General features: G+C 71.9%; 92 protein-coding genes and 2 pseudogenes (1 of these 94 cut by a window edge). 58 read left to right on the top strand and 36 right to left on the bottom strand.

Going from position 1 to position 113230, the window contains the following annotated elements:
* Nucleotides 1–233, top strand: partial view of a metallophosphoesterase gene (locus ACH34R_RS39610; protein ID WP_397566742.1) — the end only. Its footprint begins 925 nt before the window's first position; only the last 233 of its 1158 coding nucleotides appear in the window; the start codon falls outside the window, past its left edge; it ends in the stop codon at nt 231–233.
* A 15-nt stretch (nt 234–248) separates the two neighbouring features.
* On the opposite strand, the gene ACH34R_RS39605 is transcribed toward ACH34R_RS39610, so the two are convergent.
* From ACH34R_RS39605 to ACH34R_RS39595, 3 genes are read right to left on the bottom strand one after another with little or no spacing between them, the layout of a single operon-like run.
* Nucleotides 249–1034 carry a maleylpyruvate isomerase N-terminal domain-containing protein gene (locus ACH34R_RS39605; protein ID WP_397566741.1) on the bottom strand — a complete coding sequence of 262 codons (786 nt, stop codon included), beginning with the start codon at nt 1032–1034 and terminating at the stop codon, nt 249–251.
* The gene (locus tag ACH34R_RS39600) at nt 1031–1426 is read right to left on the bottom strand and encodes a carboxymuconolactone decarboxylase family protein (RefSeq protein ID WP_397566740.1); all 396 of its coding nucleotides are present in this window, start codon (nt 1424–1426) and stop codon (nt 1031–1033) included. Before ACH34R_RS39600 ends, ACH34R_RS39605 begins: the two co-directional genes overlap by 4 nt.
* Complete coding sequence (locus ACH34R_RS39595) at nt 1423–2376, bottom strand: MBL fold metallo-hydrolase (RefSeq protein ID WP_397566739.1); 954 nt, start codon at nt 2374–2376, stop codon at nt 1423–1425. The genes ACH34R_RS39600 and ACH34R_RS39595 overlap by 4 nt, the downstream gene beginning before the upstream one ends.
* Nucleotides 2377–2429: 53 nt before the next feature.
* On the opposite strand from ACH34R_RS39595, the gene ACH34R_RS39590 reads away from it, so the two are divergent.
* From ACH34R_RS39590 to ACH34R_RS39575, 4 genes are all read left to right on the top strand, one after another.
* Nucleotides 2430–3110, top strand: coding sequence for a TetR/AcrR family transcriptional regulator (locus ACH34R_RS39590; protein WP_397566738.1), 681 nt, complete (start codon nt 2430–2432; stop codon nt 3108–3110).
* Nucleotides 3111–3143: 33 nt separating this feature from the next.
* Entirely contained in the window at nt 3144–3587 is a 444-nt protein-coding gene (locus ACH34R_RS39585) for a hypothetical protein (RefSeq protein WP_397566737.1), read from the top strand.
* Complete coding sequence (locus tag ACH34R_RS39580) at nt 3584–3907, top strand: transcriptional regulator (protein WP_397566736.1); 324 nt, start codon at nt 3584–3586, stop codon at nt 3905–3907. The genes ACH34R_RS39585 and ACH34R_RS39580 overlap by 4 nt, the downstream gene beginning before the upstream one ends.
* 86 nt (nt 3908–3993) lie before the next feature.
* Complete coding sequence (locus ACH34R_RS39575) at nt 3994–5091, top strand: pyridoxamine 5'-phosphate oxidase family protein (protein ID WP_397566734.1); 1098 nt, start codon at nt 3994–3996, stop codon at nt 5089–5091.
* An 83-nt stretch (nt 5092–5174) separates the two neighbouring features.
* On the opposite strand, the gene ACH34R_RS39570 is transcribed toward ACH34R_RS39575, so the two are convergent.
* Nucleotides 5175–6164, bottom strand: coding sequence for an NAD(P)-dependent alcohol dehydrogenase (locus tag ACH34R_RS39570; RefSeq protein ID WP_397566733.1), 990 nt, complete (start codon nt 6162–6164; stop codon nt 5175–5177).
* Nucleotides 6165–6326: 162 nt separating this feature from the next.
* On the opposite strand from ACH34R_RS39570, the gene ACH34R_RS39565 reads away from it, so the two are divergent.
* Nucleotides 6327–7028, top strand: coding sequence for a DUF2306 domain-containing protein (locus tag ACH34R_RS39565; RefSeq protein WP_397566731.1), 702 nt, complete (start codon nt 6327–6329; stop codon nt 7026–7028).
* Here the strand turns inward: ACH34R_RS39565 and ACH34R_RS39560 are convergent.
* From ACH34R_RS39560 to ACH34R_RS39540, 5 genes are all read right to left on the bottom strand, one after another.
* Nucleotides 6918–7559 carry a response regulator gene (locus ACH34R_RS39560; protein ID WP_397566788.1) on the bottom strand — a complete coding sequence of 214 codons (642 nt, stop codon included), beginning with the start codon at nt 7557–7559 and terminating at the stop codon, nt 6918–6920. The two genes, ACH34R_RS39565 and ACH34R_RS39560, sit on opposite strands and share 111 nt — an antisense overlap.
* Nucleotides 7560–7579: 20 nt before the next feature.
* Nucleotides 7580–8749: a sensor histidine kinase gene (locus ACH34R_RS39555; RefSeq protein ID WP_397566729.1), complete on the bottom strand. Its 1170-nt coding sequence runs from the start codon at nt 8747–8749 to the stop codon at nt 7580–7582.
* A 61-nt stretch (nt 8750–8810) separates the two neighbouring features.
* Complete coding sequence (lexA, locus tag ACH34R_RS39550; protein WP_397566787.1) at nt 8811–9479, bottom strand: transcriptional repressor LexA; 669 nt, start codon at nt 9477–9479, stop codon at nt 8811–8813.
* 27 nt (nt 9480–9506) lie between these two features.
* Nucleotides 9507–10883 (bottom strand): aspartate aminotransferase family protein, encoded by a 1377-nt coding sequence (locus ACH34R_RS39545; protein WP_397566728.1) that lies wholly within the window; start codon nt 10881–10883, stop codon nt 9507–9509.
* A 27-nt stretch (nt 10884–10910) separates the two neighbouring features.
* Nucleotides 10911–12359 (bottom strand): APC family permease, encoded by a 1449-nt coding sequence (locus ACH34R_RS39540; RefSeq protein ID WP_397566727.1) that lies wholly within the window; start codon nt 12357–12359, stop codon nt 10911–10913.
* Between the two features lie 139 nt (nt 12360–12498).
* Here ACH34R_RS39540 and ACH34R_RS39535 point away from each other — a divergent pair, with 139 nt between their 5' ends.
* The 3 genes and pseudogenes from ACH34R_RS39535 to ACH34R_RS39525 form a co-directional block, all read left to right on the top strand.
* Entirely contained in the window at nt 12499–13104 is a 606-nt protein-coding gene (locus tag ACH34R_RS39535; protein ID WP_397566726.1) for a TetR/AcrR family transcriptional regulator, read from the top strand.
* The gene (locus ACH34R_RS39530; protein ID WP_397566725.1) at nt 13104–14183 is read left to right on the top strand and encodes a P1 family peptidase; all 1080 of its coding nucleotides are present in this window, start codon (nt 13104–13106) and stop codon (nt 14181–14183) included. The genes ACH34R_RS39535 and ACH34R_RS39530 overlap by 1 nt, the downstream gene beginning before the upstream one ends.
* Before the next feature lie 281 nt (nt 14184–14464).
* Nucleotides 14465–15406: pseudogene (locus ACH34R_RS39525) on the top strand (amidohydrolase family protein); the annotation flags it as partial.
* Between the two features lie 47 nt (nt 15407–15453).
* Here the strand turns inward: ACH34R_RS39525 and ACH34R_RS39520 are convergent.
* Entirely contained in the window at nt 15454–15909 is a 456-nt protein-coding gene (locus ACH34R_RS39520) for a hypothetical protein (protein WP_397566724.1), read from the bottom strand.
* Between the two features lie 479 nt (nt 15910–16388).
* Here ACH34R_RS39520 and ACH34R_RS39515 point away from each other — a divergent pair, with 479 nt between their 5' ends.
* On the top strand, nt 16389–17477 hold the full coding sequence (locus ACH34R_RS39515) for an MAB_1171c family putative transporter (protein ID WP_397566786.1): 1089 nt from the start codon (nt 16389–16391) through the stop codon (nt 17475–17477).
* 197 nt (nt 17478–17674) lie between these two features.
* Here the strand turns inward: ACH34R_RS39515 and ACH34R_RS39510 are convergent, their stop codons facing one another.
* Nucleotides 17675–19348, bottom strand: coding sequence for an ABC-F family ATP-binding cassette domain-containing protein (locus ACH34R_RS39510; protein WP_397566722.1), 1674 nt, complete (start codon nt 19346–19348; stop codon nt 17675–17677).
* Between the two features lie 92 nt (nt 19349–19440).
* On the opposite strand from ACH34R_RS39510, the gene ACH34R_RS39505 reads away from it, so the two are divergent.
* On the top strand, nt 19441–20046 hold the full coding sequence (locus ACH34R_RS39505; RefSeq protein WP_397566721.1) for a TetR/AcrR family transcriptional regulator: 606 nt from the start codon (nt 19441–19443) through the stop codon (nt 20044–20046).
* Nucleotides 20047–20048: 2 nt separating this feature from the next.
* Nucleotides 20049–20756 carry a GAP family protein gene (locus tag ACH34R_RS39500; protein WP_397566785.1) on the top strand — a complete coding sequence of 236 codons (708 nt, stop codon included), beginning with the start codon at nt 20049–20051 and terminating at the stop codon, nt 20754–20756.
* Nucleotides 20757–20770: 14 nt separating this feature from the next.
* Here the strand turns inward: ACH34R_RS39500 and ACH34R_RS39495 are convergent, their stop codons facing one another.
* Nucleotides 20771–20944 (bottom strand): hypothetical protein, encoded by a 174-nt coding sequence (locus ACH34R_RS39495; RefSeq protein WP_397566719.1) that lies wholly within the window; start codon nt 20942–20944, stop codon nt 20771–20773.
* A gap of 89 nt (nt 20945–21033) precedes the next feature.
* Here ACH34R_RS39495 and ACH34R_RS39490 point away from each other — a divergent pair, with 89 nt between their 5' ends.
* The 6 genes from ACH34R_RS39490 to ACH34R_RS39465 all read left to right on the top strand — a co-directional run bounded on the left by ACH34R_RS39490 (nt 21034) and on the right by ACH34R_RS39465 (nt 28621).
* Nucleotides 21034–22746: an ABC transporter ATP-binding protein gene (locus ACH34R_RS39490; protein ID WP_397566718.1), complete on the top strand. Its 1713-nt coding sequence runs from the start codon at nt 21034–21036 to the stop codon at nt 22744–22746.
* A complete protein-coding gene (locus tag ACH34R_RS39485; RefSeq protein WP_397566717.1) occupies nt 22746–24551 on the top strand; it encodes an ABC transporter ATP-binding protein in 1806 nt (601 codons plus the stop codon). The genes ACH34R_RS39490 and ACH34R_RS39485 overlap by 1 nt, the downstream gene beginning before the upstream one ends.
* Nucleotides 24552–24605: 54 nt before the next feature.
* The gene (locus ACH34R_RS39480) at nt 24606–25160 is read left to right on the top strand and encodes a TetR/AcrR family transcriptional regulator (protein ID WP_397566716.1); all 555 of its coding nucleotides are present in this window, start codon (nt 24606–24608) and stop codon (nt 25158–25160) included.
* A 994-nt stretch (nt 25161–26154) separates the two neighbouring features.
* Complete coding sequence (locus tag ACH34R_RS39475) at nt 26155–26562, top strand: MarR family winged helix-turn-helix transcriptional regulator (protein ID WP_397566715.1); 408 nt, start codon at nt 26155–26157, stop codon at nt 26560–26562.
* A gap of 317 nt (nt 26563–26879) precedes the next feature.
* On the top strand, nt 26880–27941 hold the full coding sequence (locus ACH34R_RS39470; protein ID WP_397566714.1) for an LLM class flavin-dependent oxidoreductase: 1062 nt from the start codon (nt 26880–26882) through the stop codon (nt 27939–27941).
* On the top strand, nt 27938–28621 hold the full coding sequence (locus ACH34R_RS39465; RefSeq protein WP_397566713.1) for an NAD(P)H-dependent oxidoreductase: 684 nt from the start codon (nt 27938–27940) through the stop codon (nt 28619–28621). Before ACH34R_RS39470 ends, ACH34R_RS39465 begins: the two co-directional genes overlap by 4 nt.
* Nucleotides 28622–28945: 324 nt before the next feature.
* On the opposite strand, the gene ACH34R_RS39460 is transcribed toward ACH34R_RS39465, so the two are convergent.
* Nucleotides 28946–29827: an SDR family oxidoreductase gene (locus tag ACH34R_RS39460; RefSeq protein ID WP_397566712.1), complete on the bottom strand. Its 882-nt coding sequence runs from the start codon at nt 29825–29827 to the stop codon at nt 28946–28948.
* 102 nt (nt 29828–29929) lie between these two features.
* Here ACH34R_RS39460 and ACH34R_RS39455 point away from each other — a divergent pair, with 102 nt between their 5' ends.
* Nucleotides 29930–30511 carry a TetR/AcrR family transcriptional regulator gene (locus tag ACH34R_RS39455; RefSeq protein ID WP_397566711.1) on the top strand — a complete coding sequence of 194 codons (582 nt, stop codon included), beginning with the start codon at nt 29930–29932 and terminating at the stop codon, nt 30509–30511.
* A gap of 340 nt (nt 30512–30851) precedes the next feature.
* Entirely contained in the window at nt 30852–32147 is a 1296-nt protein-coding gene (locus ACH34R_RS39450; RefSeq protein ID WP_397566710.1) for a cytochrome P450, read from the top strand.
* Here the strand turns inward: ACH34R_RS39450 and ACH34R_RS39445 are convergent.
* Both ACH34R_RS39445 and ACH34R_RS39440 read right to left on the bottom strand, forming a co-directional pair.
* Entirely contained in the window at nt 32144–33613 is a 1470-nt protein-coding gene (locus ACH34R_RS39445; RefSeq protein ID WP_397566709.1) for a GMC family oxidoreductase, read from the bottom strand. The two genes, ACH34R_RS39450 and ACH34R_RS39445, sit on opposite strands and share 4 nt — an antisense overlap.
* Before the next feature lie 10 nt (nt 33614–33623).
* Nucleotides 33624–34412, bottom strand: coding sequence for an SDR family NAD(P)-dependent oxidoreductase (locus ACH34R_RS39440; protein ID WP_397566707.1), 789 nt, complete (start codon nt 34410–34412; stop codon nt 33624–33626).
* A 200-nt stretch (nt 34413–34612) separates the two neighbouring features.
* Between ACH34R_RS39440 and ACH34R_RS39435 the strand changes: the two genes are divergently transcribed.
* Nucleotides 34613–35005 (top strand): nuclear transport factor 2 family protein, encoded by a 393-nt coding sequence (locus ACH34R_RS39435; protein ID WP_397566706.1) that lies wholly within the window; start codon nt 34613–34615, stop codon nt 35003–35005.
* A 65-nt stretch (nt 35006–35070) separates the two neighbouring features.
* On the opposite strand, the gene ACH34R_RS39430 is transcribed toward ACH34R_RS39435, so the two are convergent.
* Nucleotides 35071–36006, bottom strand: a complete 936-nt coding sequence (locus ACH34R_RS39430) for a TIGR03619 family F420-dependent LLM class oxidoreductase (RefSeq protein ID WP_397566705.1) — start codon at nt 36004–36006, stop codon at nt 35071–35073.
* 97 nt (nt 36007–36103) lie between these two features.
* On the opposite strand from ACH34R_RS39430, the gene ACH34R_RS39425 reads away from it, so the two are divergent.
* From ACH34R_RS39425 to ACH34R_RS39390, 8 genes are all read left to right on the top strand, one after another.
* Nucleotides 36104–37306, top strand: coding sequence for an ABC transporter substrate-binding protein (locus tag ACH34R_RS39425; protein ID WP_397566704.1), 1203 nt, complete (start codon nt 36104–36106; stop codon nt 37304–37306).
* A complete protein-coding gene (locus tag ACH34R_RS39420; protein WP_158558321.1) occupies nt 37306–38163 on the top strand; it encodes a branched-chain amino acid ABC transporter permease in 858 nt (285 codons plus the stop codon). The genes ACH34R_RS39425 and ACH34R_RS39420 overlap by 1 nt, the downstream gene beginning before the upstream one ends.
* Entirely contained in the window at nt 38150–39877 is a 1728-nt protein-coding gene (locus ACH34R_RS39415; RefSeq protein ID WP_397566702.1) for an ATP-binding cassette domain-containing protein, read from the top strand. The genes ACH34R_RS39420 and ACH34R_RS39415 overlap by 14 nt, the downstream gene beginning before the upstream one ends.
* Entirely contained in the window at nt 39867–40550 is a 684-nt protein-coding gene (locus tag ACH34R_RS39410; protein ID WP_397566701.1) for an ABC transporter ATP-binding protein, read from the top strand. The genes ACH34R_RS39415 and ACH34R_RS39410 overlap by 11 nt, the downstream gene beginning before the upstream one ends.
* Nucleotides 40547–42109 carry an amidohydrolase gene (locus ACH34R_RS39405; protein ID WP_397566700.1) on the top strand — a complete coding sequence of 521 codons (1563 nt, stop codon included), beginning with the start codon at nt 40547–40549 and terminating at the stop codon, nt 42107–42109. Before ACH34R_RS39410 ends, ACH34R_RS39405 begins: the two co-directional genes overlap by 4 nt.
* A 46-nt stretch (nt 42110–42155) precedes the next feature.
* Nucleotides 42156–42653, top strand: a complete 498-nt coding sequence (locus tag ACH34R_RS39400) for a MarR family winged helix-turn-helix transcriptional regulator (RefSeq protein ID WP_111166595.1) — start codon at nt 42156–42158, stop codon at nt 42651–42653.
* Between the two features lie 92 nt (nt 42654–42745).
* The gene (locus ACH34R_RS39395; protein ID WP_397566698.1) at nt 42746–44149 is read left to right on the top strand and encodes an MFS transporter; all 1404 of its coding nucleotides are present in this window, start codon (nt 42746–42748) and stop codon (nt 44147–44149) included.
* Between the two features lie 11 nt (nt 44150–44160).
* Nucleotides 44161–45036, top strand: a complete 876-nt coding sequence (locus tag ACH34R_RS39390) for an SDR family oxidoreductase (protein WP_397566697.1) — start codon at nt 44161–44163, stop codon at nt 45034–45036.
* Here the strand turns inward: ACH34R_RS39390 and ACH34R_RS39385 are convergent.
* Together ACH34R_RS39385 and ACH34R_RS39380 are read right to left on the bottom strand one after the other, a co-directional pair.
* Nucleotides 45033–45866 (bottom strand): ABC transporter permease, encoded by an 834-nt coding sequence (locus tag ACH34R_RS39385; protein ID WP_397566696.1) that lies wholly within the window; start codon nt 45864–45866, stop codon nt 45033–45035. The two genes, ACH34R_RS39390 and ACH34R_RS39385, sit on opposite strands and share 4 nt — an antisense overlap.
* Nucleotides 45863–46858, bottom strand: a complete 996-nt coding sequence (locus tag ACH34R_RS39380) for an ATP-binding cassette domain-containing protein (protein WP_397566695.1) — start codon at nt 46856–46858, stop codon at nt 45863–45865. Before ACH34R_RS39380 ends, ACH34R_RS39385 begins: the two co-directional genes overlap by 4 nt.
* A 143-nt stretch (nt 46859–47001) precedes the next feature.
* Here ACH34R_RS39380 and ACH34R_RS39375 point away from each other — a divergent pair, with 143 nt between their 5' ends.
* Complete coding sequence (locus ACH34R_RS39375; RefSeq protein WP_397566694.1) at nt 47002–48084, top strand: DegT/DnrJ/EryC1/StrS family aminotransferase; 1083 nt, start codon at nt 47002–47004, stop codon at nt 48082–48084.
* A 4-nt stretch (nt 48085–48088) separates the two neighbouring features.
* Complete coding sequence (locus ACH34R_RS39370) at nt 48089–48679, top strand: dTDP-4-dehydrorhamnose 3,5-epimerase family protein (RefSeq protein ID WP_111166589.1); 591 nt, start codon at nt 48089–48091, stop codon at nt 48677–48679.
* Nucleotides 48680–48725: 46 nt separating this feature from the next.
* Here the strand turns inward: ACH34R_RS39370 and ACH34R_RS39365 are convergent, their stop codons facing one another.
* On the bottom strand, nt 48726–49412 hold the full coding sequence (locus ACH34R_RS39365) for an SDR family NAD(P)-dependent oxidoreductase (RefSeq protein ID WP_397566693.1): 687 nt from the start codon (nt 49410–49412) through the stop codon (nt 48726–48728).
* 196 nt (nt 49413–49608) lie between these two features.
* On the opposite strand from ACH34R_RS39365, the gene ACH34R_RS39360 reads away from it, so the two are divergent.
* Genes ACH34R_RS39360 through ACH34R_RS39345 form a run of 4 tightly spaced genes read left to right on the top strand, consistent with a single transcriptional unit; the run spans nt 49609 to nt 54150 of the window.
* Nucleotides 49609–50673 carry a glucose-1-phosphate thymidylyltransferase gene (locus ACH34R_RS39360; protein ID WP_397566692.1) on the top strand — a complete coding sequence of 355 codons (1065 nt, stop codon included), beginning with the start codon at nt 49609–49611 and terminating at the stop codon, nt 50671–50673.
* Nucleotides 50670–52361: an acetyl-CoA carboxylase carboxyltransferase subunit alpha gene (locus tag ACH34R_RS39355; RefSeq protein ID WP_397566691.1), complete on the top strand. Its 1692-nt coding sequence runs from the start codon at nt 50670–50672 to the stop codon at nt 52359–52361. Before ACH34R_RS39360 ends, ACH34R_RS39355 begins: the two co-directional genes overlap by 4 nt.
* Complete coding sequence (locus ACH34R_RS39350) at nt 52340–52801, top strand: acetyl-CoA carboxylase biotin carboxyl carrier protein (RefSeq protein WP_397566690.1); 462 nt, start codon at nt 52340–52342, stop codon at nt 52799–52801. Before ACH34R_RS39355 ends, ACH34R_RS39350 begins: the two co-directional genes overlap by 22 nt.
* Nucleotides 52801–54150 carry an acetyl/propionyl/methylcrotonyl-CoA carboxylase subunit alpha gene (locus ACH34R_RS39345; protein WP_397566689.1) on the top strand — a complete coding sequence of 450 codons (1350 nt, stop codon included), beginning with the start codon at nt 52801–52803 and terminating at the stop codon, nt 54148–54150. The genes ACH34R_RS39350 and ACH34R_RS39345 overlap by 1 nt, the downstream gene beginning before the upstream one ends.
* Nucleotides 54151–54206: 56 nt before the next feature.
* Here the strand turns inward: ACH34R_RS39345 and ACH34R_RS39340 are convergent, their stop codons facing one another.
* From ACH34R_RS39340 to ACH34R_RS39325, 4 genes are read right to left on the bottom strand one after another with little or no spacing between them, the layout of a single operon-like run.
* The gene (locus ACH34R_RS39340) at nt 54207–54662 is read right to left on the bottom strand and encodes an anthrone oxygenase family protein (protein WP_397566688.1); all 456 of its coding nucleotides are present in this window, start codon (nt 54660–54662) and stop codon (nt 54207–54209) included.
* A 4-nt stretch (nt 54663–54666) separates the two neighbouring features.
* Entirely contained in the window at nt 54667–55662 is a 996-nt protein-coding gene (locus ACH34R_RS39335) for an acyltransferase domain-containing protein (RefSeq protein ID WP_397566687.1), read from the bottom strand.
* A gap of 18 nt (nt 55663–55680) precedes the next feature.
* Complete coding sequence (gene asnB / locus ACH34R_RS39330) at nt 55681–57531, bottom strand: asparagine synthase (glutamine-hydrolyzing) (protein WP_397566686.1); 1851 nt, start codon at nt 57529–57531, stop codon at nt 55681–55683.
* 10 nt (nt 57532–57541) lie between these two features.
* Nucleotides 57542–57790: an acyl carrier protein gene (locus ACH34R_RS39325; protein ID WP_397566685.1), complete on the bottom strand. Its 249-nt coding sequence runs from the start codon at nt 57788–57790 to the stop codon at nt 57542–57544.
* Nucleotides 57791–58101: 311 nt separating this feature from the next.
* Between ACH34R_RS39325 and ACH34R_RS39320 the strand changes: the two genes are divergently transcribed.
* Nucleotides 58102–59301 carry a cytochrome P450 gene (locus tag ACH34R_RS39320; protein ID WP_397566684.1) on the top strand — a complete coding sequence of 400 codons (1200 nt, stop codon included), beginning with the start codon at nt 58102–58104 and terminating at the stop codon, nt 59299–59301.
* Nucleotides 59302–59359: 58 nt separating this feature from the next.
* Here ACH34R_RS39320 and ACH34R_RS39315 read toward each other — a convergent pair whose 3' ends face one another.
* Together ACH34R_RS39315 and ACH34R_RS39310 are read right to left on the bottom strand one after the other, a co-directional pair.
* The gene (locus ACH34R_RS39315; RefSeq protein WP_397566683.1) at nt 59360–59833 is read right to left on the bottom strand and encodes a hypothetical protein; all 474 of its coding nucleotides are present in this window, start codon (nt 59831–59833) and stop codon (nt 59360–59362) included.
* A gap of 9 nt (nt 59834–59842) precedes the next feature.
* Nucleotides 59843–60883, bottom strand: a complete 1041-nt coding sequence (locus tag ACH34R_RS39310) for an LLM class flavin-dependent oxidoreductase (RefSeq protein ID WP_397566682.1) — start codon at nt 60881–60883, stop codon at nt 59843–59845.
* A 181-nt stretch (nt 60884–61064) separates the two neighbouring features.
* On the opposite strand from ACH34R_RS39310, the gene ACH34R_RS39305 reads away from it, so the two are divergent.
* Genes ACH34R_RS39305 through ACH34R_RS39290 form a run of 4 tightly spaced genes read left to right on the top strand, consistent with a single transcriptional unit; the run spans nt 61065 to nt 65884 of the window.
* Nucleotides 61065–62669 carry an FAD-dependent monooxygenase gene (locus ACH34R_RS39305; RefSeq protein WP_397566681.1) on the top strand — a complete coding sequence of 535 codons (1605 nt, stop codon included), beginning with the start codon at nt 61065–61067 and terminating at the stop codon, nt 62667–62669.
* 9 nt (nt 62670–62678) lie between these two features.
* Nucleotides 62679–63518: an LLM class flavin-dependent oxidoreductase gene (locus ACH34R_RS39300; RefSeq protein WP_397566680.1), complete on the top strand. Its 840-nt coding sequence runs from the start codon at nt 62679–62681 to the stop codon at nt 63516–63518.
* Nucleotides 63519–63531: 13 nt separating this feature from the next.
* Nucleotides 63532–64707, top strand: coding sequence for a nucleotide disphospho-sugar-binding domain-containing protein (locus tag ACH34R_RS39295; RefSeq protein WP_397566679.1), 1176 nt, complete (start codon nt 63532–63534; stop codon nt 64705–64707).
* 19 nt (nt 64708–64726) lie between these two features.
* Nucleotides 64727–65884 carry a nucleotide disphospho-sugar-binding domain-containing protein gene (locus ACH34R_RS39290; RefSeq protein ID WP_397566678.1) on the top strand — a complete coding sequence of 386 codons (1158 nt, stop codon included), beginning with the start codon at nt 64727–64729 and terminating at the stop codon, nt 65882–65884.
* Between the two features lie 28 nt (nt 65885–65912).
* Here ACH34R_RS39290 and ACH34R_RS39285 read toward each other — a convergent pair whose 3' ends face one another.
* Nucleotides 65913–66674, bottom strand: coding sequence for an SDR family NAD(P)-dependent oxidoreductase (locus tag ACH34R_RS39285; RefSeq protein WP_397566677.1), 762 nt, complete (start codon nt 66672–66674; stop codon nt 65913–65915).
* 236 nt (nt 66675–66910) lie between these two features.
* Between ACH34R_RS39285 and ACH34R_RS39280 the strand changes: the two genes are divergently transcribed.
* The 16 genes from ACH34R_RS39280 (at nt 66911) to ACH34R_RS39205 (ending at nt 79721) form a co-directional block, all read left to right on the top strand.
* Nucleotides 66911–67933 carry a methyltransferase gene (locus tag ACH34R_RS39280; RefSeq protein WP_397566676.1) on the top strand — a complete coding sequence of 341 codons (1023 nt, stop codon included), beginning with the start codon at nt 66911–66913 and terminating at the stop codon, nt 67931–67933.
* Nucleotides 67934–67956: 23 nt separating this feature from the next.
* A complete protein-coding gene (locus ACH34R_RS39275; RefSeq protein ID WP_397566675.1) occupies nt 67957–68961 on the top strand; it encodes a methyltransferase in 1005 nt (334 codons plus the stop codon).
* Between the two features lie 9 nt (nt 68962–68970).
* A complete protein-coding gene (locus ACH34R_RS39270; RefSeq protein ID WP_111166570.1) occupies nt 68971–69291 on the top strand; it encodes a TcmI family type II polyketide cyclase in 321 nt (106 codons plus the stop codon).
* Nucleotides 69288–69692 (top strand): cupin domain-containing protein, encoded by a 405-nt coding sequence (locus ACH34R_RS39265; RefSeq protein ID WP_111166569.1) that lies wholly within the window; start codon nt 69288–69290, stop codon nt 69690–69692. The genes ACH34R_RS39270 and ACH34R_RS39265 overlap by 4 nt, the downstream gene beginning before the upstream one ends.
* Nucleotides 69692–70948 carry a beta-ketoacyl-[acyl-carrier-protein] synthase family protein gene (locus ACH34R_RS39260; protein WP_397566674.1) on the top strand — a complete coding sequence of 419 codons (1257 nt, stop codon included), beginning with the start codon at nt 69692–69694 and terminating at the stop codon, nt 70946–70948. The genes ACH34R_RS39265 and ACH34R_RS39260 overlap by 1 nt, the downstream gene beginning before the upstream one ends.
* On the top strand, nt 70945–72129 hold the full coding sequence (locus ACH34R_RS39255) for a ketosynthase chain-length factor (RefSeq protein ID WP_397566673.1): 1185 nt from the start codon (nt 70945–70947) through the stop codon (nt 72127–72129). Before ACH34R_RS39260 ends, ACH34R_RS39255 begins: the two co-directional genes overlap by 4 nt.
* Nucleotides 72130–72131: 2 nt before the next feature.
* Complete coding sequence (locus tag ACH34R_RS39250) at nt 72132–72593, top strand: SRPBCC family protein (RefSeq protein WP_397566672.1); 462 nt, start codon at nt 72132–72134, stop codon at nt 72591–72593.
* Nucleotides 72590–73051 carry an anthrone oxygenase family protein gene (locus tag ACH34R_RS39245; RefSeq protein WP_397566671.1) on the top strand — a complete coding sequence of 154 codons (462 nt, stop codon included), beginning with the start codon at nt 72590–72592 and terminating at the stop codon, nt 73049–73051. The genes ACH34R_RS39250 and ACH34R_RS39245 overlap by 4 nt, the downstream gene beginning before the upstream one ends.
* 14 nt (nt 73052–73065) lie before the next feature.
* Entirely contained in the window at nt 73066–73791 is a 726-nt protein-coding gene (locus ACH34R_RS39240) for an SDR family NAD(P)-dependent oxidoreductase (protein ID WP_397566670.1), read from the top strand.
* Nucleotides 73792–73793: 2 nt separating this feature from the next.
* Entirely contained in the window at nt 73794–74105 is a 312-nt protein-coding gene (locus ACH34R_RS39235) for an antibiotic biosynthesis monooxygenase family protein (protein WP_397566669.1), read from the top strand.
* On the top strand, nt 74102–74428 hold the full coding sequence (locus tag ACH34R_RS39230) for an antibiotic biosynthesis monooxygenase family protein (protein WP_397566668.1): 327 nt from the start codon (nt 74102–74104) through the stop codon (nt 74426–74428). The genes ACH34R_RS39235 and ACH34R_RS39230 overlap by 4 nt, the downstream gene beginning before the upstream one ends.
* Nucleotides 74425–75135 (top strand): SDR family NAD(P)-dependent oxidoreductase, encoded by a 711-nt coding sequence (locus tag ACH34R_RS39225; RefSeq protein WP_397566667.1) that lies wholly within the window; start codon nt 74425–74427, stop codon nt 75133–75135. Before ACH34R_RS39230 ends, ACH34R_RS39225 begins: the two co-directional genes overlap by 4 nt.
* Nucleotides 75135–75518: a SchA/CurD-like domain-containing protein gene (locus tag ACH34R_RS39220; RefSeq protein ID WP_111170389.1), complete on the top strand. Its 384-nt coding sequence runs from the start codon at nt 75135–75137 to the stop codon at nt 75516–75518. Before ACH34R_RS39225 ends, ACH34R_RS39220 begins: the two co-directional genes overlap by 1 nt.
* On the top strand, nt 75515–76375 hold the full coding sequence (locus ACH34R_RS39215; protein WP_397566666.1) for an NAD(P)-dependent oxidoreductase: 861 nt from the start codon (nt 75515–75517) through the stop codon (nt 76373–76375). Before ACH34R_RS39220 ends, ACH34R_RS39215 begins: the two co-directional genes overlap by 4 nt.
* Before the next feature lie 7 nt (nt 76376–76382).
* Nucleotides 76383–77321, top strand: a complete 939-nt coding sequence (rfbB, locus tag ACH34R_RS39210) for a dTDP-glucose 4,6-dehydratase (RefSeq protein WP_397566665.1) — start codon at nt 76383–76385, stop codon at nt 77319–77321.
* Between the two features lie 525 nt (nt 77322–77846).
* Entirely contained in the window at nt 77847–79721 is a 1875-nt protein-coding gene (locus ACH34R_RS39205; protein WP_397566784.1) for a BTAD domain-containing putative transcriptional regulator, read from the top strand.
* A gap of 222 nt (nt 79722–79943) precedes the next feature.
* On the opposite strand, the gene erm is transcribed toward ACH34R_RS39205, so the two are convergent.
* The 6 genes and pseudogenes from erm to ACH34R_RS39175 form a co-directional block, all read right to left on the bottom strand.
* Entirely contained in the window at nt 79944–80690 is a 747-nt protein-coding gene (erm, locus tag ACH34R_RS39200; RefSeq protein WP_397566664.1) for an ErmE/ErmH/ErmO/ErmR family 23S rRNA (adenine(2058)-N(6))-methyltransferase, read from the bottom strand.
* A gap of 248 nt (nt 80691–80938) precedes the next feature.
* Nucleotides 80939–81193, bottom strand: coding sequence for an acyl-CoA carboxylase epsilon subunit (locus ACH34R_RS39195; protein ID WP_397566663.1), 255 nt, complete (start codon nt 81191–81193; stop codon nt 80939–80941).
* The gene (locus ACH34R_RS39190) at nt 81190–82734 is read right to left on the bottom strand and encodes an acyl-CoA carboxylase subunit beta (RefSeq protein WP_397566783.1); all 1545 of its coding nucleotides are present in this window, start codon (nt 82732–82734) and stop codon (nt 81190–81192) included. The genes ACH34R_RS39195 and ACH34R_RS39190 overlap by 4 nt, the downstream gene beginning before the upstream one ends.
* A 105-nt stretch (nt 82735–82839) precedes the next feature.
* Nucleotides 82840–83238: pseudogene (locus tag ACH34R_RS39185) on the bottom strand (cobalamin B12-binding domain-containing protein); the annotation flags it as partial.
* Nucleotides 83235–84467, bottom strand: coding sequence for a type III PLP-dependent enzyme (locus ACH34R_RS39180; RefSeq protein ID WP_397566662.1), 1233 nt, complete (start codon nt 84465–84467; stop codon nt 83235–83237). The pseudogene ACH34R_RS39185 and the gene ACH34R_RS39180, both read right to left, overlap by 4 nt.
* The gene (locus ACH34R_RS39175; RefSeq protein ID WP_397566661.1) at nt 84464–85969 is read right to left on the bottom strand and encodes an AMP-binding protein; all 1506 of its coding nucleotides are present in this window, start codon (nt 85967–85969) and stop codon (nt 84464–84466) included. The genes ACH34R_RS39180 and ACH34R_RS39175 overlap by 4 nt, the downstream gene beginning before the upstream one ends.
* Nucleotides 85970–86156: 187 nt before the next feature.
* Between ACH34R_RS39175 and ACH34R_RS39170 the strand changes: the two genes are divergently transcribed.
* Together ACH34R_RS39170 and ACH34R_RS39165 are read left to right on the top strand one after the other, a co-directional pair.
* On the top strand, nt 86157–86429 hold the full coding sequence (locus tag ACH34R_RS39170; RefSeq protein ID WP_397566660.1) for an acyl carrier protein: 273 nt from the start codon (nt 86157–86159) through the stop codon (nt 86427–86429).
* 132 nt (nt 86430–86561) lie between these two features.
* Nucleotides 86562–89678 carry an AAA family ATPase gene (locus tag ACH34R_RS39165; protein WP_397566659.1) on the top strand — a complete coding sequence of 1039 codons (3117 nt, stop codon included), beginning with the start codon at nt 86562–86564 and terminating at the stop codon, nt 89676–89678.
* On the opposite strand, the gene ACH34R_RS39160 is transcribed toward ACH34R_RS39165, so the two are convergent.
* The 4 genes from ACH34R_RS39160 to ACH34R_RS39145 all read right to left on the bottom strand — a co-directional run bounded on the left by ACH34R_RS39160 (nt 89571) and on the right by ACH34R_RS39145 (nt 113210).
* Nucleotides 89571–91169 carry an FAD-dependent monooxygenase gene (locus ACH34R_RS39160; protein WP_397566658.1) on the bottom strand — a complete coding sequence of 533 codons (1599 nt, stop codon included), beginning with the start codon at nt 91167–91169 and terminating at the stop codon, nt 89571–89573. The two genes, ACH34R_RS39165 and ACH34R_RS39160, sit on opposite strands and share 108 nt — an antisense overlap.
* A 91-nt stretch (nt 91170–91260) precedes the next feature.
* Complete coding sequence (locus ACH34R_RS39155) at nt 91261–101649, bottom strand: SDR family NAD(P)-dependent oxidoreductase (RefSeq protein ID WP_397566657.1); 10389 nt, start codon at nt 101647–101649, stop codon at nt 91261–91263.
* A complete protein-coding gene (locus tag ACH34R_RS39150; RefSeq protein WP_397566656.1) occupies nt 101630–107488 on the bottom strand; it encodes an SDR family NAD(P)-dependent oxidoreductase in 5859 nt (1952 codons plus the stop codon). Before ACH34R_RS39150 ends, ACH34R_RS39155 begins: the two co-directional genes overlap by 20 nt.
* Entirely contained in the window at nt 107481–113210 is a 5730-nt protein-coding gene (locus ACH34R_RS39145; RefSeq protein WP_397566655.1) for an SDR family NAD(P)-dependent oxidoreductase, read from the bottom strand. The genes ACH34R_RS39150 and ACH34R_RS39145 overlap by 8 nt, the downstream gene beginning before the upstream one ends.
* Nucleotides 113211–113230 lie beyond the last annotated feature (20 nt).

Raw genomic sequence — 113230 nt, 5'->3', positions numbered from 1 at the left:
TACAGGTACGCGAGGCGGCGCGGCACGGCGTGGACCTCCAGTTGTCCGGACACACCCACGGCGGCCAGGTGATGCCGCTCACCTTGCTCACCGCACTCACCCAACCGGCCCTCGCCGGCCACGCCCGGTACGGTGACACCCGGCTCTACGTCACCCGGGGAACCGGCTTCACCGGCCCACCGATCAGAGTCGGCGCACCCCCGGACATCACCATCGTGCGACTGGCCACGTAAAACTCGTCCCGAGAGTCAGTAGCCGGGGAAGACGCCGCGGAGCAGGTCGAGGTCGGCGGCGCCTGTGGCCGCGACGTTCGCGGGGGTGTGCGATGGTCCGAGGCGGCCGGCCACGAGGCGGAGCCAGGCTTCGGCGGGCAGGGTGAGGGTGCCGTCGGGCCTGTCGGGGACGTCGAAGTCCACGCTGATCCGGTCCAGCAGGCGCAGCGCGAAGACCGACGCGGGCTCGGTCGTGGTGACCGTGATCACCGCGCGCACCCCCTCGGCCGGCCTGCCGATCCAGCCGATCATGTCGGGTTCGCCGTGCAGGAGTTGCCCGGCGGTGCCGGGGTCCAGCGCCGGGTGCGCGTCGAAGCCGGCGCGTACGTCCCACGAGTGCAGGGCCAGCTCGCTCAGCCGCAGCCGGGCCGAGGTCGGCACGTCCACCGGGGCGGGCAGGAAACCCATGTCGATGCGCAGGGTCTCGCGGGTGGCCGCGTCCAGTGATTCATAGAGCGCGACCAGGGCCTCACCGGCCTGGAGGAACCCGTCGGCACGCCCCCTGCGGGTCATGCCGTTCCAGGTCCGCCAGATGGCCTCCATCTCCTCGCGCCCCGGCTTCGATCCATCGCCGAGCGCGGCCAGCACGGTGGCCCGGGTGATCTCGGCACCGCTGCCCAGGTGGCCCAGCACCTGCGAGACGTCCCATTCGGCCGCGCCGGACGGCCGCGCCAGAGCGGCCTCGTCGAACGCGCGCACAAGTACGGCCAGGCGGTCGTGCTCACCGCGCAACGCGGCGATCACCGGGTCGGAACCGCTCATGAGTTCTCCTCTTCCGCGATGGTGTGGACGGTCTCCATGGCCAGCGAGGCCCGGGGGTAGCCGATGTAGCCGGCCAGCAGCGTCATCAGGGCGGTGAGCGCGTCGTCGTCGAGCCCGTGCTCGCGGCCCAGCCGCAGGTGGGTGCGCAGGCGGTCGCCGGAGACGCCCTGGGCGGCCAGGGCGGTGATGATGGCCACGCTGCGGTCGCGCCCGGTGAGGGCGGGGTGCGACCAGGCGGCGCCACCGGCGGCGTGCAGCGCCTCCTCGGCGAAGGCCGCGCCCACCCGCGCGGTGAACGCGGCGGATACCTCCCCCTCGGGCATACCGAAGATCCTGGCATAGGCGGCGATACCGCGCTCCCGCCACCCGTCCGCCTCCATCCGATCCGTCATCGCCCGGCGCCGTGGTAGAAGGCGCGCGCGGCGAGGCCGATCCATTCGGGGCGTTCCCAGGTGGCCCAGCGGGCGCGGGCGTCGGTGTCGAGCGCCGCCGCCGTCTCGTCGGCGGACGCGCCCGCCGCGCGCAGCCGCGCGACCTCCTCGTGGACATGGCCGAGGTAGTCGCGGACGTCGCGGATCAGCGAGGTGCCGGCCACCTCGCCGTGGCCGGGCACGACGATCTCCGCGTCGAGGGCGACCAGCTCGTCCAGCACGCTCATCCAGCGCACGCCGTCCACGTCCACGTCGAACGGCGGGAAGTACGGCACGATCGGGAAGATCCGGGTCTCGAACAGGTCGCCGCCGAACAGCACCCGGTCGTCGATCAGGATGACCTGGTCGGAGGCCGTGTGCGCGGGCCCGACGGCGCGCAGCGCCGCCGTGCGCCCGCCCAGGTCGATCTCGGCCGTGCCCTCGTAGACCAGGTCGGGATCGACGAGTTCGGCATAGTGCAGTTCGATCTCGGCTGCGGGGCTCAGCCCCTTGAACATGTCGAGGTAGCCCGCGCCCTTGCGGCGCAGTTCGTCGCGCTGGCCGGTGTTGTAGACGATCGTCGCGGCCCCCTTGAACGCTTGCGCGCCGAACCCGTGCTCGGGGTGGAAGTGCGTGACGGTCAGGTACAGACGGCGCTCGCCCGCGAGGCGGCGGGCCTGCTCCAGGACGTACGCGCCGTTGCGGGGACCGAGGCCGGTGTCGATGACCAGCGCGGAGTGCTCGCCCACGACGATGCCGATGTTCGGGACCAGCTCGACGCGGCCGTCGGGGATGACGTACACGCCCTCGGACACCTCGACGGGCTCACCCCGCACGATCGGCGGCGGGCTCGTGCTCACGTCGGGCGGGTCGCGATGGTCTGCGGGCGGGGAGTCGGCCGGGCACATGATCACATACTCCAATCTGAACACTGTTGAGATAATGGCGAGCCTAGCAGAGATCTGAGCGGCGTTAAGATGGCCCGGTGGCAAAAGGGCGATATCACCATGGCGATCTGCGCAGCGCACTGCTGGACGCCGCCGAGACACTCGTACGCGAGCGCGGAGCCGACGACTGGTCCCTGCGGGAGGCGTCGGCGCGGGTCGGCGTCAGCCCCAGCGCCGCCTACCACCACTTCGCCTCACGCGACGCGCTGGTCCGCGCCCTGTCCGAACGTACGCTCGCCTGGCTCGGAACGCGGCTCGGCCAGGAGTGTGAGCATGTGGCGGGCCAGGCAGACGACCCGCAGCGCCGCCTGATCGCCCTCGGCCGCGGCTATGTGACCTGGGCGCTCGACGACCCGGCCATGGCCAGGCTCGTCCTGCGCGGCGGTGCCACCGGCCCCGACTCCGCCATCTCCCCCCACCCGCACGACGTGCTCTCCGCCGAACTCGACCGGCTCGCCGAGGCCGGCGACCTGCCGGCTTTCACGCGTCCCGGCGCGGAGTTCGTGTTGTGGGCGGCGATCCACGGGCTGGCCGTACTGCTCGCCGACGGCCTGGTACGCATCGACGACCCGGCGGCGGTCGATGCCCAGACCGAGCGCGTGGTCCGCGCCGCGCTCAACGGCCTGGCCCGGGAGACCTCCCCGGCGGCGGACCGCCAGGCGGCGCGCTCGGCCCACACCGAACGCCTGGCCCGCCGGACCGCCGGCGAACCCCATTGACTTTCCACATCGGAAAGTGCTTGACTTTCCACCATGGAAAGCAACGGTGCCGACAGCCTGTCCGTCATCGCCCAGGCCCGCGCGGCCCTCGCCGACCGGCTGATCATCCCGTGGTGGTACCACACGGCTCTCGGGCTGCTGCTCGCCGGTTGCGTTCTCGTGATCGGGCTCGGCCACACCGCGGTCAGGATCGGGGGCATCGTGCTGCTCCTGGTCGGCTGCGCCGCGCTCACCGAGGTCTACCGGCGGCTGACCGGGGTCTGGGTGTCCGGCGGCCACGCGGGCCCGCCCGGCCGGTGGGTCGGCGCGATGGGCGTGGTGACGCTCTCCGCGATCGTCGCGGCCTTCGGCATCGTGGCCTGGACCGGGCAGCGCTGGCCGGTGTGGTGCCTGGCCGGTGCGGTCTTCGCCGCCATCGTCGTGATGGGCCGGCGGTTCGCCGCCGCGCTGCGGGCCCACCTGAAGGCGGGCGCATGACCGAGCGCTTCGACGAACTCGTCCACGCGCCCAACCGGCTGCGGATCTGCGCGCTGCTCGCCGCCTCGACCACCGCCGAGTTCGGGACGCTGCGGGACATCCTCGGCGTGGCCGACTCGGTGCTCAGCAAGCACCTGAAGGCGCTCCAGGACGCCGGTTACGTCACCATCTCCAAGCCGACCGGCCGCGGCCGGGTGAAGACCTGGGTGAGCTTCACCGCCAAGGGCCGGCGCGCCTATGCCGGACATGTCGCGGCGCTCAAGGCACTTCTCGACACTCCCGCCATCCCCGTCGGATTCCCCGAGCCCGCCCCGGAGTGAGGCCGGCCCCGTAACGCGCCGCCCGGGAGCGTCCACCCGCCTGCCCCGGCGGTTGTTCGCCCATGCCATTGAAAGGTCTCAACGTCATGCGTACCACTTCTACGGCGACCATGAACCGGATCACGACCACCGACCGTCTCGAATCGATCATCGGCCATCCGGCGGCGCTCGTGCTCAAGAAGGAACTGGCGGAGCTGGACGAGGCGTCCCGGTACATGCTCGCCATCGCGCCGCTGGCTGGCTTCGGCTACCGCGACGCCGGCGGGCGGTCCCGGACGACCGTGGTCGGCGGCAGGCCCGGCTTCGCCGAGGTCGAATCGCCGACGCGGATCGCCTTCGCCTCCGATGCCGAGGCGTCGGGCCCGGTCTCCTTCGTCTTCCTGCTGCCCGGCGTCGGCGAGACGCTCCGGGTCAACGGCACGGTCGCCGAGCGCACCCCCGGCCGGATCGTCGTCGCCGTCGCCCAGGCGTACGTCCACTGCGCGCGGGCGATCCTCCGGTCCCGGCTGTGGGACCCGGTCGTCCCCACGGTGTCCATTCCGGCCATCGCCGACGGGCCGCTGTCCGGCGCGGGCGTCGCCGGGTTCCTGGCGGCCACGCCGTTCATGGTCATCTCCACCGGGGACCGGGACGGCGGCGCCGACACGAGCCCGCGCGGTGACACGCCGGGGTTCGTCAGCGTGCTCGACGGGCACACGCTGGCCATCCCGGACCGGCGCGGCAACAAGCGCGCCGACACCTCGCACAACCTGCTCACCGACGACCGGATCTCCGCCGCGATCCTCGTGCCCGGCCGCACCGACGTGCTGCACCTGAGCGGCACCGCCGTGGTCACCGACGATCCGGAGCTGCGGGCGGCGATGGCGCTGGGCGGCGTCGTCCCGCAGACCGCGCTGGTCGTCAGCGTCGAGCGCGCCGAAGTACGGCACAACGGGGCCGTCGCCGCCGCGAACGTCTGGGACCGCGCGAACCGCGCCGGCACGGCCACGGTGTCGGAGCTGATGGCGCTACAGACCCGGCAGCTCGGCGGCGAGAAGCCGGTGCTGCGCCGGCTGGCCGGTTGGCTAGGGGCGTTCGCCCGGCCGATCCGGTGGGTCTTGGACCTCACGTACCGCCGCGCGCTCCGGAAGGAAGGCTACGGCGACGGGCCTCGGCGTCCCCCCGGCCCGACTGCTGCGCGGTGATGTCCACGGCACCGTCGAGGACGGCGGCGTGCTCACCTGCGTCTCCTATCCGCTGACCCACACCGAGGTGGCGATGGGCCCGGTCATATCGTGACGATGACCTTGCCCGGCGCATGTCCCTCCTCCACGTACCGGACCGCCGCCCGCAGGTCCTCGAACGGGTAGACGCGGTCGATCACCGGCCGGACCCTGCCGTCCGCCATGAGGCCGGTCAGCTCCAGCAGGTTGCGCCGGTCGTCCGGGTACCGCACCACGTCCGCCAACGCCGCCTTCTGGGACGCGAACGCCGACGCCGCCATGATCGCGAACATCCGCCCCGCCGGTTGCAGCCAGCGGCCGGCCGCGCCGCCGATCAGCACGCACACCCCCTTGCGGGTCAGCACCCTGCGGCACTCCCGGAACGACCGGTCGCCCGCGACGTAGAGCAGCACGTCGTACCGTTCGCCGTTGCGGGTGAAGTCCTCCTTCGTGTAGTCGATCACCTCGTCCGCGCCCAGCGACCGCACCAGATCGGCGTTCCTGCCGCTGCACACGGCGGTGACGTGCGCCCCATACGCCTTGGCGACCTGCACCGCGAACGTCCCCACCCCGCCGGAGGCCCCGTTGACCAGCACCCGCCGCCCGGGCTCGACCCGGCCCACCTCGCGTATCGCGATCAGCGCCGTACTGGCCGCCAGCGGGACCGCCGCCGCCTCCTCGTACGACGCCGACGCGGGCTTCGCCGCCAGATGCCGCTCCTGAACGCAGGCGTACTCCGCGAACCCGCCGCCCTCCGGCGGCATCCCGAACACCTCGTCGCCCGGCCCGAACTCCGTCACGCCCGGCCCGACCGCCTCCACCTGCCCGGCCACGTCCGCCCCGAGGATGGTGATCTTCGGTACGCGCAGCCCGAGGAAGCCGGGCATCAGGCGGGAGAAGTAGGGCTCGCCGCGCATGAGGTGCCAGTCCCAGGGCTGGACGGAAGTGGCGCGCACCCGCACCAGGACCTCGCCGGGGCCGGGGGTCGGCCTGGCCACATCGCTGAGCTGGAGGGCCTCGGGCGAACCGTACGAACGCAGGACGTACGCCTTCATCGTGATCTCCTTCACGCTGCCGGAATCGACAAGCCCGAGTGTGCGGCCGGACTTCGGCGGGCGTAACGGCCGAAGGTACGACGTCTGAACCGGCCGATCGGCTCATCGGGATCGGGCCGTTGGGGTGATGAGCCGCGAGGCCGCCGCGACGACCATCAGGGCATGGACAATCACGGCACCGCACGCGGGCGGCTCGTGCCCGCCGGGCTCATCCTGCTCGTCCTCGTCCCCGTCCTCGCGGGCGGCGCCCGCCTGGCGGGGGTGCGGGGCGGGACGGAGATCCCCGTCCCGCTCATCGTGCACATCGTGGCCGCGACCTGCTACGGCGTGGCGGGGGCTTTCCAGTTCGCGCCCCGGTTCCGGCGGCGCAGGCCGGGGTGGCACCGCGCGGCCGGGCGGGTCCTGGTCGCCTTCGGTCTCGCGAGCGCGCTGTCGGGGGTGTGGCTGACACTGCCGCCCGCCGGGGAGGGGCCGCTCGTGGCGTTCCGGCTGGTGTTCGGGTCGGCCATGGCCGGCTGCCTGGTACTCGGCGTCGCCGCCGTCCGCCGCCGCGACATCGGCGGGCACCGCGCGTGGATGATCCGGGCGTACGCGATCGGGGCCGCCGCCGGGACGCAGGCGTTCACGCAGGCCGTCTGGATCGCCGCCTACGGCCCGCCCGGCGCGCTCACCCGGGAGCTGCTGGTCGGCGCGGGCTGGGTGATCAACGTGGCGGTGGCCGAGTGGGTCATCCGCCGCGGGCGGGGCCGCCGCTCAGCGCGGCACCCGGTCGGTCTCGTACGCCCACATGGCGATCTCGACCCGGTTGCGGACGCCGAGCTTGGTCATCAGGCTGGCGACATGGCTTTTCACCGTGCTCAGTGAGATGTGCAGCTCGTCGGCGATCTCGTTGTTGGTCCGCCCCCTGGCCACGGTCAGCAGGATCTCCTCCTCGCGTTCGGTCAGCGGCTCGATCGGCTGCGCCCGGGGCCCGGCCGGGCCGTTGCCCGCGAACGCCGCCAGCAGCCGCGCGGTGATGCTCGGGGCGATCAGCGCGTCCCCGCGGGCGGCGGCGCGCACGGCCTGGGAGAGCAGGTCGGGCCCGGCGTCCTTGAGCAGGAAGCCGCGGGCCCCGGCCCGGAGCGCGGCGTAGACGTACTCGTCCAGGTCGAACGTGGTGATGACCACGACGGCCATCGGGTCGGCCACGCCGGGCCCGGCCAGCCGGGCGGTGGCCTCGATGCCGTCGCAGCGCGGCATGCGGATGTCGAACAGGCACACGTCGGGCCGCAGCCGCCGGGCCAGCTCGACGGCCCGCAGCCCGTCGCCGGCCTCGGCCACGACCTGGATGCCGGGCTGCGCGTCGAGGATCATCCGCAGCCCGGTCCGCGCGATCTCCTGGTCGTCCGCGACCATCACCCTGATGTCACCGCTGGTCACGTGGGGGCTCCCGTCCGGGGCAGTACGGCGGTCACGGTCCAGCCGCGACCGGGGTTGGGGCCGGCCTCGCAGGTGCCGCCGAGCAGCCCGGCGCGTTCCATCATGCCGAGCAGGCCGTACCCGGAGGCCGCGATGGGACGCCCTGCGGTGCTGTCACCGTCGTCGGTCACCCGCAGCAGCACCGACGTCTCCTCCGCCGCCACGCTGACCTCGATCCGGGTGGCGTGCCGGGCGTGCCGCCGGGCGTTGGTGACCGACTCCTGGGCGATGCGGTAGATCGCCGCGCCGACGGACGGTGGCACGCCGTCGAGGTCGCCCTCGATCTCCACCTCCACGGACGGGCCGGTACGCGGCCGGTCGGCGAGCTGTTCGAGGTCGGCGAGGTGCGGGTTCGGCGCCATCTCCAGCGGCGCGGACGCGGCGTCCCGGCGGAGTACCAGCACCATCGCCCGCATCTCGGCGAGCGTGCGGGACGCCTCGGCCTCGATCACCCGCAGCGCGGCCACGGCGGCGTCGGCGGCGGTGTCCGGGTCGGCCGCCGCCGTGGCGATGCCCGCCTGCGCCCTGATCGCCATCGCCGACACGTGGTGGGCCACGGTGTCGTGCAGGTCGCGGGCCAGTTGCTCGCGTTCCAGCAGCTTGACCTGGTCGAGTTCGCGCATCCGGGCCCCCGCCCGGTACCGGAACGTGCCGCCCAGCGCCGCCGCCGCGAACACCACGGTGAACGCCCCTGCGATGTCCCCCGCCACGAGCCGACCGGCGACGGCGGCGGCCACCACCGTGCCGCAGATCAGCACCAGCCCGGCCAGCGCCTCCCGCCCGGACCCCCACCGGCACAGCGCGTACAGCAGGATCAGCATGTACGCCATCGACGACATCTCCGCCGGATCGGCCCCGGTCAGGAGCTGGATCGCGGCCGTGCCGACGACGGGGACGGCGAGGCCGGCCAGCGGCCTGGTACGCCGCCACAGCAGCGTCACCAGCATGACCAGCGGAAAGATCACCGACAGCGGGCGCCACTGGAGGTCGGTCCGCAGCACGCCTTCCAGCACGATCACCGGCACGAGCAGCCCCACCAGCGCCCAGTCCCGCCACACCCGCCGCGGGGGCCGGGGCGGGCGGGGCTCGGTCCACAAGGAGCGGAGAAGGCCCTGCACGCCCCTCATGGTACGAGAGCGACCATCGTTTTAGATCAGTCCAAAACCCCCATTTCCCCCCGGGGGCTGATCAGATGTTGCGCAGGACCGAGACGACGATGCCCAGGATCGCGGCGTCCTCGCCGTCGATGACGTCGTAGGCGGGGTTGCGGGGTTCGAGGAGGACGCGGCCGGCGCGGCGGCGGTAGACCTTGACGGTGGCCTCGCCGTCGATCATCGCGGCCACGATCTGGCCCGAGTGCGCCTCGGGCTGCTGCCGTACCACGACGATGTCGCCGTCGCAGATCGCCGCGTCGATCATCGAGTCGCCGCGCACCCGCAGGCCGAACACCGTGCCCCGCCCGGTCAGCTCGCGGGGCAGGGTCAGCGTGTCGTCCAGGTGCTCGACGGCCGTGATGGGCGTGCCCGCCGCGATGTCGCCGACGACGGGCACGGTCACCACGTCGGCGGCCGGCCGCGGGGCCGCGGCCCGCATGAACAGCCGCACGTCGATCGGCCGGGACAGCCCCGTGCCCCGGCGCAGGAACCCCTTGTCCTCCAGGCTCCTGAGGTGGCGCGACACCGACGAGGTGGACCGCAGCCCCACCGCCTGGCCGATCTCGCGCGTGCTCGGCGGGTGGCCGTGCCTGGCCACCCAGTCCCGGATGGTGGCCAGGATGCGCTGCTGCCGCGGCGGCAGGGCCGAGACGTCCAGGTACTCGAACACGTCGGGATCGCCGTAGGAGGTCACCCGCGAAATGCTAGAGCGTCCCGGCCCCGCCGGCGGTCACAGCAACGCCGCGGCCTCGGTGAGGGTGTGCCGCAGGATGCGTTCGATCTCGTCGAACTCGGCCTGGCCGCAGATCAGCGGCGGGGCCACCTGGACCACGGGGTCGCCGCGGTCGTCCGGGCGGCAGTACAGGCCGTTGTCCCGCAGGGCCGCGGGCAGGTGACCGCGGATCAGCAGGTCGCGCTCCTCGGCGTCCAGGGTCTGCTTGGTGGCCTTGTCCTTGACCAGTTCCACCGCCCAGAAGTAGCCGTCGCCGCGGACGTCGCCGACGATCGGGAGGTCGAGCAGTTTGCGCATGGTCGCCTCGAACGCGGCCTCATTGTCCAGCACCCGCCGGTTGAGCCGCTCCCTGTCGAAGATGTCCAGGTTGGCCAGCGACACCGCCGCGGCCACCGGGTGGCCGCCGAAGGTGTACCCGTGCGGGAACATGGTCTTCCCGTGCAGGAACGGCTCGGCGATCCGGTCGGTGGCGATCATCGCGCCGATCGGGGCGTAGCCGGAGCTCATGCCCTTGGCGCAGGTCACGATGTCCGGCACGAAACCGAACTTCTCGCAGGCGAACGTCGTACCGTGCCGCCCGAACGCGCAGATCACCTCGTCGGAGACCAGCAGCACGTCATAGGTGTCGCAGATCTCCCGGACCCGCTGGAAGTATCCGGGCGGCGGGGTGAAACAGCCGCCGGAGTTCTGGACCGGTTCCAGCACGACCGCGGCGACGGTCTCCGGCCCCTCGAACAGGATGGCCTCCTCGATCCGGTCGGCCGCCCACCGGCCGAATGCGACCGGGTCGTCACCGTGCTCGGTGGCGCGGTAGATGTTGGTGTTCGGCACCCGGAAACCGCCCGGGGTCAGCGGCTCGAACTGCTGCTTCATCGCGGGCAGCCCGGTGATCGCCAGCGCGCCCTGCGGGGTGCCGTGGTAGGCGATGGCCCGGCTGATCACCTTGTGCTTGAGCGGGCGGCCGGTGAGTTTGAAGTACTGCTTGGCGACCTTCCAGGCGCTCTCCACCGCCTCGCCGCCGCCGGTGGTGAAGAACACCCGGTTCAGGTCGCCGGGGGCGGCGTCGGCGAGCCGTTCGGCCAACTGGATCGCCGGCCGGGTGGCGTACCCCCACACCGGGAAGTACGCCAGCTCGGTGGCCTGGGCGGCCATCACCTCGGCCAGTTCGCGGCGGCCGTGGCCCACCTGGACGACGAACAGGCCGGACAGCCCGTCGAGCATCCGCCTGCCCTGCTCGTCCCAGATGTAGGCGCCCTCGCCCCGGGTGATGACCGGGCCGGGAGGCGCGGCCATCCGGGTGAAGTGCGGCCACAGGTTGCCCCAGCCCGCCTCGGCGACGTCTGCCGTGGGGGGATAGTGCTCGGTGAACGTCATGTACGGTCCCTTCCCTGTACGTTCCGCCTATACGGATTCGAGCGGTTCCGGCGTGTTGGTCTCCTCCCCCGCAGGGCCGCGCAGTACCCACTGGCCGCGCCCCCGCAGCACCAGTAGGTAGTACAGCGCGGCGACGGCGCACACGCCCAGGGTGATCAGCAGGCTGGTCCGCCCGACCACGGGGTCCATCGCGTTCTGCCAGATGACGTAGGCCAGCGCGGCCAGGGCCAGTACCGGCGCGACCGGGAACCACGGCATCCGGTAGGCGGCGTGCGCGGTGGTGCCGTTACGCCGGCCGGCGAGCACGGCCAGGCACAGCGCCGCGTACACCGCGACGAGGGAGGTGCCGGTGACGACGAGCAGGAGTCCTTCGTCGGCGAAGCACAGCACGGTGGCGAACCCGCCGGTGACCAGCGTGGCGATCCACGGTGTGCCGGTACGGGGGTGGATCGCGGCCAGGCCCCGGCTGACCGCGCCCGGCCAGGCGGTGTCCCTGCCGGTGCTGAACACCATGCGCGCGGAGATGAGGATGATCGCCAGCACGGCGTTGACGATGGCCAGCGCGATGACCAGGCTGATCACGGTGTTCACCGTCGCGCCCGCCTTGGTGGCGACGAAGAGGCCCATCATGTTGCCGGAGGCGAACAGTTCGGTCAGCGACGGCGCGCCGAGCAGTACGGCGGTGATCGGGACCAGCTCGGCCACGACGGTGATCGCCAGCGCCCACAGGATGGCGCGGGCGATGCCGCGCTGGGCGTCGGTGGTCTCCTCGCCGAAGTAGACCGCCGAGCCGTACCCGTTGTACGCGAAGATCGCCACCGCCGCCGCGCCGACGATCAGCCCCGCCGAGGCGGGCGCGACGACGCCATCGGCCACCGTGACGGGCGCGGTGAGCAGTTCGCCGAGCGAGCGCGCCGGGTTCAGCAGCCCGAGGGCGCTCACCACGACCAGCGCGATCATCTCGATCGCCAGGAAGATCCCGGTGATCCAGGCGTTGAGCTTGATGTCGAACACGGCCAGCACGGTCGCCGCCGCCGTGATCATCGCGGCCACGGCCGGGCCGGGCACCCCCGGGATCAGCACCGCCAGGTACGTGCCGACGCCCAGCGCGATGACCGCGATGATCAGTAGTTGGGTGATCACCAGCAGGCCGAGGATGACGAACCCGGGCAGCCTGCCCAGGGTCCGGCCGACGATGGCGTACTCACCGCCGCTGAGCGGATAGGCCGAGGCCAGCTCCGCGTAGACGAAGGCCATGAAGACGCCCACCACCGCCGCGATCACGAAACTCCAGAACGCGCCGCTGCCCGCCTGGCGCACGACGCCCGGCGCGATGATGAAAACGGAGGAGGCGGGGGTGATGGCGGAGAGGGTGATGAGCAGGGTGCCGAGTACTTTGAGCCCGCGGCGCAGCGGCGGGGCGGAGGTGGCGGAGGGTGTGGAGGCTGTGGAGGGTGACGACGACGGATCCGACATGGCGGCCTCCTGAGTCGTGGTTCTTTGACTGGCCATAAAAGAACTCGACCCCGGCCGACGTCAATAGTGTCTTGAGCACGACTAAGTCACGAAGCGTACGCTCTTGCGTTATTTGATGATCGGCTGAAGAATGACCGCCATGCCACGACCAAGCCGAGCGCATCACCGGCGCGGCGAACTCGTCGCCGCGGCCCGTCGAGCCGTTCTCGACCGGGGCGTGCTGGACCTGCGGCTGCGTGACGTCGCCTCCCAGGCCGAGATGTCCACCGGCTCGGTCCTCTACTACTTCCCGACACTCGGCGACCTGCTGCACGAGGTGCAGCGCGACGCCGTCGAGCGGTTCTGCGTGGGCCGCGAGGAGGCCGCGCGCCGCGAGCCCGACCCACGCAGAAAGCTGGTCGGGACCATTAGGGCGGGCCTGCCCACCGGCAGGGACGACGAGCTGAGCGTGCTGCTCTACGAGCTGGGCGCGTACGCCCGCCGCACCCCCGCCTACGCCGCCCAGCACATCCGCCTGTACGAACGCCAGGCCGGTCTCTACACCGCGATCCTCGAAACGGGCGCGGCGACCGGGGTGTTCGACCTGACCCGCGCCGCCGCCGCCATCGCCCGGGGCCTGGTCGCCCTGGAAGACGGCCTGGGGCTGCACATCACCCAGGCGGTGCCCACGTTCACCCCGGCCGAGGCCGAGGCGATGCTGATCGCCTACGCGGCCGACGCCACCCGCTGCGACCTGGAGGTCTGATGCGCGCCCGCGACCTCGGCCTGCCCCTGACCGGGGACACCGGCCCGCTCAACGCGATCACCGACGTGCCCGGCGTCGAAATCGGCTACACGACGCTGATCGAGGGCGACGCGGTCCGCACCGGCGTGACCGCGATCCTGCCGCGCCCCCGGCCGGACGTCCACCTGCCGTGCGCCGCGGGCCGGTACTCCCTGAACGGCAACGGGGAGATGACCGGCACCGCGCTGCTGGACGAGATCGGGTCGGTACGGCTGCCGGTGCTGATCACCAACACGCACGCGGTGGGGCCGTGCCACCGGGGCGTGATCGACTGGGTGGCGCGGGAGAAACCGCAGGTCGCCGAGCAGTGGCTGCTGCCCGTCGTGGCCGAGACCTGGGACGGCTACCTCAACGACATCAACGGCCCGCACGTCCGGCCCGAACACGCCGTGGCCGCGATCGACGCCGCGGCCGGGGGGCCGGTCGCCGAGGGGTCGGTCGGCGGCGGCACCGGGATGAGCTGCTACGCCTTCAAGGCCGGCAGCGGCACCTCCTCCCGGGTGGTGCCCTATGGCCGGGACTCCTACACGGTCGGCGCGTTCGTCCAGGCCAACTTCGGCTCCCGCAAGGAGCTGACCGTGTGCGGGGTACCGGTGGGCGCGCTGCTCGCCGACGACAACCCGATCGAGAAGGGCGAGTGGCGGCACCCGCCCGGTGCGGGATCGGTGATCGCCGTCATCGCCACCGACGCGCCGCTGCTCCCCGGCCAGTGCTCGGCCCTGGCCCGCCGCGTACCGCTCGGCCTGGCCCGCACCGGCACCACGGGCTCGCACTTCTCCGGCGACATCTTCCTGGCGTTCTCCACCGGCAACGTGCTCACCCCGTCGGAGTTCCCACACGGCGAGCCCGGCTACGACACCCTCCGGCACATCCCGTGGAACCGGATGGACGACTTCTTCACGGCCGTCGTCCTGGCCGTCGAGGAAGCGGTACTGAACGCCCTGGTCGCAGCCACCACCATGACCGGCCGCCAGGGCCACCGCGCCCCGGGCATCCCCGTGGACCGCCTGGTGGAAGCGGTACTCAACCCCCACCGGTAAAGGAGCCTTCGGCACGCCCCATTTCTGCGACCCTCACCGTGCTCCCATCCCGCCACCGCGCACCCTGAGCAGTCACCGTCAAGGTGGCCATGTCAGAAGGCGTGATCCCCGTTCGGGATACAACCGGCAGTCACGAACCGTGGCCGACCGAGAACACAACCCCGGTCGAATATGAAGACCCACATAACCGGCTCTACGAATTAAACCTGTGGTGATGACAACCTCCGAAAACGACCTGACGATAAGCTTGCACACAGGCACTAACTGTCGCGTCGGCACGTCAGATCCTTGACGGAGGGATCACCACGGTCCGGGGCCTGGGAGATCGAGGAGGACTGGTGTTTCGCCTCCGAGATGCGATCGCGCAGGGGCGGCTGCCCGGACCGCGAATTGTGGCGGCGGGAACCCCCTTAACCGTTCCTGGCGGGCACTGCTGGTTCCTCGGTGGGGAAGTCGATGGGGAGTGGGCCATACGGGAGTTAGTTCGGCGTAACGCTCGCGACGGCGCCGATCTGATCAAAGTGATGGTCTCCGGCGGGCAGATGACCCCAGGCGGCGCCTCGATGTCGGAGTCTCAGTTCACCGTGGACGAGTTGCGCGTCATCGTGGAAGAGGCCACTCGTCACGGTCTACCGACGGCCGCGCACGCACATGGCACGAGTAGTATAGCCGCGTCGGTGGCCGCAGGGGTGGATACGATCGAGCACTGCACCTGGCTCTCCGATGACCGGTTCGATCCCCGTGACGAGGTCGCCTCCGAGATCGCCAAGAAGGGAATCTTTGTGTGCCCCACGGTGCCGCCGAGTTGGCGGAGGATGGCCACATGGATCGGCGAGGAGCGGGCCGCGCGCCTTCACTCCCGGCTGAGTTGGATGGACCAGCACGAGATTCGCCTGGTAGCCGGATCCGACGCTGGCATGCCGACATCGGTCTTTGACGATCTCGTGAGTAGTTTCAGCCTGTTCGAGCAGCAGGGATTCTCACGGGAGCGCATCATCGAGATGGCGACCGTGGACGCCGCCGCGGCCATCGGGCAGGCTGCTGTCACCGGGCGTCTTGCACCTGGATACCGCGCCGACCTTATCGTGGTGCGGGGCGACCCGCTGACCGATCTGGGCGCACTGCGCGAGCTCCGACTGGTTCTCGCGGACGGGCGGCCTCATTTTCCCGTGGAGCCCGGTGTTCAGGAGATGACCGCCCAGCCTCCCGGCCAGAGGCGGTGATCTTTCCTTGGGCGTGGCGACGACTACCCAAAGCGAAACGTCGGCGATCACGCCCTTCTCGGCGACTGGAGGCGGAACACGGCGGTGGACCCGGTGTGCGCGATGATCGTCTCCAGGCTGTCGTTCGTGCTGAAGGGAAACGCCGCTGCGGCGAAGGGGATATCCAGCACGGCCAGGTACGCTTTGATCACTCTGGCGGCCTCCTCACCTTCAACAAGAACGGCCTGCGAAGGGCCCTCCCCCTCACCGCGGATCAGGCACTCGCCAGACGCGAGAAGATTCATCACCCAATGCCGTCGCCGATTCGGTGCGGCCAGGTAATGGATGCCGGCGAGCTGGACGACGGCAATGGGTACGCTACGGGCCTTTCCGGTGTGCCGACCACGCACCTGTATTACGCGCAATGCGTACGCCCCTTCATGGTAGGGCTGAGGAGGCATGCTCAGAATCTTACTCACCATCATCGCGTTGATCTCTCGCGGATGCTTGTCCGACTGATTCATAACTCCTCATTCATTCAGACCCTTAGTCGGTATGATAGCCCTGTAGATTCGGAAGGACAAGACAACTCTGGGTGGCGATATGCGGGAGAGCACAGTACGACGGAGATGTCGTAACCTGCTCCGGCAGCTCAATATTCGGCCTCCGCTCAACGTTGCCGACTTGTGTCGACGTTTAGGTGACTGGCGACACCGTCCGATCAAGCCGGTGCCCTATGCGTTCCCGATACCTGGCCCTTAGGGCCTTTGGGTGCAGATCGAGACGGCCGACTATACCTTCTATGAGGAGAGGACATCCCCCCATCAAGATCATAGCAGGAGAGGGAAGCAGAACTCATCGCCACAATTATTCTCGAATGGGCGAGTGTCCTGAATGTGATCCACCCGCTGCTATTCGATGAGAACGCCCCTCATGACGCCTCATTCAACACGTCGCCGCTCAGTCATCAGGGGTGGCTGTGAATCATCCATTCGCGCTCTTGATGGCCTCTTTGATCATAACTGGCATTGTGGCCGCCAACCTCCTCCAGGTGCGCCGGGCCCCGGACGACCTGCCACTGCGTGCAGCGCTGGCAGGTGTGAGCTGCCTCCTCTTATCAGTTCTGGTTAACATCCCGGAGATCCGTCTGGTCCTCGACGGGTTCCAGCTGGGGATCGCGAAGTTGTTCGTCAACCTCGTCACCATACTTTGCTCGTATTTCGTGCTGGCGTTCTTCTTGTACTCCATCGAGGGACAGGCGGCGGTCCACCGTACGCGCCGCCAACGCCTACTGGTGCTGCTAGTATGTACGGTACTCACGATAACCTGGTTTCTTGCGCCGCCTGACGTGAGGGGAGCTCCCGCAGATCTCGTCAATGGCTACAATATGCAGGCTAGGATATTCGTCCTGACAGCGTTGGTCTACATGGCGTACACCATGGCCAGGGCGCTGCGCCTAGTGAGAAGATACATTCGTGCGGCCGTTAGCACGCATGTGCGACTCGGCATAAGGTTGTTCTATTCGTCGCTTCACGTCCTCATCATCGGGGCGGTGCTCAAGGCCGGCACAATCCTGCTACAGGGTGCGGGTATCTCTATCGACACACCGCTACTCAGGATTCTCAACTCCGGCTACCTGATCTTCGTGCAGATCGGGATTTCCGCCTTCGCGGTCGGGCTTGGCTACCCATTGATTGCCAGCATGATCGTCGGAATTCCCGTCTGGATCCGGCACAGGGGCTCGTACCGCCGATTGGAGACGCTGTGGCGAATGCTTAACGAGGAGTTCCCCGAGCTTACCCTGAGCGGCGGAAGTGAGCCGCAGCGGCGTCGGAGGGCGGGGTGGCTGCGCATCCACCGCGGATACTATCGCCGCGTGATCGAGATTCGCGATAGGCTCATTCTGCTTGCCCCGTACTTCACCCGCGAGACTGCGGATCGGGCTCGGACGAACGGCGCGGCGGCGGGCTTGTCTGGATCGGATCTGGGCGCCTTCGTTCAAGCTTCGCTGATCGTGCACGCATTGGAGAGCAAGCATCTCGGGTGTGCCGGCGGAAAGCACCGACCTGTTTCCGGCCGAGGGTGGACATGACCTCGACTCCGATGCTGAGTGGTTGGTGGGCGTGTCACGGTGGGTTCGGCGATTGGCACGGAAGCCCGGTCGCTGAGTGACCGTTCACACACTTATAGAGCCCCCCCGTTTGGGACACCAAGAACCATGCGGGCGGCATGCTGATGTTCCGTGCCGATGAATGGTCGGCGTTCCCTGCCGTAGGAAAGTTCTACCTTTCAACGTGACGGACTCGAACGGCCTTCGTCCGCCGTCGGGTAGGTATTTGGCTCTCGTTCGACGCGGGTCTCGTCCCAGATCGGCTCAGCGCTCTCATAGACGGTGCCGTCGGTGCCGAAGATGAGGAAGCGGTCGAAGTCGGCGGCGAACCAGCGGTCGTGGGTGACGGCCAGGACGGTGCCGGAGAAGGAGGCGAGGCCCTGTTGCAGGGCCTCGGCGCCGGCGAGGTCGAGGTTGTCGGTCGGTTCGTCGAGCAGGAGCAGGGTCGCGCCGGACAGTTCCAGTAGCAGGATCTGGAGGCGGGCCTGCTGTCCGCCGGACAGGGTCTCGAAGCGTTGGCCGGCGGCCGGGGCGAGTTCGTAGCGGGCGAGGGCGGCCATCGCCTCGTTCAGGGTGAGGGCGTGCCCGGTCGTCACCAGTTCGGCGGGGGTGCGGCCGTGCAGGTCGGGGCGGGTGTGGGTCTGTACGAAGTGGCCGGGGGTCACCCGCGCGCCCAGGCGTACCGAACCCCGGTGCGCCACCTGCGGCACCGCGCCGTCGGCCGCCTCGGCCAGCAGCCGCAGGAAGTGGGACTTGCCCGAACCGTTGGATCCGAGGACGCCCACGCGCTCGCCGTACCAGATCTCCGTGCCGAAAGGCCGCATCAGGCCGGTCAGTTCCAGATCCTCGCAGGTGACGGCGCGTTTGCCGGTGCGGCCACCGCGCAGCCGCATGCGTACGTTCTGCGGCCTGGGCGGGCGTTCGGGCGGACCCGCCTCCTCGAAGCGGGCCAGGCGGGTGCGCGCGGCGCGGTAGGCGGAGGAGACGGCGTCGTTGTTGGTCGCGGTCTGGCGGAGGGTCTGCACCAGGCGCCTGAGCTTGGCGTGCTCCTCGTCCCAGCGGCGGCGGCGTTCCTCCAGCCGGTCGATGCGGCTCTGGCGGCCCTCGGCGTACGTCGCGAAGCCGCCGCCGTGCACCCAGACGCCGCGCGCCTCCACGGTCACGATGCGGTCGGTGGCGTCGGCCAGCAGTTGCCGGTCGTGCGAGACCAGCAGCACCGTCTTGGCGGTGGCGCGCAGTCGTTCCTCCAGCCACAGCTTGGCGGGCACGTCGAGGTAGTTGTCCGGTTCGTCGAGCAGCAGGACCTGATCCGGGCCGCGCAGCAGGGCCTCCAGGACGAGCCGTTTCTGCTCGCCGCCGGACAAAGTGCCCACTGGACGCGCCCTGACCGCGTCGTACGGCAGGCCCAGGGCCGCCGTCGCGCAGGTGTCCCACACCACGTCCATGTCGTAGCCGCCGGCGTCGGCGTAGTCGCTGATCGCCTGCGCGTAGGCCAGTTGGGCCGTCTCGTCGTCGCGTACGGCCATCGCCGCCTCGGCCCGCGCCAGGGTCGCGGCGGCGGCGCGCACCTGGTCGGGGGCCACCGAAAGCAGCAGGTCATGAACGGTCCGGTCGTCGCGGACGCTGCCGATGAACTGCCGCATCACGCCCAGCCCGCCGGAGCAGACCACCCGCCCCTCGTCCGGCCGCAGGTCGCCGGCGACCAGCCGCAGCAGGGTGGTCTTGCCCGCGCCGTTCGGCCCGACCAGCCCGGCCTTGACGCCGTCGCCGACCCGGAACGACACCTCGTGCAACAGCAGCCGCCCGTCCGGCAGCACGTAGGTGAGCCCGTCAACCTCGATATGTCCCGCCATCGTGTCCTCCCCGGCCAAGCCTACTGGATCGACGTTCTAGTACTAGAACGTCGATCCGGTAAGCCGAAATAATAGTACTGTATTATTTTCTTATGACCCGACATGCCGATCCGGACACGCGGCGACTCCAGATCGCCGACGCACTGCTCCGCACGCTGGCCGAGCGCGGGCTCGGCGGGACCACGCTGGCCGACGTCGCGGCGGCGGCCGATGTGTCGGTGGGCCTGGTGCAGCGGTACTTCCGCACCAAGGACGAGTTGCTGATCTTCGGGATCGAGTACGTCTACCAGCGCGCCACCGACCGCCTCCACCAGGTGGAGATCGCCCCTCCGGTGCGAGACGTCGTGGTACGGCTGATGGAGACGTTCCTGCCGCTGGACGAGACCCGGGAGCGGGAGCTGCGGGTCTGGCTGAACTTCCTGACCGCCTCGCTCACCAGCCCCCGGATGGCCGCGATCCACCGGGCCGCGACCGGCGAACTGATCGACGGCATTACCGACGCCCTCACCGCCGCCCAGCGCACCGGCGAGCTGGGCGGCGACCTCGACCCGAGGGCGGAGGCGACGGCGCTGGTGGCGTTCGTGGACGGGCTGTGCCTCCACCATGCCGCGACCGGCGACGACTACGACATCCCCGTGATCCGCGCGGCCCTGGCCACGTACGCCGGGCGGCTGTTCGGGCGGAGGGCCGGCGCGTGAGCATGACACTCGCGCTGGCGCTGGCCGGGCTGGGCCTGATCGACAGCACCAGCTTCGGCACCCTGCTGATCCCGGTCTGGCTGCTGCTCGCCCCCGGACGCCCGCGCGTCGGCCGGATCGCCGTCTACCTGGCAACGGTGGCGGTGTTCTACTTCTGCGTGGGCGTACTGCTCACCCTGGGAGCCGACGCCGTGCTCGCGGCGGCACGGTCGGCCGTCGCGGCCGTCCCGCCGACCACCCTGAAGGTGGCGCAACTGGTCCTCGGCGTGGCGATCATCGCGCTGAGCTACCGGCTGGAGGCGAAGGCCCGGCGGCGGGAGGGCGAGCCCGGCAAGATCCAGCGGTGGCGCGCCCGGGTGATGCTGGGCGAGGGCGGCGCCGGGAGCCTGATGAACCTGGCGCTGCTGGCGGCGCTGGTGGAGGTGGCCACCATGCTGCCGTACCTCGCGGCGGTGGGCCTGATCGCCAGCGCCGACCTGGGCTGGGGGCTCACCGGGGCCTCGCTCGCCGGATACTGCCTGGTGATGATCCTGCCCGCGATCGTGCTGACCTTCGCCCGCCAGGCCGCCCACCGTACGGTGGAACCCCTGCTGCAACGCGTCAACGACTGGTTGACCAGGAACACCCCCAAGATCCTGGGCTGGACGCTGGGCGGCATCGGCATCTCCGTGACCCTCAACGCCGTGCTCAGGATCTTCCTGGAAGGCTGACCCGGGGGCTGGAATCACCTGCGGCGGGACAGGACGGCGACGGCGGCGAGCAGCACGACCAGCACCCCGGTGAGCCAGCCCATCGCGGTGGTCGCGGCACGAACCGGGCGGCGATGCCTCTGTCCCTGGCCACCCCCGCCGAACGCACCCTCAGCGCCGCCTCCCGCGCCGTGATCGCCCTCATCCATGACTTCCTGAGCCCTCTACTCAGATGACTGACCGTCGGTCAGTAGACTAAGGTTCGCCTTACCTGTCGTTCCCTTACCGGAGGTACCTGGTGAGACGAATCATGGCCCTGGCGACCGGGGTCCGCCGCTACATCTGGCTCGGCGTGGCCCTGCACGCCGCCGTCAGCGTCACCTACGTCGTCCAAGGTCTGCTGCTCGCCCGGGTGCTGGCGCGGATGCTCGCCGGCGACGGGGTCGCCGAGCAGGTCCTGCCGCTGGCGGGGGTGGTCGGCGCGGCCGTGGTGCGCTTCGCGCTGACCTGGACCTCCGAAATCGTGGCGCAGTTGACCGGGGCCGCGACCAAGCAGGCGCTGCGGGCGCGGGCGTTCGCGAAACTGGCCGAGCTGGGGCCCGGGTACACCGCGGGCGAACGCACCGGCGAGGTGAAGGGCGCGCTGGTGGAGGGCGTCGAGGCGCTGGAGGCGTACTACGCCCGCTATCTGCCCTCGTTGATCGCCGTCGGGCTCACCCCGCTGATCGTGCTGGGCGTCATGGCCGGCTACGACCCGTGGTCGGCGCTGATCGTGGCCGGGTTCGTGGTCGCCGCGCTCGTGCTGCCCAAGCTGTGGTCGCGGATGCTCAAGCGCCGGGGCGACGCGCTGATGGCGGCCTACCTGGGCATGGGTGCCACGGTTCTGGACACCCTCCAGGGGCTGGTGACCCTGAAGGCGTTCGGCGCCGCGCGGCGCCGGCGGGACGAACTCGCGAAGGTGTCCGACCGGCTGATCACCGGCTGGAACCGGGTGATGGCGGTCGCCCTGATCGCCCAGATGATCTACACGCTGGTGATCGTCGGCGGCGTGGCCGTCACCGTGGCGGTCGCGGTGGTCCGGGCCGCCGGCGGCTCGCTGGACGTGGGTGCGCTCTTCGTGGTCCTGGCGCTGTCCGGTGAGGCGCTGCGCGCGGTCGGCGTGCTCGCCACCTCCTTCCACGCCAGCTACGACGCCGCGAGCGCCGCGGACGTCATCCACTCCCTGCTCGGCCAGGAGCCGCCCGCGCCCGAGCGGCCCGGCGTCACGCCGGCACGTGGCCTGACGCCCTCGGTGGCCTTCGAGGACGTGTCCTTCTCCTACGTCGCGGGGGAACCGGTGCTCCGCGGCCTGTCCCTCGCCCTGGCCCCGGGCGAGACCGTCGCGGTGGTCGGATCTTCGGGCGCGGGCAAGTCCACGCTGGTGGCGCTGCTGCTGCGGTTCGCCGACCCCGGGGGCGGGCGCGTCACGCTGGGCGGGTACGACCTGCGGGACCTGCCACTGGACCAGGTGCGCTCGATGATCGCGCTGGTCTCCCAGGACACCTACCTGTTCGGCGGGACCGTCCGCGACAACATCGCCATGGCCCGCCCTTCCGCGTCCGACGAACAGGTCACCGCCGCCGCCAAGGTGGCCAACATCCACGACTTCATCGCCGGTCTCCCGGAGGGCTACGCCACCCAGGTGGGCGAACGCGGGCTGCGGCTGTCCGGCGGGCAGCGTCAGCGCATCGCCATCGCCCGCGCGGTACTCGCCGACGCCCCGATCCTGGTACTCGACGAGGCGACCGCCAGCGTCGACGCGGCGACCGAGGCGTCGATCCAGTCCGCCCTCGACCGGCTGACCCAGGACCGCACCACCTTGGTGATCGCCCACCGGCTGTCCACCGTGCGCGACGCCGACCGCATCGTCGTCCTTGAGGACGGCCACATCCGCGAGGCGGGCACCCACCAGGAACTGATCGCCAACGCGGGCCGGTACGCCCGGCTCCTCTCCGCCCAGGAGGCCCACTGATGACCACCGCCATCACCACAGCGCGCGCCCCCGAGATCGGCTCGCCGCTGCTCGCCACGATGCGCCGGGCCCGCGGGCCGCGGGGCACCCTCGTCCTCGCGCTCACCGGCGGGATCGCCCAGCACGCCGGGTCCGTGCTCGCCATGGCCGCCGCGGCCTGGCTGGTCGCCACCGTCGCGACCGGCGGGGCCGGGGAGGACCTCTCTGGCGGGCTGTTCGCGCTCGCGGCCGGCGTGGCCGTCGCCGGGCTCGGGGCCTGGGCCGCCGCGCAGTTCGGCCACGCCTTCGCCTTCCGCTACCAGGCGGGCCTGCGGCTCGCCCTGTACGACGGCCTGGAGCGCAGTGCCCCCCGCGAACTCCAGGGCCGCCGCACCGGTGACATCGCCGCGGTCGCCATGGGCGACATCGAACAGCTTGAGCTGTTCTTCGCCCACCTGCTGCCCGGCGTGCTCAACGCCGTCGTCGTCGGCGGGGCCGGTACCCTCGCCCTGGCCCTGATCGATCCCCGCCTGGCCCTCGTCGCCGCCGCCGGGATGCTGCTGACCGGCCTGGTGCCGGTGATCGTCGCCCGCCGTACCGAGCGCCACGGCAGCCGGCTGCGCGAGGAGATCGGCGGTCTCAACGCCGATGTGATCGACGGCGTGCAGGGGGTCCGCGAACTGCTCGCCTTCCGCCGGATCGCCGCCTGGCAGCAGCGCCTGGCCTCGCGTACCTCGGCCATCCGGCGGCACCGGCTCGCCCACGGCCGCGCGACCGGCTTTCAGCATGGCCTGACCGACCTGCTCACCGCGGCCACCACCATCGTGACGCTCATCGTGGCCGTCGGCTTGGCGGGCGGCGGGCAGGTCACGTTCGCGGCGGCCACCGTCGCGGTCGGGATCACGATCGCCGCGATCCGCCCGGTGCTGGAGGTGGTCGAGCAGGCCGGGCAACTCGCGCCGCTGCGCGCGAGCGCCCGCCGCGTACTGGAACTGACCGACCAGCCCGCCCAGGTCACCGACACCGCCCGCGAGGCTCCCAGCGTGCGGAACCCGGCGATCCGCTTCGACCGTGTCACCTTCGGCTACGAACCCGGCCGGCCGGTGCTGCGCGACCTCACCTTCGACGTGCCGGCCGGTTCCACCGTCGCGATCGTCGGCCACTCCGGCGCGGGCAAGTCCACCTGCGTCAACCTGCTGTTGCGGTTCTGGGACGTCGAGTCCGGAGCCGTCACCCTGGACGGGCACGACCTGCGGGAGTTCCCGCTGGAGGAGCTGCGCCGGCACATCGCGGTCATCCCCCAGGACGTCCACCTGTTCGACGCGAGCATCGCCGACAACCTCCGCCTCGGCGCCCCCGACGCCACCCAGGCCGACCTGGAGGCCGCCGCCCGCGCCGCCAACGCCCACGAGTTCATCAGCGCGCTGCCCGGCGGGTACGACGCCAACGCGGGCGAACGGGGCGCCCGGCTCTCCGGCGGCCAGCGCCAGCGGCTGGCCATCGCCCGCGCCCTGGTGTCACCCGCAACGGTGCTGGTCATGGACGAGGCCGCATCGAACCTCGACACCGAAAACGAACGCGACATCCAGGCCGCGCTGCGCAACCTCCGCCGCGGGCACACCACGATCGTCATCGCCCACCGGCTCTCCACCATCCGCAGCGCCGACCGGATCATCGTCCTGGACCAGGGACGGGCCGTGGAGAGCGGCACCCACGACGAACTGCTCGCCGCCGACGGCGGCTACGCCCGCCTGGTCGCCGCCCAGCGCGACGGCCTCGTCGGCCTCGACCCGCATGATCCGCTCGCGCAGGCGCTGCCCACATGAGACCAGGCCGGGGAGGCGGGGCGGCACCGCGTCCCCGGCCTCTACGCTGGGCTCGTGAAGGGAACCACGCCACGCACGAAACCGGCCGGCGAACGTCGCACGGACCTGCTGGACGCAGCCGAAGCGCTCCTGTTGAGCCGGGGGGTCGATGGTTTCACCATCGAGGACGTGACCACCGGGGCCGGGGTCGCCAAAGGCACCTTCTACCTGCACTTCGCCAACAAGGGCGACCTGCTTGACGCCCTACGCGAACGCTACGTCCAGCGGTTCGCCGAAGCCCAGCTCGCCGAAGCCCGCAAGCACCGGGGCGTGGCCGGCATCCAGGCGTGGATCCGCGCCGGCGTGGCCGAGTACCTGGGCGACGTCCGCCTCCACGACGTGCTCTTCCACCCCACCACCCGAGGCGAAAGCGACGCCCCCAACACGGTCACCACCACCCTCACCGACCTCCTCGCCGCCCTCGACCACCCCCCTGCCGACCCCCAGGTCATGGCCACCATCCTGTACGCGGCCATGCACGGCGTCACCGACCACATCATCCACGCCCCGGACACCGCCGATCGCATGCTCACCGGCCTCAACAACCTCGTCCACTCCGTCCTGACCTGACCCCGCCCAGCCCGACACAGGCAATCCCCGCATACGCGCGAAGCACCCCCATCCCCCGAGCTGCCCGGCACATCGCCGGAAGCCCGAACGTCACTTCGGGCGAGGGGACAGTGCCCAGGCAACACAGACGTTCCCCGGCCCCATGTACTCCAGCCGGGGACCCTCCCGGCATGCGGGGGAGCACGACGGCAGCTCAACCACCTGCCCCTTGACCGCAGGGCCATCCCCGCGCGCGGGGAGCATACTGGCTGACCTGCGGGTTTCCTCGGGGGAAGCGGCGATTTTGAGCACTTTCATAGAAACGGACATTTCACCGACTCCTCACCGGGGGCCGAGAGTACGGCGGGTGGGATTCTGGAAGCCGTTGGAGTGGCAGCGGCACACAGAGAACGATATCCCCGGCGACCTCTCTGGATTGGGGAAGCGGAGACTCATAATGCTCTGGGTCAGCCAGATCAATCCGACCGTTCCCGCTTTACCGACCACTCGGTTGGAGATCGGCATCGGATCGAGCCGGTGGCGCAAGCGTCGGGCGGAGCCCGACACAAATCAATACGGCTGAGCGAAGCGAAGGCCATTGGGCGCGCGGAGCGCGTCCCCTCGCCGGAGGCGAGGGGATCGGCCCGGAGGGGCGATGGGGGACGGCGGGAGAGGGGCGAGCGGTGGGTGGGGTGGACGGGAGTGCTTTGGCTGGTGCTGGAATGGTGAGGGGCCATGGCACATGTGAAAGGCCGGGCACGAGGGCGTGACTGAGTACGGCGGGCGGCAGGCACCTGGGCTTGCCGTAAGTGGAAACCCGCGTCCCCTTCCGGGGCTGCCATGGCCAGCGCCAGAGGCGGCGTTGAGATGGGCTTCACCGGCTGGCGGCCAGCTACTACTTGCCTGCGCAGGCAACGGTACGGCGCGCAAGCGCCCGGCCGTTCCCTACTACAGTGCCGTCATGGCGACTGAGAGGTTGCGGCCCCTAGAGGACGATGCCTGGCGAGGCTTCCTGTTGACCCATGACAGGATCTGGCGCTCGATCGAGGCAGGGCTCGCGCCCCTGAACGTGAGCATGGCCGAGTACAGCGTGCTCTCCCTTCTCGGCGAGGCCGGCGAGAAGGGCATGCGGATGTCCGACCTGGCCGAGCGCCGGCTGATGTCCACCGGCGGGTTCACCCGGCTCGCCGACCGCCTGGAACAGCGTGGGCTCATCGAGCGGCGGCGATCGGCCGCCGATGGGCGCGGCTTCGATGTGACGCTGACCACCGAGGGACGCGCCCTATTGCGCAAGGCGTGGCGTCAGCAGTACCAGGACCTGCACAGGCTCTTCTTCGACCGGCTCGACGACGACGACCTGCGCGCCCTCGCCGGCATCTGGGACCGGCTCGCGCCCGAACCGACCCAGGCCGAGCCGCGTTAAGCCGAACCGCGCCAAGCCGGGCCCCCACACATGGACGGCTCGCGCCCGCACGCAGCGCGAGGCTGCGGCAGATCCGCAGACGGGCGGGCTCCAGCCGGATCTCGCCCTCGGCCAGGGTGAAGGACACGCCCTGGTGCCGGGCAATGGGCCGCGCGCCGGTGACCTCGTCAAACGATATGCCCTGGTGCCGGGCGGTAAGCATCCGAATGCCCTGCGCCGTCGCACCCGCTCGACTCGGCGGGAATAGTTGTCTGCGCAGATAACTTAATACTCCTGTGCCGCGGGATCGCCCCGGCCGCGCAGAGAGGAACGGGCAGATGACATTCGAGATCGGGATCATGACGTTCGGCGAGGTGACGGAAGATCCCGTCACCGGGCGGATGCCCTCGCCGCGGCAGCGGGTGCGGGAGACGATCGAGCAGGCGCGGGTCGCCGACCAGGTGGGCCTGGACGTGTTCGGCGTCGGTGAGCATCACCGCACCGACTTCGTCGGGTCCGCGCCGGCGATCCTGCTGGCCGCCGCGGCGGAGGCGACCGAGCACATCCGGCTGACGAGTTCGGTCACCGTGCTCGGTTCGGAGGACCCGGTACGCGTCTGGGAGCAGTTCGCCACGATCGATCTGCTGTCGGCGGGCCGGGCCGAGATCATCGCGGGCCGCGGCTCCTACACCGAGTCCTTCCCGCTGTTCGGGTACGACCTGCGGGACTACGCGGACCTGTTCCGCGAGAAGCTGGACCTGTTGCTCAAGATCCGCGAGCGCAACCCGCTCACCTGGTCCGGGCGCTTCCGCCCGCCGCTGCACGACGCCGACATCGCGCCCCGCGCCGACGGCGACACCATCCCGATCTGGGTGGGGGTCGGCGGCTCGCCCGCGTCGGCGGTCAGCACCGGCCGGCTCGGCCTGCCGATGGCGCTGGCCCTGCTGCTCGGGCCGGTGACCTATCACGAGCAGACCGTCGAGCTGTACCACGCCGCCGCCGCGGAGGCCGGGCACGATCCGGCCACGCTGCCGATCAGCATCAACACCCACGGGTACGTCGGGCGCACCAGCCAGGAGGCCCGGGAGACCATGTACCCCTATTTCGCGAAAGGAATGATGGAGAACAACCACCAGCGCGGCCAGGGCTTCCCGCTCTCCCGCCCGGCCTTCGACGCTCAGGTGTCGCCGGGCTCCGGCCTGCTGGCGGGCAGCCCGCAGGAGGTCATCGACAAGCTGCTCACCTACCACGAGCTGTACGGCGTCAGCCGCGCCCTCATCCAGATGGGTTTCGGCGGGATGCCGCAGAAGGAGCACCTGGCGGCGATCGAGCGGCTGGGCACCGAGGTCGCGCCCGTCGTACGCCGGGAGACCGCCACCCTCGCAGGGCGGACGGCATGACCGCCACCCCGGCGGCCGGTCCGGCGCTGCGCGCCATGGTCGTCAACGGCAGCCCGAACCGACCCTCCGACACGGCGGGCCTCATCGAGGTCATCCCCAGCATGACCGCCACCCCGGCGGCCGGTCCGGCGCTGCGCGTCGTGGTGGTCAATGGCAGCCCGAACCGACCCTCCAAGACGATGGGCCTCGTCGATGTCATTCTGGCGACGCTCGCGGAGATGATGCCGATCCAGACGTCCCGGATCGACGTCTACGAACTCGGCCCGGAGTTCACCGGGGTGGTCGAGCGCGAGCAGGTCTCTCCCGACGTCGAGGCCGCACTCAAGCTGGCCGAGAACGCCGACCTACTGATCGCGGCGATCCCGGTGTTCCGGGGGTCGTACCCGGGGATGTTCAAGCACTTCTTCGACCTGGTGGACCAGTACGCGCTGGCCGGCCGGCTCGTCCTGCTCGCCGCCACGGGCGGCGGCGAGCACCACGCGCTCGTCCTTGAGCACGCCCTGCGCCCGCTGTTCGGCTTCTTCCAGGCGTTGACCGTGCCGGTCGCGATCTTCGCCGCCGCCGCCGACTTCGACGGGACCATCCTGCTCAATCCCCGCGTCCACGGCCGGATCCAGCTGGCCCTGACCGATGTCGCCGACCTGCTGCGCACCCGCGCCCCCGCCGCCGCCGCCCACTGACCTCCCCCGCCCCGGCGGATGGACGGTACGACGGTGCGAAGACGCCAGGAACCGCACCCACCGAGCGGACGATCGGCTCACCGCCGATCGGATAGGGGGTACGACGGTGCGGAGACGCCGAGGGGTCCACGTCCGACCGGTCCGGGGGCGGCCCGATGTCGGCACACTCGTACGCGCCGAGCGGGCGATTGGCCTGCCGCGGCCGTCAGCGGCCCAGGTGGGTGGCCGCGTGCAGCCGGTTCCGGTTCGCGGTCAGAAAGTCGTCCAAGGCGACCCATGTCGGCACACTCGTGCGCCGAGCGGGCGATTGGCCTGCCGCGGCTGTCAGCGGCCCAAATGCGGGGCTGCGCGGAGGTGGTCCTGGTTGGCGGTCAGGAAATCGTCGAAGGTGCGTGGGGGGCGGCCGGTCAGGGCGTGGACCGCTGGGGTGGTGGCGGCGAGGTGGCCGGCGGCCGTTTCGGCGTACAGGGCGGCGGCGTCGGAGGCGAACCATGCGGGGACGCCCTGCGCCGTCAGGATGGACGCGAACTCCTCCGGTGAATGGTCCTGGTAGCGGACCGTTCTGCCGATCGTGCGGGAGAGCCTGGCGGCGATGGTGTGGTGGTCGAGCGCTTCGGGGCCGGTGAGCGCGTACGTCTCGCCGATCCCGCCGCCGTCCGCCAGCAGGCGTGCGGCGCAGGCCGCGATGTCCGCGCAGTCGATGTAGGACATGCGGCCGTCGCCGTAGGCCCCGTGCAGGTCGCCGTCCATGGTGAAGGCGGCCTGGCCGGTGAGGAAGTTCTGCATGAAGGCGTTGGGCTGCAGGATCGTCCAGGGCGGGCCCGACTCCTTGAGGTGCTGTTCGATGGCCCAGTGCGCGCCCACGGAGAGCTTGCCGCCGGGCCTCGGCTGCCACACCGACAGCTTGACCACCTGCGACACGCCCGCCTCGCGCGCGAGGTCGATGGCGGTCCGCTGCTGACGCACCATGGGCTGCTCGCCATCCGCGGGAACCACGCCGCTGCCGTTGAGGAACACGCGATCGACGCCCTTCAGCGCGGCGGCCAGCGACGACGGATCGTCGAAGTCGCCGAGCACGAACTCACAGCCGAGCGCCCGGCCCTTGGCCGCGTCTCTGACGAAGGCCCGCACGGGCAGGTCCCGCTCAAGCAGTTCGCGCACCAGGTACCGGCCGATGGAACCGGTCGCGCCGGTGACAAGGATCATGGTCGATCCTCCTTTCGTCCAGGAACAGTAGATTGAGGGCCCTGCGGAGACAGTACAAGTAAGTCGAGGGCCACTCAAGTTACTCCGGGGACGGACGTACGCATGACCGACACCACGAAGCGGCATCGCCGCCCGCGCGCCGACGCGCGGCGCAACGTCGAACGGCTGCTCGCCGTCGCCGACGAGGCGTTCCGCGAACATGGCGTGGACGCCTCGCTCGGGCAGATCGCCCGTGCCGCCGGGGTGGCCATCGGCACGGTGTACGCCCACTTCGGCACCCGCCGGGCGCTGATCGCCGCCCTGCTGCGCGAGCGCCACGAGGCGCTGTTCGCGCTGGGCGAGGACCTGCTCGACCGGTACGATCCGGCCGAGGCGCTGCCCGCCTGGGTACGCGAGTGCGTACGCAACGCCGCCACCTACCGCGGGCTGGCCGCCGTACTGGCGGCCGGTTTCGACGACGAGGCGTCCGAACTCCACGAGTCCTGCGAGCGGATGGCCGGCCTTACCGAGCGCGTCACCGCCGCCGCGCGCACCGCCGGTCTGCTGCGCCCCGAGGTCCGCGCGGACGACCTTACCGCCTTGATGGGCGCCGCCGCCTGGACCCGCGAGACGGCGGGCGACGACCAGAGCGACCGCCTGATCCGTTTCACCCTCGACGGCTTCCGCCCGCCCGCCACCGGATGACCAGGGCGATTTTCGGGCGGCCGGTATCAACGATTTCCCGATACACCCGATACACCTGATACCGCTTTCCGAAAAAGGCCACCGCCCCCGGATCGGCTCGTCTCCCATCGCCCATTGCTTTGTTTACCAAAATGTGTGAACGTCTGGGCATAGTCGCGTCAAGGAGAGAAGGTGGGAAGCATGGCGAAGCTGATCAAGCGTGCATTGCGCCTGCACCGCGGGCAGATGAAGGGTCGTTACCCGATCTACCGACTTCGCTAGCAGCACACTGCACCCGGCGGTGCCGGCGGGTCCCCTAAAGGCCGGCACCGCCTTTTCCCAACGGCGGCGAAGGGGCACGATGTCAAAACGTACGGCCGAAGCGATCCCCGGGCCGCGCAATGGCGTTTTCGGCCGCCATCTCGACGAGTACGAATCCCGCCCGGCAGGGTTTCTGGAGGACTGCCGGCGCAGGTACGGCGATGTGTTCCGGTTCGACACCGACGTGGTGGTGGTCACCGACCCGGCCGAGATCACCAAGGTGCTGGTCCACACCAACCGGGACTGCGTACCGAACGCCAACCCGCTGCACGGCGGCAGGTTCCCCACGCCGGAGCAGACCCGGCAGTGGATGCGCACCCGCCAGGCGGCGCTGCCGGTGCTGCGGCCCGCCGCGCTGCCCGAGCTGCTGCCCCTGGTGAGCGCGGCGCTCGCGGGCGAGCTGCGCGCGCTGGAGGGCGGCTGGTTCGACCCGGCCGAGCGGGCCTGGCGGGTCTGCGTGAACACCATGCTGCCGCTGTACTTCCCCGACCCGCCGCCGGGGCTGGCCGACGCGCTGCTGACGGCGTTCGCCGAGGGCCGCAAGGCCGGTGAGGCGGCCATCCGCATCCCGAGCTGGTGGCCCAGCCGGCTGCGCCGCCGCGTCCAGCGCGCCGACCAGAGCATCCGGGACCACATCGCGCCGCTGCTGGCCGAAGGCCGCCCGGCGTCCGGGGGCGAGCCGGTCACGCTGCTCGAACACCTCCTCACCAGGGACGAGCCGGTGCCCACCGACGTCGCGCAGGCCGCGCTGGGCATCACCGTGCTGGGCGCGATCGGCACCATGGGCGGGGCCTGGAGCTGGCTGCTGTATCACCTGGCCACCCACCCCGGCCTGTTCGACCGGATACGCGCCGAGGTGGCCGCCGCCCCGGCGGAGGAGGTCGCGGCCCGGCCGGAACGCGCGCTGCCGTACACGCAGGCGTTCGTGCAGGAGGTGCTGCGCTTCCATCCGCCCGCCTGGCTGCTCGGCCGCGACGCCGTCACCGATGTCACGCTCGGCAGATGGACGGTCCCGCGGGGCACGGCCATCATGTTCAGCCCGTACCTGCTGCACCACGACGAGCGTCACTGGAAGGAGCCCGAGCGGTTCGACCCGGCCCGGTGGCTGGGCGACGACCCGCCGCACGCGCCGGGCGCGTACCTGCCCTTCGCCGCCGGGCCGCGCGGCTGCCTCGGTACGCACCTGGGCATGGCGATCCTGCTGCTCACCGCGGCGCACCTGGCCACCGGCCACGACCTCGACGCCCCCGGCCTGGACCGGGTCCGCCCGCTGTTCGGCCCGACGCTGATCCCCGAGGGCATGTCCTGCCGATTGGCCGCACGACACCGCCGTTAAAGGTCCTCACGTACCAGGTCGGCGCACCTTTCCCCGATCATGATGGCGGGCGCGTTGGTGTTCCCCGAGGTGACGGTGGGCATGATCGAGACGTCGGCCACCCGCAGCCCCTCGATGCCGAACACCCTGAGCCGATGGTCCACGACCGTCCCCATGGCACAGGTCCCGGCCTGGTGGTGGTAGGTGACCAGGGTCCGCGCGATGTGCTCTGACACGTCGCGGTCACCCGGGTAGAGTTCGCCGCCCGCCCACTCCTTCAGCGCGTCGGCGCGGGCCAGTTCCCGGCACAGCTCGACGGCCGCCCGCATGCAGGTGCGGTCGGCCGCGGCCTGAAGGTAGCCGGGATCAATGTGCAGCGGCGCGTCCGGGTCGGCCGAGGTCAGCGCGAGGTGCCCGCGGCTTTCCGGCCGCACGATCCCGGCCATGAGCGTGAAGGCGTCCGCGGGGCCGGTCATCTCCTCGTCGTACAGCGGGACGTGGAAGAACAGCGGCTGCACGTCGGGGGCGGGCAGCCCGGGGCGGCTGCGCCAGAACAACTGGCTGTGCATGGCCTGGAGGCCGGGCAGCGCGGGCGGCACCGGACGGCGGGCGGCCACGATCACCGGGACGAGGGCGTGGTCGTGCAGGTTCCGCCCGACCTCGGGCAGCTTCTCCGCGACGGGGATGTCGTGCCGGCGCAGCGCGGCGGGGTCGCCGAGCCCGGAGAGCATGAGCAGCCGGGGCGATTCGAGGGTCCCGGCGCTGACCACGACCTGGTGTTCGGCGCCGACGCGGTGCGGCGTGCCGTCCTTGGTGTACTCGACGCCGACGCACCGCCTGCCGCGCATCAGCAGCCTGCGCGCGCGGGCCCGGGTGCGGATCTCCAGTGTCGGCCGCTCGCCCAGGTAGGCGGTGGCGGTGCTGTGCCGGTGGCCGTCCTTGATGGTGAGCTGGCAGAACCCGGCGCCGTCGATCCGCTCGCCGTTGCAGTCGGAGTTGAACGGGATGCCCTGCTCGACGGCCGCGGCCACGATCGCCGCGTTGACCGGGTGCGGCGTGTAGTCGGAGATCACCCGTACCGGGCCGCCCGCCCCGCGGTAGTCGTCGGCGCCGCGGTCGAAGTCCTCCAGCCGCTTGAAGTACGGGAGCACCTCGGCGTACGACCAGCCGGGCCCCCAGCCGTCGAAGTCGGCCGCCGCCCCCCTGACGAAGATCATGCCGTTGAGCGAGGAGGAGCCGCCCAGCACCTTCCCGCGCGGCCAGTGCAGCCGCCGCCCGCCGAGGTGGCGCTGCGGCGCGGTGAAGTAGTTGTAGTCGTCGGGCCCGCCCCACAGCCGGAACACCCCGCCGGGGTCGCGGATGTCGGGGTCGGTGTCGGGACCGCCCGCTTCGAGCAGCAGTACGCGCATGCCGTCGCCGGCGAGCCGGCCGGCCACGGCGGCCCCGGCCGATCCCGCGCCGACCACGATGACGTCGAAGGTCTCCATCACGCGGACCTCAGCCGAACGCGAGGGTGGGCAGGTCCACGGCGGTGGCGCCGCCGTCGGCGACGACCACGCTTCCGGTCATGATGGCGCTCTCCGGCGAGGCGAGGAACAGGCAGATCGCGGCGATCTCCTCGGCGGTGGCCGGGCGGCGCAGCGGCACGTCCTTGGTGACCAGCGCGTACGCCTGGTCCCTGGTGATGCCGTCCCGTTCGACCAGTTCGTCCATCTGCTCGTCGGCCATCGGGGTGCGCACCCAGCCGGGGCACAGGCAGTTGATCCGTACGCCCCGGGGGCCGTAGTCACGGGCGATCGAGCGGGTCAGGCCCACCAGCGCATGCTTTGTCGTGACATATCCAGCGACGGCCGGACCGGCCGTCAGCCCCGCGATCGACGACACCACGACGATCGCCCCCTTGGACTCCAGCAGCGCGGGCAGCGCCTCCCGGCAGGTCACGAAGCAGGTCGTCAGGTTGGACTCGATGCTGAGCCGCCAGTCCTCGTCGTCGGTGTCGGCGACCGCGTTGCCCCCGTGACCCCCGGCGTTGGCGATCACCACGTCCAGGGACCCGAACCGCTCCACGCCCGCCCGCACGGCCTCGCGCGCCTGGGCGGTGTCGGCCATGTCGGCGGGGACAGCCAGGGCCGCCTCCCCCAGGTCGGCCGCCACCTCCGCCAGCGGACCGGGCCTGCGCCCGGTGAGCACGACGCTCGCGCCCTCGGCGACGAACCTGCGGGCGGTGGCCGCGCCGATGCCCGTACCCGCCCCGGCGACCAGTGCGACCTTACCCTTGAGCCTCATCGCCTACTCCTTTCCGGAAGGAAGCTATATGATTTCATAGACGACTTCGTGGAAGAAGGAGCCGCCATGACGTTTTCGCGCCCGCGACCGCCATGGCCCGCCCGCCACGAGCCCGCCACGGGTCCATCACCCCTCGCCCGCCACCGCCGGGTCAGATCATCTATCCGACCGGCGAGCGGCCGGTCTGAGGAGCGACGCACATGAGTGACAATCTCGACGCCGTACGCGCGTCCTACGCGGCCTCGGCCAATGGCGACGTCAACGGCATCGTGTCCCTGCTGGCCCCCGACGCGCGCTGGACCGAGATGGCCGGCTTCCCCTACGGGGGCACCTATGTGGGGGCCGACGAGGTGCTGTCGAAGGTGTTCGCCAAGCTGGGCGGCGAGTGGGAGGGCTACCAGGCCGACCCCGAGGAGTTCGTGGACGGCGGTGACGTGATCGTGGCGATCGGCCACTACAGCGGCACCTACCGGGCCACCGGCAAGCACATGAGGGTGCGGTTCACCCACGTCTGGCACATGAAGGACGGTGTGGCCACCCGTTTCGAGCAGTTCACCGACACGGCCCTGGTCAGGGAGGCGCTCAAGCCCTAGCCGGTGGCCGCGACGCGGCGACCCTGCGCGGCCGGATGACGGGGGCCGGCCGCGCGGGGCGGCCCTCACGACGCCAGCGCGGTGACGCGCCGGATCACTTCGCGGCAGAAATCGCCCACCTTGTCAGGGTCGTCGATGAACTGCGAGGGCTTGATGCAGAACGTCGTGTAACCCTCGGCCATGCGCTCCGGAATGTGCTCCAGCGCGGGCCCGAGCGGCGCGCAGGACGTGCCGTCGGGGAAGACCGCCCGGGTGCCGCCGGCGAGTTCCAGTTCGGCGAAGTCGCGCCCGGCCGCCCGCATCCCCTCGGCGAGCGCCTTCATGTCCGCCTCCGGCGGGTAGCCGAGCGGGTTGAACCCGCTCCCCCACCGGGCCAGCCTGCGCACCAGGTGCGCGCTGGCCCCCGCGCCGCCGAACCACAGCACCGGCCCGCTCTCCCGGTACGCCTTCGGCTCGAAGTACACCTCGTCGAACCGGTAGAACTCCCCGTGGTAGGACACCGGCGATTCACGCCACAGCAGCTCCCAGATCTCCAGGTGCTCGTCCAGCAGCCTGCCGCGCTTCTCGAACGGCACGCCGAGCGCCGCGTACTCGTCCCGGCTCCAGCTCACCGTGGGCACCACGATCAGCCGCCCCTGCGCGAGCAGGTCGAGCGTGCCCAGCTCGCGGGCGAGCGCGAGGGGGTGCCGCAGCGGCGCGAGCACCGCGGTGGCCGACAGGCGCAACCGGGAGGTGACCGACGCGATGGCGGCCAGCAGGCTCAGCGAGTACGGCCAGGGCGTGAAGGGGTCCTGGTTGCCGGGCAGCGCGTACTCCCGCGGGTTGGCCATCCGCCCGAGCGCGCCCGCGTCCGGTCCGAGCACGATGTGCTCACTGATCATCACCGAGTCGAACCCGGCGTCCTCGGCCTCGCGCGCCCACCGGACCAGCGTGGTCAGGTCGCGGGCGGAGGTCATCGTCCAGTTCTCGGACAGCACGAGCTGCATTCGGGGTTGCTCCATCTTGCCTTCATACCCGAACGATCTTTACCGATCTAGCTCTTGAAACGAATCGTTTGGCACCTTACGATCCGTCCCAAATTCGATGAGAGGCTCGCCCATGATCCCGAAAAGGGCATTCGCCGTCCTGTTCGCCGCCGTGCTCGCCACCGGCGGGTGCGGCCTGTCCGATGAGCCCCCGGCCGCCTCCCCCGGCGCCGCCGCCGGCGGCACCGGAACGATCAAGGTGGGCGGTGTCAGCTCACTGAGCGGGGCGGTCACCTTCCCGGACTCCTCGGCCGCCGCCAAGGCGGTCTTCGACCGGGTCAACGAGCAGGGCGGCATCAACGGCCAGAAGATCGAGTACGTCAGCGCCGACGACAAGGGCGACCCCGCCTCGGCCGCCCAGGCCGCCAGGGACGTGGTCACCAATCAGGGCGTGGTGGCGCTGGTCGGCTCCGCCAGCCTGCTCGACTGCGCCGTGAACGCCCCCTTCTACCAGCAGTCGAACATCGTCTCCATCCAGGGCACCGGCGTGGACCCGACCTGCTTCGAGTCGCCGGCGATCTCCCCGGTGAACACCGGGCCCTACCTGAACATGGCCATCAACCTGTACTACGCCTCCGAGGTGCTCAAGCGGGACAAGGTCTGCATGTTCCTGGCGATCCTCGGCAACACCAACGACGCCTACGGCGGGGCCGTCACGAGCTGGACCGCGCTGACCGGCAAGAAGCTCACCCTCGACGACCGCACGGTCAAGCCGGACTCCGACCCCACGCCGTTCGTGCTGCGGGCCAGGAAGGAGGGCTGCCAGGCGGTCCTCTACAACGGCACCGAGCCGATGGCGATCTCCTGGATGAAGGTCGTCAAGCAGCAGAACATCACCGGCATCGACTGGCTGATGACCACCGCCCCCTACACCGACGCCGTGGCCAAGGCGCTCGGCGCGGACGGCGACGGGATGTACGCCAACGCCGAGTTCGAGCCGTTCACGGAGGCCGATTCGCCCGCCCTCGCGGACTGGCGGAAGCTGATGACCGCCAAGAACGTGCCGCTCACCTCCTTCGGGCAGGGCGGCTACCTGGCGGCGACGTACTTCGTGGACGCGCTGAAGTCCATCAAGGGCCCGATCACCCGGCAGTCGGTGGCGGCGGCCTTCAAGGCGCTCAAGCCGATCCAGACGCCGATGACCGGCACGCCGTACGAGTTCGGGCAGGCCGCCAAGCACCTGTCCAACCGGGCCGGCAAGATCGTGCAGCTCAAGGACGGCAAGTGGCAGGTCGTCACGTCCGAATGGGTCAAGTACCCCGGGACGCTCGGCTGATGTTCCAGGGCCTGGTCTCCGGACTGGCCGCGGGCGGCACGTTCGCCGCCCTCGGTCTGCTGCTCACCGCCATGTACCGGCTGACCGCGACGGTGAACCTCGCCGTCGCGGCCACCGGCGTGGCGGGCGTGTACGTGATGGCCGCGCTCACCGCGACCGGCCTGCCGTACTGGGCCGCGGCCCTCGCGGGGGTGGCGGCCGGGGCGCTGGTGTCGGCCGGGTGCGGCCTGGTGATGACGCGGTGGTTCGCCGAGAGCGGGCCGCAGACGCGTACCGCGGTGTCGATCGCGCAGCTCATCGGCATCATCGCGCTCGCCTACATCGCGTTCGGCGACGAGCCGCGGGTGCTGCCGAACCCGGCCGCCGGGCCGGTCGCCACGCTCGCCGGGGTGGTCGTCACCCAGGGGGCCGTGGTGCTCCTGCTGCTGGCCGTGGTGATCGGCGTCGGTACGTCGCTGGTCCTCACCCGCACCCCGCTCGGGCTGCGGCTGCGGGCCATGGCCGAGCGGCCGGTCACCACCGAACTGCTCGGCATCGGCACCCGCGCGCTCACGATCACCGTGTGGGCGCTCGCGGGGGCGCTGGCGGCGCTGGTGCTGCTGCTGGTCGCACCGGTGCGCACCAGCGACATCCTCTCGCTGAGCATGCTCATCGTGCCCGCGTGCGCGGCAGCCCTGCTCGGCGGGCTGCGCCGGCTGGACGGGGCGCTGGCGGGCGGGATCGCGCTCGGGCTGGTGGAAGGGCTGCTCGCGGGGTCGGCGGCGGTGCAGCAGTACCGGGACGTGGTACCGTTCGCGGCCATCCTGCTCATCCTCGTGTGGAGCCGCCGCAGGGAGGTGTGGGATGCGTCCCGTTGACGTCGTTCTGCTGCGCCGGGGCGGCGTCGCCGTCGGGCTCGCCGTGCTCGCGTACGCGCTGGCCGCCGGGCTGCCGGCCTACTGGGTGTTCCTCGCCATGTCGGCGGTGATCTCGGGCGTGCTGTTGCAGAGCCTCGGGGTGGTCGCCGGGCAGGCCGGGATGGTCTCGCTGTGCCAGATGGCCTTCGCCGCCATCGGCGCGTGGACGACGGCCCAGCTCAACGTGTGGGGCGTGCCCGGCGGCCTGTACGTGTGGCTGCCCCTCGCGGGGCTGGCCGCCGTGCCGTTCGGCCTGCTGATCGGCCTGCCCGCGCTGCGCCTGCGCGGCGTGCACCTGGCGATCATCACCCTCGGCTTCGCGGCCACGGTGGACATCGTGATGGCCGCCGGGTCCTTCCCCGGGGTGAGCCAGGGCATCGTGGTCGGCCGGCCCGCCGGGCTGGGCTCCGAACGGCAGTACTTCCTGTTCTGCTGCGGGGTGTTCGCGCTGGTGGCCGTGGCGCTGGCGGTGGTGCGGCGGACCCGGCTCGGGGCCTCGTGGCGGGCGCTGCGGGAGTCCGAGCGGGCCACCGCGGCGGCCGGGACCAGCGTGCCCGGGGCCAAGCTGAGCGCCTTCGCGGTCAGCGCGTTCATCGCGGGCCTTTCCGGCGCGCTGCTCGCCGGGCAGCTCGCGATGGTGGTGTCGCGCAACTTCGATCCCGGCCAGTCGCTGGTCGCGTACGCCGTGGCGATCATGGCGGGGGCGCACCACGCCGAAGGGGCGCTGATCGGCGGCGCGCTCGGCGTGCTGGTGGCCGAGCTGCTGCGCCGGTTCGGCGTGCCGCAGCAGTGGGCGAACGTGGTGTTCGCGGTCGGTGCGGTACAGGCCATGACGCAGGGGTCGGGCATCAGCGACGGGCTGCGCGCGCTGCTGCGCCGGCGCCGCCGTATTCCCGCGGCACCCGCCCCCGCCGCACCTCCCGCCGTCACAAGCCCCCCGGACACGAGCGGGCCGGACGCCCTGCGGATCTCCGGGGTGAGCGTGCGGTACGGGCAGGTCGTCGCGGTCGATGATGTCGCGCTCACCGTGCCCGCCGGAGGCGTCCACGGCCTGGTCGGGCCGAACGGCGCGGGCAAGTCCTCGCTGGTGGACGCGATCAGCGGCTTCGTCCCCGCCGGGGGCGGCACGGTCGAGGTCCGCGGCGTTCAGGTGGCCGGGCTGTCGGTGCACCGGCGGGCCAGGGCCGGGCTGCGCCGGACGTTCCAGCAGGACCGGGTGCCGGTGGGGCTCACCGTGCGCGAGTACCTGCGGTTCGCCTCCCGCCGCCCGCTCGATGACGCCGAGCTGGCCGAAGGGCTGGCCGGGCTGGTCGCGGTCGCGCCGGGCGACCCGATCGCGGCGCTGGACGTGGGCACCCGGCGGCTGCTGGAGGTGGCCGGCACGCTGCTGGCCCGCCCGGCCGTCGCGGTGCTCGACGAACCGGCCGCGGGGCTCGGGCACGCCGAGAGCGAACGGCTCGGCGCGTGGCTCGCGCAGGTGCCCGCGCGGTACGGGGCCGCGGTGCTGCTCATCGAGCACGACCTGGACCTGGTCAGGGCGGCCTGCACGGGCGTGACCGTGCTCGACTTCGGCGAGGTGATCGCCGAAGGGCCGCCCGCCGAGGTGTTCGCCGAGCCCCGGGTGCTGCGGGCCTACCTGGGCGAGGAGCCGGAGGAGGCGACCCATGAATCTTGAGCTGCGGGACGTCAGCGTGGCCAGGGGCGGCCCGCCGGTGGTCAGGGACGTGACGCTGACCGCCGGCGAAGGCCGGGTCACCGTCCTGCTCGGGCCGAACGGCGCGGGCAAGACGACGCTGCTCGAAGCGATCTCGGGCGTCGTCCCGGCGGTCAAGGGCGAGATCGAGCTGGGCGGCCGGGTGCTCACCGGCTGGCCGCGCACCCGCCGGGCCCGGTACGGCCTGGCGCACGTCGAACAGGGTCGTGCCGTGTTCGGCACCCTCACCACCCGCGAGAACATCGCGCTGGTCGGCGATCCCGCGCTGGCCGTGAAACTGTTCCCCGAGCTGGAACGCCGGCTCGACGTGCGGGCCGGGCTGCTGTCCGGCGGCGAGCAGCAGATGCTCGTCCTGGCCAGGGCCATCCTGACCGGCCCCGTCGCGCTGCTGCTGGACGAGATGTCGCTGGGCCTGGCCCCCGGCGTCGTGCGCCGCCTGCTGCCGGTGATCAGGAAACTGGCCGACGAGGGTTGCGCGGTGCTGCTGGTGGAGCAGTTCGCGCACGCGGCGCTGGCCCTGGCCGACACGGCGTACGTGCTCGCGCACGGAACGATCACTTACGGCGGCGACCCCACACCGCTGCGTGAGTCCGATGCCGCGCTGAAGCGCGCATATCTGGGAGATGACTCGTGAACCAGGCAGATCTGCTCTTCGTCAACGGGCGCGTGCTCACCATGGACCCGGCGCGGCCGTACGCGACCGGGCTGGCGGTGCGGGGCGGGACGATCGCGCACGTCGGCGACGCCGCGGGCTGGACCGGCACGGAGGTGGTGGACCTCCGTGGCCGCGTCGTGCTGCCCGGCATCAACGACTCGCACCTGCACGCGTGCGGCTACGGCCTGCACCGCCCGCCGTTCTGCCTGGACGTCGCGGTCGGCTCGATCGCCGAGGCGCGGGAGCGGGTCGCCGAGGCGGTACGCCGGGCCGGGCCGGGCGAGTGGATCCGCGGGACCGGCTGGAACCCGGGTCAACTGGCCGAACGCCGCCTGCCGACGAAGGGCGACCTGGACGACGTGGCCCCGCACCACCCCGTGGTGCTCCAGGACTACTCCGGCCACGAGACGTGGGCCAACTCCAGGGCGCTGGAACTGGCCGGGGTGTGCGGCGAGGGGCTGTTGCACGATGGGGACCAGGGGCTGGTGCAGCGCCTGGTGCCGGCTCCGGCGGGCGGCATGATCCGGGTGCTGCGCGAGGTGCTGGCCGAGCTGAACGGGTACGGCATCACCAGCTTCACCGAGCCGGGGCTCGGACCGGGCGGCGGGGAGCTGTTCGCCGGCGGGATGGGGGCCGAGGTGCTGCCGGCGTACGCGGAGCTGGCGCGGGCGGGCGAGCTGACCGCGCGGGTGAGCGTGCTCGGGCTGCCCAGCCCGATGTCCGGCGCGTCCGTCGCGGACACCGCGGCCTACCTCGCCGACCTGCCCAAGGACCTGGACGGGGTGGACGAGCGGCTGGTCCGGCTGCTCGGCGTGAAGGTGTTCGCCGACGGGATTCCGCCGTCGGAGACGGCGTGGATGCGGGAGGCGTACCCGTCGGGCGGGCACGGCTCGCTGTGCACGCACGGCGCGACGGACTCCGAGCGGGTGGCCGAGCTGGACGAGATCCTGCGCCTGGTCCACCTGGCGGGGTTCCAGGTGGGCGTGCACGCGGTGGGCAGCCGGAGCATCGACGCGGTGGTGGACGCGCTGGCGGCGCTCGCCCGCGAACACCCCAGGGACGACGCCAGGCACTACGTGATCCACGGGCAGTACGCGTCCAGGTCCGCCCTGGCCACGCTGGGCGAGCTGGGTTACGGGATCAACCTCCAGCCGGTGCTCCAGCGCCTGGAGTCCGGCACGACGCGGGACATGTTCGGGCCGGAGGCGGCCGAGCGGGAATGGCCGGCCAGGTCGGCGATCGACGCGGGCGTGCTGACCGCGTGCAGTTCCGACGCCCCGGTGACCGGCCCGGACTGGCGGGCGGGCGTTTCGGCGCTGATCGCGCGGGACGGGGAGGGGATCACGCTGGATGAGGCGCTGGCGACGTACACGACCGCCGGGGCGCGGCAGGACTTCGCCGAGACCTGGAAGGGTACGCTCGGGGAGGGCATGGCGGCCGACCTGTTCGTGAGCGGCGCGACGGAGGTCGCGGACGTGGTGGTCGCGCCGGTCGAGCTGACCGTCTTCGACGGCCGGGTCGTTTGGTCCCGTACCTGAACCGCACGAGATTCGATCGTTAGGTGCCAAACTATACTTCCGCGCTATGACGGGACACCACACCTTGCGTCAGACCGAGGAGGCGATCGGCCAGCGACTGGGCGGCCTGAACGTCGATTTCGAGGCCATGTGGGCGGTGTCGAACATCTACCGCGCCTCGTCGGCGATCCGCAACCACCTGGAGCAGACCGTCCTGCGGGACACCGGCCTGACCTGGACCGGGTTCGTGGTGATGTGGGTGGTGTGGATCTGGGGCGAGAGCGAGCCCCGGCACGTCGCGGCCGAGGCGGGCATCTCCAAGGGCACGCTCACCGGCGTGGTCAAGACCCTGGAGTCCTACCGTCACCTGCGGCGTTTTCCGCATCCCACGGACGGGCGGCGGGTGATGCTGGCGCTCACCCCCACCGGGGAGCGACTGATGCTGGGCCTGTTCCCGGAGTTCAACCGCCAGGAGGCGTTCGTGGTGAAGAAGCTGGACAGCGAACGCCGCCGCGACCTGGCCACCTCCCTGCGGCACATCCTGGAGCACTTGGAGAACACCTGACCGTTTTGTTAGAACTTATAACTACTACTTGAAGTTATCTATTTAGTACTGCATACTCTCTACCAGTAGATGCTCTAGTGACTGGAGAGGGTATGCGCATTACCCGGGGCACCACGGGCTCCCTGGCACAGCACGACCCGCGGCCCGCCTCGCGGGGCCTGGCCATGGCCGGGCTGGCCACGGCCGCGGGCGTCGTGATCCTCGACGCCTCGATGGTGAACCTCGCCACCCCCGCGATGCGCGCCGCACTGAACCTCACCACGACCGAGCTGTCGTGGGTGGTGGACGGCTACCTGATCGCCTTCGCGGGGCTGCTGCTGCTCGGCGGGCGGCTCGCCGACGTGCTCGGCGGCCGGCGGGTGTTCCTGTCCGGGGCCGCGCTGTACGTGCTCGCGTCCCTGGTGTGCGCCCTCGCCACGACCGGTGCCATGCTGATCGCCGCCCGGATCGTGCAGGGGGTGGGGGCGGCGGTGCTGACACCCGCGGCCCTGTCCCTCATGCTCGGCCTCTACTCCGGGGCCGAGGAGCGACGCCGCGCGCTGGGCGTGTGGGGCGGGGTCGCGGGCGCGGGCGCCCTGCTCGGGGTCGCGCTCGGCGGCGTGGTGACCCAGTCCCTGGGCTGGCCGGCGATCTTCTGGCTGCCGGTGCCCATCGTGGCCCTGACCGCCGCCGCGGTCTGGAAGGCGATGCCGCCCTCCCCCGCCCGGCCGGGCCGGTTCGACCTGGCCGGCGCGGCCACGATCACGTTGGGCACGTCGGCGCTGGCCCTCGGCCTGATCTCCGCCCCGGAGGTCGGGTGGGGCTCGGCACGCACCATCGTGAGCCTCGCGGTCGGCGTCGCCGCGCTGGGCGCGTTCGTGATCGCCGAGCGGCGCTCCGCCCAGCCCCTCGTCCCGCTCGGCGTCTTCCGCCAGGCGCCCGTGGTCATCGCCAACACCATGATGCTGCTGCTCGGCGCGGTGACAGTGGGCCTGTTCTACTTCCTGCCGCAGTTCCAGCAGCAGGTGCTGCACATGTCGCCGGTCACGGCCGGCCTGAGCCAGTTGCCGATCGCCGTCATGATCTCGCTGGGCGGCTTCTCCGCGCCATGGGTGGCCAGGCCCGTGGGGCTGCGGCCGGCGCTGGCCGGCGCGCTGACCGCACTGGTCGCCGGGCTGTTCTGGCTGGCCCAGAGCGGCGCGGGCAGCGACTACGCCACCGCGCTGCTCGGCCCGTTCCTGCTGATCGGCGCGGGCCTCGGGCTCGGTTTCGTGTACGCGACCACGCTGGCCGTGTCCGGGGCCACCGCGGGTGAGACCGGCCTGGTCAGCGGCCTGATCAACGCCACCCGCCAGCTCGGCGGCGCGCTCGGGCTGGCCGCCCTGATCGCCGTGGCCACCGCCGGCCACGACACGGCGTACCCCAGCGCGTTCCTCGGCGCGGCCGGGTTCGCGCTGGTCGCGACCGTGCTGTCCCTCATCCCGGCGGCCCACCGCGCGCCGGCTTCCACCACCTGAAGGAGAAGATCATGCAGAAATCGACGGTACTGGTGGTCGGCGCGACCGGCGGAGTCGGTTCGCTGCTGCTCCCCGCGTTGCAAGAGCGCGGCGCGCGGGTACGCGCGATGACCCGCACCGCCGGGCGGGCGGCCGGCTTCCCCGGCGGGGTCGAGCCCGTCGTGGCGGACCTGCACGACCCAAACCTCCCCGACGCCGTGTTCGACGGCGTGGACGCGGTGTTCCTGAACAGCCCCTCCGCCCCGGACGCCGCCGACATCCAGATCCGGTTCGCCGAGCGGGTCCGCCGCGCCGGGGTGCCGAGGCTGGTGCTGCTGTCGCAGTACGCGGCGCGGGCCGGCTCCCCGGTGCGGTTCCTGCGCTGGCACGCGGCGGTGGAGCTGTACGTGCGGACCGCGGGCCTCGCCGAGTGGACCATCCTGCGCCCCAACCTGTTCATGCAGGGGATCCTGGCCTTCGCCGGCATGATCAGGGCACAGGGGATGTTCGCCGCCCCGATCGGCACGGCCGGGGTCAGCGCCATCGACACCCGCGACATCGCCGACGCGGCGGCCGTCGTACTGACCGAGCCCGGGCACGCCGGCCGTACCTACACCCTCACCGGGCCGCGCGCGGTGACCCACCCCGAGATCGCCCGCGCGCTGTCGGACGCGACGGGCGGCCACATCGGGTTCACCGACGTGCCGCCCGAGGTCTTCGCCGGCTCGCTGCGCGGGCTGTTGCCCGCGTGGCAGGCCGATGGACTGGTCGAGGACTACGCGCACTACGCCAGGGGCGAGGCGGCCGAGGTCCACGCCGACGTCGCCGACCTCACCGGCCACCCGGCCCGCGATGTCACCGACTTCGCCCGCGACCACGCCGCCGCCTTCAGACCAAGCGCGGGTTAGCGGGAGCGGGCCGAACGGAAGGCCAGCAGGGCCAGCGGCACGAAGACCGCGATGAGCCCGAGGGACCAGATCACCGCCGCCTGGACCGGGTGCGCGAGCGGCCAGAAGCGGGGGTCGGCGGCGAGCCCGAGCGGGTTGCCGAACAGCGTGCGAGTGGCGGTGACGACCGCGGTGACCGGATTCCACGCCGCCACCGGCTGGAGCCACTCCGGCATCGAGGAGATCGGCACGAACCCGTTGGAGACGAACCCCAGCGGCAGCACCCAAAGCAGCCCCGCCGTGCCCGCCACCTCGGGATTGCGCACCGAAAGGCCGATGGTGACGCCCACCCACGCCATCGCGTACGCGAACAGCAGCAACAGGCCGAAACCCGCCAGCGTGGACAGCAGCCCCAGGTGCGCCCGCCAGCCCACCAGCAGTCCGACGATCGCCAGCACGCCGGTGACCAGGAGCGCCCGCAGGAGTTCGGCGTTCGCCCGCCCGACCGGTACCGCGACGTGCGCCATCGGCAGCGCACGGAACCGGTCGATCAGGCCCCGGCTCATGTCCACCGCCAGCCCCGTGCCGGTCCCGACCCCCATGAACGCCAGCGAGTGCGCGAACACCGCCACCACGACGTACTCCCGGAACGGCCCGCCGCCGGGCAGCGGGATCGCCCCGCCGAACACATAACTGAACAGCAGCACGAACAGGATCGGCTGGACCAGGTTGTAGGCCAGCTCATCAGGGACGCGCCCGAGGCGCAGCATGCCCCGCCTGGTCATCACCGCACAGTCGCGCAACGCCAGGACGAACCCTGACCCCGCGACGCGGGTTTCGGTCACGGTCATCGGTCGTCCGCCTTCCCGGTCAGTGCGAAGAACACGTCGTCGAGCGTGGGTCTGCGTACGGTGATGTCGGCGACCTCGACGCCGGCGCCGTCCAGCTTCCGCAGCACCTCGGTCATCCGGCCGGCGCCGCCGGGCAGCACCGCCGTCACGCACAGCGTGCCCGGGTCCGGTTTCGGGTCGGGCAGGCCGGCCGCGGCCAGGGCGGACACCGCGGCCGGAAGGTCGGCGGCGCGGCGGACGGCCAGGTCCAGGTGGTCGCCGCCGACCCGGTCCTTCAGCTCGGCGGGCTTGCCGGTGGCGATCTCCCGCCCGTGGTCGATCACGGTGATCAGGTCGGCGAACTGGTCGGCCTCCTCCAGGTACTGGGTGGTGACCAGCGCGGTGGTGCCCTGCCTGACCAGGTCGCCGAGCACCGCCCACACCTCCACCCGGGCGCGCGGGTCCAGGCCGGTCGTCGGCTCGTCCAGGAACAGGCAGCGCGGCCCGGCGATGAGCGCCACCGCCAGGTCCAGCCGGCGGCGCATGCCCCCCGAGTAGGTGCGAGCCGGGCGGTCGGCCGCGTGCCCGAGGTCGAAGCGCTCGATCAGTTCCTCGGCGCGCGACCGGGCGGCGCGCTTGCCCATCCGGGCCAGCTGGCCGAAGATGTTGAGGTTCTCCCTGGCGGTCAGGTACTCGTCCACGGCCGCGTACTGCCCGGCGACCCCCACTGACCTGCGTACCGCCTGCGGGTCGCGGATGACGTCGAAGCCGCACACGCTGGCCCGGCCACTGTCCGGTTTCAGCAGGGTCGCCAGGATGCGCACCAACGTGGACTTGCCCGCCCCGTTCGGGCCGAGCAGGCCGAGCACCTGACCCTCCGGCGCGTTCAGGTCGAGCCCGTCGAGCGCGTGTACCCCGCCGTACCGCTTCGTCAGCCCTGCCACCTGGATGCCGCCATGCGTCTCTCGCTCCCGGTGCAAGCCGGGGGAGCTGTTCGTGACACCGAGATTCATGGGTGCGAGCGTGGCCGGGGCCGCTGGAGTCCGGGTGGTGCGGGGCGCTCGAAACGTACTCGCGCGCGACTCAAGCACGCGTCCAGACCGCCTCCATCCGGTCCGGCCATGGTCGCCCCATGATTCCCTTGTTCAAGGTGGCCATGTCCGAACGGGCATCGGCGGCGGTGGCCGGAGTAGTGGCCAGCGGGCACATCGGGCAGGGCGCCAAGGTCGAGGAGTTCGAGGACGCGCTGCGCGAGCGCCTGGGCACCCGCTTCGTATCCACAGTCAACAGCGGCACCTCGGGCCTGCAACTGGCCCTGAAGCTGGCCGCGCGGAACGGCGGCGAGGTGCTGAGCACCCCGCTGACCTTCGTGGCCACCAACTGGGCCATCCTGGCGGCCGGGTTGCCCATCAGGTGGGTGGACGTCGATCCGGCGACGCTCAACGCCGACCTTTCCGACATGGCGGCCAAGGTGTCGGCGCGCACCGCGGCCATCGTGGTGGTCCACTGGGCCGGCTACCCGGTCGACCTGGCCAGGGTGGCGGAGATCGCCGACGAGTGCGAGCGCCGGCACGGCACCCGGCCGATGATCATCGAGGACTGCGCGCAGGCGTGGGGCGCGACGTACGCCGGGCGGCCCCTGGGCAACCACGGCAACGTCGCCGTCTACAGCTTCCAGGCCATCAAGCAGGTCACCAGCGGGGACGGCGGCCTCGTCGTCAGCCCCGACGAGGAGTCCCACCGGCGCGGACGCCTGATCCGCTGGTTCGGCCTGGACCGGGACCCCGGCGCGACGCCCCAGTGCGAGCAGGACGTGTCCGAGTGGGGCCTGAAGTTCCACATGAACGACATCAGCGCGGCCATCGGCCTGGCCAACCTGGAAGGCGCGGAAGAACGCGTGGGGCGGCACCGGAGCAACGCCGCCTACTACGACCGGGAGCTGAAGGACGTGCAGGGGCTGGAGCGGGTCCGTCCCGCGCCGGGCAGCGAGCCGTCCTACTGGGTGTACCCGGTCAAGGTGAAGCGCAGGGACGACTTCGTGGCCCGCTTGCAGGCGGCCGGGATCGCGGCGGGGCACATCGACGCGCGCAACGACCGGCACTCCTGCGTGGCCGAGTACGCCGAGCCGCTGCCGAAGCTGGACGCGGTCCACGACCAGATCGTGTGCCTGCCGGTCGGCTGGTGGCTGTCGGAGCAGGACAGGGAGCACATCGTGAACACGATCAGAAATGGATGGTGAGCCCATGAGCACGTCGGTCGAACCGCTGGGGATTGCGGGGGCCTTCCTGATCAAGCCGGAGATCTACCCTGACGAGCGCGGTCACTTCCTGGAGCTGTTCCAGCAGCGGGCGGTGGCCGGCCCGGCCGGCGGGCCGATGCCGGTGGCCCAGGTCAACTGCTCGGTCTCGCGCCGGGGGACGATCAGGGGCGTCCACTCCCGTACGGTGCCGCCGGGCCAGGCCCGGTACGTCACCTGCGTCAGCGGCGCGATCCTCGACGTCGTCGTGGACATCCGCGTCGGATCGCCCACGTTCGGCCGGCACGTCACGGTGGCGCTGGACCAGTACGCGAGGCACGCCGTCTACATCCCCGAAGGGCTCGGGCACGCGTTCGCGCCGCTGAGCGCGGAGGCCACGGTGGTGTACCTGTGCTCGACCCCCTACGACCCGACCGGGGAGATCACCATCAACCCGCTGGACCCGGAGCTGGCGCTGCCGTGGGCCGCCTCCCCGCGCATCCTGTCGGAGAAGGACGCCAAGGCCCCGACCCTGCGCGAGGCCGAGGCCGCCGGACTGCTCCCCGTCTACGCCGAAGGCGCGCTGACCGGCGCGTGAGCATGCGCGCGGGCCGCCGCCGCACAGCGTGGGCGGCGGCCCGCCGTCACCACGGGATGGTCCGGCGGCCCCGCAGGAAGACGCCGGACGGCCCGTCCGCGGGGAGGGTCGCCGCCCACACGATGTCCTCCGCCGCCGCCTCGGGCGTCCGCTCGGCGTCCGGCCGCATGCGGGTGCGCACCAGGCCGGGATTGACGGCGTTCACCAGTACGCCCGTGCCCTCCGTCTCGGCGGCCATGAGCACGGTCAGCGCGTTGAGCGCGGCCTTGGAGACGGCATAACCGGGCGTGCGCGCCGACAGCCCGTTGCTGAAGGCCCCGGTGCCGCTGGAGACCATCACCACCCGCCCCCACCCGCGCCGCACCATGTCCGGCAGGAACGCCTGGCACACCCGCCAGGCCCCGAGGACGTTGACGTCCAACTGGCGGCCGACCCACTCCATGGGGACCGCCGAGGGCGCGCATCCCCAGTCGAGCTGGATCCCGGCGTTGTTCACCACGATGTCCACCGGGCCGACCTGGTCGCGTACCCGGGCCGGGCCCTCCTCGTCCGTCACGTCGAGCACGGCGGCACGCGCGCCGCCGCCCAGCTCCGCGGCCAGGCCCTCCGCCTCGTCCGCCGTCCTCGCGGTCACCACCACCCGGAGCCCGAGCGCGTGCAAGCAGGCGCTCACCGCCCGGCCGATCCCCCGGTTGGCGCCCGTGACCAGCGCGACATGCGATTGCGTCGTCATGTGATCTCCTGTTTCGCGCATGATGTGCGGATCATCGGAAAGGCCGCTGAACGGCCGCTCGACTCTCGCTGGACGTACCGGAGCGAGGCCCCTCCAGCCCCGCTCGACCTCCCCGGACGAGTGCCGCTCAACCGCTACTCAAGCGGCGACACGCAGCCTGCCGCTTGTCCATGGCCTCGTCAGGCAGGGAATATTCATGAAGGCTCTTGTCCTAGCGGGTGGGCGGGGGACCCGGCTGCGGCCCTTCACCCATACCGTTCCCAAGCAACTGGTGCCGGTGGCCAACAAGCCGGTGCTCTTCTACGGCCTGGAAGCCATCAAAGACGCGGGCATCACCGACGTCGGCGTCATCGTGGGCGACCACGGGCCGGCGATCCAGAGCGCGCTCGGCGACGGCGCCGCGTTCGGCCTGAACATCAGCTACATCGAGCAACACGCCCCGCTGGGGCTGGCACACTGCGTCATGATCGCCCAGGACTTCCTCGGCGACGCCGACTTCCTGCTCTATCTCGGCGACAACGTCATCATCGACGGCGTGGGGCCGCTGCTCGACGCGTTCTGGCGATCCAGGCCGGACGCGATGGTCATGACCGGCAAGGTCGCCAACCCGTCGGAGTACGGCGTGGCGGAGGTCGGCCCCGGCGGCGTCGTGACCGGCCTGGCGGAGAAGCCCGCCAGCCCGCGCAGCGACCTGGCGCTGGTCGGCGCGTACGTCTTCACCCCGGTCATCCACCAGGCGGTGCGCAGCATCAAGCCGAGCTGGCGCAACGAACGGGAGATCACCGACGCCATCGACTGGCTGCTGCGCAGCGGCTGGCGGGTGGAGTCGCACCTGCACGGCGGCTACTGGAAGGACACCGGCAAGGTCGAGGACCTGCTGGAATGCAACCGGGCGGTGCTGGACACCGCGGAGCGGTCGATCAAGGGGCAGGTGGACGACACCTGCGAGATCCGCGGGCCGGTCGTCATCGAGGAGGGCGCGCAGGTCAGCGGATCGCGCATCACCGGCCCGGCGGTGATCGGCGTCGCGGCGGTGGTACGCGACAGCCAGGTCGGGCCGTACACCAGCATCGGGGCCGACTGCGACATCGCCGGAGCCGCCATCGAGAACTCCGTCGTCTGCGCGGGCAGCACCGTGCGCGGCAGCCTGCGCAACTCGCTGATCGGCCGGGAGGCCAAGGTCAGCGGGGACATCGGCCGCCCGGCCAGCCTCGTCCTCGGCGACCACAGCCAGGCCCTGCTGCACGGGGCGGCCTCATGACCGTCACCGTGGAGAGCACCTGGCTGATCTGCCCCGGCTGCGCCGACCTGGTCTTCCGCCCGAAGTACGAGCGGGCCCAGCGGGTCTGCCCGGGCTGCGGGCACCACGCCCGGCTGACCGCCCGCGAACGCCTGGACGGCCTGCTGGACCTCGGCTCGCACAAACCCGTCGAGACCGCGCTGGCCGCCGACGACCCGCTCGGCTTCACCGACACCCGGCCCTACCGGGAGCGGCTGGCCGCCGCGCGGGAGGCCACCGGGATGCGCGAGGCCGCGCTGTGCGCCTCCGGGACCATCGAGTCGCACCCGGTCGTGGTGGCCTGCCTGGACTTCTCCTTCGTCGGCGGCTCGCTCGGCTCGGGCGTCGGCGAACTGGTGACGGTGGCGGCCGAGAAGGCGCTGTCGGAGCGGGTCCCGTTGCTGATCGTGACCGCCTCGGGCGGCGCGCGCATGCAGGAGGGCGCGCTGTCGCTGATGCAGATGGCCAAGTGCAGCCAGGCGCTGGCGAAGCTGGACGAGGCGGGCATTCTCACCATCGCGCTGATCACCGATCCCACCTACGGCGGGGTGGCGGCGTCGTTCGCGACGCTGCCCGACGTGCTGATCGCCGAGCCGGGGGCGCACCTGGGCTTCGCGGGGCCGCGGGTGATCGCGCAGACGATCCGGCAGGAGCTGCCCGCGGGGTTCCAGACGGCGGAGTTCCTGCTGGCCCGCGGCCTGATCGACGCGGTGGTGCCGCGTCCGGCGCTGCGCCGTACGCTGGCCCGCCTGCTCGCCGCCGCCCGCCCCGACGCCCCCACCATGGGCGAAGAGGCCGCGGCGCAGGGCGAGTGGCTGGTACGCGACCCGGCCGCGCTGCCCCGGCGGGCCGCCTGGGACGCGGTACGGCTGGCCCGGGAGGCGGCCCGCCCGACCGCGCTGGACTACGCCGGGATGATCCTGGAGGACTTCATCGAGCTGCGCGGCGACCGGGCGGGCAAGGACTGCCCCGCCGTCGTCGGCGGCATCGGGCGGCTGCGCGGCCGGGGCGTGATGCTCATCGGACACCAGAAGGGACACGACACCGCCGAGCGGGTCAGGCGCAACTTCGGCATGCCCACCCCCGCCGGCTACCGCAAGGCGATGCGGCTGATGCGGCTGGCGGCCAAGCTCGGGCTGCCGGTGGTCACGCTGGTGGACACGCCCGGCGCGTACCCGGGGATCGAGGCCGAGGAGGAGGGCCAGGCGTGGGCCATCGCCGAGAGCCAGCGCCTGATGTCCGGCCTGCCGGTGCCCGTGGTGACCGTCATCACCGGTGAGGGCGGCAGCGGCGGCGCGCTGGCCCTGGCGGTCTCCGACCGCGTGCTGGCGCTGTCCAACGCGGTCTACTCCGTCATCAGCCCCGAGGGGTGCGCCGCGATCCTGTGGAAGGACGCCGCCGCCGCTCCACAGGCCGCCGAGGCGCTGCGCCTTTCCGCCCCCGAGCTGCTGCGGCAGGGCATCGTCGACGCGGTCATCACCGAGCCCGGCGACGGCGCGCACACGGCGCCCGCGCGCACCGCCGAGCTGATCCAGACCGCCGTCCGGCGGGCCTGCGACGACCTGGCCGCGCTGCCGCCCGCCGAGCTGGTCGAGCGGCGGCGGCGGCGTTTCCGCAGTTATGGCAGCCCTTCTTCGGAGGAGACGAGATGGCCGATCACGGCGACCTGATCGAATCGGTGTACCGGCACGCGGTTGGCTTCGCCAACGAGGTCGGCGGGCCGATCCGCCGGCTGAAGGTGACGGTGGGGGAGGTCAGCCTGGAGGCGGAGTGGCCCGCCCCCGGCGATCCGGGGCCCCCGGTCCCGCACCTGGCCGACCTCAACGGCCACCACGCGCCCGCGCCGCGGCCGGAACCGCCCACAGCGGCCGTCGCGGTCGTCCAGTCGCCCATGGTCGGCACGTTCTACCGGTCGCCCGAGCCCGGCGCCCCGCCGTTCGTCAAGGAGGGCGACATGGTCACGCCCGGCCAGCAGGTCGGGATCGTCGAGGCGATGAAGATGATGAACCCGGTCCAGGCGGCCACCGCGGGCCGGGTAACCAAGGTCCTGGCCGAGGACGCCGGCGCCGTGGAGTACGGCCAGGCGCTCTTCGCGCTTGAGGAGGGCTGATGTTCGACAGCGTCCTGATCGCCAACCGCGGGGAGATCGCCCTGCGGGTCGCCCGGACCTGCAAGGAGATGGGCATCCGCACGATCGCCGTGTACTCCTCGGCCGACGAGCACTCCCCCGTCGTCCGTCTGGCCGACGAGGCCGTGCGGATCGGCCCGCCGCAGGCCAAGCGCAGCTACCTGTACGCGCCCGCCGTGCTCCAGGCGGCCCACCAGACCGGCGCGCAGGCCATCCACCCCGGGTACGGCTTCCTGTCGGAGGACGCCGACTTCGCCGAGATGTGCCGGGCCGAGGGGCTGACGTTCATCGGGCCGCCGCCGGAGATCCTGGCCATGCTGGGCGACAAGGCCGAGGCGCTGCGCGTGCTGTCGGGCGCGGGCATCGACGTCCTGCCGGGCACCCACCGGCCGATCGCCACGGCGGGCGAGGCCGCCGACGCGGCGGCCGGGATCGGCTTTCCGATCATCGTCAAGGCGCTGGCCGGCGGGGGCGGCCGGGGCATGGCCATCGCCAGGCGGCCGGCGGAGCTGGCCGACGCGTACGCCCAGGCCCGCAACTCCGCGCAGGCGGTGTTCGGCGACGAGCGGGTCTACCTGGAGCGCTACGTGGAGTCGGCGCGGCACGTCGAGGTGCAGGTACTGGCCGGGACCGACGGCCAGGTCCTGCACCTGGGCGCGCGGGACTGCTCGGTGCAGCGGCGGCGGCAGAAGCTCATCGAGGAGACCCCGGTGCCCGGCCTGCCCGAGCGGGACGCGGCCCGGCTGTGCGAGCAGGTGGTGGCGGCGGCCCGGGCGATCGGCTACGTGGGGGCGGGCACGTTCGAGTTCCTGCTGGACGACGCGGGGCGTTTCCACTGCATCGAGGTCAACTGCCGGATCCAGGTCGAGCACCCGGTGACCGAGATGATCACCGGCGTGGACCTGGTACGCGAGCAGCTCAACGTGGCCGCCACCGGCAGCCCGGGCATCACCCAGCAGGACATCCGGCTGAACGGGGCCGCGATCGAGTGCCGGATCAACGCCGAGGACCCGGCCAAGGGGTTCCTGCCCTCGCCCGGCACGATCGAGGAGCTGACGCTGCCGGCCGGGCCGTTCACCCGCGTGGACGAGTACGTGCGGCCCGGGATGAGCATCCCGCCGTTCTATGACCCGCTGCTGGCCAAGGTCAGCGTGTGGGCCCCCGACCGGGACCAGGCCATCGCGCGCATGGAGCGGGCGCTGGCCGAGTGCGTGGTCAGCGGGCCGGGCATCCGTACCACGACCGGCTTCCTGACCAGCGTGCTCGCCCACCCGCTGTTCCGCGACGGCAAGCACACCACGGCGCTGATCGAGAACCTGAGCGTCGCCTGAAACGGCGAAACGGCGTGGCGTCCGGATGGACGCCACGCCGCGAGGCCGCGGGCGGTTCAGCTCATCGCGAGGGCCACGCTGTTGGCCGTCAGGGCCACCACGGCCAGCGTGGTCCGCAGCAGGTGCCAGGCCCGCCACCGCGGCCGGGGGTCGGCCCAGTCATCGGGGATCGAGTCCGGTTCCAGCTTCCGCAGGATCCGGTTGATCGGCACGTTGGCCAGGTGCGACACCCCGGCCACCGCGAGCATCAGCACGAACGTCGCCCCGTACAGCGTCCTGGCGCCCCCCGGCCCGGACAGCAGGGCCAGGGCCAGATCCGCCGCCGCGCTGCCGAGCACCAGGATCGGCATCACCGGGTCCCAGTTACGGCCGAGCAGGTTGGTGGTGTAGAGGTAGCGGTCGGCGGGCATCGCCATCAGCGCGGGCACCACGCTCAGCGCCACCGCGAACAGCACCCCCGCCACCACCCCGCTGGTCACCAGCACCACCACGGCCAGCAGTGAAACCGTCATCACCTCACACTCCTTCGCTGACCAGGGGGTCCAGTTCCGCCATCGCCGCCTTCCAGCCGGCGAGCGTGCCGTCCGCCGTGGACGGCAGCGGCGCGAACGCCCTGCTACCTCCCGTTCGCAGGCTCGGATGCCGCCGGGCGAACATCGTCAGGGTCCGCCCGGGACCGGCCTCCACCAGCGTGTGGCCGCCCTCGGCGAGCAGACCGGAAAGCGCCGCCCAGAACCGGACCGGCCGGGCGAGCTGGCCCGCCCAGAAGTCCGGGTCGACCGCTTCGGCCGGGCTGACCGCGCGGCCGGTCGCGGTGGACCTGATCGGCACCTGGGGGGCGGCCAGCGGCACCCCGGCGAACCCGGCCGCGAACCGTTCCGCCGCCGCCGACACGGCGGGGCAGTGGAACGGCTGGCGCGCGGCCACCGGCCGGGTGATCACGCCTTCGCCGGCCAGCTCGGTGGCCAGCTCGGAAAGCCACGGCTGCGGGCCCGCCACGATCGTGTGCCGGGGCGCGTTGATCGCCGCCACCGCCACGCCGGCCGCCCGGTACCGCGCGCCGATCCGGGCCTCCAGGTCATCGGCCGCGACCCCGGCGGCGATCATCCCGCCGGGGGCGACCGTCGCCATCGCCGCGCTGCGCGCCGCCATCAGCCGGGCCGCCCCGGCCAGGTCGAACACCCCGGCCAGGCACGCCGCGGCCAGTTCGCCCACGCTGTGCCCGATCAGGGCGGCCGGCCGCAGGCCGCGGGCGATGAGCGCCCGGCCCAGCGAGTATCCGATGGCGAACAGCAGCGGCTGCGCCCGCGTGGCGTCGTCCAGCGGCACCGCCGGGGCGTCGCTCAGCCAGTCGGCGCGCAGCCGCCGCCCTTCCTGGCCCATCAGGGCGAAGAACTCGTCCATGGCGGTGGTGAACACCGGCTCGACGCCGTACAGCTCGACCGCCATGCCGGGGTACTGCGCCCCCTGTCCGGGGAACAGCAGCACCACCGGTCTCGTCGGCTCACCCATGTGCGCCTCTCAACAACCTCAATAATCCAGCGTTACGTCGTATTCGGAAAACCACCTGGTCATCCACAGGGCCATCTCCAAGCTGCCCCGGTCGTAGGGCTGACTGACGTGACCGGTCGGCCGCCGGACCGCCTGCTTGACCCGCTCGGGGTCGAGCAGCCCGGCGATCGGCCGTTCGCCGCCGTCGGTCAGCTCGCCGAGTTCGTCGCGCAGGGCCTGTTCGTAGGCCGGGTCCTGGGTCGCCGGGTACGGCGTCTTGACCCGGTCCCGCACGGCCTCGGGCAGCAGGTCGCCCACGGCCGCCCGGAGCAGCCCCTTCTCCCTGCCGTCGAACACCTTCATCGCCCAGGGGACGTTGAAGACGTACTCGATCAGCCGGTGGTCCAGGAACGGCACCCGGACCTCCAGGGAGCTGGCCATGCTCATCCGGTCCTTGCGGTCCAGCAGCGTTTGCAGGAACCGGGTGAGGTTGAGGTAGGTCACCTCGCGCATGCGCCGCTCCAGCGCGTCCTCGCCGGGCAGCACCGGCACCTCGGCCAGCGCCTCGTGGTAGCGGGCCAGCCGGTTGGTCTGGAGGTCCAGCTTGTCCTTCAGCTCGTCGGCCAGCAGCCCCAGCCCGCCGAAGTACCGCGCCGAGCCCGGCGTCAGCCAGGGGAACGTGCCCGCGTGCACCGCCGCCTGGTTGAAGAACCAGCGGTAGCCGCCGAACAGCTCGTCGGCCCCCTCGCCGGACAGCGCGACCGTGGAACGCTCGCGTATCGCCCGGCACAGCAGGAACAGCGACGGCCACATGTCGCCCCAGAACGCCGGCGGCTGGTCGTTGGCGCGCAGCACGGCCGCGCGCACCGGATCGGCCACCAGCTCCGCGCTGTTCAGCAGCACCTCGGTGTGCTCCGCGCCGACGTGCGCGGCCAGCGCGGCGGCGAACGGCCGGTCGGGGGCGCCGCGCACCGCGTCCGGCCGGAAGCCGTCTTCGGCTCCGGTGAACGCCACCGAGAACGACCGCACCGGGCCGGTCCCGGCCGCGGTCAGCCGGTCGGCGGCCAGGGCCGTCAGCGCGGACGAGTCCAGCCCGCCGGAGAGCAGGGTGCAGACGGGCACGTCGGCCAGGAGCTGCCGGCCGACGATGTCCTCCAGCAGTCCCCGTACCGTGGCGACCGTGGTGTCCAGGTCGTCGGTGTGCTCGCGGGCCTCGATGGCCCAGTAGCGGTGCTTGGTCAGCCCGCTGCGGCGCAGGCGTACCAGGTGGCCGGGCCGTACCTCGTGCATGCCGGAGAAGACCGCCCGCTCGGGGGTCTTCACCATGTCGAGGAACTCGCGCATGCCGTCCAGGCCGACCCGGCGGGGCACGCCGGGGTGCGCGAGGATGGCCTTCGGCTCCGAGCCGAACAGCAGCCCCCCGCCGATGGGGTGGTAGTAGAGCGGCTTGACGCCGAGCCGGTCGCGCACCAGCAGCAGTTCCTGGGCGCGCACGTCCCACACGCCCATGGCGAACATGCCGTTCAGCCGCTGCGCGAAGCCGTCGCCCCACTGGAGGTAGGCGCGCAGCGCCACCTCGGTGTCGCTGCGCGTCCGGAACTCGTGCCCGTAGGAGATCAGCTCGGCGCGCAGTTCGCGGTAGTTGTAGATCTCCCCGCAGAACGTCAGCGCCGCCAGGGTCCTGCCGTCCTCCTCGGCCGCCATGGGTTGGTGGCCGCCTTCCAGGTCGATGACCGACAGGCGGCGGTGCCCGAGCAGGACGTGCCGGTCCTGCCACAGGCCCTCGTCGTCGGGACCTCGGCGGCTCATCGTGGCCGTCATCGCCTCGGCCGTGGCCGTGTGGCGGGTCAGGTCACGAGAAAAGTCCACCCAGCCGGCGATTCCGCACATCCGCCGCTCCTCAGGAGGTACCCGTGAGGGCCCGGTTGACCACGTTGAGCAGGTCGGCCGGAGTCTTGGCGCCGCCCGCGGTCTCCTCCGGGATCTCCAGGTCGTACTCCCGCTCGATGGCGCCGACCGTGTTGAACAGCGCCAGCGAGTCATAGCCCAGCGACTCGAAGGTCATCTCCAGGATGTCGCCGTCGAGCTGCACACCTTCGTCCTCGCCCGCGCTCTCGCGCAGCAGCCGGACCAGCGTCTCAACCGTCATCTCCCGCATCTTCCGCCCTTTCGCTCGGACCGATGACTGTCTGCCGGGAAACTGTCCGGTGGCCCGCTCGACGGACGTTGAACGAGGGCTGGACCGGTTGTCCGACCGGCGCTCCAGCCGTACTCCAGCCAGACGACAGATCACGCGACCACGGTCGTCCCATGAGGCTGCCGTTGGGCGAATGGCTGCGGGCCTGTGCCCGGACCTTGGCGGATCATCCGCCTCTGATGTTCTACGACCCCGGGCTGTGGGCCTGCCCGGATGACAGCGACGAAGGCGACGAGGCCGACGCGGCGCGAAGGAGTTAGCCGATGCACGCAGATGAAGCACCGCCACAGTTCCCGTTCACGGCGCTGGACCCGCTGGAGCCACCGGAGGAGTACGCGAAGATGCGCGAGAGCGCCGCCGCGAGCCGGATCACCTTGCCGACCGGCGACCCCGCGTGGCTCGTCACCCGATATGAAGAAGTGCGCACCGTGCTCGCCGACCCTCGTTTCAGCCGGGAGGCGATCACCGCGCCGGGCGCGCCGCGGGTGTTCCCGATCGCCAAGGGCGCCAAATCGATCATCGTCATGGACCCGCCGGAGCACAGCAGGCTGCGCCGCCTGGTGTCGCACGCGTTCTCCGTGCGGCGGATGGAGGCGCTGCGCCCGCACGTGGAGCGGCGGGCCCGCGAGCTGGTGGCCGCGATGGAGGCGGCGGGCCCGCCCGCCGACCTCGTCGCCGGGATCACCCAGCCACTGCCGATGCTGGTCATCTGCGAGATGCTCGGCGTGCCCTACGCCGACGTGGACCAGTTCCAGGCGTGGACCGACCTGATGCTCAGCTTCGACGCCGGCCGCCGCGAGGAGGTCATCGAGGCGCGCGACCGGCTCAACGGCTACCTGGCCGAGCTGATCGCGGCCAAGCGCGCCCGGCCCACCGACGACCTGATGATGGTGCTCATCAACGCCAGGGACGAGGGCGACCGGCTCTCGGAGGAGGAGCTGGTCGCGTTCGCGTTCACCCTGCTCGGAGCGGGCTACCACGCCACCACGGCCGCGATGACCCACATTCTGCTGCGGCTGCTGCGCGAGCCCGAGCGGATGCGCGCCCTTCAGGACCGGCCCGAACTGCTGCCCGACGCCGCCGAGGAACTGCTGCGGCTCTCCCAGGCGGGCGGCGGGGTGGGCGCGCTGCGCATCGCGACGGAGGACATGACGCTGGGCGACGTCCGGATCAAGGCGGGTGACGCGGTACTGCCTTCGGTGACGGCCGCCAACCGTGACCCCGAGGTCTTCGCCGCGCCGGACGCCTACGACCCGGTGCGGGAGCCGAACCACCACATCACCTTCGGCCACGGCATCCACTACTGCCTGGGCGCGCAGCTCAGCAGGATCGAGCTGCGGATCACCCTGGAGACGCTGCTCGGCCGGCTGCCGCGGATGGCGCTGGCGGTGCCTGCGCAGGAGCTGACGTGGCGTACCGGGACGGCGTTCGCCCGGCCGGACCGGCTGCCCGTCACCTGGTGATCTCGGGTCGGATACGACGAGGGCGGCGCCGCGGTACGCGGCGCCGCCCTCACCGCTTTCAGGGTGACTGGATGCTGTAACGCTTGGCCTCGACCCTGGTGTGGAAGACGCCCTGGACCGTCCCGTCGGCGTCCACGGACGTGCCCGTGCCGTTCGAGGTGAACGTGTCCGCCGAGGTCAGCGCGCCGTCCTGGACGCCGCGCAGCTCCCAGTCGAACACGCCCTGGTCATCGACGTCGTAGTGCCGGAAGGCGTACCGGAAGCCGGTGGCGGTGGGCTGCCAGGTGCCGAGGCCGGTCCGCTTGCCGTCGGCCAGCTCGAAGCTGCCGTCGCGTTCCAGGGCGAACAGGGCGCGTTCCACCTTGTCGCTCCCCTCGAACGTGATCACCACCGCCCAGGTGCCCACCGGCGAGCGGGTGCGCCCCGCCTCACCCATGGCCGAGCCGGTCAGGCCGACCACCGTGCCGATCGCCACGACTCCGACCGCCGCCCGCAGCGCCGTACGCCGCAGCGCGCCACTCTTGACCGCCATGATTCCTCCTTAGTCGTCCGGCCTGGTCCGGCCGGGATTGATCAGTTCCACCGCTTCCGCGGCGACCTGGAGCGACTTGCGGCGCGCCGCCGGATCGGAGCCCACCGGGGACAGGGCGAGGATGGTGACCCCGGCCTGTTCGTAGGCGGCCATCCGTTCCGCCAGCCGGTCCGCGGGCCCGAGCAGCGACGTGTCGTCGGCGAATTCGAGCGGCACCGCGGCGACCGCCCCGGCCGTGTCCCCGGCCTGGGCGCGGTCCTGGATCTTCGCCGCGGCCTCGCCGTGCCCGAGCCGTTCCATGAGCCGGAAGTAGAAGTTGTCGGAGCGGTGCCCGAGGCTGACGAACCTGGCCACATGGTGCTTGACCGGCAGGGCCGCCGTCTCCAGGTCCTCGCCCACGGCGATCGGCACCGAGGGGATCACCTCGAACGGCTCCCCGACGTGATCGCCGCGCACCCGCCCGGCCCCGATGCGCCGTACCGCCTCGGCCACCCGGCCGGGCGAGCAGAAGACGCCGAACCACCCGTCGGCGATCTCACCGGCCAGTTCCAGCCCGCGGTCGCCCACCGCGGCCAGATAGACCGGGATGCGCGGGCTGATCAGCTTGTTGTGCAGGCGAAATCCGGTACCCCGGCCGCCCGGCAGCGGCACCGTCAGGTGCTCGCCCTGGTGATCGACCTGCCGGCCGTCCAGCCCGGCCCGCACGATCGCCACGTACTCACGGGACATGGCCAGCGGGCGGCCGAACGGCCTGCCGTGCCAGCCCTCGGTGATGAACGCGTTGGAGACGCCCAGCCCCAGCCGGAACCGCCCGCCGGACAGGCCGTCCAGCGTGGCGGCGGTCATCACGGTCATGGCCGGGGTGCGCGCGGGCATCTGGAACACGCCCGAGGCCACGTGGATCCGGGTGGTCCTGGCCGCGATGTACCCCAGCGCGCTGGCCGCGTCGGAGCGGAAGCCCTCCGGCACGAACGCCACCTCGAACCCCAGCCGTTCGGCTTCCACGGCGAGGTCGGCGTCGTCCAGCGGGACATTGATTCCCAGTCGCATGTCGAAGTCCAGCTCTCTCGGCCCTGCTTGTCGCGAGCATCCTGGGCCGCCGGGTTAGAGCCGCGCTGGACCTGCGGCGCGCCGGGCCTTCAGCGAAAAGTGATCAGTCCTCCAGCCGGGCGCGACGCCCGGCGCGCTACCTGGTACGGCGGGCGTCGACAACGAAGGGATGACCCCACAAATGCCTCAAGAAGAGACTCAGGTGCTGATCGCCGGCGGCGCTGTCGTCGGACTTTCCGCAGCCCTGTTCTTGGCCTGGCACGGCGTGCCGGCGATGCTTGTGGAGCGCAAACCGAGCACACTGCGCCACCCAAGGGCACGGATGATCAACCCGAGGACCGTCGAGGTCTACCGGTCGCTGGGCATGGAGCGCAGCATACTGGCGGCGCGCTCGCTGAGCGCGGACCTGAGCACCAAGACGATGATCAGGGCCAAGACGCTCGACGACCACGAAGCCCAGTCCTTGCCGATGCGGACCGAGGCCCCCGGCCTCACCGCCGCCACCCCCTGCACCTGGTGTTCCATCGACCAGAACCGGCTGGAGGAGATCGTCGCCGACCACGCCGCCAAATTCGGCGCCGACGTGCGCTACTCCACCGAGCTGGTGGCGTTCGAGCAGGACGGCCAGGGCGTGACGGCGACCCTGCGCGACGCCGACACCGGCGAGGAGCGCCGCGTCCGCGCGCGCTACCTGATCGCCGCCGATGGCATCCGAAGCTCCATCCGGGGACGGCTCGGCATCGGCGTGACCGGCCCCGGCGTACTCCAGAACATCGTCAGCCTCGTCTTCAAGGCCGACCTCAGCGGCCCGTTGCGCGGCCGGGACCTCGGTCTCGGCTACTTCGAGAGGCCCAGGAGCGGCACCCGGATGATGCCGCTGGACGGCTCGCGCTGGGTGTTCATCACCCCCTACGACCCGGCCACCACGTCGGCCGACGATCTCGACGACGAGTGGTGCACGGAGGCCGTGCGCGCCGCCGTGGGCGTGCCCGACCTGCGGGTGGACGACATCGAGGTGCAGATCGAGCGGACCGGCGCGAAGGTGCTCGGGTACGAGATCGGCGCCCAGCTCGCCGACCGCTACCGCAGCGGCCGGGTGTTCCTGGCCGGGGACGCGGCGCACGCCATGCCGCCGACCGGCGCGCTCGGCGCGGCCACCGGTGTGCAGGACGCCCACAACCTCGCCTGGAAGCTGGCCGCCGTGCTGTCCGGTAAGGCGGGGCCGGGCCTGCTCGACACCTACGAGCAGGAGCGCCACGCGGTCGCCCGGCACACCATCGACTACGCCATGAACACCATGCGCGAGCGGATCAGCACCGCCGAGGGCGACGGGAAGGCGGTCAGCTACCCGGCGATCATCCTGGGCTACCGGTACCGCTCGGCGGCCGTGCTCCCCGAGGGCGGCGACGCGGACGGGCCGCCCGCGCTGGAGCCGGAGCTGCTGGGCGAGCCCGGCACCCGCGCCCCGCACCTCCCGCTGATCCGCGACGGGGTGCGGATATCCACCCTGGACCTGTTCGGCGCCGGTCCGGTGCTGCTCACCGACGCCGAGGGCGGGGAGGCGTGGCGGCGGGCGGCCGGACCGGCGAGCGTCGAGGTGCGGGTGATCGGCGGCGGCGAGCTGACCGATCCGGAGGGCCGCTGGCGGCAGGCGTACGGCGTGGGCCCGGGGGGCGCGGTGCTCGTCCGCCCCGACGGCTTCGTCGCCTGGCGCACATCCGCCCTGCCCGCCGATCCTGCCGTCGATTTGCGGCAGGTGCTCGCCCGCATTCTCGACCTGGCGTAAGGAAGGGCCATGGAGATCGGACTCGCGCTGCCCACCACGGTGCCGGACGTGTCCGGCCGGGGCCTGCTCGAATGGGCCCGCCGCGCCGAAGGGCTCGGTTTCAGCACGCTCGGCGTGCTGGATCGCGTCGTGTACGGCAACTACGAGCCGCTGCTGTCGCTGGCGGCGGCGGCTGCGGTCACCGAGCGGATCAGGCTGGCCACCACCGTCCTGCTCGCGGCCTGCCGGGACACCACGTTGCTGGCCAAGCAACTGGCGACCCTCGACCACCTGTGCGGCGGGCGGCTGGTGGTCGGCCTGGCCGCCGGGGACCGCGAGGACGACTTCACCGCCACCGGCACGTCGTTCGCCGGCCGGGGCAAGCGGCTCGACGACGCCGTGGCCGAGCTGCGCGCGGCCTGGTCGGGCGCGGGTCCGGGGCTCCGGCCGTACGGCCGGCCGCCGCTGCTGATCGGCGGGCACTCGGCCGCGGCCATGCGCCGCTCGGCCCGGTCCGGCGACGGCTGGATCAGCGGCGGAAGCTCCGTCACCCGGTACGCCGACCTGGTCGCCCGGGTGCGCGCGGAATGGCGGCGGCAGGGCCGGGACCGGTCGCCCCGGCTGGTGTCGCTCTGCTACGTCTCGCTCGGCCCGGACGGGCCCAGGCGGGCCGAGAGCTACCTGCGCGGCTACTACGCCTTCGCCGGTGAGAAGGCGGCGCACGTCGTGGCGGGCGTGGCCACCGAGCCGGGCAGGCTGCGCGACCTGGCCCGCGGCTACGCCGAGGCCGGCTGCGACGAACTGATCCTGCTGCCGTGCGCGGCGGACCCGGAACAGGCGGACCTGATCGCCGCCGCGGTACTGAGCTGAAAGAGGGATAGCGATGCGGGTGCTCTTCACCTCCTGGGCCTGGCCGTCCCACCTGTACGCGATGGTCCCGCTGGCGTGGGCGATGCGCGCGGCCGGGCACGAGGTGCTGGTCGCCGGTCAGCCGTCGCTGGCGGGGGGCGCCGCGCACGCGGGCCTGCCGTACGCGCCCATCGGCTCCGACGTGGACTCGGTGGGCATGGTCCGGGGGTACGCGCTGCCGACCCGGCGCTTCGGCACGCCGGCGGCGGCCCCGTTGAACGGGCGCGGCCCCCGGGCGCTGCGGATGTTCCAGGCCAACGCCGAGGCCATGGTCGATGACCTGGTCGAACTGGCCCGGGAGTGGCGGCCCCGGCTCATCGTCCACGACCCCACGGCATGGGCGGGCGCGATCGCGGCGGCGGCGATCGGCGTGCCCGCCGTACGGCACCTCTACGGGGCCGACCTCATGCACGCCGCCCGCCCGTTCCTGGCCGACCTGCTGGCCCCGATGGGCGAGCGGCACGGCTTGGAGGATCTCGATCCGCTGGGGGCGGCGACCATCGACCCCTACCCCTCCGATGTCCAGGTGGACGTGGACTATGAGCCGGTGCCCGTCAAGTACGTGCCGTACAACGGGCCCGGCATCACCCCCCGCCTGCGGCCCACCGCCCGGCCCCGCGTCTGCGTGACGTGGGGGACGACCATCGCCCGCGTCGATCCGGAGCGGTTCCTGGCCGGGGACGTGCTGCGGGCGCTGGCCTCGCCCGAGGTCGAGGTGGTGGCCGCGGTGACCGCGGCGCAGCGCGAATGGCTCGGCCCGGTGCCCGAGGGCGTCCGGGTCGTGCAGGACGCGCCGCTGCACGCGGTACTGCCCGGCTGTGACCTGCTGGTCGCGCACGGCGGCGCGGGCACCTCGCTGACCGGCATGGCCGCCGGGCTGCCGCAACTCCTGGTGCCCCAGCTTCCCGACCACGAGGCCCACGCCACCCGGCTGGCGCGGGCCGGCGCGGCCGTCCTGCTGCCCGTGGACCAGGCGAGCCCCGCCGAACTCCGCGAGCGGGCGCTGGGCCTGCTGCACGACGCCCGCGCCGGGGCGGCGGCGGCCAGGTTGCGCGAGGAGATCGCCGCGCGGCCCGCGCCCGCCGACGTGGTGCCGCTGCTGGAGGAGGTCGCCGGCGCGTTCAGCGCTCGCCTACCGGATCTCCACTGAACCGGAGCAGCCTGCGGGCATGCGTATCCTGATCTCCACCATCGCCACAGCGGCCCACTTCTACCCCGTCGTGCCCTTCGCCTGGGCCCTGCGCTGCGCGGGGCACGACGTACGGGTGGCCTGCGAACCCGGCTTCACCGCCACCGTCGCGGCCACCGGCCTGCCCGCCGTCGCCGTCGGCCAGGACGTCGACCTGCGCACGTTCTGGAAGGACGTCCCCCTCGACCTGGCCTCCGGCGACGAGCCCCTGGGGGTGCGGATGGACCGGTCGATGGTCATGTTCACCGGCATCGCCGCGGCGGCGGCCGGCGATCTGATCGACTTCGCCCGCGCCTGGCGGCCCGACGCCGTGGTCTTCGAGGCGCGCGGCTACGCCGGTCTGGTCGCCGCGCACGCCGTGGGCGTCCCGGCCGTCCGGCACACCTGGGGCATCGACACCAACTACGTACGCCGTGACTTCGACCGGCCGTACGTGGAGGAGCTGTGCGCCCGGTTCGGCCTGACCGGCGTGGACCCGCTGGGCGACCTCACCCTGACGCCCTGCCCGCCCGGCCTCGCCGGAGACGACGACGTCAACCGCGTCTTCCTGCGGTACGTGCCCTTCAACGGCCCGGGTGTGCAGCCGCCGTGGGCGGCCGGGACACCGGCCCTGCCGCGTGTCTGCGTCACCTGGGGGCACATGTTCTCGCAGATCACCGACAACCTGCACCCGATCAACCTGGCCGTCGAGGGGCTGCGCGACCTGCCCGTGGAGGTCGTGGCGGCCATCGCGCCCGGCCAGCGCGGGCTGCTGCCCGGCGACCTGCCGCCGAACGTGCGGGTCGCCGAGTCGGTGCCGCTGAACCTGCTGCTGCCGTCCTGCTCGGCCGTGCTGAACGGCGGCGGGGCCGGCACGCTGATGACCGCGCTGACCGCCGGCGTGCCGATGATCATCGTGCCCTCGCACACCGACGAGCCCGAGTACGCCGAGCGCATGTCCGCCGCCGGGGCCGCCGTCCACCTGGACTACCGCGGACTGGACGCCGGCACGTTCCGCACGGCCACCGAAAAGACACTGGCGGCCCCCTCCTTCAAGGAGGGGGCCGCCAGGCTCGCCGCGGAGAACGCGGCGCTGCCCTCGCCGACCGACCTCGCGGCCACCCTGGGCAAGGTCCTCGCCCAGGCCGGCCGCGGCTGACCATCCGAGGTCACCGCCGGGACCTTGGTCAGGTCCCGCCGGTGACCTCGACGATCGTGCCGGTGATGTTCCCGTTGGCCGCCGAGCCCAGGAACACGATGGCCCTGGCCACCTCCTCAGGCGTGGTGAGGCGGCCCGTCGCCGCCGAGGCGGCCATCTTCTCGATCATGCGCGCGGGCAGCGCGCGGCGCATGGTGTCGGTCGCGGTCGTCCCTGGCGAGACCACGACGCTCAGAATGCCGCTCTCGCCCGCCTCGCGCGCCAGCGTACGGCTGAACGCCTGGAGCCCCGCCTTGCTGGCGATGAACGCCTCCTCCCCCGGAATGCCCGAGCGCACCACCGCGGCCGAGACGAAGATGAACCGCCCCCAGCCGCGCGACTTCATCGACGGAAGGACCGCCTGGACGGTGTGGAAGGCCCCCTCCAGCTCCGCGCGGAGCTGGCCCTGCCACTCCTCCACAGGGACGTCCTCGAAGGCCCGGAACGGCATGCGCGGCCCCGCCCACGGTGAGGCGTTGGCGACGAGTACGTCCACCCCGCCGTACGCGTCGATGACGGCGTCCACCGCGGCCCTGATGCTGCCGGGGTCGGCCAGGTCGTACTGCGTGGCGAAGGCCGTGCCGCCCGCCTGCTCGATCTCGGTGACCGCGCTTTGCGCGCCGTCCTTGTTCCCCCGGTAGGTCAGGGCCACCTTGGCCCCCTCGTCCGCGAACAGGCGGGCGGTCGCCCGTCCGATGCCACTGCTCGCGCCGGTCACGAGCACGCTCTTTCCGCTGAGCCCAAGTTCCATCGGTCACTCCCTTGTTCTGCCGCCTGGCGGGAGCCGGCCCGCCGGGACGCCCATGCTGATGAGAGCCGCTGGAGTTTGGCCTGAGGCTCGCTGGCCGCCGCTCGCCGCGCGGTCGACTCGGGCGTGCGGCACTGCTCCAGCGTTGGTGGAGCGATTCTTCAGCCACTGAGACCAGCTTCTCCTGTCGGCGGCCCGTCGCGGATCGGACCGCCCGGCGAATCCGGAGGTGGGATCAGATGGCAATGGCGGTCATGCGCGACGAGGCGGCCACTGCGGTGTTCGAGCTGTCCACGGGCGTCCACGGCAGCGCGGTCGTGCGCGCCGCGGTTCAGCTCGGCCTGCCCGACGCCGTGGGGGACGAACCGACCACCCTGGCAGCGCTCGCGTCGGCGTCCGGGGCGCGGCCGGACACGCTCAGGCGGTTCCTGAGCCTGCTCACCACGTTCGGGATCTTCACCGAGGTGGCCGGTGACCGCTACGAGCACACGCCCGCCTCGCGGGCGCTGCGTTCGGACGCGCCGGACGGTCCCGCCCACATCATCCGCCTCGGCGGTGACTGGAACTGGATCTTGTGGGGCCTGCTCGCCCACTCCGTCAGGACCGGCGAATGCGCCTTCCAGGCGCACTACGGCATGGACATCTTCTCCTTCTTCGCCCAGGACCAGAAGGCCGCCGAGGCGTTCCAGCACGGCCTGGCGATCGTGGCCAGGCGGGAGGATCCGCTGGTCGCGGACGCGCTGTCGGTCAAGGGCGGCGAGTGCGTGGTCGAGCTGGCCGGCGGCAGCGGCAGCCTGCTGCGGGCGGTGCTGGAACGCCATCCGTACGTCACCGGCGTCCTGGTCGAGACCGAGCAGGCGCTGGCCACCCTGGACCCGGCGCTGCGCGAGGCGCCCCTGGTCTCGCGGTTCCGCGCCATCCCCGGCGACTGCCACGTCAGGGCGCCCGGCGGCGACGTCTACCTGATCAAACAGACGCTGCACATGTGGGACGACGAGACCTGCGTGCGCGTCCTGACCAACTGCCGGCGCGCCGCCCCGCCCGGCGCCCGCGTCGTCGTCGTGGAGCAGTTGCTCTCCGACGGTCCGGCCGAGCGCCGAGCCCGGCTGATGGACCTGCACATGCTCCTGGTCGCGGGCGGCAAGGAGCGCACCGAGCAGGAGTTCGCCGAACTGTTCCAGCGGGCCGGCCTCGTCTTCGCCGGCGTGCGCGGGCAGGCGGGCGACCTGCGGCTGATCGAGGGCGAAACACCCGAGTCATGACCCCATCTTCCGGAAGGAGCCTCATGGCAACCGACACATCCATCGGCACCCCGGCCGACATCTTCCGCCTGGGCAGCATGTACGCGATGTCCAAGGTGGTGCTCACCGCCGTCGAGATCGACCTGTTCACCGCGCTCAAGGACGGCCCGGCCACCGCGGCCGAGCTGTGCGACCGGCTGGGCCTGCACCCGCGGGCCACCGGGCAGTGGCTGGACGTCCTGGTCACCACCGGCCTGCTGCGGCGCGAGGACGGCCGGTACGGCAACGGCCCGGCGGCGGCCCGCTTCCTGGTCAAGGGCGCCCCGGCGTACGTCGGCGGCTTCCTGTCCCGCTCCGGCGAGATGCTCTACCCGGCCTGGGGCCGCTTCACCGACACCCTGCGCACCGGCGCCCCGCAGGCCAACGACGGCGACTTCCGCGCCCTGGTGGACGACCCGGCCTTCCTGGACCGCTTCCTGACCATGATGGACTCGCTCAGCGGCCACCTCGGCCCGGAGCTGGCCAAGGTCCACGACTGGACGGCCTGCGACTCGGTGGCCGACATCGGCGGGGCCCGCGGCAACCTGATGTCCCACCTGGTCAGGGCGCACGGCCACCTCAAGGGCATGGTCTTCGACCTGCCCCAGATGGAGCCCCGGTTCGACGCGCACCTGGCCGCGCTCGGGCTCACCGGCCGGGCCGCCTTCGTGCCCGGCGACTTCTTCAAGGACCCGCTCCCCCAGGCCGACGCGCTGATCATGGGCCACGTCCTGCACGACTGGGCCGAGGACGAGCGGCGGATGCTCATCGGCAAGGCGCATGCGGCGCTGGCCCCCGGCGGGCAACTGCTGATCTACGACCGGATGATCGACGAGGAGCCCGCCGACGCGGACAACCTGCTGGTCAGCCTGCACATGATCCTCACCACGACGGACGGGACCGAGTACACGGCCGGCGAGTGCCAGGCATGGCTGCGCGAGGCGGGCTTCAAGGAGATCGCCGTCAAGCCGCTGGGTCGGACCGACACCCTCGTCATCGCCACCAAGTAGGAGAACACCGTGCACCGAACCCTCATCGTCGCGCACATGGAGGCTTCGCACGCCGACGCCATCGCGCGGATCTTCGCCGAGTCCGACGCCACGGACCTCCCGCACCTGGTCGGCGTCTCCCGCCGCACCCTGTTCCGCTTCCACGACCTGTACTTCCACCTGGTCGAGGCGGACGAGGACATCAAGCCCAGCCTGGACAAGGCCCGCGAGCACCCGCTCTACCTGGACGTCAGCCGGCGGCTGTCGGAGCACGTCAGCCCGTACGACCCCAACTGGCGCGAGCCGAAGGACGCCATGGCCGTCCCCTTCTACACCTGGGAGAGCCGATGACCGAGACGAGCGCCGGGCACAAGATCGTCCACATCGACGACGTCGAGCCCAACCGCCGCCGCGGCGGAGACCTGCGGGTGCTGCTCAGCCCCAAGACGGTGGGCTCCACCACCGGCTTCATGGGCGTGACGCTGCTCGAACCGGGCGACTTCGTGGCCGAGCACTACCACCCCTACTCCGACGAGTACATGTACGTCGCGCGGGGGACGATCGTGGCCCGGCTGGACGGCGAGGACATCGAGATGCGCGCCGGCCAGGGCGTGCTGGCGCCGAAGTTCACCCGACACCGGGTGGAGAACATCGGCACCGAGCCCGCGCAGATCGTCTTCCACCTGTGCCCGCTGGCCCCCCGCCCCGAACTCGGGCACGTCGACACAGAAGAACGATCGGGAGAGTCCTGATGCGAAACGCCCGCGTCGTGGTCACCGGGATCGGCGTCGTCGCTCCCGGCGACCCGGGCACCAAGGCGTTCTGGGAGATGCTGACGGCCGGCCGTACGGCGACCCGCACGATCACCTTCTTCGACCCCTCCGGCTTCCGCTCGCGGATGGCCGCCGAGTGCGACTTCGACCCGTCCGCCGAGGGGCTCTCGCCCCGCGAGATCCGGCGGATGGACCGGGCCGCGCAGCTCGGCGTGGTCGCCGCCCGGGAGGCGTGGGCCGACAGCGGGCTCGGCCAGGAGGTCGCGCCGGAACGGCTGAGCGTCAGCCTGGGCAGCGCGGTGGGCAGCACGATGAGCCTGGAGGAGGAGTACGTCGTGCTGAGCGACGGCGGCCGGCGGTGGCTGGTGGACCACGACTACGGCACGCCGCACCTGTACGGCTTCATGGCCCCCAGCACCCTGGCCGCCGAGGTGGCCTGGAGTTGCGGGGCCGAGGGACGGGTCGGCGTGGTCTCCACCGGCTGCACCTCGGGCCTGGACGCCGTCGGCCTCGGGGCCGGGCTGATCAGGGAGGGCAGCGCCGACGTGGTGATCGCCGGGGCGACCGACGCGCCGCTCTCGCCGATCACCGCGGCCTGCTTCGACGCGATCAGGGCCACCTCCCCCAACAACGACGACCCCGAGCACGCCTCCCGCCCTTTCGACCTGCATCGGGACGGGTTCGTGCTGGGCGAGGGCGCGGCCGTGCTGGTCCTGGAGGAGCTGGAGTCGGCGCTCAGGCGCGGCGCGAACGTGTACGGGGAGATCGCCGGGTACGCCTCGCGCAGCAACGCCTACCACATGACCGGCCTCAAGCCGGACGGCCGGGAGATGGCCGAGGCCATCCGGGCCGCGCTGGACGGCGCCAAGGTCGACCCGACGGCCATCGACTACGTCAACGCCCACGGTTCCGGCACCAAACAGAACGACCGCCACGAGACGGCGGCCTTCAAGACGGCCCTGGGCCCGCACGCCTACCAGGTGCCGGTCAGCTCGATCAAGTCGATGGTGGGCCACTCGCTCGGCGCGATCGGCGCCATCGAGGCGGCGGCCTGCCTGCTGGCCATGCGGGACAACGTGGTGCCCCCCACGGCCAACCTGCACACCCCCGACCCCGAGTGCGACCTGGACTACGTGCCGCTGACGGCACGGGACCAGCGGGTGGACGCGGTGCTCAGCGTCGGCAGCGGCTTCGGCGGCTTCCAGACCGCCATGGTGCTCCGGCGGGCGCTATGAGCGCGGTGACCGGGATGGGAGTGGTGGCGCCCAACGGGGACCGCACCGAGGAGTACTGGAACTCGATCCTGGCCGGCCGTTCCGGGCTGGGGCCGATCACCCGGTTCGACGCCGGCGGCTACCCCGTCACCAGGGGCGGGGAGTCGTCGTTCGTCGCCAAGGGGCGGGTCCCCGGCCGGCTGATCGCCGAGACCGACCGGTTCACCCAGATGGCGCTGGCCATGAGCGAGATGGCGCTGGACGACGCCGGGGTGGACCCGGCGGGGCTGCCGGAGTACGAGATGGCGGTGACCACGGCCAGCTCGTCCGGCGGCACCGACTTCGGGCAGCGGGAGATCGAGAAACTGTGGCGGAGCGGGCCGCGGCACGTGGGGGCGTACCAGTCGATCGCCTGGTTCTACGCGGCCAGCACGGGCCAGATCGCGATCCGGCACAAGATGCGCGGCCCGTGCGGGGTCATCTGCGCCGAGCAGGCGGGCGGGCTGGACGCCGCCGCGCACTCCAGCAGGCTGCTGCGCGACGGGGTACGGCTGGCGCTGGCGGGTGGCACCGACGCCTCGCTGTGCCCGTACGGGCTGGTGGCCCAGCTCAGCAATGGCAGGCTCAGCCGTTCCGGCACGTACCTGCCCTTCGATGAGCGGGCCGACGGCTACCTGCCGGGCGAGGGCGGTGCCATGCTCACCATCGAGCCCGCCGACACCAAGAAAGCGAAATACGGCTACATAGCCGGTCATGCGGCCACGTTCGACCCGCCGCCGTGGTCCGACCGGCCCCCGGCCCTGCGCCGCGCGATAACCGGCGCGCTGGCCGACGCCGCCGCCGCGCCGGACGACATCGACGTCGTCTTCGCCGACGCGGCCGGCGTGCCCGAACTCGACCGCCAGGAGGCCGAGGCGATCGCCGGGGTCTTCGGGCGGAACGCCGTCCCGGTGACCGCGCCCAAGACCATGACGGGGCGGCTCTACGCGGGGGGCGGCGCGCTCGACCTGGCCACCGCGCTGCTGGCGCTGCGCGACCAGGTCATCCCGCCCACGGTCGGCATCGAGAGCCCCGTCGAAGGGCTGGGCCTCGACCTGGTCCGCGACCGGCCCCGGCCGGCGAGGCTGCGCGCGGCGCTGGTGATCGCGCGGGGCTACGGCGGGTTCAACTCGGCAATCGTCATCAGAGCACGGAGGACGTGACCATGGCCGCACACACCGACAACGAAATCGTCATCTCCGCGCCGATGGAGCTGGTGTGGACGATGACCAACGACGTCGAGTCCTGGCCCGAGCTGTTCAGCGAGTACGCCTCGGCCGAGATCCTGGAGCGGCACGGTGACACCGTGCGGTTCCGGCTGACCATGCACCCCGACGCCCAGGGCAATGCCTGGAGCTGGGTGTCGGAGCGCACCGCCGACCCGGAAAAGCGCGTCGTCCACGCCCACCGCGTGGAGACCGGCTGGTTCGAGTACATGAACATCACCTGGGACTACACCGAGGCCGACCACGGCGTCACCATGCGGTGGCGGCAGGACTTCCAGATGAAGCCGCAGTCCCCGCTGGACGACGAGGCCATGGCCAAGCGGATCAACGGCAACTCGGCCGTACAGCTCGACCTGATCAAGCGCCGCGTCGAGGCCGCCGCGGCGCGTCTGCCGCAATGATCTCGCTGCTGGTCCCGCTGGCCCTGGCCGGGGGCGGCCTCGCGGCGGGCGTCATGCTCTCGACCGTCATCGGGATCGAGCCGTACACGAAGGCCATGCCGTACGGAGGGTACGTGCACGCGATCCACTTCCTGTGGCCGCGCTACGACCCCTTCATGCCGATCGTGCACGTCCTGACCATGCTGGCGAACGCGGCGCTGGCCTTCATGGTCACGCCGGTCGCCGCCCGCGTGTGCTACGCCGCCGCCGCGGTCATCCTGGCGGTCGTCATGGGCATCTCGATCGTCAAGAACGTGCCGATCAACAAGTACGTGACGTCGCTGGATCCGGGCGACCAGCCGGCCGACTGGGCCGCGCGGGACCCCCGGCCCCAGTGGCGGACCTGGAACCTCATCCGCACCTCCCTCGCCGTGGCCGCGCTGGCGGCCGGCGGCGCGGGCGCGGCCACCCTTATGTGACATCGGAGACCCTCATGCGACTCAATGGCAAGACGGCGCTGGTCACCGGCGGCGTCAGAGGCATCGGACGGGCCATCGTGCTGGACCTGGCCAAGGCCGGGGCGAACATCGTCACCTGCACCCGGCAGGGCGGCGAGCCGGCGACGACCCTGGAGAAGGAGCTGCGCGAGATCGGCGGCGAGCACCACGTGGCCACCGCCGACGTGACCCGGCCGGAGGACATCGACGCACTGGTCGGGGAGTGCGAGCGCCGCTGGGGACGGATCGACATCGTGGTCAACAACGCGGGCGCGATCAGCCACGTCCCCTTCGCGGAGCTGACGGCGGACGAGTGGCACAAGGTGGTGAACACCGGCCTGACCGCGACCGCCATGGTCATCCAGCGGGCGCTGCCGCTGCTGGGCCGGGGCGCCTCCGTCATCAACATCGGCTCCAAGGTGGCCACCGTGGGCCTGCCGCTGCGGGTCCACTACACCGCGGCCAAGGCCGGGCTGATCGGCCTGACCAGGTCGCTGGCCAAGGAGCTGGGCGAGCGCGGCATCCGGGTCAACCTGGTCGCGCCCGGTCCCGTCGAGACCGAGGCGGGCGTACCGGACGACGTGCGCGAACGCTACCGGCGCATGATCGCGGTGGGCCGGATGGGCCGGCCCGAGGAGATCGCGACCGTGGTGACCTTCCTGGCCGGCGAGCAGGCGTCGTTCATCAACGGCGAGACCATCAACGTGGACGGCGGGATCTAGCCATGACCTTCCGAGTGATGTTGCGGTTGCAGATCAAGCCGGGCGTCGAGCGGGAGTTCGAGCGGACCTGGCTGCGCGTCGGCAACGCGATCACCGACAACCCGGCCAACCTGGGGCAGTGGCTGTCCAGGAGCGCCGAGGAGGACGGCGTGTACTACATCGTCAGCGACTGGGTGGACGAGCCGCGCTTCCGGGAGTTCGAGCGCAGCGAGCCGCACGTTCACCACCGGGCCGCACTGCACCCGTACCGGTCCGGCGGCTCCATGGTCACGATGAGCGTGGTCCACGCCATGGTCCCCACCGCGCGCGCATGACCGGCCCGAGGGTGCGCGTGCTCGTGTACGCCGCGGCCCCCGACGACTCGAAGGACGCGCTCACCGACGCCTACCACCACATCAGCCAGGAACTCTCCGGCACGCCCGGACTGCTCGGCAACGAACTGCTGAGCTCGCTCACCGAGCCGGGCGGGTTCCTGGTGATGAGCGAGTGGGACAGCCTGGACTCCTTCCGCGCCTGGGAGGAGGGCACCCGGCACCGGCAGACGACCGCGCCGCTGCGCTCGTTCCAGGACCGCTCGCGGGGTCCGAGCTTCGCCCTCTACACCGTCAACGCCGCCTATCCCGAGGAGCGATCATGACCTACCACGGCTCGCTCGCCGGCAAGCGGGTGCTGGTGACGGGCGGCTCGCGGGGCATCGGCGCGGCCACCGCCCGGGCGTTCACCGACGCCGGGGCCCGGGTGCTGGCCTGCCACCGCGGGGCGCCGGCCGCCACGCCGTACGAACTGGTGACCGCGGACGTCACCCGGGAACAGGACGTCGCCACGCTGATCGACCGGTGCGCCGAGCGCCTGGGCGGGCTCGACGTGGTGGTCAACAACGCCGGGGTGGACGGCGTCCGCCCGGTGGACAAACTGGACCTCGCGGCCTGGCAGGAGGTCATCGACGCCAACCTGACCTCGGCCTTCCTGGTCACCCGGCAGTCACTGGGCCTGCTGGGGGAAGGCGCCTCCGTGATCGACCTCGGTGCCTCGGTCGCGTTGCGCGGCAGGCCGGCCAGCGCCCACTACACCGCCGCCAAGGCCGCGCTCATCGGGCTCGTCCGGTCGCTCGCCCGCGAGCTGGGCCCGCGCGGCATCCGGGTGAACGCGGTCGCCCCCGGCGTGATCGACGCCGGGGGGCCGGACGGCGGGCCGCCCCCGCACCTGCGCGAGCGGCTGGCCGGGATGACCGCGCTGGGCCGGCTCGGCACCGCCGAAGAGGTCGCCGACGCCGTGCTCTTCCTGGCCTCGGACCAGTCCCGATACATCACCGGAACCGTACTCAACGTCGATGGAGGAATGTGATGACGTACGCCGCGATCACCTACCGGGTCAAGCCGGGACACGAAGACGAGATCGCCGAGATCTTCGGCAACTTCCAGCGGCTCGGCACCTCCGTGCTGCGCGACGACCAGGGCAACGAGGTGGGCAGGCTGCTCGGCACCGCCGTGTTCATCAAGGACGACATCATGATCCGCGTCATCCACTACGAGGGCGACCTGGCGGCGGTGTCCGCCACGATGGCCAAGCACGGCGGCGTGCACAAGCTGGAGAAGGAACTGGCCCCCTACCTTGAGCGGCGGCGCGACACCAGCACCACCGACAAGTTCGGCGAGTACTTCCGCAACGCCACCATGCGCTGCATATCCCAGCTCTCGGCCGACACAGAGCCGGTGGAGTCGCGATGAAACTCGCGATGGTAGGGCTGGGCGCCATGGGCGGCGGGATCGCCAGGCGCCTGCTCTCCTCCGGCTTCCCGCTCACCGTGCACAACAGGACGGCGGCCAAGGCCGACCCGTTGATCGAGGCGGGCGCCCGCTGGGCCGCGCAGCCGCAGGACGCGGCCCGCGACAGTGACGTCGTCATGCTGAGCCTCAGCGACGAGCGGGCCGTGGACGAGGTGCTGTTCGGGCGGATGCTGCCCGTGCTGAAGCCCGGCACGGTCGTGATCGACACCTCCACGACCTCCGCCGCCTACGCGGGGGCGGCCTCCGAACGGCTGGCCGCCCACGGCGTCCGGCGGGTGGAGCTGTGCCTGCTCGGCAACCCGGAGATGGCCGCCCAGGGCCGGCTGCGCCTGTTCGCCGCCGGCCACCAGCGGGACGTGGCCGAGGTCGAGAACGTGCTGGCGGCGATCGGTGAGGAGCTGCGCTACCTGGGCCCGCCCGGCACGGCCTGCACCATGAAGCTCGCCTTCAACCTGCTGCTCGGGGTGCAGACCGTGGGGCTGGCCGAGGCGGTCGCGCTCGGCGTGCGGTCCGGGCTGGACCGGACCATGCTGATCAACGCCATCACCTCCAGCGGCTTCTGCTCCCCGGCGCTGGCCTTCCGCGCCGCGTTCATGCGGCGCGAGTCGTACGAACCGGCCGCGTTCCGGGCCCGGCTCATGGTCAAGGACCTGCGGCTGGCCGCCTCGGACGCGCGGTCGGCCGGGCTGACCCTGCCCGTGTGCGCGTCCGCGGCGGGCCGCCTGGACGAGGCGGTCGCCGCGGGGCACGGCGACGAGGACGCCGCCGTGGTCGTCGAGACCTCGCTGGGGTCGTGACGGGCTCATGAGGATCCTCGTCACCGGCGGGGCCGGGTTCATCGGATCGCACTTCGTCCGTACCGTCGCCGCGGAACGGATCACGGTGCTCGACCGGCTCACCTATGCCGCCGATCCGGCGAACCTCAACGGTGTCTCCCTGGACTTCGTCAAAGGCGACATCTGCGACGCCGAGCTGTTACGTCGCGTCGTTCCCGGCCACGACCTGGTGGTCAACTTCGCGGCCGAGTCGCATGTGGACCGTTCGATCGACGGGGCCATGGAGTTCGTCCGGACCAACGTCCTCGGGGTCTCGGCGCTCATGCGGGCCTGCCTGGACGCCGGGACCCCCAAGGTGGTGCACGTCTCGACCGACGAGGTGTACGGGAGCATCGAGTCGGGCTCGTGGCGCGAGGACGCGCCGCTGCGACCGCGGTCGCCGTACGCGGCGGCCAAGGCGGGCGGCGACCTGATCGCCCTGGCCGACGCGATCACGCACGGCCTGCCCGTGGTGATCACCAGGTGCGGCAACAACTACGGTCCCCGGCAGTTCCCCGAGAAGATCATCCCGCTGTTCGTCACGAACCTGCTGACCGGCCGCAAGGTCCCCCTCTACGGGGACGGCCAGAACGTCAGGGAGTGGATCCACGTGGACGACCACTGCCGGGCCATCAGGCTGGCCGCCGAGCGCGGCCGGCCGGGCGAGGTCTACCACGTGGGGGGCGGCACCCGGATGACCAACCGGGAGCTGACCGGCAGGCTGCTGGCCGCCCTGGACGCGAGCTGGGACATGGTCGAGTACGTGCCCGACCGTAAGGGACACGACCGGCGTTATGCCCTCGACGGCGCCAAACTGGACGCCCTGGGGTACCGTCCCCGCGTCTCCTTCGACGACGGGCTGGCCGAGACGGTGCGCTGGTACGCCGACAATCCATCATGGTGGAAACCTAAAACGCCCTCGCCCTGATCTCTGGGATGCGACTCCGGGAGCACAGGAATGGATCGGCCGGTCGGGAACCCCAACCCGACCGGCCGATCGTGGTCACGCCCCGGACACGCTCCGGATCGGGCATTAGCTGTTGTGAAGACTCGCGAAGTTACTGATCCATGGGAGTTGACGAAATAAGTCATCTCCGCTTATGTTCCAGTTGTAACCATCTACGGCGACATCGCCCGCCGATCTCCGGCAGGCGCCGGCGGTCGCCACAAGATGAAGATTCACCGCCTGTGCCCAAATGGCATGCATCAGGCATCTACGCGAAGAGACGGGGCCGTGTCGCATGTGCCACCACGCCGCCGATTCAATGATCGGCCCGCGTCACCATGGCTACGCGTACAGGTCACCGTCCGCTGGGATTCGCGGGCGATTCGGGGAGGAAGGGAGGGGGACGAGAGCACGGGGATCGACGGCAGGACTGCGAGTTCGGGGGCACTGGGACAGACATCGAGGCTCGCGAGCCGCAGTACGTCTCTGTAGCTAACTGGGATTGTGATGGATTATCTGGTGCTGGGCCCACTGGCCGTACAGGGCCACCAGGGTGTCGACCTGACTCCTACACCACCTAAGGTCAGAGAAGTGCTGGCGCTGCTTCTCCTGCGTAACCAGACTCTTGTGTTGACGTCCGAGCTGATCGACGAACTATGGCCGGACAATCCACCGGTAAGCGCACTTTCAACTTTACAAACATATATTTACAAACTCCGCAACCTGTTATCATCCGGTAACGACGAGCGGTCGGCGATATTGCGAACCAGGCCGCACGGCTACATGCTGGCCGTGCCGCCCGAACACATAGACAGCCACCATTTCGAGCGGTTGATGGGCGAGGGACAGGCCGCCCTGGCGGCCGACGACCCCGGCACGGCGGCCGACCGGCTCGCCCAGGCGCTCTCCCTGTGGCGCGGCCCCGCGCTCGCCGACGTGACCGCGGGCAGCCTGCTGTCGGCGTACGCGACGGCGCTGGAGGAGAGCCGGCTGCGCGCCCTGGAGCTCCGGGTCGATGTGGACCTGCGCCTGGGGCGGCACCGCAAGGCCATCAGCGAGCTGAAGACCCTGGTGGGCGACTACCCGCTGCACGAGGAGTTCCACGTCCAGCTCATGCTGGCGCTGCAACGCTCGGGCCGCCGCCCCGAGGCGCTCGACGTCTACCAGCGGCTGCGCGGGCTTCTGGTCGAGGAACTGGGGGTGGAGCCGTCCAGCAAGGCACAGGCCACGCACCAGGCCCTGCTGTCGTCCGAGGACACCCTGGAGGTGCCGATTCCGGCCATCACCGTGACCACTGCGAGCCGCGGCGACCGGACCCCGGACGAGTGGCGGCCGGTGGCCCCGGCCCAGCTCCCGCCCGACATGGTGGGGTTCACCAGCAGGTCCGACGCCCTGGACAAGCTCCTGGGCGCGCTGGTCGAACCGCGCGCCGATTCGACCCCCGTGGTCGCCGTCGGCGGCATGCCGGGAGTCGGCAAGACGGTGCTGGCCGTACACGCGGCGCACACCCTGCGGCAGTCCTATCCCGACGGGCAGCTCTTCGCCCAGCTCGGCGGCAGTACTTCCAAGCCCGCCGATCCCGCCGACATCCTGGGCGACTTCCTCACCGCCGCGGGAGTGCCGGAGGACCGCATCCCGGTCAGCCTGGACGGACGCATCGGCGCGTTCCGTACCTGGACGGCCAAGCGCCAGGTCCTGGTCGTCCTGGACGACGCGGCGAGCGCCGCGCAGGTCCAGCCGCTGCTGCCGGGCTGCCCGCCCAGCGCCGCCATCGTCACGGGGCGCGCGGGACTGGGCGGACTCGCCAGCGCGGTGCACCTTCAGCTCGACCTGCCCTCGACCGCCGACGGCGTCGAACTCCTGCAGAGCATGATCGGCAGGACGCTCACCGGCGGCGAGACGCGGGCGGCGGAGTTGATAGTCCAGCTCTGCGGCAATCTCCCGCTGGCCATAAGGGCGGTGGGAGGGCGACTGTCGGCCACGAGCTGGCCGCTCAAGAAGCTCGCCGAACGCCTGATCGGCGCCACCCGGCGGCTCGACGAGGTCATCTTCGCCGACATGGACGTACGCGATCGGCTGCTGGCCAGCTACCGGCGGCTGAGCGAGGAGGAACGCCACCTGCTGCGGCTGCTCAGCCTGCTGCCGAGCCCGGTGTTCACCTCGCACGGCGTGGCCAAGCTGTTGCAGTCCGACTCGGAGATGGTGGACGGCCTGCTCCTGCACCTGGTGGAGAACCACTTCGTACGCGTGCTCGCGCAGAACGCCGACGAGATCGTCTACACCTTCCATGAGCTGGTCAGATTCTTCGCCCAGGAACAGGTGGAACGCGAGCTCAGCTATCCGGAGGACAGCGAGGAGGAGGAGACCATGGAACTGCTCTGACGGGGGCGCACGGTAGCGGGGTCACCCGGCCTTGGTGGCGGCGCGGGTTACGGGGAGCACTTCGGTGGCGAACAGGTGGTGGATCAACTCGGGCGTCACCTGGCCCAGGGCCAGGTTGAGCGTGTCGAACCGCTCCTCGGTGGCGAACTCGGCGGTGATCTCGGCCGGTAGCGCAGGTGGACGGCCGGGCCGGCGGCTCGCCGGGGCGAGCCGCCGGGGCGGTCAGTGATGCAGGCACCGCCACAAGGTGATCCACTGGTCGGGGTGGACGTGGCCGACGACGGTGTCGCGGGCGATGCCCGCCGCCTCAAGCGCCGCGTCCACACTGGGGTGGCCGCGCTTCAGCGACGCGCGTACCGAGCCGCCCGTCCCGCCGAAGCCCAGCTCGACGAGTTCCTGGTAGGAACGGCGGTCGCGCACCAGCGGCTCGGCCCTGCGCTGGATGCGCAGGATCGCCGAATCGACGGCCGGCACCGGGCGGAAGCTCTCCCTGCCGACCGTGTCGCCGAGCGTCCAGTCGAACCACGGCCACGATTCCACCGTGACCAGGCTCCACCGGCCGTAGTCGCCGGTGCGCTTGCGCGCGTACTCCAACTGCGTCAGCAGTGTCGCCGACGTCAGCTCCGGCGCGCGCAGGCACCAGTCGACGATCTTGGAGGTCACCGCGTAGGGAATGCTCCCCACGACCGCGAACGGTTCACGCGGTGGCCGGGCGGCCGTGAAGTCGCCCCTGACCACCTCGATCCGGGGATCGGTACGCGTGCGCGAGGCCAGCCGTCCGGCCAGCCTCGGGTCGATCTCGTGACCGACCACCCGCGCACCGGCGTCGGCCAGCGCGAAGGTCAGCACCCCCTCGCCCGGCCCCGGCTCCAAGACCAGGCCTTCGGGCGCGGCGGCCTTGACGATCAGCTCGACGGCATGCCGATCGACCAGGAAATTCTGCGAGAGCGTACGCCGCGCCCGATCCACGGACGTTCGGCCGCCACCGCGATTCCTGGTGTTCTTCTGGGTGTGTGAATAGTTTCCGTGCGCGTAGTTCTGCGCCACAGCACTGCCCTTTCGGGTCCTTGAGAACGAACAGGTCTCAAAGGGCCCTGGGCGCGCGCGGACGCCGTCAGGTCATCGCGTCCGCTGACGAGCCAGAGCCCGGCTGCGGCGGATCCGCGTGTAATACAGCATGTGTGCCATGCCCACCACGCTAGCCAGCGCGCCCGCGACTACGCAACGTGATAAACCGCTCCACTCGGGGGGAGCAGGGGCGGCCATGGGGGCGAGGGGGTGGTGACCCAGGTGGGTGGGCGTCCTCTGGTCAGTACGGTGGGCGGTCGTGGGGAGGGTGGCATGGGTGGGATCTGCCCTGTTCGTTCGGCTGGAGGAGCCGCGGCGCGGAGGGTGAGGGCGCAGATCAGGGCACAGATCTCCGCATCGGTGGGGTCCCCGGCGACGATCCGGATCTCCGGTGCCCCGCTCATGCCGGGGGGTTGCCGTGTTTGCGGTACGGGGCGGGGACGTGTTTGGCGCGGAGGAGGGACAGGGCGCGGGTGAGGGTGGCGCGGGTGGTGGCGGGGTCGATGACGTCGTCCACCAGGCCGCGTTCGGCCGCGTAGTACGGGTGCATGAAGGTGCGCTGGTACTCCTCCACGCGGATGGCCCGCTGCCGGTCCGGGTCGGGGGCGGCGGCGATGTCCTTGCGGAAGATGACGTTGGCCGCGCCCTCCGCGCCCATCACCGCGATCTCGTTGGTCGGCCAGGCGTACGACAGGTCCGCGCCGATCGAGCGGGAGTCCATCACGATGTACGCCCCGCCGTACGCCTTGCGGACGATCACCTGGATGCGCGGGACGCTGGCGGCGCAGTACGCGTACAGCAGCTTGGCCCCGTGCCGGATGATGCCACCGTGTTCCTGGTCGGTGCCGGGCAGGAAGCCGGGGACGTCGACCAGGCTGACGAGCGGGATGTTGAACGCATCGCACATCTGGATGAAACGGGCGCCCTTCTCCGACGCCTTGATGTCGAGCACGCCCGCCAGGTGCTGGGGCTGGTTGGCAACGATGCCGGTCACGTGGCCGTCGAACCGGGCCAGGCCGCAGATCAGGTTGGGCGCCCAGCCCTCGTGGAACTCGAAGAACTCCCCGTCATCGACGATCTCGGCGATGACCTCGGCCATGTCGTAGCTGCGCGCCGGGTCGGTGGGCACCAGGTCGAGCAGTACGTCGTTGCGCCGTTCCGGCGGGTCGGCGGCCGGTACGGAGGGCGGTAGTTCCTGGTTGCTGGCCGGCAGCAGGGACAGCAGGTAGCGGACGTCGTTCAGGCAGGCCCGCTCGTCTTCGTAGACGAACCCGGCGACCCCGGTGCGGGTGCCGTGCACCTCCGCGCCGCCCAGAGCGTCGTGGGTGATGTCCTCGCCGGTGACGGCGCGTACGACGTCCGGGCCGGTGACGAACATCTGGGAGGTGCCGTTCACCATGAAGACGAAGTCGGTGAGCGCGGGCGAGTAGGCCGCGCCGCCCGCGCACGGGCCGAGCATGACGCTGATCTGCGGGACGACGCCCGACATGCGTACGTTGCGCTGGAAGATCCCGCCGTACCCGGCCAGCGCGGTGACACCCTCCTGGATGCGCGCCCCCGCGCCGTCGTTGAGGCTGATCAGCGGCACCTTGGCGGTGGCGGCGAGATCCATCACCTTGTGGATCTTCTCGGCGTGGGCCGCGCCGAGCGCGCCGCCGAAGATGCGGAAGTCGTGGGCGTACACCAGCACCTCGCGCCCGTGGACGCGCCCCCATCCGGCCACGACCCCGTCGGTGTGCGGGCGGCGGCGTTCCATGCCGAAGCCGGTCGCCTGGTGCTTGCGCAGCGCCTCGACCTCCATGAACGTGCCGGGGTCGAGCAGGATGTCCAGGCGTTCCCTGACGGTCAGCTTGCCCTTGGCGTGCTGCCGCTCGGTGGCGGCGGGGTCGGGGCCGCGGAGGACGCTCTCGCGTACCAGCTCCAGCTCGGTGACCCGCTCGCGCATGTCCTCGGGCGGCAGTTCGTCCACCGTGGTGGGCACGGCGGGCCGGACGCGTTCGCCGGGCGCGACTCTCTTCATCCCATCTCCTGTCTTCAACAGCTTGTGGAAAGCCGCGGTGCCGTCCTCGAAGACCATGTCGAATCCGGCGGCCACGAGTTCTTCCACGTAGCTCGCGCCGTTGATGCCGAGCTTGCCGCCGATCACCACGGGCAGCTCCGCCAGCTCGGCGACGGTCCGGAGCTTCTTGATGAGGCGAATCCCGTCCTGGTAGCCGTGTCCGTTGACGCTGCTGGTGACCAGCAGGTCGGGTCGGTGGCGCACGCACTGCTCGATCAGTTCCTCGTCCGGTACGGCCGGCCCCAGGTTGGTGACCTCGAAACCGGCCTCCTCCAGCAGCAACTGGAGGAAGACCAGGTTCCAGGTGTGCGCGTCGGAGGCGAAGGTGGTGACGATCGCGGTGCGCCCGGTCCGGAGCGGCGGGCGTACGTCCGCCGGCTCGATGCTCACCCGCCCCCCTGATGAGCGCGGTGGTGGCCCAGCCTGGACGCCGACACCACCGCACCGCCGCGTACCGCCACCTCCATGGGCGCGGGCCGCCCCAGGAACATGAGCAGGCTGGAGGTGACGCCGTACGCGCCGGTGTTGGGAACGGCGATCAGGTCGCCGGGCTCGACCGGCGGCATCTCGACCTCCCGGCCGATCACGTCGCCGGGTGTGCACAGCGGCCCGACGATCGTGGCGGTCCCGGAAGCGGGCCCGGCCGGGTGGGACAGACCCACCGACGGCGGCAGCAGGCGGCCCAGCCCGGACATGCCGCCGAAGGCGTTGATGCCCGCGTCCACGATGACGAACGTCCTGCCCCTGCTCCGCTTGACGTTGACGACCTGGCAGATCAGCTCGCCGCAGTCGGCCACCAGGTGCCGGCCCGACTCCACGGCGATCTCCGGCGAGCCGTCCCGCCAGCGCGGCATGTGGACGTCCAGCGCGCGCTCCAGCTCGTCGCGCAGCTTCGGGTAGGCGGGCCGCTCCCCCGGGTGCGCGTACGGCGCGCCGAACCCGCCCCCGATGTCCAGCAGGTCGATCGGCAGGCCGGTCTCCTCGCGCAGCCGCGCCGCGCCCGCGATGGTGTGCCGGAACTCGGCGATCAGGCTCTCCTCGTCGCGGGCGTTGCTCAGCGGGAAGAAGTGGGCCCCCGCGAGGCGGACGCCGGGGACGTCGCGCAGTTCGGGCATCGTCGCGGCCAGGCTCTCGGCGTCGAAGCCGAACTGCGACGGGGTGCCGGTCATCCGGATGCTGGTGGTGGCCGCGGCGGAGGCGCTGTTGACGCGCAGCAGGCAGTTCGCCGTGACGCCGTACTCCTTCGCCACCGCGCCGATCCGCCGCAGGTCGGTGACGGACTCCACGGAGAACGTGCGCACGCCCAGGCCGATGGCCTCCTGCAGTTCGGCCGTGGTCTTCCCGGGGCCGGTGTAGAGGCAGTCGGCGCCGGAGAACCCGGCGTCGAGCACCGCGGCCAGCTCGCCGGTGGAGCTGATCTCGGTACGGCACGGCGGGCCGTCGCCCTCGCGCATGGCGCGCAGCACGTCGGGATGCGGGTTGGCCTTGACGGCGTAGTAGATCGTGACCTGGCCGGGCAGGGCGGCGCGCAGGTCGCGCCGGGCCGCGGCGATCCGGTCGAGGTCGTAGACGTACAGCGGGGTGCCGTACCGTTCGGCCAGCTCGGCGCGCTCGATCATCGGGCACCGCCGTCGATCAGCGCGGCCAGTTCGGTCCTGGCGTTCTTGCCGTGCAGCGACAGCGGCAGTTGGTCGAAGGTGTGGCAGGTGGCGGGCACCTTGGCCGGCTCCAGCCGGCGGGCCAGTTCGCGCAGTACGGCGTGCGGGGCGAGGTCGGTCTCCACGCACAGCGCGAGGTCGCGGTCGGCGGTCGGCGGCAGCGCGGCGGCGGCGCGCACGCCGGGCAGGTCCATGGCGGCTGCCTCGATCTCCACCGTGCTCATCCTGATCCCCTTGCGTTTGAACATGTCGTCGCGGCGGCCCTCGAAGTAGAGGTATCCGTCGTCGTCCAGCCAGCCGTAGTCGCCGGTGTGCAGGCGGGGTTCGCCGGTGACCGGGTCGGCGCGGAAGGACCGCGCGGTCATCTCCGGGTTGCGCCAGTAGCCGGGCATCACGTGCGGCCCGGTGGCGACGATCTCGCCGACCTCGCCGGTGGGCACCGGCGCGCCCGCGTCGTCGAGGATGAGCACCTGGGTGCCGGGCAGCGGGCGGCCGACCGCGCGGGGGCGTTCCCGGTCCTCTTCGGGAGGCATGATGGAGATGCGTTTGCACTCGGTCTGCCCGAACTGCCGGACCACCCGCACGCCGGGGAAGGCGGCGCGCAGCGCGTCGATCGTGGACGGGGGCAGCGCGGCCCCGGTGTTGGTGAACAACCGGACCGGTGGCGGCGGTTCCTCCTCCCGCCCGAGCAGCGTGATGATCATGGCGGCCAGCGACGGCACGATCGGTATGACGGTCGCCCCGCACTCGCGCATCAGCTTGAGCAGCAGCAGGTCCGACTCGCCGTCGGCCAGTACGATCTGCGAGCGGGACGCGCAGGTCATCAGCACCTTGTAAAGGCCGTAGTCCCACGACAGCGGGAACCGGCAGAACACCACGTCGTCGGCGCGGTAGCCCAGCTCGCTCGTGATCGCCTCGGTGGCGAACAGCACCTGCGCGTGCGGGCACACCACCGCCTTCGGCGCGGCCGTGCTGCCCGAGGTGTAGATGAGCACGGCGATGGCGCCGGGGTCCAGGTCCGGCGGCGACCCGGCCCGGACGGCCTGGCCGGCCAGCGCCTCCACCTCGGCCCAGACCTGCCCGATCGGATGGACGGGCACGTCGCCGAGCCGGGACAGTTCCTCGGTCCTGGTGTCGGCGGCGATGATCAGGCGGGGTTCGGCGTTCTCGATGACCGGGCCGAGGTGGAACGCCTTCATCGCCGGGTTGATCGGCACATGGACGCCTCCCGCGCGGGAGGTCCCGTACAACAGGGCGACGGCCTCGCGTTCGCTCGGCAACTGGACGACAACGCGGTCGCCCGGCCGTACGCCGTGGGCCTGGAGCCAGACGGCCGCGGCGTGGCTCAGCTCCCGCAACCGCGCGTAGCTCCACGCCCCGGACGCGTCGCGGACGGCGGTGCTCGCCGGCGCGGTCGCCGCGGCCTCGTCGAGCAGCGAGTGGATGAAGCGTGCCTCGGTCATCGGGTTTACTCGCATTCTGCAAATAGAGAATCCCTCAGGAAAAGGCTAGGCGCATCTCTTCCGCGATGAAGCCCCTAGTGACCCCATACCCCGGGCCCCAGTTTTTCTGGGGTGCGGTCTGGGGTTATTTCCGGGGCGCTGCGAGATTATTTTGGGAGGAATACCGGCCGACCTGAGGATCACGAGCATGCTGTCTGCATGGGATGCGCGGTTTGAAGGAATCCTGCGCCCTTACCTGCCCTTTCTCGCGCCCGACGAGGCGCTTTCGGCCGACGCCGAGCTGCGCGACCTCGGTCTTGACTCGCTCGGCATCGTCGAACTGCTGACATCGCTTGAACACGTGTACGAAGCGCGGTTCCGCGACGAGCTGCTCACCGTGCACACGTTTGCGACTCCGGCTCGCCTTTGGCAGGCGCTGTCGGCCGCGCGCGGCCAAGAGCTGGATCACGCCGTGGAGTGACCCCTACCATGAAGGCCCGTCCGCCGGAACCCGCCGGGGACGGGCCTTCGGCGTGCGGGCACGAGCCGATCAAAACAACGCGTGACGGTATATTGACAGTTAGTGATAGGGGACCCCTGATCGAGGGGACCCGTGCAGGGGCCCTTGCGGCCCTTTCTGCCGTCAAATAGCCTGCACCAGAAGGGGGGTTTCTCCGAACGGGGCCTTAACAGACACGCAGGCCAATGCTTCGCGACCTTAACATTTCACCAATCTGTCAAACGGGGAAACATCGACCTTGGCCAAGTGTTGTGCTGTAACAGACAACTAGGGGTATCAGTGCTGCCCAGGGACCGGCAACACGTCTTAACCGCACTAGCAGAGCTACTCGGGGAGTGCATCAATGGGGGACAGGGCCGCATCGCCGTGATCACGGGACCGGCGGCCTGTGGAAAGACTGCGCTGACGGACGCTCTGATGGAGCACGCCGCGGCGCTCGATGTCACTTGCCTGAGCGCGGTCTGCTCATTGTCAGAGAAGTCCTTGCCGCTCAGCGTGGCAGGACAGATTTACCACAACCTGACTCTGGTCAACACCGATTCGGCCGAGTCGGCCCGGATTCAGGACGAGATGGCGGCGGCGACCCAGATGGCCGCCGCCGCGCAGATGCTGGACCAGCCGCCGTCGGCCAACGGGTGGCTGCGCATCGCGCACGGCTTCTGGCTGCCGCTGCTCCGCGTCGCCCAGCGGCGACCGCTGCTGATCATCGTCGACAACCTCGACCACGCCGACCCGCCGTCCATCCAGCTCCTGTTCTACCTGGTACGACGGCTGCGGACGGCCGGGATCATGGTGGTCTTCACCGCGACCGAGCAGCCGGGCGTCAATTCGCTGCTCGACATCGACCTGCCGTGGCACTCCTACGCACGGCGGTTCACACTGGGCCCGCTCTCCCGGGAGACGGTCGCCGACATGGTGGGGCAGGCCCTTGGGGAACGGGCCGGCCAACGCCTGGGCGCAGGCTGCCACGAACTGAGCGGGGGCAGCTTCATCCTGGTCAACGCCCTGATCGCGGACTCCAGGGCGGCGCTCGCGACCGGTGTGGAGCCGGCCGAGCCGGTGGTCGGCGACCACTTCTCCCGCGCTGTGGTGGCTCTGCTGCACCGCAACGGCCCGGCCGTACGCCAGGTCGCGCGGGCCATCGCGATCCTTGCCGACAACGCGTGCACCGAGCGGGTCGCCACGCTGCTCGACATGGACGCCAACCTGGTCGACCGGGCCGTGGACACGCTGGTGACGACCGGCCTGCTGGACACCGCGCCGGGCGCCACGCGCTTCCGGCACGCCGCGGCCAGGACCGCCGTGTTCCAGGAGCTGTACTCGCAGGAGCGCAACGACCTGCACGTCCGCGCCGCACACCTGCTCTACGGGGAGGGCATGGCCGCCACGGCCATCGCCGCGCACCTCGTCGAGGCGGCGTACGCCAAGCCAGGGTGGGCGGCGGACACGCTACGCGAGGCGGGCGAGCAGGCCATGCTGAGCGACCAGCTCGAACTGGCCGTGCAGTGCCTGCGCCTGGCCGCGCAGACCTCCGACGACACGCTCGTCACCGAGCAACTGGCCAGGGCCGAGTGGCTGCTCAACCCCTCCACCGCCGCCCGGCTGGTCAGCTCGCTCGCCACCGCGGCGCAGGAGGACAACCTGGAGCCGCGCAACATGCACAAGCTGGTCAGGTACCTGCTGTGGCACGGCAACATGGACGAGGCCGTGGACGCCCTCAAGCGGCTGACCGCCTCCGCCGAAGAACTCGACGAGGAGGACGCGGCCGAGCTGGAGATCACCCAGCAGTGGCTGCGGTCGTCGTACCCGGCGATGCTCACGCACGTACGGCTGGCCTCCGTACCGGTGGCCGGTACCACACCGGCCGCGGCCAGCCTGCACATGCAGGCGGCCACCGCCCTGACCACGGTGCTCAAGGAGGGCCCGAAGGAGGAGGTCCTGCGCCGCGCCGAGGAGGTCCTGCGCTCCTCGCACCTGGACAGCACCGAAGTGGACGCGGTGGAGTCCGCCCTGTTCACGCTCATCTACGCCGAGCGCACCGACCTGGCCACGCCATGGGCCGACCACCTGTACGGGATGGCCACCCGGCGCCGCTCCCCCACCTGGCGGGCGCTGATCACCGCCTTCCAGGCCGAGATCGCGCTGCGCCAGGGCGACCTGCTCAAGGCGGAGGAGTACGCCGACAAGGCGCTGCGCATCCTGCCGCCGCGCGCCTGGGGGGTGTGGATCGGCATCCTGGTCACCCCGCTGCTGCACGCCACGACCGAGATGGACAAGCACGAGGTGACCATGCGGCACCTGCGCCAGCGGGTGCCCGACGCCATCTTCCAGACCCGGTACGGCCTGCACTACCTGAACGCCCGCGCCCGCTACTACCTGGCCACCAACCACGTCCACGTCGCCCTGCGGGACTTCCTGCTGTGCGGGCGGCTGATGCGGGAATGGGGGCTGGACACCCCGGCGCTGGTGCCGTGGCGGTCGGGCGCGGCGGAGGCGTACCTCAAGCTCGGCGAGCCGGAACGGGCGCGCAAGCTGATCCAGGAGCAGGTCGGGCTGCCCGGCGGGGAGTCGCCGCGGGTACGCGGCAACACGCTGCGCGTGATGGCGGCGACCAGCGAGCCGGCCGATCGGCCCGAACTGCTGTCGGAGGCCGTCAAGCTGCTCCAGGAGTCCGGCGACCGGCTGGAACTCGCCTACGCCCTGACCGACCTGACGCACGCCTTCGACCGGCTCGGCGACTCGGCCAGGGCCCGGCTCACCGGGAACATGGCCGACAGCGTCGCCGGCGGATGCCACGCCGTACGGCTGCGCCGGTCGATCCCGTTCGGCCCCGACCCGGGCGCCCTGGTCGCGGACGAGATCGGCAGGAGCGCCCGCGCGCTCAGCGACGCCGAACAGCGGGTCGCCTCCCTGGCGGCGGCCGGCCACACCAACCGGGAGATCGCCGGAAAGCTGTTCATCACGGTCAGCACGGTCGAGCAGCACCTGACACGGATCTATCGCAAGCTCGGTGTCAACGGGCGCAGCGACCTTCCCATGCTGTTCCAGCCGGGAGGGCCGCCTCCGGTGGGCATCCAGACGCGGCCACTCCCGGCGCGGGGGTCAGCGGTCGAGAACAGCGCGCAGGGCGCCGGTCAGTTCGCCGGTCCCGCTCGCGTCGCGCGAGCGCCAGGCAATGTAGAAGTCCGGCCGGACCAGCGTCGCGCCTGACTCGGTGACGCCGTAGGTCTTCGCCCACGTGTTCGCCGGATCGGTCAGGCCACCGTCGCCGCCGATCCGGTGCACGGGCAGCTCGATGCCCAGCTCGGCCGCGGCCTGGGCGGCGACGCCGGCCCACGGCTCCCCCTCCGCGCCGGTGAGCAGCACGAACGACGTGCCCAGCAGCTCGATGGAGGAGATGTCGGCGCCGTCCTTGACGAGCGGCACGTGCGGGGCGCGCGAACCGGGGCGGCCGGTGGGCTGCTCCGGGTTCTCCATGGGCGCGCCGTCGTCATCGGGCTCGCGGACGATGGCGTCGCTGACGTGGCGATAGCCGAAGTAGAGCTGGGAGACCGGGTCGGGGTCGGTCTGCATGGCGTCTTCGCCCAGCTCCTGGCCCTCGGCACGGAGGAACGCGGCCAGGCCGTGCGCCGCGATGGTCTCGGCGTAGGGGTAGCGCTCGGGCTCGTAGCTGTCCAGCAGCTTGGGCCCGGCCTGGCCCTTGACCACCATGGCGAGCTTCCACCCCAGGTAGAAGCCGTCCATGACGGCGGTGTTGCCGCCGAAGCCGCCGTTCGGGGGCACGATGCGGACGGCGTCACCGACCAGGAACACCCGGCCGTCCCTGATCCGGTCGGCGATCCAGTGCCTGATCTCGACCGGCTCCTCCCCCCTGCGGGTCAGCTTCACCGGCAGGTCGGGCACGCCGACGGCGGTCCTGATCAGCTCCAGCCAGCGCTCCTCGGTGAGGTCCTCGGGCTGGGTCTGGTCATCCAGCCGCACGCCGAACAGGTACCTGTTGAGCTGCTCCGGGTTGCCCAGGTCGCCGTACCCGCCGGGCAACTCCGGATTTTGCAGGTGCATCAGCACATGCCCGGAGGCCGGCAGCTCGGCCGGTACGTCGGCCTCGAAGTGGACGTCCATCAGCCGGTGCAGCAGGCCACGGCCGTGGCCGCCGATGCCGAGCTTCCCGCGGATGCCGCCGCGGTGACCGTCCGCCGCGACCAGGTAGTCGGCGCGGACCGTGCTCCGCTCGCCGCTGGGGATGTCGCGGAGCACCACGGTGACGCCTTCGTCGTCCTGCTCGAAGGAGACCACCTCGGTGCTGAACCGGATCGTCGCGCCCAGCTCACGGGCCCGGTCGGCGAGGATCGGCTCGGAACGGTCCTGGCCGGCGCCGCCCCACGCCGCGGTGGTGAGCGCGCTCAGGTCCGGCCACAGGGCCTCGTCGATCGTGTGGAAGATCGGGCCCGCCATCGACACGCCGATCATGATGCGGACGTTCTGGAGCACCGAGGCCTCCAGGTAGCGCTGTTCCAGCCCGGCGAGCCGGAGCGCCTCCATGACATGCGGGTACTGGCCGTACGCCTTGGGATGCTGGGAAGTGGTCGGGTGGCGTTCCACGACCAAAGCCGGCACGCCGTGCAGCCCCAGGAACGTCGCCGTCGACAGGCCGGACAGACCGGCTCCGACGATGAGCACGGGAACGCGTTGATCTGACATAAACGGTCTCCCTACAACATTTCATGCGCCTGGCTTACCTTTGCACGGGCTTCGCGCGGCGAAGCCCCCTAAAACGCCCCTGAAAGGCCCCCTAATTCGAGGTCCCGAGTTCTCCGTCGAGAATGTCGAACAGGTCCTCCGCCGTCGCGTCCACGAGGTCGTCGCCGCCCCACTGGGACACCAGCGCGCGCAGCCGCGCGGCGGCTCTGGCGCGTTCGTCCCCGGCGGCAGCGGACAGCGCGGACTCCAGCTTGTCGATCTCCTCATCGAGCGTGGCGGGCGCGCTGGTGGTGAACCGGCCGCCGAGGTAGGCGGCGATCGCGGACGGGGTGGGCCGGTCGAAGACGAGCGTGGCGGGCAGGCTCAGCCCGGTCGCGCCGGCGAGCTGGTTGCGCAGCTCGACCGCGGTCAGCGAGTTGAACCCCATCTCCAGGAAGCCGCGCAGCGGGTCGATGTCCTGGGGGCCGCCGTGCCCGAGTACGGCGGCGGCCTGGCCGCGGACCAGGTCCAGCAGCAGCCGATCGCGCTCGGGGCCGGTCAGCCCGGCGAGCCGGTCGCGCAGGTCAGGGCCGGACTCGGGTTCGGCGGCCCGGCGCGGCGCGACCCGGGCGAACCCGTGCAGGAGCGCCGGTAGCTCGTCGGTCCGGGCGCGCAGCGCCGCCTGGTCCAGCTTGACCGGCACGACCACCGCCGCGTCCGCGTTCAGCGCCTCGTCCAGGAGGCGCAGGCTGTCGCGCGCCGGGAGCGCGGGCAGGCCGAGCCGCCGCATCCGGCGCAGGTCGGCGTCGGTCAGCTCGCCGCCGAGGCCGGTGTTCACCTCCCACATGCCCCAGGCCAGCGACTGCGCGGGCAGTCCCGCCGCGCGGCGGTGCCCGGCCAGGGCGTCCAGGAAGACATTGACGGCGGCGTACGTGGCCTGGCCCGCGGCCAGTACCAGACCCCCCGCCGAGGAGAACAGCACGAAGGCCCGCAGGTCCAGGTGGCGGGTCAGCTCGTGCAGGTGCCAGGCGGCGTCGGCCTTGGGCCGCAGCGCCGACGCCAGGCCCGCCGCGTCGAGGCCGCCGAGCACGCCGCTGTCCGCGACCCCCGCCGCGTGCACGACCGCACTCAGGTCACGGCCCTTCAGCAGGGCGGCCAGCGCCTCACGGTCGGCCGCGTCGCAGGCCGCGATCTCGACCTCCGCGCCGAGCGCGGTCAGGTCGTCGCGCAGCTCGGCCGCGCCGGGCGCGTCCAGGCCACGGCGGCTGACCAGCAGCAGATCTCGTACTCCGCGCTCGGTCACCAGGTGCCGGGCCACCAGCGTGCCCAGGCCACCGGTGCCCCCGGTGACCAGCACCGTGCCCGGCCACCCCAGGTCGCCGTGTGGTGCGGCGGCCGGGTCCGGCATGCGGGTCAGGCGGGGTACGTACGCCTGCCCCTCGCGCAGCGCCAGTTCCGGTTCGCCCGCCGCGACCGCCGCCGCGAGCGCCTGCTCCGACGCCGGGCTGCCGTCGGTGTCCACCAGGACGAACCGGCCCGGCGTCTCCGCCTGCGCCGCCCGCACCAGCCCCCAGATCGGCGACTGGTCCAGGCCGTCCAGGGTCTCGTCCGGGCGGACGGCCACCGCGTGGCGGGTCACCACCGCCAGGCAGCGCTCACCCGCTGGGCGGTTCTGGAGCATCGCGAGCGTTTCGCGGGCCTGCGTATGGGTGCGGTCCAGCAGGTCGCCGGGGTGTTCGGGGGCCCTGGCGATGACGACGTCGTGGGCGTGGCGGGCCGGGAGCGGGACGGTACGCCACTCGATGCCGTACAGCGAGCCACCGTGCACCGGGCCGAGCTGTTCGGCGGACACGGCCCGCGACACGAGCGAGGTCACCGACGCCACCGGCGCGCCGGAGGAGTCGGCCACATGGATGGACGTCAGCTCGTCGCCGTCCAGCCGGCCCAGCCGCACGCGCAGCGCGGGCGCGCCGGGCGCGTGCAGAGTGACGCCGTTCCAGACGAACGGGAGCAGCGTGGGGCCGTCCTCCAGCAGATCGACGTGCATCGCGGCGTCCAGCAGCGCCGGGTGGACGCCGTAGCGGCCGGCGTTCGCGTCGTCCGGCAGCGCCACCTCGGCGAACAGCTCATCGCCGCGCCGCCAGGCGGCCCGCAGGCCCTGGAACACCGGACCGTAGGCGTAGCCGCGTTCGGCCATCCGGGCGTAGGCGTCGGCCACCGGGACGGGGGCGGCGTCGGGCGGCGGCCAGGTGGTCAGGTCCACGGGGAAGGGCTGGGGGGAGCGGGTCAGCGTACCGGAGGCGTGCAGCACCCAGGTGGTGTCGTCGTCGGCGCGGGAATGCACCTGGACGCCGCGCCTGCCGTCCTCGTCCTCCGCGCCGACCACGACCTGGATCACGCGGGCGCGGGCTTCGGGGAGAACCAGGGGGGCTTGCAGGGTCAGCTCTTCGATGGTGCTGTAGTCGAGCTGGGCGGCGGCTTGGAGGGCGAGTTCGACGAAACCGGTGCCGGGGAGGATGACCTGGCCGAGTACGGTGTGGTCGGCCAGCCAGGGCTGGTCGTTGACGGACAGGCGGCCGGTCAGGACGACGCCGCCGGTACCGGGCAGCGTGACCACCGCGCCGAGCAGGGGGTGGTCCGCTGCCGTCTGTCCGAGGGAGGCGGGGTCGCCGGTGCCGCCGCCGGTGTTCAGCCAGTAGCGTTCGTGCTGGAAGGCGTACGTTGGCAGGTCCACCCGGCGGCCCCGGCCGGTGAGGATCGTCTTCCAGTTCACGGCCAGGCCAGAAGCCCAGGCCCGGCCCAGCCCCGACCACAGGGCCTCGATCTCGGGGCGGTCCTTACGCAGCAGCGGCACGAACAACCGCTCCTCGTTCATGGCGCTCAGCACACCATCGGGACCGATCTCCACGAACCGGGTGACTCCGTCTTGAGCCATCGCCGCCACGCCGTCCTCGAACCGGACCGTCCGGCGCACATGCTCCACCCAGTACTCCGGCGAGCACACCTCTGGCCCGGCCCAGGTACCGGACACGTTCGACACCAGAGGGATACGCGGGCTCGCATACGTCACCTTCGCGGCGGCCTCGGCGAAGTCCGCAAGCATCGGGTCCATCAGGCCCGAGTGGAACGCGTGCGAGACCCGCAACCACCGAGACCGCCACTCCACCCCGGCCGCGAACTCCTCCAAAACCTCCCGGACTCCAGACAGCACCACCGCGTTCGGGCCGTTCACCGCGGCGATCGACAGATCGAGCCCTTCTATCGCCTGAGTGACATCGGCTTCGGTAGTGGCGACGGCGAGCATCGCCCCGCCCTCCGGCAGAGCTTGCATCAGCTTGCCCCGGGCGGCGACCAGCGCCGCGCCGTCCTGAAGGGAGAACACTCCCGCGATGTGCGCTGCGGCCAGCTCACCGATCGAGTGGCCCATCACCGCATCCGGCACCACGCCCCACGACTCCACCAGCCGGTACAGCCCCACTTGCAGGGCGAACAGGCCGCACTGGGCGTACGCCGTCTGCTCCAGAGCGGCGGCATCGGACCCCCACATCACCTCGCGAAGCGGACGATCCAGCACCTGATCAACCACCGCGCAGACCTCGTCCACCACCCCGGCGAACACCGGGAAAGCGTCATAGAGTTCACGGCCCATCCCGAGCCGCTGCGATCCTTGACCGGAGAACAGCATCCCGGTCCGGCCACCCACTGGCTCAGCCCCCGGGACCAGCCCGTCCAGGCCATCGAGCAACGTCTGACGATCACCCGCCACGACCACGGCACGCCGTTCAAGAGCGGCCCGGTTGGTCAGCGAAAACGCCACGTCGGGCAGTTCCAGCTCAGGGTGCGCACGCAGATGCTCGGCCAACCGACCGGCCTGCTCACGCAAACCGCTCTCACTCCGCGCCGACACGATCACCGGCAGCACCCCGGACGGCTGAGACTCGGCAGGCTCCTCCGCCTCCGGGGCCTGCTCGATGATCACATGTGCGTTGGTGCCACTGATCCCGAACGACGACACCGCCGCCCGCCGGGGCCGGTCCGCCTGTGGCCACTCCCGGGGTTCGACCAGCAGCTCAACGGCCCCGGCCGACCAGTCCACATGGGGAGTCGGTTCATCCACATGCAACGTGGCCGGAAGCATGCCGTGCCGCATCGCCATGATCATCTTGATCACCCCGGCCACGCCCGCCGCCGCCTGCGTGTGACCGATGTTCGACTTGATCGACCCCAGGTGAAGCGGCTCCGACCGCCCCTGCCCGTAGGTGGCGAGCAACGCCTGGGCCTCGATCGGGTCGCCCAGCGTCGTCCCGGTGCCGTGAGCCTCGACCACGTCCACATCGCGGGTCTCCAGCCGGGCGTTCGCCAGCGCCTGACGGATCACCCGCTCCTGCGAAGGACCGTTCGGCGCGGTCAGCCCGTTCGAGGCCCCGTCCTGGTTCACCGCCGAACCCCGCAGAACCGCCAGCACCTCGTGCCCGTTCCGCCGGGCGTCCGACAGCCGCTCAAGTACGAGCACGCCGACGCCCTCCGACCAGCTCACCCCATCCGCCGCACCCGCGAAGGACTTCGACCGCCCGTCCGAGGCGAGCCCGCCCTGCCGGGAGAACTCCACGAACGAATCCGGCGTCGCCATCACGGTCACACCCCCGGCCAGCGCCAGCGAGCACTCCCCCTGCCGCAGCGACTGCGCCGCCAGATGCAGCGCGACCAGCGACGACGAGCACGCCGTGTCCACCGACACCGCCGGACCCTCCAGCCCGAACGTGTACGACACCCGCCCGGACACCACGCTGGCCAGGCTGCCGTTGCCGAGGTAGTTGGCGAGTTCGTCGGGCACCTCGCGGAGCCTGCTGGCCCAGTCGTGGTACATCACCCCGGCGAACACGCCGGTCCGGCTGCCGCGCAGCCCGTGCGGGTCGATCCCGGCCCGCTCGAACGCCTCCCAGGTCGCCTCCAGCAGCAGCCGTTGCTGCGGGTCGGTGCCCAGAGCCTCCCTGGGACCCATGCCGAACAGGCCGGCGTCGAAGTCGGCCGCGTCGTGCAGGAATCCGCCCTGGCCGTCGAGGTCCCAGCCCCGGTCGGCGGGGAAGCCGGAGATCGCGTCCACCTGGTCGGAAACCAGCCGCCAGAGGTCTTCGGGGGTGCGCACACCGCCGGGGTACCGGCAGCTCATCGCGATGATCGCGATCGGGTCGCCGTCCGTGGCCACCGCGACGGCGGCGGGGGCGGCGGGCGCGGCGCCCACGGCCTTGGCCTTGATGTGGGCGGCCAGGGCGCGCGGGGTCGGGTAGTCGAAGACCAGCGTGGCGGGCAGCCGCAGGCCGGTGGCGGCGTTGAGCTTGTTGCGGAAGTCCACGGCGGTGAGCGAGTCGAAGCCGATCTCGCTGAAGGCGTGCTCGGGGTCCACCCGTTCCGGGCCGCTGTGGCCGAGGGCGGTGGCGGCGTGCCTGCGTACCAGGTCCACGAGTTCGGCGTCGGAGAGCGCGGCGAGCCGGTCGAGGGCGGACGGCCCGGCGGCCGGGTCGGCGCCGCGAGCGGTACGGCGGGCCGGGGCCCGGACCAGGTTCCGCAGTACGGCGGGCAGGTCACCGCCGCGTCCGCGCAGCGTGGCGAGGTCGAGGCGGACCGGTACCAGCGAGGTCTCCTCCGGCGCGGCGAGCGCCGCGTCGAACAGGGCGAGCCCATCGGAAACGGGCAGTTCGAGCACCCCGGATCGGCGCATCCGCGCCACGTCGGCCTCGGTGAGCAGGCCGCCCATGCCCGCGCCGTCGCCCCACAGGCCCCAGGCGAGCGACTGCCCGGCCTGCCCGTTCGCCCGGCGATGCAGGGCGAGCGCGTCCAGGAAGGCGTTGGCGGCGGCGTAGTTGGCCTGGCCGGCGCCGTCCATGATGCCCGCCACGGAGGAGAACAGCACGAACGCCGGCACGTCGGGCAGCAGGTTGTGCAGGTGCCAGGCCCCGTCCACCTTGGGACGCAGGACCGTGGCGAGCTTGGCGGGCGTCATGGACTCGATCACACCGTCGTCCAGGACTCCGGCCGCGTGGACCACCGCGCCCACGTCGCGACCGCGCAGGAGTGCGGCCACCGCGTCCCGGTCGGCGATGTCGCAGGCGGCGATCTCGACGTCCGCGCCCAGCGCCACCAGGTCATCGTGCAGTTCGGCCGCGCCGGGCGCGACCACGCCACGCCGGCTGACCAGCAGCAGGTTGCGGACGCCGCGTTCGGTCACCAGGTGGCGGGCGATCAGCGCGCCCAGGCCGCCGGTGCCGCCGGTGATCAGTACCGTCCCGACCGGCGGTTCCGCCTGGGCTCTGGCGACGTTCGCCCTGGTCAGGCGGGGTACGAACACCTCGCCGCCCCGGACCGCGACCTCCGGCTCGTCGCCCGCGAGCAGCACGGGCCCGTCGGTGTCCACCAGCACGAACCGGCCCGGGTGCTCGTCCTGCGCCGCCCGGACCAGGCCGTGGACCGCCGCGCCCGCCAGGTCGCGGACGTCCTCGCCCGGCCGTACGGCGGCGGCCCCCCGCGTCACGATCGCCAGGCGGGAACCCGCCGGACGCTCGGTGGCCAGCCAGTCCCGCAGCACGTCCAGGGCGCTCGCCACCCGGCCATGCGTGCCCGCCAGAACGTCATCGGTGACCGGTGTCTCGAACACCGTTACCTCAGACCCCGGCGTCTCGGGGGCGTGGGCGGCCGGGACCCATTCCCGGCGGTAGAGCCGGACGTCGGTACCGGTATCAACGGACACCGGGCGCATCGTGAGAGATCGGACCGAGGCCACGGGCGAGCCGGTGGCGTCGGCGAGGGTCAGGGTCAGCGCGTCGGCGGCCTCCGGGGAGGCCGTCACCCGGACCCGCAGGGTGGTGGCGTCGGTGGCGTGCAGGGTCAGCCCGGTCCAGGCGAAGGGCAGCACGGTGTCCTCGCCGCCTGGCTGGAGGTGGTCGGTGGCGTGCAGCGCGGCGTCGAGCAGGGCCGGGTGCAGGCCGTACCCGGCCACCTCGGTCCCTTCGGGCAGGGCCACCTCGGCGAAGAGTTCGCCGCCGCGCAGCCAGGCCGCGCGCAGGCCACGGAAGGTCGGGCCGTACCCGTAGCCGCGCGCCTTCAGCGCCTCGTACAGGCCGGAGACGTCGATCGGCTCGGCGGCGGGCGGCGGCCACGCGGTCAGGTCGGCGGTCTCGGCGGCCGGGTTCGTGCCGAGCAGGCCGGACGCGTGGCGGGTCCACGGGTCGTCGTCGGCGGCGCGGGAGTACACGGCCATCTCGTGGCGTCCCGGCTCCTCCGCCGCCGCGACGACCACCCGTACGGTACGGCCGCCCTGGGCGGGCAGCACGAGGGGGTTCTCCAGGGTGAGTTCCTCGACGCCCTGGCAGCCGACCTGGTCGGCGGCGTGCAGGGCGAGTTCGACGAACGCGGTGCCGGGGAGCATGATCTGGCCGAGCACGGCGTGGTCGGCGAGCCAGGGCTGGTCACCGGCCGACAGGCGGCCGGTCAGCACCAGGCCGTCCGACTCCGGCATCGCCACCAGCGCGCCGAGCAGCGGGTGCCCGGCCTGCTGCACGCCGAGCGCGGTCACGTCGCCGGTTCCGGTGGTCGGGTTCAGCCAGTACCGTTCGCGCTGGAACGCGTACGTCGGCAGGTCCACCTGACGGCCCCGGCCGGCGAGTGCGGTCTTCCAGTCCACCGCCACGCCGGACACCCAGGCCCGGCCCAGGCCCGACCACAGCGCCTCGATCTGGGGGCGGTCCTTGCGCAGCAGCGGGACGAACACCCGCCCGTCGCCGTCCAGGGCGTTCTCGGCCAGGCCGGTGAGCACGCCGTCGGGGCCGATCTCCACGAACCGGGTCACACCGTCGTGAGCCAGCGCGGCCACGCCGTCACCGAACCGCACCGCCTGACGCACATGCCGGACCCAGTACTCCGGCGAGCACACCTCTTCCCCCGCCCAGGTACCGGACACGTTCGACACCAGCGGGACACGCGGACGCTCGAACCGGACCGCGCGGGCCTCAAGCTCGAACCGCTCCAGCATCGGGTCCATCAGCCCCGAGTGGAACGCGTGCGACACCCGCAACCACCGGCACCGCCACTCCACCCGGGCGGCGAACTCCTCCAAAACCTCCCGGGCCCCGGACAGGACCACGGCCGAAGGCCCGTTCACGGCGGCGATCGACAGATCGAGCCCTGCCACGGCCTCGGTAACGTCGGCTTCGGTGGCGGCGACGGCCAGCATCGCGCCGCCTTCGGGAAGGGCCTGCATCAGCGTGCCCCGGGCGGCCACCAGCGCGGCCCCGTCCTCCAGGGAGAACACCCCGGCCACATGGGCGGCGGCCAGCTCGCCGATCGAGTGGCCCATCACCGCATCGGGCAGCACGCCCCACGACTCCACCAGCCGATACAGCCCGACCTGGAGGGCGAACAGCCCGCACTGGGCGTACGCCGTCTGCTCCAGAGCGGCGGCATCGGAACCCCACATCACCTCACGCAGCGGACGGTCAAGGTAGCCATCGACCACCTCGCACACCTCGTCCACCACGGCGGCGAACACCGGGAAAGCCTCATACAGCTCCCGGCCCATGCCAAGCCGCTGCGACCCTTGACCCGAGAACAACAGTCCGGTCCGCCCCGGCACCGGCCCCGCGCCGAAGTCCAGCCCGTCCAGCAGCCCATCACGATCCCCGGCCACGGCCACGGCACGCCGTTCCAGCGCCGCCCGCGCGGTCAGCGAAACCGCCACATCGGACAGTTCCAGCTCCGGATGCTCGCGCAGGTGCCCGGCAAGCCGCTCGGCCTGCTCGCGCAACCCGGCTTCGGTTCGCGCCGACACGATCAGCGGCAGCACACCGGACGGCCGAACCTCGGCGGGCTCCTCCTCCGGGGCCTGTTCCAGGATCACGTGCGCGTTCGTTCCGCTGATCCCGAACGACGACACCCCGGCCCGGCGCGGCCGGTCCACCTCCGGCCATTCGCGGGCCTCGGTGAGCAGTTCCACCGCCCCGGCGGACCAGTCCACATGCGGCGTCGGCTCGTCCACGTGCAAGGTGGCGGGCAGCGTGCCGTGCCGCATCGCCATCACCATCTTGATGACGCTGGCGACACCGCCCGCCGCCTGGGTGTGGCCCAGGTTCGACTTGATCGAGCCGAGCAGCAGCGGCTCGTCCCGGTCCTGCCCGTAGGTGGCGATCAGGGCTTGGGCCTCGATGGGGTCGCCGAGCCGGGTTCCCGTGCCGTGCGCCTCCACGACGTCCACGTCGGCCGGGGCGAGGCCCGCGTCGGCCAGCGCCTGCCGTACCAGGCGCTGCTGCGAAGGGCCGTTCGGCGCGGTCAGCCCGTTGGACGCGCCGTCCTGGTTGATCGAGGTGCCACGGACGACGGCGAGCACCGGGTGCCCGTTGCGGCGGGCGTCCGAGAGACGTTCGAGTACGAGGATGCCGACGCCCTCGGCGAAGCCGGTGCCGTCGGCGGCGGCGGCGAACGGCTTGCAGCGGCCGTCCGGGGCCAGCCCGCGCTGCCTGCTGAAGGCGGTGAACATGCCGGGGCTGCCCATGATGGCCACGCCGCCGACCAGCGCCAGCGAGCTTTCGCCCCGGCGCAGCGAGTGGCAGGCCAGGTGCATCGACACGATGGCCCCCGAGCAGGCGGTGTCCACCGTGATGGCCGGGCCTTCGAGGCCGAGCACGTACGCGACCCGGCCGGAGATCACACTGGGGGCGTTGCCGGTCATCAGGTAGCCGTCGAGACCGTCCGGCGCGTCATGGACGCGGACGCCGTACTCGTGGACCTCCGCCCCGACGAACACGCCCGCAGGCTCGCCGCGCAGCGAGGTCGGGTCGATGCCCGCGCGCTCCAGCGCCTCCCAGGCCACTTCGAGAACGTGCCGCTGCTGCGGGTCCATCGCCGTGGCCTCGCGCGGGCTGATGCCGAACAACCCCGCGTCGAACTCGGTCGCGCCCCTCAGGAAACCGCCCTGGCGGACGTAGCTCTTGCCGGTGGCATTCGGGTCGGAGTCGAACAGGTCGTCCAGGTTCCAGCCACGGTCGGCGGGGAAGTCCGACAGGACCTCGCGCTCCTCGACGACGAGCCGCCACAGGTCGTCGGCCGAGGCGATGTCGCCGGGGAACCGGCAGCCGATGCCGACGACCGCGATCGGCTCGCCGTCGTGGGCCGGGCCGTTCACCCGTACGGCGGCGGGCGCGGCCAGGCCCAGCACCTCGCTCTCGATGAACGCCGCCGCGGCGGCGGGCGTCGGGTGGTCGTAGGCCAAGGTCACGGGCAGGTCCAGCCCGGTGGCCTCGACCAGGCGGGCGTGCAGGTCGACGGCCGCGAGGGAGTCGAAGCCGACCTCCTTGAACGGCCGGTCGGCCGCCACCCGGGCGTCCGGGGCGATGTCGCGCAGCACGGCGGCGGCATGCCCGATGATCAGGTCGAGGAGGAAGCGGCGGCGCTCGGCCGCGGGCAGGGTGTCAAGCTGCCTCCTGAGCGCGGCGTCACCGGATTCGACGGGCATTCGCCTCTCCCAACAGCGTCGTGAGCCAGTTTTCGATGACCGTGACGGTCTCGTGGGCTTGGTCTTCGATGATCGAGAAGTGGTCGCAGGGCAGCTCGACGATGGTGTGAGCGCCGTCCCAGTTCGCCCGCCAGGAGTCGTCCTCGGCACCGTCGGGGGCGACCCACGCTTCGGGCCGCACGAACAGCGTGGGCACGCCGATCTCGCGCACCTCGCAGGTTTCCAGCAGCCCGGAGTACCAGCCCATGCCGGCCAGCCGGGCGCTGTTGAACGGGCCGAACATCGCCTCCCGGTCCAGCAGCCCCGCAAGCAGGGACGTCCACAGCTCGCCCATGGCGGAACTGTCCGGCGAGTACGTGTCCAGCAGCACGAGCCCGGCCGGGGCGACGCCGCGTTCCTCCAGCAGGCGGGCGGTGGCATGGGCGAAGACGCCGCCGGCGGAGTAGCCGACGAGGACGGCGGGCTCGCCTTGGGAGTACTCCACGACCGCGTCGGCCCAGCTCTCCAGCAGGACATCGGTCGTCGCGGGCAGCTTCTCCTCGGTCGCGAAACCGGGCATCGGCAGCGCGTACACGTCCCGTGCGCCGCGCAGACCGGCGGCCATCCGGGCGAACTGGTGGCTGCTGCCCGCGGCGATGTGCGAGCCCACGCAGAACAGCCGTGGCCGCGCGGGCCCTTCGGCCAGCCGTACGGCGGGCGGCAGGTCCCCAGTCGCGTCGAACGTCGGCCGGAGCGCGCCCGCCGCCCGCAGGAACGCCAGACCCTCCGCGCCCTTGCCCGCGCGTACGGCGGCGCGGAACAGCGCGCTGACCGTGTCGGGGCTGTCGGCGGGTGCGTCGGTGGCCTGCGCGGCCAGCCGGGCGTGCAGTTGACCGGCGACCTGGCGAGCGGTGGGGTGGTCGAAGATGAGCATGGTCGGCAGGCGCATGCCGATGGCGGCGCCCAGCCGGTTTCGCAACTCCACCGCGCCGAGGGAGTCGAAGCCCAGCTCCAGGAAGTTGCGGTCCGCGTCGATGACGTCGGCGGAGCGGTGGCCGAGCACGGTCGCGACGTGGGCGCGCACGAGGTCGAGTACGGCGGCGTCGCGATCGGCCTCGGGGATGCGGGCCAGGGCCTCCGCGGAGAGCTGCTGCCCGCCCGCGGCGCTTCTGCGGGCCGCGGGGACCAGGCCGCGCAGCAGGAGCGGCAGGGTGTCGCCCCGGGCGCGCAGCGCCGTCAGGTCATACCGCACCGGCACCAACGCACCCGCATCGGCCGACAGTGCGTGATCGAACAGGGTCAGGGCCTCTTCGACCTCGAAGGGCACCATCCCCCACCGGCGGATGCGCTGGACCTCCGATTCGCCGAGCTGCCCGCCAAGGCCGTGTTCACCGCCCCACAGACCCCAGGCCAGGGACACCACCGGACGTCCCTGCCCGCGAGCCTGCTGGGCCAGACCGTCCAAGAACGCGTTACCCGCCGCGTAGTTCGCCTGACCCGGATTGTCCACCAGCGACGCGATCGAGGAGAACAACACCAGCCTCGTTTCCCTGGGCAGCAGGTCGTGCAGATGCCAAGCCGCGTCCACCTTCGGCCGCAACACCCGCTCCACCTGCTCGGGCGTCAACTCGGCCAGCACCGCGTTCGAGCCGATCCCCGCCGCATGCACCACCGCACCAACCGACCGGCCCGCCAGCAGATCGGCCACCGCCCGCCGATCGGTCACATCACACGCCACGACCTCCGCGCCCAGCTCATCCCGCAACTCAACCGCCCCCGGCGCATCCAGGCCACGGCGGCTGACCAGCACCAGGTCTTTCACCCCGTGCTTGGTGACCAGGTGCCGGGCCACCAGCGCACCCAACCCACCCGTACCACCGGTGATCAACACCGGACCCCCCAGCACAGGAGCGGTGTCGATGATCTCGGTTCGGGCCAGGCGCGGGATCAACACCCGCCCATCACGGACGGCGATCTGCGGCTCATCCCCCGCCAGCAGTACCGGCCCGTCGGTGTCCACCAGCACGAACCGGCCCGGATACTCCGCCTGCGCCGACCGCACCAGACCCCACACCGCCGCACCCGCCAGATCGGTCACGACTTCGGTGGCAGAAACCGCCACCGCGCCATGGGTCACCACCACCAGCCGGGACTCGGCGGACCGCTCCTCACTCACCCACTCCTGAAGGACGGTCAGCACTTCCTGGACCGCCGCGCGTACCCCCTCCGGCCCATCACCGGCCGGACACCGCAGCACCACCGCCTCCGGTTCGTCCAAAGCCGTCCCCGCGCCGCCCTTGACCCAGTCGATCCGGTACAGCGAGGACCCGCCGCCGCTCTGGGCCGCGCCGAGTTGCCGCGGGGAGACCGCCCGCATGGTCAGCGAGTCGATCGTGGCCACCGGCTCCCCCGCCGTGTCCACGAGGTCGATGGACAGCACGTCCGGCGCGTCCGGCGCGGCCACGATCCTGGCCCGGACGCTGGAAGCCCCCGCCGCGTGCAGCGTCACCCCGCTCCACACGAACGGGATCAGCGGCCCTTCCTCCTGCCGCTCGCCGCCGTCCAGCAGCGCGGCACCGTGGAGTACCGCGTCGAGCAGCGCGGGGTGCAACCCGCCCGCCACCGGCGTGTCCTCGGGGAGGGCGACCTCCGCGAACACGCCCTCGGGGGTGCGCCACGCGGCCTGGACGCCCTGGAAGACCGGCCCGTAGCCGTAGCCGCGGTCGGCCAGGTCGTCGTAGAACCCGGTCAGGTCGATCGGTTCGGCGTCCGGGGGCGGCCACGTCGCCCAGCGGGCTCCGGTACCGCCGCCGGGCGCGAGAACGCCGGAGGCGTGCAGGGTGTCACCCGGGCCGCGTACGCTCAGCGAGCGCCGTCCGGCCTCGTCGGCCGCCTCCACGATCACCTGGACGGCGACCCCGCCGTCCTCCGGGATCACCAGCGGCGCGTGCAGCGCCAGTTCCTCCACGACGCCGCAGCCCACCTCGTCACCGGCGCGGATCGCCAGCTCCACGAACCCGGTGCCCGGCAGGATCACCTGGCCGAGCAGGGCGTGGTCGGCCAGCCACGGCTGCGTCCTGACCGACAGCCGGCCGGTCAGCACCACGGAACCGGGCAGCGTGATCACCGCGCCGAGCAGCGGGTGATCGGCCGCGGTGAGCCCGGCCGCGGACATGTCGCCGGCCTCGGCGGCCGGTTCCAGCCAGTACCGTTCGTGCTGGAACGCGTACGTCGGCAGCTCCACCCGGCGGCCCGGCCCGCTCGCCGCCGCCCAGTCCACGGGCAGCCCCCCCGCCCACGCCTCGCCCAGCGAGGCGAGGAACCGCCGCGGCCCGCCCTCGTCCCGGCGCAGCGTGCCGATCACCAGGGCGTCCGCCCCGGCCGCCTCGGCGGTCTCGGTGACGCCGACGGTGAGCACCGGGTGCGGGCTGGACTCGACGAACGCCCGCATGCCGCGTTCCAGCAGCATCTCGATCACGGGCGCGAAGCGGACCGTCTCCCGCAGGTTGGTGTACCAGTACTCGGCGTCGAGCCGGGCCGTGTCCACCGGGCCGCCGGTCACGGTGGAGTAGAACGGGATGTCGGCGGTGCGCGGCTCGACCTGCGCAAGGTCCCGCAAGAGCCGGTCGCGCAGGGTCTCGACGTGCACGGAGTGGGAGGCGTAGTCCACGGGGATGCGCTTGTGCCGTACGTCGCGTTCGGCCAGTACGGCGGCCAGCTTCTCCAGCTCCAGCCCGTCGCCGGACACCACGACCGAGGCCGCGCCGTTGACCGCGGCCACCGACAGACCGGGCAGGCCGGTCGCGCGCAGCAGCCCGGCGACCTCCGCCTCGCCCAGCGCCACCGACATCATGCCGCCGCCCAGCCCGGCCAGCGTCTCGCCGATCAGCTTGCTGCGCAGCGCGACCACGCGGGCCCCGTCGCGCAGGCTCAACGCCCCTGCCACGCAGGCCGCGGCGATCTCACCCTGCGAGTGGCCGACGACGGCCGCAGGGCGTACGCCGTGCGCCCGCCAGTGTTCGGCCAGCGACACCATCACGGCCCACAGGACCGGCTGGACCACGTCCACCCGTTCCAGCGACGGCGCGCTGCGCAGCATGTCCGGCAGCCGCCAGTCCACCCACTCGGCCAGCGCGTCCCCGCACGCGCCCATGGCCTCGGCGAACGCGGGCGAGGAATCCAGCAACTCCAGGCACATGCCTGCCCACTGCGAACCCTGCCCAGGGAAGACGAACACCGGCTTGGGCACTGCGGGCGGCGCGAGGCCGACATCGCCGTGGCCGTCCGCCAGGGCGGACAGCCCGTCCAGTACCTCGTCCCGGTCATGCCCGGCCACGACCGAGCGGTGTTCGAGGCGGGCTCGGGTCGTGGCCAGCGAGTAGGCGACGTCCGCGACGTCGAGGTCCGGGTGGGCGCGCAGGTGGGCGGTGAGCCGTCCGGCCTGGGCGCGTACCGCGGCCTCGGTCCTGGCCGACAGGGCGAGCGGCACGATGGACGCGGGGGCGGGCTTCGACGGCTCCGGCGGCTCCTCGCTCGGGGCCTCCTCCAGGATGATGTGCGCGTTGGTGCCGCTGGCCCCGAACGACGAGATCCCGGCCCGCCGCGGATGCCCGTTCGCCTGCCAGGGGCGTTCCTCGGTGAGCAGCTCGACCGCGCCCGACGACCAGTCCACATGCGGCGTCGGCGCGTCCACGTGGAGGGTGCGGGGCAGCATGCCGTGCCGCATCGCCATCACCATCTTGATCACGCCGGCGACGCCGCCCGCCGCCTGGGCGTGCCCGATGTTGGACTTGATCGAGCCGATGGCGAGCGGCCGGTCGCGGTTCTGCCCGTACGTGGCCAGCAACGCCTGCGCCTCGATCGGGTCGCCCAGCTTGGTACCGGTACCGTGTGCCTCCACGGCGTCCACCTGGTCGGCGGGCACCCGGGCGTTGGCCAGCGCCTGGCGGATCACCCGCTCCTGGGAGGGCCCGTTGGGCGCCATCATGCCGTTGGACGCGCCGTCCTGGTTGACAGCGCTGCCCTTGATCACGGCGAGCACGCGGTGCCCGTTCGCGCGGGCGTCGGACAGGCGTTCCAGCGCGACCAGGCCGACGCCCTCCGACCAGCCGGCCCCGTCGGCCGCCGCCGCGAACGCCTTGCACCGGCCGTCCGCCGCCAGCGCCCGCTGCCTGCTGAACTCGATGAACATGACCGGCGAGTACATCACCGTCACGCCGCCCGCCAGCGCCAGCGAGCACTCCTTCTGGCGCAGCGACTGCACCGCCAGGTGCAGCGCCACGAGGGAGGACGAGCACGCGGTGTCCAGCGACACGGCCGGGCCCTCGAAGCCGAAGGTGTAGGCGACCCGGCCAGAGACGACGCTGCCCGCCGTGCTGTTGTCGCCGTAGTCGTGGTACATGACCCCGGCGAACACGCCGGTGTCGGTGCCGCGCCGCGTGTGCGGGTCGATCCCGGCGTGCTCCAGCGCCTCCCACGCGGCCTCCAGCAGCAGCCGCTGCTGCGGGTCCATGGTCAGCGCCTCGCGGGGGCCGACGCCGAAGAACACCGGGTCGAAGTCGGCGGCCTCCCGCAGGAACCCGCCCTCTTTCACATACGAACTATTGGGCCGCGCGCCCTCCGGGTCGTAGATCGTCTCCAGGTCCCAGCCACGGTCGCCGGGGAACTCGGAGATCGCGTCCTCCCCCGAGGCGACGAGCCGCCACAGATCGTCCGGCGAGGCCACCCCGCCCGGGTACCGGCACGACATGCCCACCACGGCGATGGGCTCCCGCGACGCGGCCACCACCTTGCGCAGCCTGTCGGTCTCCTTGGCCGACGCCCGCAGGGCCTCGACCAGCCGCTCTTCGGACTTACTCATCCGCGTTCCACGCTTCCCCTGAGGTGTCGTCGAGTACCAGGTTGATCAGGCTTTCGGTGTCCATGTCGTCGATGTCGCCGCCGTTGTTGGTCTGGGTGCCGCCGTTGTGACCGGCCAGTTCCATGAGCCGGTCCAGCAGGCCGGAACTCTTCAGGCTGGTCAGCGGGATCGACTCGATGATCTTCCGGATCGCCTCGTCCTCCTCGCTCCCGGCCATTTCCTTGCGGATCCGCTCCGCGAGGGCCTGGGCGTTCGGGTGGTCGAAGATGACGGTGGCGGGCAGGCGCAGGCCCGTCGCGGCGTTGAGGCCGTTGCGCAGCTCCACCGCGCCGAGCGAGTCGAAACCCAGCTCCTGGAAGGCGCGCTGGGGGCCGATGGCGTCGGCGGAACGGTGTCCGAGCACGGTCGCGACGTGGGTGCGCACGAGGTCGAGTACGGCCTGGTCGCGTTCCTCCAGGGAGAGCGCGTCCAGCTTTCTGCGGAACGCTTCGGCGTTCGTCGCGGTCGTGGCGGCGGTACGGCGTTCCTTGGGCAGCAGGCCGCGCAGCAGGTGCGGGAGGGTTTCGCCCCGGGCGCGCAGCGCGGCCAGGTCGTACCGCACCGGGACCAACGCGGGCGCGTCGGTGGCCAGTGCGTGATCGAGCAGGGTCAGGGCCTCTTCGACCTCGAAGGGGACCATCCCCCACCGGCGGATGCGCTGGACCTCCGATTCGCCGAGCTGCCCGCCAAGGCCGTGTTCACCGCCCCACAGACCCCAGGCCAGGGACACCACCGGACGTCCCTGAGCCCGCGCTTGGTGAGCCAGGCCCTCCAAGAACGCGTTCCCGGCCGCGTAGTTCGCCTGACCTGGGCTGTCCACCAGGGAGGCGATCGAGGAGAACAACACCAGCCTCGTTTCCCTGGGCAGCAGGTCGTGCAGGTGCCAGGCGGCGTCCACCTTCGGCCGCAACACCCGCTCCACCTGCTCGGCCGTCATCTCGGCCAGCACGGCGTTGGAGCCGATCCCCGCCGCGTGCACCACCGCGCCGACCGTGCGGCCCGCCAGCAGATCGGCCACCGCCCGCCGATCGGTCACATCACACGCCACGACCTCCGCGCCCAGCTCATCCCGCAACTCAACCGCGCCGGGGGCGTCCAGACCACTGCGGCTGACCAGCACCAGGTCTTTCACCCCGTGCTTGGTGACCAGGTGCCGGGCCACCAGCGCACCCAACCCACCCGTACCGCCGGTGATCAACACCGGACCCCCCAGCACAGGAGCGGTGTCGATGATCTCGGTTCGGGCCAGGCGCGGGATCAACACCCGCCCATCACGGACGGCGATCTGCGGCTCATCCCCCGCCAGCAGTACCGGCCCGTCGGTGTCCACCAGCACGAACCGCCCCGGATACTCCGCCTGCGCCGACCGCACCAGACCCCACACCGCCGCACCCGCCAGATCGGTCACGACTTCGGTGGCAGAAACCGCCACCGCGCCATGGGTCACCACCACCAGCCGGGACTCGGCGGACCGCTCCTCACTCACCCACTCCTGAAGGACCGTCAGCACTTCCTGGACCGCCGCCCGTACCCCCTCCGGCCCATCACCGGCCGGACACCGCAGCACCACCGCCTCCGGCGTCGGCTCGGCGGACGGAAGGTCGGCCGGGGACCAGTTCAGCCGGTAGAGCGAGTCGCGCTGCCCGGTCTGCGCGGCCTGGATCTGCTCGACGGACACCGGCCGGGCGACCAGCGATCCGATCGACGCCACCGGCTGGCCTGCCGGGTCGGCCAGCTCGACCGCCATCTGATCGCCTGTGGTGACGATGCGTACCCGGACGGCGGACGCCCCCATCGCGTGCAGCGACACCCCGCTCCAGGCGAAGGGGACCATCGGGGTCTGCGGCCCGTCCATGGCGCGGACGGCGAGGGAGTTCACGTGCATGGCGGCGTCCAGCAGGGCAGGGTGCAGGCCGTAACCCGTGGTGGTGACGTCGTCCGGCATGGCGACCTCGGCGTACAGGTCGCCGCCATGCCGCCAGGCGGCCCGCAGTCCCTGGAAGGCGGGGCCGTAGCCGTAACCGGCCGCCGCCAGCTCCTCGTACACCCCGGCGACGTCCAGGACCTCGGCTCCCGGCGGCGGCCAGGCCGTCGCCTCCCACGTCTCGCGCTTGTCGTCGGGGGCCACCGTGCCGGATGCGTGCAGCGTGGTACCGGACGAGGCCACGCTGTAGACCGCGACCGGACGACGCCCGGCCTCGTCAGCGCCCTCTACCACTACCTGGATCGCGATTCCGCCCTCATCGGGCACCACCAGCGGCGCGTGCAGCGTCAACTCCTCGACGCTCCGGCACTCCACCCGGTCGGCGGCCTGCAACGCCAGTTCCACGAAGGCCGTCCCGGGCAGGATGACCTGCCCGAGTACGGCGTGGTCGGCCAGCCACGGCTGCTCGCCGATGGACAGACGGCCGGTCAGCACCACACCACCCGAACCGGGCAAAGAGATCATCGCGCCCAGCAGGGGATGATCGGCGGGGCGCTGCCCCATCCGGGTCACGTCCCCGGCCTCGTGCGCCGGTTCCAGCCAGTAGCGTTCGCGCTGGAAGGCGTACGTGGGCAGGTCCACCCGGCGGCCTCGGCCGGCGAGTATGGTCCTCCAGTCCACAGCCAGACCGGAGGCCCAGGCGCGGCCCAGCCCGGCCCACAGGGCTTCGATCTCGGGCCGGTCCTTACGCAGCAGCGGCACGAAGACCCGGCCGTCCTCCAGGACGGCTTCGGCCAGGCTCGTCAGCACCCCATCCGGCCCGATCTCCACGAACCGGGTCACACCATCGGCGGCCATCGCCGCCACACCGTCACCGAAGCGCACCGCCCGGCGCACATGCTCCACCCAGTACTCCGGCGAGCACACCTCCGGCCCGGCCCACGTACCCGACACGTTCGACACCAGCCGGGTACGGGGCTGCTCGAACTTCACCCGGGAAGCCGCTTCCGCGAATGCGTCGAGCATCGGGTCCATCAGGCCCGAATGGAACGCGTGCGACACCCGCAGCCACCGGCACCGCCACTCCACCCCGGCCGCGAACTCCTCCAAAACCTCCCGGGCCCCGGACAGCACCACCGCCGAAGGCCCGTTCACAGCGGCGATCGACAGATCAAGCCCTGCCACGGCCTCGGTAACGTCGGTTTCAGTAGCGGCGACCGCGAGCATCGCCCCGCCCTCCGGCAACTCCTGCATCAACTTGCCCCGGGCCGCCACCAGCGCCGCCGCATCCTGAAGGGAGAACACTCCCGCCACATGGGCGGCGGCCAGCTCGCCGATCGAGTGGCCCATCACCGCATCCGGCAGCACACCCCAGGACTCGACCAGCCGATACAACCCCACTTGCAGGGCGAACAGCCCGCACTGGGCGTAGGCCGTCTGCTCCAGCTCAGCGGCATCCGAGCCCCACATCACCTCACGAAGCGGACGATCCAACACCTGATCGACGACGGCGCAGACCTCGTCCACCACACCGGCGAACACCGGGAAGGACTCGTACAGCTCCCGGCCCATCCCAAGGCGCTGCGAACCCTGCCCCGAGAACAAAAGACCGGTCCGCCCCGGCACCGGCCCGGCCCCCGGGACCAGCCCGTCCAGCCCGGCCAGAAGCTCGTCCCGGTCCCCGGCCACGACGACCGACCTGTTCTCCAGCGCCGCCCGCATCGTGAGCGAGCGAGCCACATCGGCGATCTCCAGCTCCGGACGCGTACGCAGATGCTCGGCCAACCGACCGGCCTGCTCACGCAACCCCGCCTCGCTCCGCGCCGACAGGACCACCGGCACCACACCGGACGGCTCTACCTCGGCAGGCGGCTCCTCCGCTTCCACGGCCTGTTCCAGAATGATGTGCGCGTTCGTCCCGCTGATCCCGAACGACGACACCCCCGCCCGGCGCGGCCGATCAACCTCCGGCCACTGCTGCGCCTCGGCCAGCAGTTCGACGGCCCCGGCCGACCAGTCCACATGGGGCGTCGGCTCGTCCAGGTGAAGGGTGCGGGGCAGTACGCCGTTCCGCATGGCCATCACCATCTTGATCACACCGGCCACGCCCGCCGCCGCCTGCGTGTGCCCGATGTTCGACTTGATCGAGCCCAGCCACAGCGGCTCCTCGCGGTCCTGCCCGTAGGTGGCGAGCAACGCCTGCGCCTCGATCGGGTCGCCCAGCGTGGTACCGGTGCCGTGCGCCTCCACCACGTCCACATCGGCTGTGGACAACCGAGCATTAGCCAGGGCCTGCCGGATCACCCGCTCCTGCGAAGGCCCGTTCGGCGCGGTCAGCCCGTTCGAGGCCCCGTCCTGGTTGACCGCCGAACCCCGGAGAACGGCCAGCACCTCGTGCCCGTTGCGGCGAGCGTCCGACAGCCGCTCGACCACCAGCACGCCGGCGCCCTCACCCCAGGCCGCGCCATCGGCCGCCGCCGCGAACGACTTGCTCCGCCCATCGGGGGCCAGCCCCCGCTGCCGGGAGAACTCCACGAAGGAGTCCAGCGTGGCCATCACCGTCACCCCGCCGACGAGTGCCAGCGAGCACTCCCCCTGCCGCAGCGACTGCGCGGCCAGGTGCAGCGCGACCAGCGACGACGAGCAGGCCGTGTCCACCGACACCGCCGGACCCTCCAGCCCGAAGGTGTAGGACACCCGGCCCGACACCACGCTGCCGCTGCTGCTGGAGTCGGCGTAGTCGTGGTACATCACCCCGGCGAAGACCCCGGTCCGGCTGCCCCGCAACCCTTGCGCGTCGATGCCCGCCCGCTCCAGCGCCTCCCACGAGACCTCCAGCAGCAACCGCTGCTGCGGGTCCATCGCCAGCGCCTCACGCGGGCTGATCCCGAAGAACCCCGGATCGAACTCCGCCGCGTCGTACAGGAACCCGCCGTCGCGCACATACGAGTGACCAGGCAGGCCAGGCTCCGGGTCGTACACCGCGTCGGTGTCCCACCCGCGATCGGCCGGGAACCCGGAGATCGCGTCCACTCCCCCGGCCACCAGCCGCCACAGCCCCTCGGGCGAGTCCACCCCGCCCGGGTACCGGCACGACATGCCGACGATCACGATGGGATCGTCGTCGAGAGGCACCGCCGCCTGCACCGGAGCAGCCGCACGCGCGGTCCCGGCCAGCTCACCCAGCAGGTACTCCGCCAACGCGCCCGGCGACGGGTAATCGAAGACGAGCGTCGCCGGAAGCCGCAACCCGGTCACGGAGCCCAGTCCGTTGCGCAGTTCCACGGCGGTCAGCGAGTCGAACCCGAGCTCGGAGAACGCCCGCTCCGCCTCCACCGCCTCCGGCGAGCCGTGCCCCAGTACCGAGGCCACCTGGGCCCGGACCAGGTCCACCACCACGCGCTCCCGCTCGGCCTCGGTCAGCCCGGCCAGCCGTGCGCCCAGCCCGTCCGCCGGTGCCGTCTCGGTGGCCCGGTCCCGCTGGGCCGGCACCAGGCCGCGCAGCGCGTTGGGCACGGCCTCGCCCTGCGCGCGCAGCGCGGCCAGGTCCAGCTTCACCGGCACCAGCGCCGGGGCGTCCGCCCCGAGCGCCGCGTCCAGCAGGCCCAGCCCTTCCTCGGCGCTCAGCGCCAGGACTCCGCCACGCCCGGCGCGCGACCGGTCCACCTCGGCCAGCGTGCCGCCCATGCCCTCGGCCTGCTCCCACAGACCCCACGCCAGCGACAGACCACCCCGCCGCCGCGAAGCCAGCGCGTCCAAAAACGCGTTGCCCGCCGCAT

Origin of the sequence: Spongiactinospora sp. 9N601 (assembly GCF_044326295.1) — a bacterium.
GTDB lineage: Bacteria > Actinomycetota > Actinomycetes > Streptosporangiales > Streptosporangiaceae > Spongiactinospora > Spongiactinospora gelatinilytica.
This window is presented reverse-complemented; position numbering and strand designations above follow the sequence as displayed.

What these genes read in the sequence shown, in the direction of transcription:
- ACH34R_RS39445 (WP_397566709.1), bottom strand. Translation starts at nt 33,613, where the DNA reads ATGGAGACCTTCGACGTCATCGTGGTCGGCGCGGGATCGGCCGGGGCC.
- ACH34R_RS39355 (WP_397566691.1), top strand. Translation starts at nt 50,670, where the DNA reads ATGACCGTCACCGTGGAGAGCACCTGGCTGATCTGCCCCGGCTGCGCC.
- ACH34R_RS39555 (WP_397566729.1), bottom strand. Translation starts at nt 8,749, where the DNA reads ATGAGGGGCGTGCAGGGCCTTCTCCGCTCCTTGTGGACCGAGCCCCGC.
- ACH34R_RS39535 (WP_397566726.1), top strand. Translation starts at nt 12,499, where the DNA reads ATGCCACGACCAAGCCGAGCGCATCACCGGCGCGGCGAACTCGTCGCC.
- ACH34R_RS39375 (WP_397566694.1), top strand. Translation starts at nt 47,002, where the DNA reads ATGTCCGAACGGGCATCGGCGGCGGTGGCCGGAGTAGTGGCCAGCGGG.
- ACH34R_RS39465 (WP_397566713.1), top strand. Translation starts at nt 27,938, where the DNA reads ATGACCGCCACCCCGGCGGCCGGTCCGGCGCTGCGCGCCATGGTCGTC.
- ACH34R_RS39600 (WP_397566740.1), bottom strand. Translation starts at nt 1,426, where the DNA reads ATGACGGATCGGATGGAGGCGGACGGGTGGCGGGAGCGCGGTATCGCC.
- ACH34R_RS39195 (WP_397566663.1), bottom strand. Translation starts at nt 81,193, where the DNA reads ATGAGCGGGGCACCGGAGATCCGGATCGTCGCCGGGGACCCCACCGAT.
- ACH34R_RS39605 (WP_397566741.1), bottom strand. Translation starts at nt 1,034, where the DNA reads ATGAGCGGTTCCGACCCGGTGATCGCCGCGTTGCGCGGTGAGCACGAC.
- ACH34R_RS39160 (WP_397566658.1), bottom strand. Translation starts at nt 91,169, where the DNA reads ATGTCAGATCAACGCGTTCCCGTGCTCATCGTCGGAGCCGGTCTGTCC.
- ACH34R_RS39315 (WP_397566683.1), bottom strand. Translation starts at nt 59,833, where the DNA reads ATGGCGGTCAAGAGTGGCGCGCTGCGGCGTACGGCGCTGCGGGCGGCG.
- ACH34R_RS39585 (WP_397566737.1), top strand. Translation starts at nt 3,144, where the DNA reads ATGGAAAGCAACGGTGCCGACAGCCTGTCCGTCATCGCCCAGGCCCGC.
- ACH34R_RS39175 (WP_397566661.1), bottom strand. Translation starts at nt 85,969, where the DNA reads ATGACCGAGGCACGCTTCATCCACTCGCTGCTCGACGAGGCCGCGGCG.
- ACH34R_RS39400 (WP_111166595.1), top strand. Translation starts at nt 42,156, where the DNA reads ATGACGGGACACCACACCTTGCGTCAGACCGAGGAGGCGATCGGCCAG.
- ACH34R_RS39290 (WP_397566678.1), top strand. Translation starts at nt 64,727, where the DNA reads ATGCGTATCCTGATCTCCACCATCGCCACAGCGGCCCACTTCTACCCC.
- ACH34R_RS39395 (WP_397566698.1), top strand. Translation starts at nt 42,746, where the DNA reads ATGCGCATTACCCGGGGCACCACGGGCTCCCTGGCACAGCACGACCCG.
- ACH34R_RS39520 (WP_397566724.1), bottom strand. Translation starts at nt 15,909, where the DNA reads ATGAATCAGTCGGACAAGCATCCGCGAGAGATCAACGCGATGATGGTG.
- ACH34R_RS39410 (WP_397566701.1), top strand. Translation starts at nt 39,867, where the DNA reads ATGAATCTTGAGCTGCGGGACGTCAGCGTGGCCAGGGGCGGCCCGCCG.
- ACH34R_RS39300 (WP_397566680.1), top strand. Translation starts at nt 62,679, where the DNA reads ATGGAGATCGGACTCGCGCTGCCCACCACGGTGCCGGACGTGTCCGGC.
- ACH34R_RS39365 (WP_397566693.1), bottom strand. Translation starts at nt 49,412, where the DNA reads ATGACGACGCAATCGCATGTCGCGCTGGTCACGGGCGCCAACCGGGGG.
- ACH34R_RS39570 (WP_397566733.1), bottom strand. Translation starts at nt 6,164, where the DNA reads ATGAAGGCGTACGTCCTGCGTTCGTACGGTTCGCCCGAGGCCCTCCAG.
- ACH34R_RS39335 (WP_397566687.1), bottom strand. Translation starts at nt 55,662, where the DNA reads ATGGGTGAGCCGACGAGACCGGTGGTGCTGCTGTTCCCCGGACAGGGG.
- ACH34R_RS39540 (WP_397566727.1), bottom strand. Translation starts at nt 12,359, where the DNA reads ATGTCGGATCCGTCGTCGTCACCCTCCACAGCCTCCACACCCTCCGCC.
- ACH34R_RS39425 (WP_397566704.1), top strand. Translation starts at nt 36,104, where the DNA reads ATGATCCCGAAAAGGGCATTCGCCGTCCTGTTCGCCGCCGTGCTCGCC.
- ACH34R_RS39250 (WP_397566672.1), top strand. Translation starts at nt 72,132, where the DNA reads ATGGCCGCACACACCGACAACGAAATCGTCATCTCCGCGCCGATGGAG.
- ACH34R_RS39350 (WP_397566690.1), top strand. Translation starts at nt 52,340, where the DNA reads ATGGCCGATCACGGCGACCTGATCGAATCGGTGTACCGGCACGCGGTT.
- ACH34R_RS39360 (WP_397566692.1), top strand. Translation starts at nt 49,609, where the DNA reads ATGAAGGCTCTTGTCCTAGCGGGTGGGCGGGGGACCCGGCTGCGGCCC.
- ACH34R_RS39190 (WP_397566783.1), bottom strand. Translation starts at nt 82,734, where the DNA reads ATGCGCGAGCGGGTCACCGAGCTGGAGCTGGTACGCGAGAGCGTCCTC.
- ACH34R_RS39435 (WP_397566706.1), top strand. Translation starts at nt 34,613, where the DNA reads ATGAGTGACAATCTCGACGCCGTACGCGCGTCCTACGCGGCCTCGGCC.
- ACH34R_RS39380 (WP_397566695.1), bottom strand. Translation starts at nt 46,858, where the DNA reads ATGAATCTCGGTGTCACGAACAGCTCCCCCGGCTTGCACCGGGAGCGA.
- rfbB (WP_397566665.1), top strand. Translation starts at nt 76,383, where the DNA reads ATGAGGATCCTCGTCACCGGCGGGGCCGGGTTCATCGGATCGCACTTC.
- ACH34R_RS39455 (WP_397566711.1), top strand. Translation starts at nt 29,930, where the DNA reads ATGACCGACACCACGAAGCGGCATCGCCGCCCGCGCGCCGACGCGCGG.
- ACH34R_RS39170 (WP_397566660.1), top strand. Translation starts at nt 86,157, where the DNA reads ATGCTGTCTGCATGGGATGCGCGGTTTGAAGGAATCCTGCGCCCTTAC.
- ACH34R_RS39310 (WP_397566682.1), bottom strand. Translation starts at nt 60,883, where the DNA reads ATGCGACTGGGAATCAATGTCCCGCTGGACGACGCCGACCTCGCCGTG.
- ACH34R_RS39180 (WP_397566662.1), bottom strand. Translation starts at nt 84,467, where the DNA reads ATGATCGAGCGCGCCGAGCTGGCCGAACGGTACGGCACCCCGCTGTAC.
- ACH34R_RS39245 (WP_397566671.1), top strand. Translation starts at nt 72,590, where the DNA reads ATGATCTCGCTGCTGGTCCCGCTGGCCCTGGCCGGGGGCGGCCTCGCG.
- ACH34R_RS39225 (WP_397566667.1), top strand. Translation starts at nt 74,425, where the DNA reads ATGACCTACCACGGCTCGCTCGCCGGCAAGCGGGTGCTGGTGACGGGC.
- ACH34R_RS39485 (WP_397566717.1), top strand. Translation starts at nt 22,746, where the DNA reads ATGACCACCGCCATCACCACAGCGCGCGCCCCCGAGATCGGCTCGCCG.
- ACH34R_RS39580 (WP_397566736.1), top strand. Translation starts at nt 3,584, where the DNA reads ATGACCGAGCGCTTCGACGAACTCGTCCACGCGCCCAACCGGCTGCGG.
- ACH34R_RS39430 (WP_397566705.1), bottom strand. Translation starts at nt 36,006, where the DNA reads ATGGAGCAACCCCGAATGCAGCTCGTGCTGTCCGAGAACTGGACGATG.
- ACH34R_RS39415 (WP_397566702.1), top strand. Translation starts at nt 38,150, where the DNA reads ATGCGTCCCGTTGACGTCGTTCTGCTGCGCCGGGGCGGCGTCGCCGTC.
- ACH34R_RS39440 (WP_397566707.1), bottom strand. Translation starts at nt 34,412, where the DNA reads ATGAGGCTCAAGGGTAAGGTCGCACTGGTCGCCGGGGCGGGTACGGGC.
- ACH34R_RS39265 (WP_111166569.1), top strand. Translation starts at nt 69,288, where the DNA reads ATGACCGAGACGAGCGCCGGGCACAAGATCGTCCACATCGACGACGTC.
- ACH34R_RS39285 (WP_397566677.1), bottom strand. Translation starts at nt 66,674, where the DNA reads ATGGAACTTGGGCTCAGCGGAAAGAGCGTGCTCGTGACCGGCGCGAGC.
- ACH34R_RS39510 (WP_397566722.1), bottom strand. Translation starts at nt 19,348, where the DNA reads ATGGCGGGACATATCGAGGTTGACGGGCTCACCTACGTGCTGCCGGAC.
- ACH34R_RS39460 (WP_397566712.1), bottom strand. Translation starts at nt 29,827, where the DNA reads ATGATCCTTGTCACCGGCGCGACCGGTTCCATCGGCCGGTACCTGGTG.
- ACH34R_RS39560 (WP_397566788.1), bottom strand. Translation starts at nt 7,559, where the DNA reads ATGGTCGCGGACGACCAGGAGATCGCGCGGACCGGGCTGCGGATGATC.
- asnB (WP_397566686.1), bottom strand. Translation starts at nt 57,531, where the DNA reads ATGTGCGGAATCGCCGGCTGGGTGGACTTTTCTCGTGACCTGACCCGC.
- ACH34R_RS39255 (WP_397566673.1), top strand. Translation starts at nt 70,945, where the DNA reads ATGAGCGCGGTGACCGGGATGGGAGTGGTGGCGCCCAACGGGGACCGC.
- ACH34R_RS39295 (WP_397566679.1), top strand. Translation starts at nt 63,532, where the DNA reads ATGCGGGTGCTCTTCACCTCCTGGGCCTGGCCGTCCCACCTGTACGCG.
- ACH34R_RS39155 (WP_397566657.1), bottom strand. Translation starts at nt 101,649, where the DNA reads ATGCCCGTCGAATCCGGTGACGCCGCGCTCAGGAGGCAGCTTGACACC.
- ACH34R_RS39565 (WP_397566731.1), top strand. Translation starts at nt 6,327, where the DNA reads ATGGACAATCACGGCACCGCACGCGGGCGGCTCGTGCCCGCCGGGCTC.
- ACH34R_RS39420 (WP_158558321.1), top strand. Translation starts at nt 37,306, where the DNA reads ATGTTCCAGGGCCTGGTCTCCGGACTGGCCGCGGGCGGCACGTTCGCC.
- ACH34R_RS39215 (WP_397566666.1), top strand. Translation starts at nt 75,515, where the DNA reads ATGAAACTCGCGATGGTAGGGCTGGGCGCCATGGGCGGCGGGATCGCC.
- ACH34R_RS39495 (WP_397566719.1), bottom strand. Translation starts at nt 20,944, where the DNA reads ATGGATGAGGGCGATCACGGCGCGGGAGGCGGCGCTGAGGGTGCGTTC.
- ACH34R_RS39450 (WP_397566710.1), top strand. Translation starts at nt 30,852, where the DNA reads ATGTCAAAACGTACGGCCGAAGCGATCCCCGGGCCGCGCAATGGCGTT.
- ACH34R_RS39320 (WP_397566684.1), top strand. Translation starts at nt 58,102, where the DNA reads ATGCACGCAGATGAAGCACCGCCACAGTTCCCGTTCACGGCGCTGGAC.
- ACH34R_RS39220 (WP_111170389.1), top strand. Translation starts at nt 75,135, where the DNA reads ATGACGTACGCCGCGATCACCTACCGGGTCAAGCCGGGACACGAAGAC.
- ACH34R_RS39515 (WP_397566786.1), top strand. Translation starts at nt 16,389, where the DNA reads ATGGCCTCTTTGATCATAACTGGCATTGTGGCCGCCAACCTCCTCCAG.
- ACH34R_RS39260 (WP_397566674.1), top strand. Translation starts at nt 69,692, where the DNA reads ATGCGAAACGCCCGCGTCGTGGTCACCGGGATCGGCGTCGTCGCTCCC.
- ACH34R_RS39545 (WP_397566728.1), bottom strand. Translation starts at nt 10,883, where the DNA reads ATGACGTTCACCGAGCACTATCCCCCCACGGCAGACGTCGCCGAGGCG.
- ACH34R_RS39530 (WP_397566725.1), top strand. Translation starts at nt 13,104, where the DNA reads ATGCGCGCCCGCGACCTCGGCCTGCCCCTGACCGGGGACACCGGCCCG.
- ACH34R_RS39505 (WP_397566721.1), top strand. Translation starts at nt 19,441, where the DNA reads ATGACCCGACATGCCGATCCGGACACGCGGCGACTCCAGATCGCCGAC.
- ACH34R_RS39305 (WP_397566681.1), top strand. Translation starts at nt 61,065, where the DNA reads ATGCCTCAAGAAGAGACTCAGGTGCTGATCGCCGGCGGCGCTGTCGTC.
- ACH34R_RS39280 (WP_397566676.1), top strand. Translation starts at nt 66,911, where the DNA reads ATGGCAATGGCGGTCATGCGCGACGAGGCGGCCACTGCGGTGTTCGAG.
- ACH34R_RS39275 (WP_397566675.1), top strand. Translation starts at nt 67,957, where the DNA reads ATGGCAACCGACACATCCATCGGCACCCCGGCCGACATCTTCCGCCTG.
- ACH34R_RS39470 (WP_397566714.1), top strand. Translation starts at nt 26,880, where the DNA reads ATGACATTCGAGATCGGGATCATGACGTTCGGCGAGGTGACGGAAGAT.
- ACH34R_RS39325 (WP_397566685.1), bottom strand. Translation starts at nt 57,790, where the DNA reads ATGACGGTTGAGACGCTGGTCCGGCTGCTGCGCGAGAGCGCGGGCGAG.
- ACH34R_RS39235 (WP_397566669.1), top strand. Translation starts at nt 73,794, where the DNA reads ATGACCTTCCGAGTGATGTTGCGGTTGCAGATCAAGCCGGGCGTCGAG.
- ACH34R_RS39205 (WP_397566784.1), top strand. Translation starts at nt 77,847, where the DNA reads ATGGATTATCTGGTGCTGGGCCCACTGGCCGTACAGGGCCACCAGGGT.
- ACH34R_RS39575 (WP_397566734.1), top strand. Translation starts at nt 3,994, where the DNA reads ATGCGTACCACTTCTACGGCGACCATGAACCGGATCACGACCACCGAC.
- ACH34R_RS39340 (WP_397566688.1), bottom strand. Translation starts at nt 54,662, where the DNA reads ATGACGGTTTCACTGCTGGCCGTGGTGGTGCTGGTGACCAGCGGGGTG.
- ACH34R_RS39240 (WP_397566670.1), top strand. Translation starts at nt 73,066, where the DNA reads ATGCGACTCAATGGCAAGACGGCGCTGGTCACCGGCGGCGTCAGAGGC.
- ACH34R_RS39345 (WP_397566689.1), top strand. Translation starts at nt 52,801, where the DNA reads ATGTTCGACAGCGTCCTGATCGCCAACCGCGGGGAGATCGCCCTGCGG.
- ACH34R_RS39150 (WP_397566656.1), bottom strand. Translation starts at nt 107,488, where the DNA reads ATGAGTAAGTCCGAAGAGCGGCTGGTCGAGGCCCTGCGGGCGTCGGCC.
- ACH34R_RS39370 (WP_111166589.1), top strand. Translation starts at nt 48,089, where the DNA reads ATGAGCACGTCGGTCGAACCGCTGGGGATTGCGGGGGCCTTCCTGATC.
- ACH34R_RS39500 (WP_397566785.1), top strand. Translation starts at nt 20,049, where the DNA reads ATGACACTCGCGCTGGCGCTGGCCGGGCTGGGCCTGATCGACAGCACC.
- ACH34R_RS39390 (WP_397566697.1), top strand. Translation starts at nt 44,161, where the DNA reads ATGCAGAAATCGACGGTACTGGTGGTCGGCGCGACCGGCGGAGTCGGT.
- ACH34R_RS39230 (WP_397566668.1), top strand. Translation starts at nt 74,102, where the DNA reads ATGACCGGCCCGAGGGTGCGCGTGCTCGTGTACGCCGCGGCCCCCGAC.
- ACH34R_RS39385 (WP_397566696.1), bottom strand. Translation starts at nt 45,866, where the DNA reads ATGACCGTGACCGAAACCCGCGTCGCGGGGTCAGGGTTCGTCCTGGCG.